Genomic DNA, 112,331 nt, shown 5'->3' with positions numbered 1-112,331 from the left:
CGAGGACACCCCGGCCCTGGTGGAGCCAACGGCCTTCTCCGACGGCATCGTCATCGCCCAGGTCAACCAGCTGGTGGACGATGTGCGCGACCTGCCGCGCGTGGACATCCCCGCCTCCTGGGTGGACTTCGTGGTGGTGGCCGACAAGCCCTTCTACATCGAGCCGCTGTTCACCCGCGACCCGCGCCATATCAAGCCGGTGCACGTGCTGATGGCGATGATGGCGATCCGCGGCATCTACGAGAAACACAACGTCCAGTCCCTCAACCACGGCATCGGCTTCAACACCGCCGCCATCGAGCTGATCCTGCCCACCTACGGCGAGTCCCTGGGGCTGAAGGGCAAGATCTGCCGCAACTGGACGCTCAACCCGCACCCGACGCTGATCCCCGCCATCGAGACCGGCTGGGTGGAAAGCGTGCATTGCTTCGGCACCGAGCTGGGCATGGAGGGCTACATCGCCCAGCGCCCGGACGTGTTCTTCACCGGCCGCGACGGCTCCCTGCGCTCCAACCGCATGATGTGCCAGCTGGCCGGGCAGTACGCGGTGGACCTGTTCATCGGCGCCACCCTGCAGGTGGACGGCGACGGCCATTCCTCCACCGTCACCCGGGGCCGCCTGGCCGGTTTCGGCGGCGCGCCGAACATGGGCCACGACCCGCGCGGCCGGCGCCATTCCACCCCCGCCTGGCTGGACATGCGCGCCGAACCCGAGGCCCTGCTGGCGCGCGGCAAGAAGCTGGTGGTGCAGATGGTCGAGACCTTCCAGGAAGGCGGCAAACCCACCTTCGTCGAGACCCTCGACGCCGTCGACGTGGCCCGGAAGACCGGCATGCCCCTGGCACCGATCATGATCTACGGCGACGACGTCACCCACCTGCTCACCGAGGAAGGCATCGCCTACCTGTACAAGGCGCGCTCCGATGAGGAACGCCGCGCCATGATCGCCGCCGTCGCCGGGGTCACCGCCATCGGCCTGCGCCATGACCCCAGGGACACCGAGCGCATGCGCCGCGAAGGGCTCATCGCCCTGCCCGAGGACCTCGGCATCCGCCGCACCGACGCCAGCCGCGAACTGCTCGCCGCCAAGAGCATCGCCGAGCTGGTGGAGTGGTCCGGCGGCCTCTACAACCCGCCCGCCCGTTTCAGGAGTTGGTGATGAGCGCACTCACGTTACGCGACGCCGACCTGCCCCTGGCCGACTGGCTGGCGGACCGGGCGGTGGACGCCCTGATCGACGAGGCCGACCTCACGCCCAAGCCGGGCCTGGTGGACCGGCGCGGCAGCGGTGCCCACACCGACCTGCACCTGGGCCTGATGCACGCCTCGGCGCTGTCGCTCTGGCCCTGCTTCCGGCAGATGGCCGAGGCTGCCCTGCAGCACGGCGAGGTCGGCGTGCCCCTGCGCGAAGCCCTGGGCCGCATTGGCCGCGAAGGCGAGGCGGCGATGCTCGCCACCACCGCCGGGGTCAACACCCACCGGGGGGCCATCTGGGCACTCGGCCTGCTGGTGGCGGCCTGGGCGCTGGAGCCCGACAGCCGCGACGCCCGCGCCATCGCCCTGCGGGCCGCGCGCATCGCCCTGATCGACGACCCGGCCGCCCCCGCGCCGCGCAGCCACGGGGCCGAGGTGTGCCGTCGCTACGGCGTGCGCGGTGCGCGGGAAGAAGCACAACTGGGCTTCCCCGCCGCCCTCGACCACGGCCTGCCACAGCTACAGCGCAGCCGCGCGGCCGGAGCCGGCGAGCAGAACGCCCGGCTCGATGCGCTGCTGGCGATCATGGCCGAGCTGTCCGATACCTGCGTGCTCTGGCGCGCCGGCCCGGAGGGGCTGCAGGCCACCCGCGACGGTGCCCGCGCGGTGCTCGCCGCCGGGGGCGCCGCCAGCCTCGCCGGGCGCCGTCAGCTGCGCGCACTGGAGGCGTGCCTGCTGGCCCTCAACGTATCCCCGGGCGGAGCCGCCGACCTGCTGGCCGCCTGCCTGTTCCTCGATCAAGCCGGGAGCCTGTGACATGGAAACCCTGACCTTCGAATTCCCCGCCGGGCAACCCGCTCGCGGCCGCGCCCTGGTGGGCTGCGTCGGCTCCGGCGACCTGGAAGTGCTGCTGGAGCCCGGCCGTGCCGGCACCCTGGCGATCCAGGTGATCACCTCGGTGAACGGCAGCGGCCCGCGCTGGACGCAGCTGTTCCAGCGCCTCTTCGCCGGCCAGCAGCTGCCGGCCCTGAACATCGACATCCACGACTTCGGCGCCACGCCGGGGGTGGTGCGCCTGCGCCTGGAGCAGGCCCTGGAGGAGGTGGCCCATGACTGATACCGCCCGCCTGCTGGCGGCCCGCAGCTTCGTTGAACTGGGCGCCCGCCAGCGCGCCCGTGCGCTGCTGGACGCCGGCAGCTTCCGCGAGCTGCTCGGCCCCTTCGATCGCGTCATGTCGCCCTGGCTGGTGCAGCAGGGCATCGTGCCCCAGGCCGATGACGGCGTGGTGGTGGCCAAGGGCAGCCTCGACGGCCGCCCCCTGGTGATCGCCGCCATCGAGGGCGCCTTCCAGGGCGGCAGCCTGGGCGAGGTCGGCGGCGCCAAGATCGCCGGCGCCCTGGAGCTGGCGGTGGAAGACAACCGCCAGGGCATCCCCACTGCCGCCGTGCTGCTGCTGGAAACCGGCGGCGTGCGCCTGCAGGAAGCCAACCTGGGGCTGGCCGCCATCGCCGAGATCCAGGCCGCCATCGTCGCCCTGCGCCAGCACCAGCCGGTGGTGGGCGTGATCGCCGGGGCCGTCGGCTGCTTCGGCGGCATGTCCATCGCCGCCGGCCTGTGCAGCCACCTGCTGGTGACCCGCGAGGCGCGCCTGGGCCTCAACGGCCCCCAGGTGATCGAGCAGGAAGCCGGCATCGAGGAGTACGACGCCCGCGACCGGCCCTTCATCTGGAGCCTCACCGGTGGCGAACAGCGCCACGCCTGCGCCCTGGCCGACGCCTACGTGGCCGATGACGTGGCGGCCCTGCGCGAGGCCCTGGCCGGCCTGTTGGCGGCCGGTGAACCCGCCGCCCCGCGCTGCCGCCGCCCCGATGAATTCCTCGCCCGCCTGGCCCGGCTGGGGGAGGACTGTGACCAACTGGACGCCGCCCAGGTGCGCGCCCTCTACCAGGGAGAGCTGCAATGAGCCGAGGACTGAACTGGCTGCACGGCCTGGCCGGCGGCACCCCGCTGGCGGACTTTCCCGCTTCGGTGCAGGTGATCGACGGCGAGGTGGGCAGCCGCGCCGCGCGCTTCATCGCCGTGGTGCCCGACCCGCGCAATCCCTTCCCCCGCGCCCGTAACGGCGAGGTGGGCCTGCTGGAAGGCTGGGGCCTGGCCAAGGCCGTGGATGACGCCATCCAGGCCGATGCCGGGCGTGCCGACAAGCGCGTGCTGGTGGCCGTGGTGGACGTGCCCAGCCAGGCCTACGGCCGCCGCGAGGAAGCCTTGGGCATCCACCAGGCCCTGGCCGGCGCGGTGGACGCCTACGCCCGTGCCCGCCTCGCCGGGCACCCGGTGATCGGCCTGCTGGTGGGCAAGGCCATGTCCGGCGCCTTCCTCGCCCACGGCTACCAGGCCCAGCGGCTGATCGCCCTGGACGATGCCGGGGTGATGGTCCACGCCATGGGCAAGGCCGCCGCCGCGCGCATCACCCTGCGCAGCGTCGACGAGCTGGAAGCCCTGGCGGCCAAGGTACCGCCCATGGCCTACGACCTGGACAACTACGCCTCCCTCGGCCTGCTCTGGGAGCGCCTGGCTGTGGATAACCCCGACAGCCCCGGCGCCGCCGACCTCGACCGGGTGCGCGACTGCCTAGTGCGCGCCGTGGCGGACATCGGCACCGGCACCGACCTGTCCAACCGCCTGGGCGCCGTGAACCGCGCCGCCTCCTCGGCGGTGCGTGCCCAGTTGCGGGCGCAGTGGTAAGGCCCGGTCGAGCGCCCGCCATGGACCGCCTCCAGCCACACGACCTGCTCTGGGGCCTGGCCCCGGACCAGCTGCCCGCCGAGGCCCCGGCCTGGGCGCGGCAGGTGCTGGCCGCCGGGCAACCGGTGGTGGTGCGCCGTGCGTGCTGCCCGGCGGGCCAGGTGGCCGTGGGGGTGCGTGGCGCCACCCGCGCCGAGCGTTTCGCCGCCTGCATGCCGGTCGCCGCCGTGCAGCGACGCCTCGCCCCCGAGCAACTGCGCCTGCGCGCGCCGGGGGAACTGCCGGCCCTGCGGGCCCTGGCCCAGGTGACGCCCTTGATGGACGCCCTCGGCCTGCCCTGGGGCCCCACTGGCGGGGTGGGCTACCAGCTCGCCACCTGGCGCAACGTGCTGCACGCGGAGAGTGACCTCGACCTGCTGCTGCGCACCGCCGAGCCCCTGCCGCGCGCCTGGGCGCGGGAGCTGCGGGTGCTGTTCGAAGACCTGCCCTGCCGCGTCGACCTGCAACTGCAGACCCCCCAGGGCGGCGTGGCCCTGCGCGAGTGGGGCGGCAGCGCCCGCCGTGTGCTGCTCAAGTGCGATGCCGGCGCGCGGCTTGTGGATAACCCCTGGCAGCCCCTGGAGGACGTGGCATGAGCAGCCTGTTCGCCTTCCCCGGCCAGGGCGCCCAGCAGCCCGGCATGCTCCAGGCCCTGCCGGCAGCGCCGGAAGTGCGTGCCTGTCTGGACGAGGCCGCCGAGGTGCTGGGGCAGGACCTGGCCCGGCTCGACAGCGCCGAGGCCCTGCGTTCCACCCGTGCGGTGCAGCTCTGCCTGCTCATCGCCGGGGTCGCCAGCGCCCGCCTGCTGCTGGCGCGCAGCCCGGCGCCGGACTACGTGGCCGGGCTGTCCATCGGTGCCTACCCGGCGGCGGTGGTCGCCGGCGCCCTGGACTTCGCCGATGCCCTGCGCCTGGTGGCCCTGCGTGGCGAGCTGATGCAGCGGGCTTATCCACAGGGCTACGGCATGACCGCCCTGCAGGGGCTGGACCTGACCACGGTGGAAGGGCTGCTGGCCGAGGCCGAGGGCCCGGTGTTCATCGGCAACCTCAACGCCGACAACCAGATCGTCATCGCCGGCAGCGACGCCGCCATGGCCGCCGTCGCCGAGCGGGCCCGCGCCCTGGGGGCCGGCCTGGCGAAGCGCCTGGCGATGAGCGTGCCGTCCCACTGCCCGCTGCTGGAAGCGCCGGCCCGTGAACTGGCGGCGGCCTTCGCCGAGGTGCCGCTGCGGCGCCCGGCGATCCGCTACCTCAGCGGCACCACCGCGCGGCCGATCCACGACCCGGAGCGCCTGCGCGACGACCTCGCCTTCAACATGTGCCGCGTGGTCGACTGGCACGGCACCCAGCGCACCGCCTATGAGCGCGGCGTGCGCCTGTTCATCGAGCTGCCCCCCGGCGCCGTGCTCAGCGGCCTGGCGCGGCGGGTGTTCGAAAAAGGGACGGTAATCGCCTTTCAGGGCGCCCGCCTGGATACGCTGGACGCCCTGTTGCGCCAGGAGGTGGAGCACTCCCGATAAACGCCGTGCAACTCGAAGGATAAAAACAAGCCACTTCGACCCGAACACGAGGACAACAACAATGATCATCTACGGTGTGGCCTTCCTGGCCCTGTGTACCCTTCTCGGCCTGTTCATCGGCGAACTCCTGGGCAAGCTCCTGGGCGTTCCCGCCAACGTCGGCGGTGTCGGCATCGCCATGCTGCTGCTCATCTTCGTCGGCAGCGCCCTGCACAAGCGCGGCCTGATGGGCGCCAAGAGCGAGCAGGGCGTGGAATTCTGGAGCGCCATCTACATCCCCATCGTGGTCGCCATGGCCGCCCAGCAGAACGTGCTCGGCGCGCTGTCCGGCGGGCCCATGGCGATCCTCGCCGGCATCGCGGCGGTGGTCCTCGGCTTCGCCATGGTCCCGGTGCTGGACCGCCTCGGCCAAAAGAAGCCCGACGCGGCAGCCGCCGCTGATGCCCTGAAGCCTGCGCAACGGTGACCGCCATGTACGAATCCATGCTGAAAGTGATCAACGGCTACGGGCTGATCAGCGGCTTCGCCGTCATCGGCGTCACCATGTGGCTGTCCTACTGGCTCTCCGCCACGCTGACGCGGGGCCGCCTGCACGGCTCGGCCATCGCCATCTTCCTCGGCCTGGTGCTGTCCTACGTGGGCGGCGTGATGACCGGCGGGCAGAAGGGCCTGGTGGACGTGCCGCTGCTGTCCGGCATCGGCCTGCTGGGCGGCGCCATGCTGCGGGACTTCGCCATCGTCGCCACGGCCTTCGGGGTGAACATCGAGGAGCTCAAGCGCGCCGGCGTGTCCGGGGTGGTGGCGCTGTTCTTCGGCATCGGCACCTCCTTCGTCGCCGGGGTCGGCGTGGCGCTGGCCTTCGGCTACACCGACGCGGTGAGCCTGACCACCATCGGCGCGGGGGCGGTGACCTACATCGTCGGCCCGGTGACCGGCGCGGCCATCGGCGCCAGCTCCGAGGTGATGGCGCTGTCCATCGCCGCCGGCCTGGTGAAGGCCATCCTGGTGATGGTGGCGACGCCCTTCGTGGCACCCTTCATCGGCCTCAACAATCCGCGCACGGCGGTGATCTTCGGCGGCCTGATGGGCACCTCCAGCGGCGTGGCCGGGGGCCTGGCTGCCACCGATCCGAAGCTGGTGCCCTACGGTTGCCTGACCGCCGCCTTCTACACCGCCCTGGGCTGCCTGCTGGGCCCGTCGCTGCTGTTCTTCATGATGCGCGGCCTGGCCGGCTGAGGGGGTCGCCCGGGTTTTTCGACGGCGGTCAGTGCGGGCCCTGCCGCAGGCTGTACATGCGGCATTCGGCCAGCAGCGCGAGCAGGTTGGGGTCGCGCTCGCGGGCCTTGAGGAAGACCACGCCGATGTGCTGCTGCAGACGGTAGCGCGCCTGCAGCGGGATGAGCTTCACGCGGTTCTCGTACACCGCCGCGATGCGCCCGGGCAGCAGGGCGTAGCCGACCCCGGAGCTGACCATGCTGAGCAGGGTGAAGATGTCGTTCACCTGCATCGCCACCTTCGGCTCGAAGCCCGCCTGCTGGAATACCCGCGCGCCGTCGCGGTGGGTGGCGAAGCCCTGGGTGAGGGTGATGAAGGTGGAGTCGGCCAGGTCCGCCAGGTCCACCTCCGGCTGCTCGGCGAAGGGCGAGTCGGTGGGCACGGCGAGGAAGATGTCGTCGGAGAACAGCGGCAGCTGCTCGCAGTCCGGGTCGCTGACGCTCTCGTCGAGGGACACCAGCATGGCGTCCAGCTCCAGGTTCTTCAGGCGGTAGAGCAGGTCGGCGTTGGAGCCCAGGGTGAGGTCGATGTTCAGCTCGCTGCGGCGGATCTTCAGGCCCATCACCAGCTGCGGCACGGTCTTCACCGTCAGCGAATAGAGCGCACCGAGCTTGAAGCGCTCGGCGGAAAAGCCCGCCGCCTCGCGGGTCAGGCGCACCATGTCGAGCACGTCCTGCACCAGCTTCTGGGCCTTCTCCTCCAGCACGTAGGCGCTTTCCAGCGGCGTCAGGTTGCGCCCCTCGTGCTTGAACAGCGGGCAGCGCAGGGCGCTCTCCAGGGAGTGGATGGCGCGGTGCACGCTGACGTTGCTGGTGCCCAGCGCCGCCGCCGCGCGGGACAGGTTGCCCGCGCGCATGAAGGCGAGGAAGGTCTCCAGTTTCTTCAGGGTCAGCTCGTCGTCGATCTGCATGGCGCCGCGTTCCGGTGCTGGGGAGCGAGGGGCTCATCCTACCCGTTCGGTCTGGTGGGGCGAGGATGACCTGCAGCTATAAGCTAATAATGCATAAGTAAATAAATTCTTATTCCTTAACAGATATATGACGAGCCCCTAGACTGCCCTTCATCGAACGTCTCGCAAGGAGGGCTCGCCATGCGCAGCCAGGCCATTCGCTACTTGATCCTGCCAGGATGGCAGGGCTCCCCCGACGACCATTGGCAGAGCCACTGGGAGCGCACGCTGCCCAACGCGCAGCGGGTGGAGCAGGCCGACTGGGACCAACCCGACCGCGCGGCCTGGGTGGCGGCGCTGGAGCGCGCCATCGATGCCGAGCGCACGCCGGTGATCCTCGTCGCCCACAGCCTGGGCTGCGTCACCGTGGCCCACTGGGCGGCCCAGGCCGACCCGGACGTGCTGCGCCGGGTGCGCGGTTCGCTGCTGGTCGCCCCGGCGGATGTGGAGCGCCCCGGCTGCCCGGAGGCGCTCACCGGCTTCGCGCCGATCCCCCGCACGGCCCTGCCGTTCCCCACGCTGCTGGTGGGCTCCGACAACGACCACGCAGCCAGCCCGCAGCGGGCCCTGCAACTGGCCCGTGACTGGGGCGCCGAGCCGGCCATCCTCGCCGGCGCCGGGCACATCAACGTGAAGTCCGGCCACCAGCGCTGGGAGCAGGGCTTCGCCTACCTCTACCGCCTGCAGGGGCGCATCGAGCAACTGGCCCGCCTGCGCGCCTGAGCCGGGCGCGCCTCCATTCATCGCGTGACGTCCGGGACCTGCCAGCGCGCAGGCCCCGGCGGGAGATTTCGTCCATGAGCCAGCCAGCCAATGGCCAACCCCTGCTGACCTTCGCCGACGCCGACCGCAGCCCGCTGAGCATCCGTGCCCGTGCGCTGGTGTTCGTCGATGCCCGTTCGCGGCGCCTGCGGGAGGAAATCGAACACCTGGCACCGGCCGCCGTGCCGGTGCTGATCCAGGGAGAGACCGGCACCGGCAAGGAGCTGCTGGCGCGGCAGATCCACCGCGGCAGCGAGCGGCCGGGGCTGTTCGTCGCGGTCAACTGCGGCGCCATCAGCAAGGCCTACGCCGAGGCCGAGCTGTTCGGCCACGCCCCCGGCGCCCATGCGGGCTCAGCCAGCAGCCGTGCCGGCTGGTTCGGCTCGGCCAATGGCGGGACGCTCTACCTGGACGAGATCGGCGACCTGCCGCTGCCGCTCCAGGCGCGCCTGCTGGCGGCCCTGGAAAGCCGCGAGGTGACCCGCGTCGGCGCCCAGCAGCCGACCCCGGTGGACGTGCGCCTGGTGGCCGCCACCAGCATCGACCTGGCCCAGGCGGTGCGTGCCGGCAAGTTCGACGAGCGGCTCTACCAGTACCTCAACGAAGGGCGCGTGGAACTGCCGCCGCTGCGCGAGCGCCCCGACGACATCCTGCCGCTGGCCGAGTACTTCCTCGGCATCTACGCCCAGCGCCTCGACCTGCCGCTGCCGCTGATCGGCGCCCAGGCCCAGGCGGCGCTGGAGGGCTACCCCTGGCCGGGCAACACCCGCGAGCTGGAGAACAGCATCCACTTCGCCCTGCTGGTGAGCGACGGCGAGGAGATCCTGCCGCACCACCTCAACCTGCCGCCCGCACCGAGTTATGCACAGCTCGCCCAGCAACTGCGCCAGCTGGCGGCCAACGATGTGGACAACCTGCGGCAGCTGTTCGCCGATGTGCTGGCGGGGTAGGGCGTCGAGGGGGCAAGGGGTGGATCGATGCGACCCACCCGGAGGCAGGCCTTAGCCGTGCAGGTGGAACAGCTTGTGCACAATGCGCCAGCGGTCGTCGATCTTCAGCAGCGAGAGGTAATCGGTGAAGTCCAGGCCGGCGTAGACGTCGGTGACCTTGGCCAGGGCGGTGTCGCTGGTGAGGTCCAGGGACTCCAGCCGCCACACCGGCGCTTCGCCCTCGGCCACCACCGGCCCCTTTGCCTGCAGGCCGGCGATGAAGGCTTCCGGCGAGAGCCACTGCAGGTCCGGACCAAAGTGCCCGACGATGCGGCTGTCGGGGTGGAAGGCGCTGCGCAACAGCGTCGCGTCCGCCCGCACCATGCCTTCCACGTAATCCCGTACCACCGCCTCGATGGCCTGGCGTTCCGCTTCCATGTCCGTGCTCCTGTCGCGTGGGAAAGGCCAGAGCCTAGCCCGCCCGTGCCGATCCCGCAGCTCCCGGGGCTCCGTACCGCGAACCCTCCCGACCGTCATCACGCGGGTGCGGCTCATACCGCCCATCACTCCGTTGCACGACGCGCGGCTCGGGGCTGGGCGGTGGATCGATGAAGCGCGATCCACCCCACGGACGCTTCATCCCACAGGGCCTGGATCAATGGATCTGCCCGGCCGCCTGGAGGCGCTCGCGGGTGGCGCGCAGGCGCGGCAGGGGCAGGCACACCAGCAGGGTGGCGACCAGCACGGCCACGCCCATCAGCGGCAGGTTGGCCAGGCCCATCCCGGTGCTCAGCCACAGGCCGCCGACGAAGGCGCCACTGGCGTTGCCCAGGTTGAAGGCCGCGTGGCTGAGGGTGGCGGCGAGGCTGGCGGATTCGCCGGCCTGTTCCACCAGCAGCAACTGCAGTGGCGAGGAGATGGCGAAGCTCGCCACGCCCCAGAGGAACAGGCAGGCCAGCGCCAGCACCGGCACCTGGGCGAAGACGAACAGCCCCACCAGGCACAGGGCACTCACCGCGAAGGCCCCGGGCAGGGCGAAGCGGAAGCCCTTGTCCGCCAGGCGCCCGCCCAGCAGGTTGCCGAGGGTCAGGCCGATGCCGAACAGCAGCAGGGCGAAATTGGCGTGCTCCGGGCTGAAGCCGGAGACATCGCGCAGCAGCGGGCTGATGTAGGTGAACACACCGAACAGCGCCACCGACGACAGGCTGCACACCCCCAGCGCATGCAGCACCGGGCGCCGGAAGATGCCGTCCCAGGCACCGGCGGCATTGGGCTGCGGCCTGGCTGTGGCCGGCAGCCAGAGGAACTGCGCCAGCAGTGTCAGCAGGCCCAGGCCCGCCACCACCATGAAGGTCACCCGCCAGCTGGTGGCCTGGCCCAGCCAGGCGCCGGCCGGCACCCCGAGCACGTTGGCGATGGTCAGCCCGCTGAGCACCAGCGCCATGGCCGAGGCGCGGCGATGGGGTGGCGCCAGCTCGGCGGCCAGCAGGGTGGCGCAGCCAAAGAAGCCGGCATGGCTGAAGGCGGTGAACGTGCGCGCCGCCAGCAGCCATTCGTAGCTGGGGGCCAGGGCGCAGGCGAGGTTGCCCAGGGCGTAGGCGCCCATCAGCCACAGCAGCGCCTGGCGCCGTGGCAGGCGACCCAGCAGCGGGCCCAGCAGCGGCGCGCCGATGACCACGCCCATGGCGTAGGCGCTGACCAGCAGGCCGGCGTCGGAGAGGCTCACGGAGAGGTCCTGGGCCACCTCGGGCAGCAGGCCCATGATGATGAACTCACTGCTGCCGACGACGAAGCCGCCAAGGGCCAGGGCGAGTAGGGGGAGGGAGAGAAGGGTCGAGGGATTCATGGCAAGAGGCAGGGCTTGTTGCGAGGGGGCGCGGATTCTACGCGCTTTCCCGGGCGATGACCTGGCAGTCGAGCAGATTCAGGCGTTCCACCTCGCCCTCCACCGGCAGCACGCCCAGCGCCTCCAGCACCCGGGTGGCGGCGCGCTCGCCGATTTCCAGCGCCAGCGGGCGGATGGTGGTGAGGCTGGGCAGCAGCATCTCGGCGAACGGGTAGTCGCCAAAACCCATCACCGCGCAGTCGCCCGGCAGGTCCAGGCCTGCGCGCTGGCCGGCGAGCAGGCCGCCGGCGGCGAGGTTGTCGTTGGCGAAGATGATCGCGTCCGGCCGTGGCGAGCGCTTCATCAGCGCCTCCATGGCCTGCTTGCCGGCCTCGAAGGGCGCCAGCCCGCTGCTGGGCACGAAGACCCAGGGCTCGTGGCCGGCGGCGCGCAGGGTGTCGGCGTAGCCGTCGCGGCGGTCCAGGGCGCTGAAGTCGCCGGCGGCGCTGTTCTGCACGAAGGCGATGCGCGTGTGCCCCTTGTCCAGCAGGTAACGGGCGGCGGCGACGCCCACGTCGCGGTGGAGGAAGCCCACCTGCATGGGCGCGCGCTCGGGCTGGTAGTCCCAGACCTCGACGATGGGGACGTCCGCCTCGGCGAGCATCTTCTCGGTGCCGGGGCTGTGGAAATGGCTGGTGACCACCAGGGCCGCCGGCGACCAGCCGAGGAAGGCGCGCACGGCGCTCTCTTCCTGTTCCTCGGAGAAGTAGCTGGAGGCCAGCAGCAGCTGGTAGCCGTGGCGCGCCAGGGTGTCGCTGAAGCCCTGGATCGTGTTGGCGAAGATCGGCCCGGAGATGTTGGGGATGACCATGCCGACGATGCGCCCGCGCGCCGAGGCCAGGCCGCCGGCCACCAGGTTGGGCACGTAGCCCAGCTCGGCCACCGCCGTTTCGATGCGCCCGCGCAGTTCCTCGGAGACCTGCTCCGGCTGGTTGAAGTAGCGCGACACGGTGATGGCGGAAACGCCGACGCGCTCGGCCACGGCGCTGAGGGTGACGCGTCCCGCGCCTCGGCGCTTGCGGGGGCTGCTCATGGATTGACCATCCTTGTAGGCATATAAAAGTAATTTTTAATTATTTGACGATCTATTGGCGTCGCTCGGATACTGGCGATGTTAGCGCTAACAACCAACGGCTGTCTGCCTTTTTGCTGCCACTCGCACGAGCGAGACCAGACCGCGACAGCCCACAAGGAGCCTGCCAAGCAGCAGGCACGTCTGGTCTCCGCAGGGCAGTGAAACGAGCATGAGCATCCACAGCAATCCGGCCGCACCGCGCGGCCTTCGCACCTCCCACGGCGGGCGCCGTAGCCCGCTGGCCATCGGCATCCTCCTGGCAGCGCTGGGGAGCGCCGCCGGGGCCGCCGAGCGCACCCCCGACAGCACCGCCGACGACCAGAAGGCCGCGCCCACGCTGAAGACGGTGACCGTCACCGCCACCCGCCGCGAAGCCAGCCTGCAGGACGTGCCGGTGGCCGTCTCCGTGGTGCAGGGCGAGCAGCTGGAGCGCGACAACCGCAACAACGTCGGCGCCATCGTCCAGCAGGTGCCGACCCTCAACTACCGCACCGGTGCCTCCAACAAGGACACCTCGCTGTTCGTCCGCGGCGTCGGCACCATCTCCACCTCGCCGGGGGTCGAGCCCACGGTGGCCACGGTGGTGGACGGCGTGGTGTTCGGCCGCCCCGGGCAATCCACCCTGGACCTGCTGGACCTGGAGCGCATCGAAGTGCTGCGCGGCCCCCAGGGCACCCTGTTCGGCAAGAACGCCTCGGCCGGCGTGCTCAACATCGTCAGCCAGGACCCGCCCGAGCAGGGCCACGGCTACGTGGACTACTCGCACTTCGGCGGCGGCAACGAGAACCGCCTGCGCTTCGGCATCGGCGGACGCCTGAGCGACACCCTGAAAGGCTCCCTGAGCACCCTGCTGGGGCGCTACGACGGCAACGTCGAGAACGTCGCCAACGGCCATGACGTCAACGGCTACGACCGCAAGGGCGTGCGCGGCAAGCTGGTGTTCGAGCCGGACGACGCGCTCAAGGTGACCCTGATCGCCGACCGCATGGAGGGCGAGGACACCCTGCCCAGCGGCGTGATCACCTCCACCAGCAGCGCAGCCTTCGCCAGCGCCCTGCGCCCGGTGGTGCCGAGCGACCACAACCGCGACATCCGCAGCGACTACAAGACCTACGTCGAGGACACCAACAGCGGCCTGTCCGGGCAGGTGGACTGGAAGCTGGGCGACTTCACCCTCACCTCCATCACCGCCTGGCGCGGCTGGGACAACACCCAGTACCAGGACGGCGACCGCTCGGCGCAGCTGCCGCTGACCGCCTCCCACGACAAGGGCGAGGTGGACTACGACCAGTACTCCCAGGAGTTCCGCCTGGCCTCGCCCAAGGGCGGCTTCAACGAGTACGTGGTCGGCGCCTACTACTTCCATGGCCGCTCCGAGGAGACCTACCGGCGCCTGTCGGTCAACGGCGGCACCCCCAACAGCGGCCGCGCCGACTACAGCGTGACCAACGACAGCGTCGCGCTGTTCGGCGAGAACACCTTCAACCTCACCGACGACTTCCGCGCGCTGTTCGGCCTGCGCTGGACCCACGACGACCTGGAGTACGACCACCGCCGCACGTCCACCTCCGCCACCGCCGTCACCGGCATCCAGCCCTCCACCGCCAGCTCGGGCTCGGTGGACGAGGACGGCTGGTCCGGCCGCACCGGCCTGCAGTACGACTTCAGCGACGACCTGATGGGCTACGCCACCTACTCGCGCGGCTACAAGGGCCCGGCCTACAACGTGTTCTTCAACATGCAGCCGCGCGACACCGGGGCGCTCAAGCCGGAGACCTCCGACTCCTACGAGCTGGGCCTCAAGGCCACCGCCCTGGACAAGCGCCTGAGCGCCAACCTGGCGGTGTTCCACACCGACTACGACGACTACCAGGCGAACTTCTTCGACACCGTGGCCAACCAGGTGGTGACCCGCCTGATCAACGCCGGCAGCGTGAAGACCCAGGGCGTGGAGCTGGACACCAGCTTCCAGGCCACCCGCCAGCTCAAGCTGTCCGCCGCCCTGGCCTACACCAAGGCGCGGGTGGACCACTTCAACTGCCCGCCCGGCGCCGCCGCCACCTGCAACATCGACGGCGGCCGCTTGCCCTTCACCCCGGACTGGAAGGCCTACGTGCGCGCCGACTACAGCATCCCGCTGGACAACGGCCTGGATGTGGAACTGTCCACCGACTACAGCTGGCAGGACGAGGTGCAGTTCAGCCTCGACCAGAACCCGGACACCGTGCAGGGCGCCTACGGCATCTGGAACGCCAGCGTCGCCCTGGCCGACTACAACGCCGGCTGGCGTGTGGCGCTGCTGGGCAAGAACCTCGCCGACACCTCCTACGCCCAGTCCCTGGCCAGCGGCGGCAGCTACATCTACCGCGCCGTGCCACGGGACGACGAGCGCTACTTCGGCGTCCAGCTGCGCAAGGATTTCGACTTCTGACCCGCGCCTGCGTGCAGGAACCGCCCGAGCCGCCGCAGAGCGGCCGGGCGGCACCCCCACCGACCCCGGTAACGACACCATGACCCGATCCCGACAGCTCTCCCTCGGCGCCTTCCTGATGGCCACCGGTCACCACGTGGCCGCCTGGCGCCACCCGGACGTTCCCGCCGACACCCTCGACTTCGCCCAGTACAGACACCTGGCACGCATCGCCGAAGCGGCGAAGTTCGACGCCCTGTTCGTCGCCGACAGCGTCGCCGCGCCCACCAGCGACATCGCCAGTCACATGGCCCGCTCCACCTACTTCGAACCGCTGACCCTGCTCAGCGCCCTGGCCGCCGTCACCGAGCGCATCGGCCTGGTGAGCACCGTCACCACCAGCTACAACGAGCCGTACCACGTGGCGCGCAAGTTCGCCTCGCTGGACCACATCTCCGGCGGCCGCTCGGGCTGGAACCTGGTGACCTCCGACGCGGCCGCCGAGGCGCTCAACTTCAACCGCGAGGCCCACCTGGGCCATGCCGAGCGCTACGCCCGCGCCCGGGAGTTCCACCAGGTGGTCACCGGCCTGTGGGACAGCTGGGAGGACGACGCCTTCCTCCGCGACAAGGCCAGCGGCCAGTACTACGACCCGGCCAGGCTCCACGTGCTCGACCACCAGGGCGAGCACTTCCGCGTGCAGGGCCCGCTCAACGTCGCCCGCTCGCCCCAGGGCCGGCCGGTGGTGGTGCAGGCCGGCTCCTCGGAGACCGGTCGCGAACTGGCCGCCGAGACCGCCGACGTGGTGTTCACCGCGCAGACTTCCCTGGCCAAGGCCCAGGCCTTCTACGCCGACCTCAAGGGGCGCCTGGCCAGGTTCGGCCGCCGCGAGGACGAGCTGAAGATCATGCCCGGCGCCTTCGTCGTCATCGGCGCCAGCGAGGCCGAGGCGAAGGAGAAGTTCGAGGCGTTCCAGGCGCTGGTGGAGCCCCGCGTCGGCGTCGCCCTGCTGGGGCGCATGCTCGGCAACTTCGACCTCTCCGAATACCCGCTGGACGGCCCGCTGCCCGAGCTGCCGCTGACCCAGGACGGCCAGCAGAGCCGGCAGAAGCTGCTCACCGAGCTGGCCGGCCAGGAGAACCTCACCCTGGCCCAGCTCGGCCGGCGCATCGCCGGCGGGCGCGGCCACCACAGCCTGATCGGCACCCCGGCACAGATCGCCGACGAGCTGCAGGCCTGGTTCGAAGGCGGCGCCGCCGATGGCTTCAACGTGCTGGTGCCGCACCTGCCGGCCGGCCTGGAGGACTTCGCCACCCAGGTGGTGCCGGAGTTGCAGCGGCGCGGCCTGTTCCGCACCGAGTACCAGGGCCGCACCCTGCGCGAACACCTGGGCCTGGCGCGGCCGGCGAACCGCTTCGCCCGCCCTGCCTGACATTCACCGGGGCCCCGCGCCAGCGCGGCCCCGACAACCTGAAGCGAGACCCTTCCATGACCTACATCGCCGCCCCCGACCGCTATGAGCGCATCCCCTATCGCCGCGTCGGCCGCAGCGGGCTGGTGCTGCCGGCCCTGTCCCTGGGGCTGTGGCACAACTTCGGCGACGCCACGCCCCTCGACACCCAGCGCGCCCTGCTGCGCACCGCCTTCGACCTGGGCATCAACCACTTCGACCTGGCCAACAACTACGGCCCGCCCTACGGCAGCGCCGAGATCAACTTCGGCCGCCTGCTCAAGGAAGACTTCCGCGCCTACCGCGATGAGCTGGTGATCTCCACCAAGGCCGGCTGGGACATGTGGCCCGGCCCCTACGGCCAGGGCGGCAGCTCGCGCAAGTACCTGCTCTCCAGCCTCGACCAGAGCCTGGTGCGCCTGGGGCTGGACTATGTGGACATCTTCTATTCCCACCGCTTCGACCCCGACACGCCCCTGGAGGAAACCGCCGGCGCCCTGGCCAGCGCGGTGCAGCAGGGCAAGGCGCTGTACGTGGGCATCTCGTCCTATTCGGCGGGCAAGACCCGCGAGCTCGCCGCACTGCTGCGGGAGTGGAAGGTGCCGCTGCTGATCCACCAGCCGGCCTACAACCTGTTCAACCGCTGGGTGGAGAAGGACCTGCTGGCCACCGCCGAGGAACTGGGCACCGGCGTCATCGCCTTCACCCCGCTGGCCCAGGGCCTGCTCACCGACAAGTACCTCGCCGGCGTGCCGGCGGATGCGCGGGTCAACCGCCCCGGCGGCGCCTCGCTGCGCCCGGAGCACCTGGCCGAGGCCAACATCGCCCGCGCTCGTGCCCTTGCGGAGATCGCCCGGCGCCGGGGCCAGAGCCTGGCCCAGCTGGCGCTGGCCTGGACCCTGCGCGATGCACGGGTGACCTCGGCGCTGATCGGCGCCAGCCGCCCGGAGCAGATCGTCGAGAACGTCGCCGCCCTGGACAACCTCGCCTTCAGTGCCGAGGAGCTGGCGGAGATCGACCGCCACGCCGTGGAAGGCGGCATCAACCTCTGGGAAAAACCCTCCACCGACTGGCAGGCCTGACCATGCAACGACTTCGACTGGGCGCCGCGTTGCTGGCGCTGCTGGCCCTGGCCCAAGGCGCCCTGGCCGACCCCGCGACCCTGCGCATCGGCTACCAGAAGGGCTCCGCCAGCCTGGTGCTGGCCAAGGAACACGGCCTGCTGGAGCAGCGTTTTCCCGGCACCCGCGTGCAGTGGATCGAGTTCCCCGCCGGCCCGCAGATGCTCGAGGCGCTCAACGTCGGCAGCCTGGATGTGGGCTCCACCGGGGACATCCCGCCGATCTTCGCCCAGGCCGCTGGCGCCGACCTGCTCTACGTCGGCGCGGAGCCACCCAAGCCCCAGGCCGAGGTGATCCTGGTGCCCGAAGGCAGCCCGATCCGCTCGGTGGCCGAGCTCAAGGGGCACAAGGTGGCCTTCCAGAAAGGTTCCAGCGCCCACAACCTGCTGCTGCGTGCGCTCAAGGCGGCGGGGCTGTCCATGGCCGACATCCAGCCGCTATTCCTCACCCCGGCCGATGCCCGCGCCGCCTTCGAGCAGGGCAGCGTGGACGCCTGGGCGATCTGGGATCCTTACTACTCGGCCATGGAGCTGGAGGGCCATGCACGGCTGCTGGCCAATGGCGAGGGGCTGGGGCTGAGCGGGCCCTTCTACCTGGCCGCGCGGGGCTACGCCGAGACCGACCCGGCGTTCGTGCAGCAGGTGCTGGGGGTGATCTCCGAGGCCGAGGCCCTGACCCGCAGCGACCGCGACGGCAGCATCGCCCTGCTGGCGAAGTTCATGGGCCTGCCCCCGGCAGTGATCGAACGCAGCTTCCAGCACCGCCCGGCCTCGCCCATCGGCCCGGTCACCGACGACATCGCCGCCGCCCAGCAGCGCACGGCGGACCTGTTCCTGGAGAACCGGCTGCTGCCGAAGCGGGTGGATGTCGGCAGTGCGGTGTGGCGGCCGTAGAGACCCCATGCATGGGCTTTGGTCGTGTAGGGGCGAATTCATTCGCCCAAGGACCGCGCAGCGGTCCCATGGAATCCGCAGGGCGGGCCTGTGGCCCGCTTGGCGACTGAAGTCGCCCCTACAGGATCAAGAGCGATAGGCGTTAGCCCACCAGGAACTTGGTGAGGAATTGCCGGGTGCGTTCTTCCCTCGGGGCGCTGAACAGGGTCTTGGCGTCGCCCTGTTCGACGATCACGCCCTTGTCGATGAAGATCGCGCGATTGGCTACGTCGCGGGCGAAGCTCATCTCGTGGGTGACGATGACCATGGTGCGCTTCTCCTCGGCCAGGCCGCGGATGGTGGTCAGCACCTCGCCCACCAGCTCGGGGTCGAGGGCGGAGGTGGGTTCGTCGAAGAGGATCACGTCCGGTTCCATTGCCAGGGCGCGGGCGATGGCCACCCGCTGTTGCTGGCCGCCGGAAAGGCGCTTGGGGTAGGCGTCTTCCTTGCCCGCCAGGCCGACCTTGGCCAGCAGCGCGCGGGCGCGTGCGATGGCGCGCTCGCGGGGTTCCTTCTTCACCACCACCGGGCCTTCGATGACGTTCTCCAGCGCGGTGCGGTGGGGGAAGAGGTTGAAGTTCTGGAACACGAAGCCGACGTGCTGGCGCAGCTGGCGGATCAGCCATTGCTGCTGCTTCAGGGGCTGGTTGGCGTCGATCTCGATCCGCCCCAGCTGGAGGGTGCCGCCGTCGGGCTCTTCCAGCAGGTTGAGGCAGCGCAGCAGGGTGGTCTTGCCCGAGCCGCTGGGGCCGATGATGGCGACCACTTCGCCCGGTTCGATGGTCAGGTCGATGCCCTTGAGCACCGCCTGGCCCTTGAAGGACTTGGTCAGGTTACGGACGGTGATCATCAGCTGTCCTGTTCGTGGCGGTTGACCCGGGCTTCGAGGCGCGCCTGGACGTGGGCCAGCAGGGTGGCCAGCACCCAGTACATCAGCGCGGCGGCCAGGTACATGGTGAAGATCTCGAAGGTGCGCGCGGTGATCAGCTGCGCCTGGCGGAACAGCTCCGGCACCTGGATGGTGGCGGCCAGGGCGGTGTCCTTGACCAGCGAGATGAAGCTGTTGCCCAGCGGCGGCAGGGCGGTGCGCGCGGCCTGCGGGAGGATGGCGCGCGTCAGCGCCTGGCTGCGGCTCATGCCGATGCTGGCGGCGGCTTCCCATTGCCCCTTGTCGATGGAGGCGATGGCGGCGCGGAGGATTTCCGAGGTGTAGGCGGCCATGTTCAGCGAGAAGCCGATCAGCGCCGCCAGCAGCGGGCTCAGCTCCAGGCCGAGCTGGGGCAGGCCGTAGTAGATGATGAACAACTGCACCAGCAGCGGGGTGCCGCGGAAGAACGACACGTAGACCCGCGCCAGGCCGCGCACCGGGGCGATGGCGTAGAGGCGCGCCAGGGCCAGGGCGAAGCCCAGCAGCAGGCCGAAGAACATGCCGCCGAGGCTGAGGACTACGGTGTAGAGCGCGCCCTTCAACAGGAAGGGCGCGGAATCCAGCACCAGTTGCAGGCTGCCGTCTTCGATCATTGGGTCACGTCAGCCTTGAACCACTTCTCGGACAGGGCCTTGAGGGTGCCGTCGGCCTTGAGCTTGGCCAGGGCCTTGTCCAGCGCGGCGAGCAGCTCTGGGTTGCCCTTGCGCAGGGCGATGCCGGCCTCCTGGCGGGAGAAGGGCTCGCCGGCCACGGCCAGGCGGCCGCCGGTCTTGTCGACCATCTCGAAGGCGGCCAGGCGGTCCACCAGGATCACGTCGATGCGGCCGACGTTGAGGTCCTGGAACTTGGTGGGGTCGTCGTCGTAGGTGCGGATGTCGGCCTGCGGGACGTTCTCCTTCAGCCACTGCTCGTAGTTGGTGCCCAGGCCTACGCCGACCTTCTTGCCGGCCAGGTCGGCGGCGGTCTTGATCTCGCCTTCCTTGCCCTTGCGCACCAGGGCCTGGATGCCGGAGACGGTGTAGGGGGTGGTGAAGTCGTACTTCTTCTTGCGCTCTTCGGAGATGGTCACCTGGTTGATGGCCACGTCCAGGCGACGGGATTCCAGGGCGGCGAGGATGCCGTCCCACTTGGTCGGCTGGAACTCGGCCTTCACGCCCAGCTCCTTGGCCAGTGCTTGTGCCAGCTCGACTTCGAAGCCGGTGAGCTTGCCGCTCTCGTCCTGGTAGTTGAAGGGCGGGTAGGTGCCTTCCAGGCCGATCTTCAGGGCGCCTTTCTGCTGGATGTCCTTCAGGTCGGCGGCGGCGGTGCCGGCCAGGCCGAGACCGAGGGCCAGTGCCAGGCTGGCGAAGAGGGCGGGACGACGGAGAGTTGCTGCGTGCATAAGGGGCCTCGCGGGGGCAGTTGGCGAATGGAGGGTCGCCACTCTAAGGGAGTTCCATATATTCGTTTAAATACATAAAAAACCAGAAAATTCCTTTCTGGTTATAAGTCGTGGTTCGCATCACCCGCTGGATGATAGGCGAACAGCGCCGGTGAGCCGCCGGTGTGCAGGAACAGCAGCGGACCGTCGCCGTCGAAGGCCTGGCGGGCGATGCCGTCCAGCAGGCCGGCGAAGGCCTTGCCGGTGTAGACCGGGTCCAGCAGCAGCCCTTCACAGGCGGCGGCACGGCGTACGGCGGCGAGGGTGCCGGCATTGGCTTCGCCGTAGCGCGGGGCGAAGTACTGGTCCCACAGCTCCACCTTCAGGCCGTTGGGCACCGGCACGCCCAGCAGCTCGGCGGTGCGCTGCAGCAGGCCTTCCACCTTGGGGCGCTGGGTGGCGTCGGGGCGCGACACGGTGACGCCCACCACGCGGGTGCCGGGCAGGGCGTGTTCCAGGGCCAGGGCGAGCCCGGCGTGTGTGCCGGCGCTGCCGGAGGCGAGCACCACGGCGGCGAAGCGCTCGCCGCTGGCCTGCATCTGCTTGGCCAGCTCCAGGCCGGCGCGCACGTAGCCCAGGGCGCCGAGGGCGTTGGAACCGCCGATGGGCACCACGTAGGGGTTGCGACCTTCGGCGCGCAGGCGCTCGGCGGCCTCAGCCAGCAACTGGTCGGCGTTGTCGAGGTTGGGCACCCGCTGCACCTCGGTGCCGAACAGGTCCAGCAGCAGGCGGTTGCCGTTCTCCAGGTAGTTGCGGTCGGTGGTGCCGATGGGGTTTTCCAGCAGGGCCACGCAACCCAGGCCCAGGCGAGCGGCCAGGGCGGCGGTCTGGCGCACATGGTTGGACTGGATGGCGCCGGCGGTGACCAGCACGTCCGCGCCCTGGGCCAGGGCGTCCTGGGCGAGGTATTCGAGCTTGCGCACCTTGTTGCCGCCGAGGGCGAAGGGGGTCAGGTCGTCGCGCTTGACGTACAGGCCGCGCCCCAGCTCCCGGGAGAGGCGCTCCAGCTTTTCCAGTGGGGTCGGTGCGGTGACCAGTTCCAGGCGGTGAAAGCGGGCGAGGGCAGTGGCGAGCATGGCGGGCATCCGGGGGTGTCTGGTACAGGCCGCCACTCTAGTGAGGCGGGCCGGGTCAGGCAATTCACGAGGGCGACATTCGATGTGGGCACGGGGGCTGCGTCGGGTACGGGCTGGGGCGTCTTTTAATTCAATAAAGGAATATATGAATAAAAAATTGGTATTTGTTAGTTATAAAAAATCACCGTAACGTCCGCTCCAACCCGGCACCATCCAGGCCGGGACCCGAACCCCCGCTCATGGCTGACGATCCAGCCGGAGCCCCTGAGATCAAGGAACATCATGAAGAAGTCCCTGCTGTTGACCGCTCTGGCTGCCGCCCTTTCCGTCACCCTGGCCCACGCCGGCGAGAAGCTCGTCGTCGCCGCCACCCCGGTGCCCCACGCCGAGATCCTCGAACTGATCAAGCCGCAGCTGGCGAAGGAAGGGGTCGATCTGGAGGTGAAGGTGTTCACCGACTACGTGCAACCCAACGTGCAGGTGGAAGAGAAGCGCCTGGACGCCAACTACTTCCAGACCAAGCCCTACCTGGACAACTTCAACAGCGGCAAGGGCACCCACCTGGTGATCGTGCAGGGCGTGCACGTCGAGCCCTTCGGCGGTTACTCCAGCAAGTACAAGTCCCTGAAGGACCTGCCGGACGGCGCCACCATCGCCATCCCCAACGAAGGCAGCAACAGCGGCCGTGCCCTGCTCCTGCTGCAGAAGTCCGGGCTGCTGAAGCTGAAGGACCCGAGCAACGCCCTGGCGACCCCGAAGGACATCGCCGAGAACCCGCACCACTTCAAGTTCAAGGAACTGGAAGCGGCCCTGCTGCCGCGCGTGCTGAACCAGGTGGACCTGGCGCTGATCAACACCAACTACGCGCTGGAGGCCAAGCTCAACCCGTCCAAGGACGCGCTGGTGCTGGAAGACCGCAGCTCGCCCTACGTGAACTACCTGGTGGCCCGTCCTGACAACAAGGACAGCGACGCCATCAAGAAACTCTCCGCCGCGCTGACCAGCCCGGAAGTGAAGGCCTTCATCGAGCAGAAATACTCCGGCGCGGTCGTGCCGGCCTTCTGATCAACCGCAAGCCACGGTGGTGCGGCGAACGCCGCGCCTCTCCTCACGCCGACGAGTCTCGACTATCGTCGGCGTTCTTTTTTTATGTGGGGGCATTGCCCACCTTGTAGGGGCGAATTCATTCGCCCCTACATTCCGCACGATTTCTCGGAGGACTCCATGCCTGAATCCAGACCCGGCCTTTCCACCCGCGCGGTGCACAGCGGCAACGACGTCGACCAGCAGATGGTCACCCGCCCGAAGACGCTGCCCATCTACGAGTCCTCGGTGTTCGTCTACGACAACCTGGAGCAGGTGGACGACTTCCTCGCCGGCAACCCGGACAACTACATGTACACCCGCATCGCCAACCCCAACCAGGCGGCGCTGGAGCAGCTGGTGCGGGACCTGGAAGGCGGCGAGGCGGCGCTGTTCTCCGCCTCCGGCATGGCTTCGGTGAGCGCGGCGCTGCTGGGGCGGCTGAATGCCGGCGACCACCTGATCGCCAGCCGCGAGCTGTACGGCACCACCCAGAGCCTGATCGAGAAGGAGCTGGCGCGCTTCGGCATCAGCGCCACCCTGGTGGAGATCAACGACCTGGCGGCGGTGGAGGCGGCCATCACCCCGGCCACGCGGCTGATCTACACCGAGACGGCCTCCAACCCGCTGGTGCGCATCAGCGACATCCCCGCCCTGGCCAAGCTGGCCAAGGCCCACGGGCTCAAGCTGCTGGTGGACAACACCTTCCTCTCGCCGGCGCTCTACAACCCGCTGGCCGCTGGCGCCGACCTGGTGCTGCACAGCACCACCAAGTACCTCAACGGCCACAGCGATGCCACCGGCGGCATCCTCGTCGGCGACGCCGAGTGGATCGCCCAGGCACGGCGCTTCCAGATCAATGCCGGCGGCAGTTCCAGCCCCTTCGAAGCCTGGCTGACCTTCCGTGGCGCCAAGACCCTGGCCCTGCGCATGAAGGCGCACTCGGCCAACGCCCAGGCCCTGGCCGAAGCGCTGGAGGCCCATCCGCAGGTGGCGAAGGTGTTCTACCCGGGGCTGCCCTCGCACCCGGACTTCGCGCTGGCCCAGCGGCTGTTCCCCAAGGGCGCCTCGGGCATGCTGAGCTTCACCCTCAAGGGTGGCCTGGTGGAGGTGGACGGCCTGATCCGCGGCCTGCAGCGCACCGCGTTCGCGCCCTCGCTGGCCGGCGTGGCCAGCAGCATCACCCACCCGGGCAAGACCAGCCACCGCGCCCTGTCGGCCGAGGCCCTGGCGGAGTTGGACATCCACGAGGGGACCATCCGCGTGTCGGTGGGGATCGAGGATGCTGCCGACATCATCGGCGACTTCGTGCAGGCCCTGGACCGGCTCTGACCGGCCCCGGGCCCGGGGGAGGGCTCAGACGGCGACGGCGAAATGCCAGCGCACGTCCTGCTCGGCGAGGGCGCTGAGCACCCACTCGTAGTCCTGCAGGTCTTCGAGGAAGGCATCGGCGTTGGACAGCGAACGCGGCTGGCTCACCAGGTGCCCCTGCAGGGCACGCACGGTGCGCAGCCCGTCCTCGGGGCTGAACCACTGCTCGCAGGCGAGCTGGTCGTCCAGTTCGAGGCCTTCGAGCAGGTCGGCGAACTCGTTTGGATCCTGGCTGACGAAGTCCCACAGCGACTTCACCTTGAGCCGTTTGCAGAGGTCGTCGACCTCGACTTCGTCCACCTGGACGACGGTACTGCCGTGGACGAAATCATCGAGCCCGGCGACGGGTTTCTCAGGAACGATGTAGATGGCTGCACTCATGGCTGACGGGCCCTGACGGTGGTGGAACACACTGCTTTAACAGGCCGTTGAAAAACGTGAACGAGGCAGCCGATGCAAGGCGAAAACGTCCGAAAAAGCGCAGTTTACGGTCGTAAATGAGCATTTTGAGGGCGTTTTCAACGCCGCAACGACAACGCAGTTAGTTTCTTCAACAGCCTGTTAGGGGCCTCAGCATAGCGATAGTTCCACCCGCAAAAGGGGTCAACGGCCAGCTTTGCAACGACGTTCACACCGGTTTCAGGAACTGTGTTGCGCCTTGGCAAAAGGCTGGCAGAAGGCCATTCGGACCCGTCCGAAGATCGGTGGACAAGCGGCTCGCCCCCGCTCCGTATCGGAGCGGGAGGGGACCGTTCAGAACGGCTTGTCGCCGAGGATGGTGGCGCGGTGCATCACGCGGCGGGCGGGTCGGTAGTCGTCGACGGCGAAGTGCTGGGTGATGCGGTTGTCCCAGAAGGCCACGTCGTTCTCCTGCCAGCGCCAGCGCAGGGTGAACTCCGGGCGGGTGGCGTGGGCGAAGAGGAAACGCAGCAGGGCGTCGCTTTCCGCCGCCGACAGCTCGTTGATGCGGGTGGTGAAGCCTTCGCTGACGAACAGCCCCTTGCGCCCGGTGACCGGGTGGGTGCGCACCACCGGGTGGCTCACCGGCGGGTGCTTGCGCTTGGCCGCTTCCAGCTTCTCGCGTTCCTCCGCCGTCAGGCTGAAGCGCTCCTCAGGGAAGGAGCGGGCCAGGTCGTGGGTGGCGGTGAGGCCTTCGAGCATCCGCTGCAGCGGCGCCGACAGCGCCTCCAAGGCGGCGCTGCTGCTGGCCCAGAGGGTGTCGCCTCCCACCGGCGGCAGCAGCTTGGCGCTGAGCACGGCGCCCAGGGCCGGGGTTTCCATGAAGGTCACGTCGGTGTGCCAGAGGGCGTTGTCGCGCACGTCGGTGACGGCGGTGTCGAGCACCAGCACTTCCGGCTGCTCGGGGATGTTGGGGTAGATGGGGTGGATGTGCAGGTCGCCGAACTGGGCGGCGAAGCGTGCCTGCTGGGTGGGCGCCAGGGGCTGGGCGCGGAAGAACAGCACCTGGTGCTTGAGCAGGGCGGCCTCGATGCCATCGCGGTGTTCGGCACTCAGCGGCTCGCGCAGGTCGACGCCGCCGACGAGGGCGCCGAGGGCGGGGCTGAGGGGGGTGATGTGCAGGGGCATGACGGGCCTCGATCAGTGGTTCTGCCCGTGCCAGGGCACGAGCTTGCGTTGCAGGGTGCGCAGGCCGAGTTCCAGGGCGAAGGCGACCAGGGCGATGACCAGGATGCCGAGCACCACGACGTCGGTGACCAGGAACTGCGCGGCCGACTGGACCATGAAGCCGAGGCCCTGGGTGGCGGCCACCAGTTCGGCGGCGACCAGGGTCGACCAGCCGACGCCGAGGCCGATGCGCACGCCGGTGAGGATGTCCGGCAGGGCGCTGGGCAGGACCACGTGGCGGATCAGCTGCGCCGGGGTGGCTCCGAGTGACTGCGCCGCGCGCAGGCGCGCCGGGTTGACGTTGCGCACGCCGGTGGCGGTGGCGATGGCGATGGGGGCGAAGATGGCGAGGAAGATCAGCAGCACCTTGGACAGCTCGCCGATGCCGCACCAGATGACGATCAGCGGCAGGTAGGCCAGCGGCGGGATCGGCCGGTAGAACTCGATCAGCGGGTCGAAGATGCCGTGGGCGATGCGGTTGCGGCCGATGGCGATGCCCAGCGGGATGGCGGTGAGCACGGCGGCCAGCAGGGCGGTGCCGATGCGCGCCAGGCTCGCCAGCAGGTGCGCCCAGAGGCTGGAATCCATGTAGCCCTGGGTGGCCAGCTGCCAGCCCTTGCGCAGCACCGCCTGGGGGCTGGGCAGGAACAGCGGCTCGATCAGGCCGGCGGTGGTCACCGCCCACCAGGCCAGCAGCAAGCCGACGAGGGTCAGGCTGCTGATGGCGAAGGTGGAGAGGCGCCAGGTGCGGGGTGCGGGGGCCGCTGCCTTGTTTTCCGGCAGGGGCAGGTCGAGGCTGCTCATGCGCTTCTCCTTTGCCGTTCGGCGAAGACCTGGGCGAGGACGTGTTCGCGGGTTTCGATGAAGGCCCGGTCGGACTTGATCGCCCGTGCGCTCTCGCCGGCGGCGTAGCGGCGGCCGAAGTCGAGGGTCAGGCGCTCGCTGATGCGGCCGGGATTGGGTGACAGGAGGATCAGGTCGGTGGCGAGGAACACCGCTTCCTCGATGTCGTGGGTGATCAGGAACACCGGCTTGGCGGCGCGCTGCCAGACCTGCAGCAGCAGTTCCTGCATCTGTTCGCGGGTGAAGGCGTCGAGGGCGCCGAAGGGTTCGTCCATCAGCAGCACGCGCGGGTCGGCGGCCAGGGCCCGGGCGATGCCGACGCGCTGGCGCTGGCCCCCGGAGAGTTCCCAGACCTGCCGCTTCTCGAAGCCGGCGAGGTCGACCAGGGCGAGCATCTCGCGGGCCTTGGCTTCGCGCCGCGCACGGGGCACGCCGGCCAGTTCGAGGCCGAAGGCGACGTTGCCGAGGACGTTCTGCCAGGGCAGCAGGGCGTCGTCCTGGAACACCACGCCGCGCTCGGCGGAGGGGCCCTGAACGGGCTTGCCGTCGAGGCTGATGCGGCCGTCGCTGGGGGGCACGAAGCCGGCGATGAGGTTGAGCAGCGTGGTCTTGCCGCTGCCGGAAGGCCCCAGGGCGACCAGCAGCTGCTGTGGCCCGAGGGAGAGGGAAATGTCGGTCAGTACCGGCTCGGCCGTGCCGGGGTACTGTGCGCTGATGCGCTCCAGCTGGAGTAAGGCCATTTTCTTCGACGCTCTTCTGAATGTGTCGGATCGAGCGAGTTGGAGCGGGGCCAGTCGCAAACGACCGGGGCTGCTGCAGGTGAGCAAGCCCAGGTCGTTTTCAACAACGCCCCGCCGACGCGCAGCCGATCAGTTGGTGACGTACTTGGCGCTCACGTAGGGGGCGTAGTCCGGCAGCACCGCATCGACCTTGCCCTGCTCCTTGAGGAAGGTGGCGGTCTGGTTGATGGCCTGGGTGGTTGGCGCGCCGAGGGCGGTGACCTGGTCGGCGGCCAGCGGGAAGACGTTGCCCTGCAGCAGCAGCGGGATGTCCTCGGCCTTGGCGCCGGAGAGCTTCACCACCTTGTCGATGTTGGCCTTGTCGGCCAGCCAGGCTTGCGGGTCCTTGCGGTAGTCGGCGTAGGCGTCGAGGGTCACCTTGGCGAAGGCGCGGACCGCCTCGGGGTGCTTCTCGGCGAAGTCCTTGCGCACGATCCAGGCGTCGAAGGTCGGGGCGCCGAGCTTGCCCAGCTCACCGGAGCTGATCAGCACCTTGCCGTTGGCCTTGGCCACGCCGAGCGCCGGGTCCCAGACGTAGGTGGCGTCGATGTCGCCGCGCTGCCAGGCGGCGATGATGGCCGGCGGCGCGAGGTTGAGGATGGTCACCTTGCTCGGGTCGATCTTCCAGTGCTTGAGGGCGGCCAGCAGGCTGTAGTGGCCGGTGGAGACGAAGGGCACGGCGATCTTCTTGCCGACCAGGTCCTCGGGCTTGGTGATGCCGGCGCCGTTGCGGGCGACCAGGGCCTCGGCGTCGCCGATCTGGGTGGCGATGAGGAAGGTCTGGATCGGCAGCTGGCGGGTGGCGGCCGCCGCCAGGGGGCTGGAGCCGACGTAGCCGATCTGCACGTCACCGGAGGCGACGGCGGTGATGACTTCGGCGCCGCTGTCGAACTTGCGCCAGTCGATCTTGGCGTGGCTGGCCTTTTCATAGGCGCCGTCGGCCTGGGCGACTTTCGCCGGGTCCACGGTGGTCTGGTAGGCGACGGTGAAATCGGCAGCGTGGGCGCTCAGGGCCAGACCGCCGACGGTCAGGGCCGCCAGCAGGCGGCGGGCGAAGGGGGAACGATTCATGGTGGTGCTCCTCACGGGCGGCTGGCCGGCGCGAGGCCGGGCCACGGGACTGGAATAGGGGGGTGGTGCTGGGAGTCCGGTGGTCCGGTGAAGCGAAATCTAAATGATCTAAAAACAGCTCAATAAATACTATTTGGTTATTAGTTTATGAGCGGCCGTGAGGGTGCCGAGGCCTTTGCAGGCCAGGAGAGGCGTGGGACTGCGAATTCCGTCCGCTGCCGAGTCATTGGGGATGGCGCCAGGCGACCAAAGTCGGTAATTTGCGCGCCCTTTCGAGTAACTGATGTGACCCGTCCACGGGCAGCTCCCCGCCAGAGGGAGGCTATCAGGCGTTTTATTCGATTTAGTTACAACAACGTGACGATAAATTCTTTTTAAGAATTAAATCCCTTGTCCTAGATTGGCCGCCACCTGAGGCAGGCCCACTGCAAGGGGCGCTACGGGGATTTTCTGACCCACGGGTCATTCCACTTCGCTAGTCGTCTGTACATAGCGGTGTGCACGTCACCGACCAGAACAACCTAGAAACACGCACCACTGGAGCATTGCATGAACAAATCTACCCTGGCCCTGGCCATCGCTGGCGGCCTGCTGGCCCAACAGGCCGTTGCAGGCGGTTTCATCGAAGACAGCAAGGCCACCCTCGGCCTGCGCAATTTCTACATCAACCAGGACAATCGTCAGTTCAATAACGCTCCGTCCAAGCAGGAAGAGTGGGGCCAGGGCTTCATCCTCAACTACACCTCCGGCTACACCGAAGGCACCGTGGGCTTCGGCGTTGACGCCCTGGGCCTGCTGGGTGTGCGCCTGGATTCCGGCAAGGGCACCCACTACAACAACGGCAGCAATGCCTATGGCGGCCTGGTGTTCCCGAGCGAAAGCAATGGCCGCGCTGTGGATAACTTCAGCAGCTTGGGCCTGACCGGCAAGGTCCGCTTCTCCAAGACCGAAGCGCGCATCGGTACCCTGCAACCGAAGCTGCCGGTGGTGACCTTCAACGACGGTCGCCTGCTGCCGCAGACCTTCGAAGGTGGCCAGGTCACCTCCAACGAGATCGACGGCCTGACCCTGACCGGTGGCCAGCTCGAGCACGCCAAGGGCCGTAACTCCAGCGACGCCCGTGGCCTGTCCATCGGTGGTGCCAACAGCTCCAGCAACTACCGGAACGGCCAGTTCAGCAACAAGTTCTACTTCGCCGGTGGCGACTACAAGGTCACCAAGGACCTCACCGCGCAGTACTACTACGGCAACCTGGAAGACTTCTACAAGCAGCACTTCCTGGGCCTGACCCACAACCTGCCGATCGGCCCGGGCAGCCTGAAGTCCGACCTGCGCTACTTCTACAACACCTCCGACGGCAAGAACTCCAGCGCCGCCGGCCGTGCCGATGGCTACGTGGCTTCGGGCTACTACGGCGGCAACCGCACCACCGGTGAAGTGGACAACCGCACCTGGAGCGCCATGTTCACCTACACCCTGGGCAGCCACGCCGCCAGCCTGGGCTACCAGCAGCTCTCCGGCGACAGCGCCTTCCCGTTCCTGAACCAGGGCGACGGTGCCACCGCCTACCTGATCACCGACCGTCAGATCGGCAAGTTCCTCAGCGCCGGCGAGCGCACCTGGGTGGCCGAGTACGGCTACGACTTCACCAAGGTCGGCGTACCGGGCCTGAAGGCCGTCGGCACCTACCTGAAGGGCTACAACATCGACACCGCCAACGGTGGCCAGGGCGAGTGGGAGCGTGACTTCCGCCTGGACTACACCCTGCAGGACGGCCCGCTGAAAGGCCTGGGCATCTCCTGGCGTAACGCTGCCCTGCGCAGCGACGTGACCCGCGACCAGGACGAGAACCGCCTGATCCTGAGCTACACCCTGACCCTGCTGTAATCAGCGTCATCGAGCCCCGCTTCCGCCCCTGGCGGAGGCGGGGCTTTTTTGTGCCTGGGATTCGGGGGAGGGCAGGGCGTTGGCCTGCTGGGAGGGCGTTCGCCTGGCGTGCGGTGCGGCGTCCCAACCGGTCCACGACGCCAGGCAAGGCGGTCGTCCGGGGCACGGATTTGGCGAGCAGCGCGCGCTCCTGCAAGGAGGGAAGTGAGCCGATCTATATAGCTCTTAAAGTTATAAATAAATTGTCATTTATTCTTTTTAATTTTCAAAAACCTTGCGCATAGTGAGCTCCACGGAACGCCACCCCACGACAGAGGAGCCACACCATGACCATCCGACTCGGCGACATCGCCCCCGACTTCGAACAGGATTCCAGCGAAGGCCGCATCCGCTTCCATGAGTGGCTCGGTGGCAACTGGGGCATCCTTTTCTCCCACCCGGCGGACTTCACCCCGGTGTGCACCACCGAGCTGGGCCTGACCGCCAAGCTCAAGGACGAATTCGCCGCGCGCGGCGTCAAGGCCATCGCCCTGTCGGTGGACCCGGTGGACTCCCACATCCGCTGGATCGATGACATCAACGAGACCCAGAACACCGTGGTCAACTTCCCGATCATCGCCGACGCCGACCGCAAGGTGTCCGACCTCTACGACCTGATCCACCCCAACGCCAACGACACCCTCACCGTGCGTTCGCTGTTCATCATCGACCCGAACAAGAAGGTGCGGCTGATCATCACCTACCCGGCCAGCACCGGCCGCAACTTCAACGAGATCCTGCGGGTGATCGACTCCCTGCAGCTGACCGACAACCACAAGGTCGCCACCCCGGCCAACTGGCAGGACGGCGACGACGTGGTGATCGTCCCCTCGCTCAAGGACGAGGACGAGATCAAGCAGCGCTTCCCCCGCGGCTACAAGGCCGTACGCCCCTACCTGCGCCTGACCCCGCAGCCCAACCGCTGAGCCTGGAGGCACGACCATGGTGGTGGTGACCCTATCCGGCAGTCCCAGCCCGAATTCCCGATCCGCCGCCCTGGTGGCGCGTGCGCGGCACTGGCTGGAGCGGCACGGGGTCGAGGTGACGGGGTTCGCCGTGCGCGACTTCCCCGCCGAGGACCTGCTGCACGCGCGCTTCGACAGCCCCCGCGTGCAGCACCTGATCGAACAGATCGGCCAGGCCGACGGGCTGCTGGTGGCCACGCCGGTCTACAAGGCGTCGCTCGCCGGCGCCCTGAAGACCCTGCTGGACCTGCTGCCCGAGCGGGCCCTGGCCGGCAAGGTGGTGCTGCCCATCGCCACCGGCGGCAGCAAGGCCCACATGCTGGCGGTGGACTACGCCCTGCGTCCGGTCCTGGCGGCCCTCAAGGCCGAGGACGTGCAGCACGGCGTGTTCGCCGACGACGGCCAGGTGGCGTTCGAGAATGGCGGGGTGCAACTGGCCCCGTCCCTGGAACAGCGCCTGGATGAAGCCCTTGAACGGTTCCACCAGGCCCTGGCCCGCCAGCCGCGCCCGCTGGACCCGAACGCCCTGCGCCACGCGCGCTGGAGCGTCTGACACGAACAACCCGCTCCCTGTGGAGCAACCGAACCGGCCTTACTCTCCCGCCAACGAGGCGAGCAGGCGCACACAAGCACGAGCGAAGTACGAGGAGAGCGCCATGCGCACCATCACTTTGCGTCGGAGCCTGGCTGCGCTGTTCACCGCGGCCCTGGCATTCGGCGCCATCACACAGGCACAGGCCGAGACCCTGCGGATCGGCTACCAGAAGTACGGCACCCTGGTGCTGCTCAAGGCCAAGGGCTCCCTGGAGAAGCGCCTGGCCGCCCAGGGCATCGACGTCAAATGGACCGAGTTCCCCGGCGGCCCGCAGCTGCTGGAAGGCCTCAACGTCGGCTCCATCGACTTCGGCGTCACCGGCGAGACCCCGCCGGTGTTCGCCCAGGCTGCCGGTGCCGACCTGCTCTACGTCGCCTACGAACCGCCAGCGCCCACCAGCGAGGCGATCCTCGTGCCCAAGGGCTCGGCGATCCAGTCGGTGAAGGACCTGGCCGGCAAGAAGGTCGCCCTGAACAAGGGCTCCAACGTGCACTACCTGCTGGTCTGTGCCCTCGAAGAAGCCGGCCTGAAGTACAGCGACATCCAGCCCGTGTACCTGCCCCCGGCCGATGCCCGCGCCGCCTTCGAGCGTGGCAGCGTCGATGCCTGGGTGATCTGGGACCCCTTCCAGGCCGCCGCCGAGCAACAACTGCAGGCGCGCACCCTGCGCAACGGCAGCCAGCTTGTGGATAACCACCAGTTCTACCTGGCCACCCGTGACTACGCGACCCAGCACCCGCAGGTGATCAGCGCCCTGGTGGAGGAAGTCCGCGCAGTGGGCGAGGACTCCAAGGCCGACCCGGACAAGGTGACCGAGCAGGTCGCACCGCTGCTCGGCCTGCCCAGGGACATCACCGCCATCGCGGTGAAGCGCCAGGGCTACGGCGCCCAGTTCCTCAGCCCCGAGGTGGTCACGGCGCAGCAGAAGATCGCCGACACCTTCACCGACCTGAAGCTGATCCCGAAAAAACTCAGCATCAAGGACGTGATCTGGACGCCGCCCGCCAAGGTCGCCCAGCAACCCTGACCCACGCCTGGCTCCGCGCCCGGACGGCGCGGGGAAGGCCCGGCTACCGCACACGAACCATCATCGCGCGGCTACGCCACGCCGGCGCGCTCACCCTGGAGTTATTGCGATGAGTCTCAACCTCTTCTGGTTCCTGCCGACCCACGGCGACGGCCACTACCTCGGCACATCCGAGGGCGCCCGTGCCGTCGACCACGGCTACCTGCAGCAGATCGCCCAGGCGGCCGACCGTCTCGGTTTCGGCGGCGTGCTGATCCCCACCGGCCGTTCCTGCGAGGACTCCTGGCTGGTCGCCGCCTCGCTGATCCCGGTGACCCAGCGCCTGAAGTTCCTCGTCGCCCTGCGCCCGGGGATCATTTCGCCCACCGTCGCCGCGCGCCAGGCCGCCACCCTCGACCGCCTCTCCGGTGGCCGGGCCCTGTTCAACCTGGTGACCGGGGGCGACCCGGACGAGCTGGCCGGCGACGGCCTGCACCTGAACCATGAGGCGCGTTACGAGGCGTCCGTCGAATTCACCCGCATCTGGCGCCGCGTGCTGGAGGGCGAGACCGTCGACTACGACGGCAAGCACATCCAGGTGAAGGGCGCCAAGCTGTTCTACCCTCCGCTGCAGCAACCGCGCCCGCCGCTGTACTTCGGCGGTTCCTCCGAGGCCGCCCAGGACCTGGCCGCCGAGCAGGTGGAGCTGTACCTGACCTGGGGCGAGCCGCCGGCCGCCGTGAAGGAGAAGATTGAGCAGGTGCGCGCGAAAGCCGCCAAGCTCGGTCGCAGCGTGCGCTTCGGCATCCGCCTGCACGTGATCGTGCGCGAGACCAACGAGGAAGCCTGGGCCGCCGCCGACCACCTGATCGCCCACCTCGACGACGCCACCATCGCCAAGGCCCAGGCGGCCTTCGCCCGCTTCGATTCCGTCGGCCAGCAACGCATGGCCGCCCTGCACAACGGCAAGCGCGACCAGCTGGAAGTCAGCCCCAACCTCTGGGCCGGCGTCGGCCTGGTGCGTGGTGGTGCCGGTACCGCACTGGTGGGCGATGGCCCCACCGTGGCCGCACGGGTCAAGGAATACGCGGACCTCGGCATCGATACCTTCATCTTCTCCGGCTACCCGCACCTGGAAGAGTCCTACCGCGTGGCGGAACTGCTGTTCCCCCACCTGGACGTGGCGCGCCCGCAGGCGAGCGATGGCCTGGCCTTCGTCAGCCCCTTCGGCGAGATGGTGGCCAACGAGGCGCTGCCCGAGCGTCGCCTCAAGGTCTCGCAGAGCTGAGGGTGCCGAGATGAACGTCCAATCAATCCTCCAGCGCCTCGCGCCCTGGGCCTTGCCGGTGGCGTTGCTGGTCGCCTGGCAGGTCGCGGTCGAGACCGGCCTGCTTTCCACCCGCATCCTCCCGGCACCCAGTGCCGTGGTGACCGCCGGCTGGCACCTGGTGGCCAGCGGTGATATCTGGACCCACCTGGCCATCAGCGGCTGGCGCGCCGGCATCGGCTTCGCCATCGGCGGCAGCATCGGCCTGCTGCTGGGCTTCATCACCGGGCTCTCCGCCTGGGGCGAGCGGCTGCTGGACAGCTCGGTGCAGATGATCCGCAACGTGCCGCACCTGGCGCTGATCCCGCTGGTGATCCTGTGGTTCGGCATCGATGAGTCGGCGAAGATCTTCCTCGTCGCCCTCGGCACCCTGTTCCCCATCTACCTCAACACCTACCACGGCATCCGCAACGTCGACCCGGCGCTGGTGGAGATGGCGCGCAGCTACGGCCTCTCCGGCTTCGGCCTGTTCCGCCAGGTGATCCTGCCCGGCGCGCTGCCCTCGATCCTGGTGGGGGTGCGCTTCGCCCTCGGCTTCATGTGGCTGACCCTGATCGTCGCCGAGACCATCTCCGCCAATGCCGGCATCGGCTACCTGGCGATGAACGCCCGCGAGTTCCTGCAGACCGACGTGGTGGTGCTGGCGATCGTGCTCTATGCCGTCCTCGGCAAGCTGGCCGACCTCGCCGCCCGTGGCCTGGAGCGTGCCTGGCTGCGCTGGCACCCGGCCTATCAGCCCAAGGGAGGTGCGGCATGAATGCGTTGTCCACGCCGCAGCACCTCAAGCGCGGCATTCCCCTGGTGGTGCAGGGCATCGGCAAATCCTTCGGTGAGCGGGAGGTGCTCAAGGGCATCGACCTGCGCATCCCCGCCGGCCAGTTCGTCGCCGTGGTCGGCCGCAGTGGCTGCGGCAAGAGCACCCTGCTGCGCCTGCTGGCCGGGCTCGACCAGCCCAGCCGAGGCGAGCTGCTGGCCGGTTCGGCCCCCCTGGCCGAGGCCCGCGAGGACACCCGGCTGATGTTCCAGGACGCGCGCCTGCTGCCCTGGAAACGGGTGATCGACAACGTCGGCCTGGGCCTCTCCGGCGACTGGCGGCCCAAGGCCCTGGAAGCCCTGGAGGCGGTGGGCCTGGCCGACCGCGCCCGGGAATGGCCGGCGGCGCTGTCCGGCGGCCAGAAGCAGCGCGTAGCCCTGGCCCGTGCGCTGATCCACCAGCCGCGCCTGCTGCTGCTGGACGAGCCCCTGGGCGCGCTGGATGCGCTGACCCGCATCGAGATGCAGCAACTGATCGAGCGGCTCTGGCAGCAACACGGCTTCACCGTGCTGCTGGTGACCCACGACGTGAACGAGGCGGTGGCCATCGCCGACCGGGTGATCCTGATCGAGGACGGCGCCATCGGCCTCGACCTCACGGTCGACCTGCCCCGGCCGCGTACCCGTGGCTCGGCCCGGCTGGCGGCGCTGGAGGCCCAGGTCCTCGAACGCGTGCTGTCGCAGCCGGCGCCGCCGCCGGAACCCGAACCGGTTTCACCCCTGCCCACGCAGTTGCGTTGGGCACTCTGATCTTCATCCCACGACCCCGAGCAAAGGAAAAACGCCATGACCATCAAAGCCATCAACGTCCGCAACCAGTTCAAGGGCACCATCAAGGAAATCATCGAAGGCCCGGTGCTGTCGGAGATCGACGTGCAGACCGCCGCCGGCATCGTCACCTCGGTGATCACCACCCGCTCCGTGCGCGAGCTGGAGCTGGGCATCGGCTCCGAGGTGATCGCCTTCGTGAAGTCCACCGAGGTGTCCATCGCCAAGCTGTGAGGCAGCGGGGCGTGATCGTGGGGGGAAGCGGGGATCGCTGCGCGATCCTTCGCGGATGAATCCGCTCCCACGTGACCGTGCCTTGTACCGACATGAAGAGCCCCCGCGTTTGCGGGGGCTCGTTCGTTGGGGACCGCTGCGCGGTCCTTGGGCGAATGAATTCGCCCCTACAAACCGATCCGTGTGGGAACGCATCCGTGATGACGCACGGTGCGCCCCCGGGGTGTAGGGGGCTGCCCGACGAAACCGCTCCCACAGGAAAGTGCCTTGTGCCGGAATGAAAAAGCCCCGCGTTCGCGGGGCTTCGTTCATCCAGCGGTGGCTCAGCGCTTCTGCGGTGCCGGCTGCTGCTGGGTGATGCAGTGGATGTTGCCGCCGCCGAGGAGTATCTCGCGGCCGGGCACCATCACCACCTCATGCTGCGGGAACAGGCGCTTGAGGATGGCTTCGGCCTCGGCGTCCTTCGGGTCGTCGAACTTCGGCGCGACGATGCCGCCGTTGACGATGAGGAAGTTGACGTAGGAGCCCGCCAGGCGGATCGACGGGTCGCGCTCCTGGGTGCCTTCCACCAGGTCGACGCCAGCGCATTCTTCCTCGGTGGCGTGGATCGGGCCGGGGATCGGCATCTTGTGCACCACCAGCTGGCGGCCCTTGGCGTCGCGGGCCTGCTCCAGCACCTTCATCGCGGCCTGGCAGCGCGGGTAGTTGGGGTTGGCCGGGTCGTCGGTCCAGGCCAGCAGCACTTCGCCCGGGCGCACGTAGCAGCAGAAGTTATCCACATGGCCGTCGGTCTCGTCGTTGTAGAGGCCATCCGGCAGCCAGATGATGGTGTCCACCGCCAGGTGGTCGCGCAGCACCGCCTCGACCTCCTCGCGGTTCAGGTGCGGGTTGCGGTTGCGGTTGAGCAGGCATTCTTCGGTGGTGATCAGGGTGCCTTCGCCATCGACGTGGATGGAGCCGCCTTCCAGCACGAAGCCTTCGGTGCGGTAGCGGGCGCAGCCTTCGATCTCGAGGATCTTGCGGGCCACCTGGTCGTCACGCTGCCAGGGGAAGTAGAGGCCGCCGTCGAAACCGCCCCAGGCGTTGAACGCCCAGTCCACGCCGCGCACTTCGCCCTGGTCGTCGATGACGAAGGTGGGGCCGGTGTCACGCACCCAGGCGTCGTCGGTGGTGATCTCCACCACGCGGATGTTGGCGTCGTCCAGGCGCGCGCGGGCGTTCTCGTACTGGGCGGCGGAGGCGCACACGGTCACCGGCTCGAAGCGGGCGATGGCCTTGGCCACGGCGGTGAAGGCGGCCTGGGCGGGCTTGCCGCCGAGGCGCCAGTTGTCCGAGCGCTCGGGCCAGACCATCCAGGTGCGGGTGTGGGGCGCCCACTCGGCGGGCATGTGGAAGCCATCGGCGCGGGGCGTGCGGATCGGGGTGCTCATGGGGCGGTCCTTGGTGGAGGGCGCAGGCCGTTGATGAGGCCGGCCTGCGGCGCCGGGTCGGTCATTCGGAGAGGGTTTCGCCGTCGAGGGTCGCGATCGGCCAGTACAGGTTAGGACGGCGGTCGCGGAACACGCCCCAGGCGGTACGTACCTTCTCCAGTTCGTCGAGGTCGAAGCGGTGGACAAGGATACCTTCTTCGACCTCGTCGAGTTCAGCCACCTTGCGGCCGAACTGATCGGCAATGAAGGAGGAGCCGTAGAAGGTGATGTCGTAGCCGTCCTGCTCTTCGCGGCCGATGCGGTTGGAGGCGATCAGCGGCATGACGTTGGCGCCGGCATGGCCCTGCTGCACGCGCTGCCAGTGGTCGCGGGAGGTGATGGTGGCGTCGTGGGGTTCGCTGCCGATGGCGGTGGGGTAGAACAGCAGTTCGGCGCCCATCAGCGCCATGCTGCGGGCGCACTCGGGGAACCACTGGTCCCAGCAGATGCCGACGCCGATGCGGGCGTAGGCGGTGTCCCAGACCTTGAAGCCGGTGTCGCCGGGGTTGAAGTAGTACTTCTCGTGGTAGCCGGGGCCGTCCGGGATGTGGCTCTTGCGGTAGACGCCGAGGTTGCTGCCGTCGGCGTCGAGGATGGCGATGCTGTTGAAGCGGGCACGGCCGGCGCGTTCGAAGAAGCTGATGGGCAGCACCACCTTGAGTTCGGCGGCGAGCCGGCTGAAGTGGGCGATGGCGGCGTTCTCCTCCACCGGGGTGGCCAGCTGGGCGTAGTCGGCGTTGGGCTTCTGGCAGAAGTAGGGCGTCTCGAACAGTTCCTGGATGAGGATGATCTGCGCGCCCTGGGCGGCGGCCTGGCGCACCAGCTTCTCGGCGTTGGCGATATTCGCGGCACGATCCCAGGAGCAGGCCATTTGGGTGGCGGCGACGGTAACGATGCGGGACATGGAACACCTCGTCGAACGGTTGCGGACCGGTGCCGGATATTCATCGGCATTCCGGGGGATTCCGTGCGATCGGTCGCGGTCCAGTCGCGCGGATGGTACCGTTATATTCGATAAAAATCCGTTTTGAAAGGGATTTTTAGCGTTCACTCAGCGTGAGCAGGCTTTTAGTTCGATAACTATCGGCTTTTCAGGCGTCCTGGATGACGTCGCGCTTGGGCAGGCAGTGCGGCAGGTAGAGCCCCAGGTAGGCGTCGAACACGCGCATGCCTTCCTCGGCCAGGCGCGGGGTGATGTGGCCGTGCTGCTGCACGGAACGCGCGTAGACGCGGTCGCCCAGCTCCATGGCCAGGGAGAAGACGTTCAGGTCCTCGGGCAGGGCGGGCAGCGGGAAGTGGCGTTCGAACACGGCGTGCATCAGGTGGCCCAGCTCGATGTCCAGCTGGCGGTCGGCCTGGGTCACTTCGGTGAGCCCGTGCTGGGCGAGGATCAGCTGGCGGGCGGCGGCGTCGGCGTCGTAGATCGCCAGCATGCGCTCCTCGACGATCCGCGACAGGTCGCGCCAGCTGCCCAGTGCGGCGTGGTCCACCGGTTGCTGCAGGCTGGCGCGGAAGGCGGCGTGAACGTCGGCGGTCAGCGCTTCGAGGATCGCCGGGACGCTGGAGAAGAAGTGGTAGACGGAGGAGGGCGGCATCTCCGCCCGCTCGGCGACGCTGTAGATCGACAGGTTGGCCACGCCCTGTTCGGCGAGCAGGCCCCGGGCGGCGTCGAGGATGGCGGCGATGCGCAACTGGCTGCTGGCGCGGGGCTTGCGGGCGGTGGCAGGGCGGGACATCGGCGGCTCCTCGGCGGTGAGGCGCTATTGGACGCCAGCCGCCGGGGCCGGGGCAAGGGGCTCAGTCCGCCGGGGCGGGCTCGACTTTCAGCAGCACGCCGTCCTGGCCGACCACGCGGACGTGGCTGCCGGCCGGCAGGTCCGGGCCGACCACCAGCCACACCGAGTCGCCGGCGCGGATCTTGCCGCGCCCGCCCTCGATGGCCTGCAACAGGGTGAACTGCCGGCCCAGCAGCTCCTGGCCACGGCGGTTCAGGCCCGGCTGGTCGGAGGCGCGCACGGCCACCTGCTGGCGCCGCCACCAGTAGGCGGCGGTGGCCACGGCGAGCAGGCCGAAGAGCACGAACTGCGCCTGCCAGGGCAGGTCCGGCACGAAGAACACCAGGGCACCGACCCCGGCGGCGGCCAGGCCGATCCACAGCAGGTAGCCGCCGGCGCCGAAGACTTCGAGGATCAGCAGCAGGGTGCCGAGGGCCAGCCAGTCCCAGAAGGCGAGGTTCTGCAGGTACGCCAGCATGTTCAGCCCTTCTTGTCGCCGAAGGTGGCCTTGACGATCTCGCCGATGCCGCCGACCGAGCCGATCACCTGGCTGGCTTCCAGCGGCATGAGGATCACCTTGCTGTTGTTGGCGCTGGCCAGGTTGCCGAGGGCTTCGACGTACTTCTGGGCGACGAAGTAGTTCACCGCCTGGACGTTGCCGGTGGCGATGGCGTTGGACACCACGCGGGTGGCCTCGGCTTCGGCGGCGGCGGCCCGTTCGCGGGCTTCGGCTTCGAGGAAGGCGGCGGCGCGCTGGCCTTCGGCGCGGAGGATCTCGGCCTGCTTCTGGCCTTCGGCGGTGAGGATGGCGGCGGAGCGGGAGCCTTCCGCTTCGAGGATCTGCGCGCGCTTCAGGCGCTCGGCCTTCATCTGGCTGGCCATGGCTTCGACCAGGTCGTTGGGCGGGCTGATGTCCTTGATCTCGATGCGGGTGACCTTCACGCCCCAGGGGGCGGTGGCTTCATCCACGGTGTGCAGCAGGCGTTCGTTGATGGCGTCGCGCTGGCTGAGCATGGCGTCCAGCTCCATGGAGCCGAGCACGGTGCGGATGTTGGTCATCACCAGGTTGCGGATGGCGTGTTCGAGGTTGTTCACCTCATAGGCGGCCTGGGCGGTGTTGACCACCTGGAAGAAGCACACGGCGTCGATCTGCACCATGGCGTTGTCGGCGCTGATGGCTTCCTGCGGGGGGATGTCCAGCACGCTTTCCATGACGTTGACCCGGCGGCCGATGCGGTCCACCACCGGGACGATGATGTTCAGGCCGGGCTTGAGGGTGGTGGTGTAGCGGCCGAAGCGCTCGACGGTCCACTCGAAGCCCTGGGGCACGATCTTGAACCCCATGAAGACGATGGCCACCGCGAGGGCGACGAAGAGGATGACGACGGTACTGATGCCCATGCTGTACTCCTTGGCAGTGTGTCGGGCGGGGCGTTGCGCCCCGTGGTCCAGGTCGGTTGGCCCGGCACCTTTGCACAGCTCAGTGTGGCCTGCAAATACGCGGGGCGCCGCCGAGTACCGTGGTTATTTCTGTTCGCTCTGGGGGGTGACGCGCAGCACTTCCTCCACCGTGGTCTGGCCGGCGGCGATCTTCTGCGCGCCGGACAGGCGCAGGCTGCGCATGCCGTCCTTGAAGGCCTGGCGGCGCAGGGCGACGAGGTCGGTGTCGGCGGTGATCAGGCTCTTCACGCCGTCGCTCAGCAGCATGATCTCGTAGACCCCGGCACGGCCGCGGTAGCCGGTGTCGCGGCATTCCAGGCAGCCCACGGCGCGGTGTGCGCCGGTGGGCAGCGGGGCGCTCCAGGGGCGGGTGAGGTTCTGCCAGTCTTCTTCCTCCAGCTCCATGGGCGCCTTGCAGTGCGGGCACAGGGTGCGCACCAGGCGCTGTGCCATGACCCCGAGCAGGGTGGCGCGCAGCAGGTAGTAGGGCACGCCCAGCTCCAGCAGGCGGGTGATGGCGCTGGGGGCGTCGTTGGTGTGCAGGGTGGAGAGCACCAGGTGGCCGGTGAGCGCCGCCTGGATGGCCATCTCGGCGGTCTCCAGGTCGCGGATCTCGCCGACCATGATGATGTCCGGGTCCTGGCGCATCAGCGCGCGCACGCCGCTGGCGAAGCTGAGGTCGATGTTGTGCTGCACCTGCATCTGGTTGAAGGCGCCTTCGATCATCTCGATGGGGTCTTCGATGGTGCAGACGTTCACCTCGCTGGTGGCCAGCTGCTTGAGCGTGGTGTAGAGCGTGGTGGTCTTGCCCGAGCCGGTGGGGCCGGTGACCAGGATGATGCCGTTGGGCTGGTGGGTCATGCTCTGCCAGCGCTTCAGGTCGTCCTGGGAGAAGCCCAGCTGGTCGAAGCTCTTGAGCAGCACCTCGGGGTCGAAGATCCGCATCACCATCTTCTCGCCGAAGGCGGTGGGCAGGGTCGACAGGCGCAGTTCCACCTCGCCGCCGTCCGGGGTCTTGGTCTTGACCCGGCCGTCCTGGGGCTTGCGCTTCTCGGCCACGTTCATCCGCCCGAGGCTCTTCAGGCGGCTGACGATGGCCATCGTGACCTGGGGCGGGAACTGGTAGACGTTGTGCAGCACGCCGTCGATGCGGAAGCGCACGGTGCCCTGCTCGCGGCGCGGCTCGATGTGGATGTCGCTGGCGCGCTGCTGGTAGGCGTACTGGAACAGCCAGTCGACGATGTTGACGATGTGGGCGTCGTTGGCGTCCGGCTCCTGGTCGCTGGCGCCGAGCTTGAGCAGCTGCTCGAAGTTGCCCACGCCGCTGATCTTCTGGTCCACGGCGGTGGCGCCACTGACCGACTTGGCCAGGCGGTAGAACTCGGTGGTGAAGCGCTGCAGGTCGGCGGGGTTGGCCACCACGCGCCTGATGGGGCGCTTGAGCACGTGGGTGAGATTGCTCTCCCAGCTGTGCACGAAGGGCTGGGCGCTGGCGATGGTGACGCTCTCGCTGTCCACTGCCACGGCGAGGATCTTGTGGCGCTGGGCGAAGGCGTAGGACATCAGCGGGGTGACGGCGGCGACGTCGATCTTCAGCGGGTCGATGCGCAGGTAGGGCTGGCCGCAATAGTCGGCCAGCCACTGGGTGAGGGTCTCCAGCTCCAGCTTGCGGCCGGGGCGCTTGAGGTCGTCCACCTGCTGGCTGGCGAGGAACTCCAGCGGGTGCTGCTGGTTGTTCACCGCGCTGCGGCGGATGGCCAGGCATTGCTCGGCGGTGTCCTGGGCGATCCGGCCCTGGTTCACCAGCTCCCGGAGCAGGTCATTGAGATCCAGCCAGCGATCCTGGGCGGCCGATGCGAAAGCCGACATGCGTTCTCCTTGGTCGTGCAGTCCCGACGGGAAAGCGTAGTCAATGCGCCTTCCCCGCAGGGTGCCAAGGATGCCCGAAACCACCCTCCCAGGGCCAAGCTGTTTGCGTGACCCGGTCGGCAGCCTGACCGATCAGCCAGTAACCTGCAGCTCCACGCCGAGGATGCCGACCTGGCTGCGCAGGCGCCGGGCGATGACTTCGGCGCGGTGCAGCGGCAGGTCGGTGAGGACCACGTCGATGCGCAGGTCGTCGTCCAGGTGGCGGGCCTCCACCCGCAGCGGCAGCACCTGCAACTGGGCGAAGTGGCCGAGCAGGCGCAGCAGCAGGTCCGGCTCGGCGGCGGCGTGCACGGCGAAGCGCAGCGGGCGAGGGGCCTCGTGGGGCTTCCAGGGGTCGCTGCGCGTCCCTTCGGTGGACGGGCTTGCGGGCAGCGGCTGGCAGGCGGCGGATTCGCGTTCGAACATGGCGGGGGCTCCGGTTGGGATGGGCACAGTTTCCCAGCCGAAGCGGCAAAATATCTGCCTATATCGCGGGCTTATCTGGTTTTTTGCACATAGAATTTCCCCGTATTGCCTGATGAGGGGAAAAACATGCCTTTGGAGCTGGACGCCTACGACCGCCGCATCCTCGACCTGTTGCAGGAAGACGCCGGGCTTTCCACCGCCGAGATCGCCGAGCGCGTCGGGTTGTCCCAGTCGCCGTGCTGGCGACGCATCCAGCGGCTCAAGGAGGAGGGGGTGATCCGTCGCCAGGTCACCCTGCTGGACCGGCGCAAGATCGGCCTCAACGCGCAGATCTTCGCCCAGGTGAAGCTCAACGCCCACGGCCGCTCCAACCTCACCGAATTCGCCGAGGCCATGCGCGGCTTCCCGGAAGTGCTGGAGTGCCATGTGCTGATGGGGGCGGTGGATTTCATGCTGCGCATCGTCACCCGGGACATCGAGGCCTATGAGCGCTTCTTCTTCGAGAAGCTGTCCATGGTGCCGGGCATCCAGGAGGTGAACTCCATCGTCGCCCTGTCGGAGATCAAGTCCACCACCTGCTTGCCGGTGGAGGGGTAGTGCTGGAACCTTCATGGGCACCCTTGTAGGGGCGACTTCAGTCGCCAAGCGGGCCGTAGGCCCGCCCCTTGAGGTCACGACGGGACCGCTGCGCGGCCCTTTCGCGAATGAATTCGCTCCTACCGGGCGGGCCCACGGTGCACGGGACGGGACTGCTGCGCAGTCCTTGGGCGAATGAATTGGCTCTGTCTGCGTTAAGTGTTGCTAGAAGATTTGAACCCAGCTGATTGCCGAGCTCTGATGATGTTTCTGGTTTCGCCCCCCGGCGAGTCCTTTTTTTCAATCGCCAAAAAAGGAACCAAAAACGCTTGCCCCATCATCCGGCCCCGGCTTTGCCGGGGTTCCCTCACTCCATCGCCGCTCTGGGGGCCGGCGCGATGGGCCATCCATGGCCTGGCGCGCCTCTCGCGGCATCCATGCCGCTCGTCCCCCGGCGCAACGACTGCGTTCGGCCTCCTGGAGGGGCGTTGGCGGCTGCTCCAACTTCTTCGTCCAGCGCTTCGCCATGTGGTGCGCACGGGCTTTCGTAGGATGGGTCGGGCGGCGTTCCGCGAGCGAAGCGAAACCCATGCGGTGGCACGAACCCTTGGGCGCCCGGAAAGGGCCGTGCTTGAGCGCTTGCATTAAAGCCACAACAGCTAACGCAGACAGAGCCAATGAATTCGCCCCTACGGGAGCCGCCCATGAGCCGGCGTGCGTAGGGCGGACCGCGCTTCATCGGTCCACCTGGCGTGTAGCCCGGGCTTTAGCCCGGGAGCGGGGCGGACCATCCCCGGGCTGAAGCCCGGGCTACTGGATGTAAACCCCGCAGGCACAAAAAAGGCCGGCAGAGGCCGGCCTTTCTCGTTGTGCGGCGGGTCAGGCGTTGAGGCCGGTGGCCTCGTCGGCGCCGATGTGCACGTTCATGCACTGCACGGCGGCGCCGGCGGCGCCCTTGCCGAGGTTGTCCAGGCGGGCGACCAGGTTCAGGCGGTCGGCGGAGCCGAAGACGAAGAGGTCGACGCGGTTGGTGTCGTTGCAGCCTTGGACGTCGAAGAAGCCGCCGTCGAGGTTGCCGTCGTCACCGGCCGGCATCACCCGCACGAACTGTTCGCCAGCGTAGTGCTGGCGGTAGATCTCGGCGATCTCGGCGGCGCTGGCCTTGCGCGCCAGGCGCTCGGTGTAGAGCGGCACGGTCACGGCCAGGCCCTTGAGGAAGGGGCCGACGATGGGGTTGAACACCGGTGCCTGGGCCAGGCGAGCCTGGACGCGCATTTCCGGCAGGTGCTTGTGCTCCAGGCCCAGGGCGTAGGGGCGCGGGCTCATCAGCTTGGCGTCATTGCCGGCTTCGTACTGGGCGATCATGCCCTTGCCGCCGCCGCTGTAGCCGGTGAGGGAGAAGGCCGAGAGCGGGTAGTCGGCGGGCAGCAGGCCGGCATCGATCAGCGGGCGCACGGCGAGGATGAAGGCGCTGGCGTGGCAGCCGGGGACGGCGATGCGCTTGCTGGTGCGGATCTTCTCGCGCTGGCCGGCGGCCAGTTCCGGCAGGCCGTAGGCCCAGCTGTCGTCGGTACGGAAGGCGGTGCTGGCGTCGATGATGCAGGTGTTCGGGTTGGTCACCAGGGACACCGCCTCGCGGGAGGCGACGTCGGGCAGGCAGAGGAAGGCGACGTCGGCGGCGTTGAGGAAGCGCGCACGTTCGGCCGGGTCCTTGCGCTTGTCATCGGCGATGCGCAGCAGCTCCACGTCGGAACGGCCGGACAGGTAGTCGAGCAACCGGAGGCCGGTGGTGCCTTCCTGACCATCTACGAACACTTTGAAAACCATGGCGGACTCACTCGGTAAAGACGAAGGAACCCCAGCCGGGGCTGATGGGGCGTGCATTGTAACCAGGCCCGCAGGTCACGGCGATGGGCGTTCCTCGGCGGCCTTGCGGGCGGCGCCCGGGGGCGTCAGGCCCATGGAGACGTAGACACTGGTGAGGGCGTCGACGCCCATGTCGGCGGGGCGCACCCAGTCCACCGGGACGTAGAGCAGCCCGCCGCCCACCGGGATCGGCGCGGTGGGCACGAGGATGGCGCAGTAGGCGCGGCCTTCCAGCTCGATGGGCTCGGAGCTGGGCTGCAGTGCCAGCACGGCGGCGCCGTCGCCGCCGAAGAAGCACCACACCGGCTGCATGGTGGTGATGTCGGCGTTCTTGTCCTTGTCGAGCATGCCGACGAAGCGGTCGGCGACGTTGTAGACGTTGCCGATCAGCGGGGTGCGGCGCAGGGTCTGGTCGAACAGCCAGGCCAGCGGCCGGCGCAGGCCCAGCTGCACGGCGAGGCCCAGGGGGTAGAGGCTGCCCAGCAGCACCAGGGTGCCGACGAACCAGGCCAGGACCGGATTGCTGGCGAACGGCTGGCCGAGGGCGGCGAGCAGTTGGCCGATGAGGGTGGAGGGACCCACCAGGCGGTTCAGCAGGCTGACGATCCAGGCCAGCAGCGCCAGGGTCAGGACCAGCGGCAGCAAGGCCAGCAGGCCGGTGAACCAGGTGGTGATCAGGGAGCGGAGGCTGTGCTTGAACATGCGGGGGCTCCAGGCCCGCCACCCGGGGTGGCGGGCCGGCGTGTCACTTCAGCAGGTGTTTCCAGCCCTTCAGGGTCAGCAGGTGCTGGGCCTGGGCGCTGCGGGCTTCACGGCTGGCGTCGTCCAGGGGCTGGGCGGCCAGTTCGGCGAGCTTGCTCAGTTCGCCGAAGCAGCGGTCCACCTCGGGTACTTCCACCAGCACGCCACGGGCCAGGCGCAGCCAGACCAGCAGGCGCTCGATGCGCGGCAGCTGCTCGGCCAGGTCTTCCGGCTGGCGGCGGTAGCGGTCCAGTTGCAGGGCGACGGCTTCCTCGGCCAGCAGGCGCGGGAGCCAGCGGCCGATGGCGGCCTGGCCCTGGCGCTCGCCGCGGGCGTTGCGGCCCTGGGTCCAGCTGCGGCCCAGCAGCCAGCGCGAGGCTTTCAGGGAGAACAGGCCCCAGCGGGTGCCGGCCAGTTCCTCGGCGAAGCGCGCCGGGGCGGCCTGGCGCACGCTTTCGTCGTCCTGGCCGGCGTTGACCACCGGGCGCCAGTCGCCGATCAGCGCATCCAGCGCCTGGCGCAGCTCATGGCTGGTGGGGCGCGGGGCGGCCTGGCCGAGGCTGCCCAGCAGGGCGCGCAGGTCGACCAGTTGCTGCAGCCAGTCGGCCAGCAGCTTCCAGTGGCCGTTGAAGCGGTACTGCTCGGCCAGGCGCTGGCTGTTGCCCAGCAGGGTCCAGCCGAGGGCGGGGATGGTGTCGTCCAGCGGCTGTTCGAAGGCGAGTTCGGGGGCGGGCAGGCTGACGCTGTAGCTCTGGGCGTCATACAGGCGGTAGCCGCGCTCGGCCTTGCTGATGTCGCAGGGCATCAGCGGCAGGTCGGTGGCCAGGGCCTCGGCCAGCTCCAGCAGGGCCTCGGGCTCGCCCTGGCGCAGCTCCAGCTCCAGCTCGCAGATTTCTTCCGCCTGGTCGCCGGCGATGACCTTGCCCAGATCCAGGGCGGCTTCGATCACCACCTTGGCCTTGCCACGGCCCCAGGCCACTTCGGCGCGCTGGCGCACGAAGTCGGTGGTGAACAGCGGGGCCAGGGTCTTCTTGTCCAGCTCGGCAAGGCTGGCGGGCCAGCACTCGTCGCTGAGCTTCTTGGTGTCCAGCTTGGCCTTGGGCAGGTACCAGTCCCACTCGTTGCGCTCGGACAGCCCGGCCACGCTCTGGCCACGGGTCTTCAGGGTCTGGATGAACTGGTCGCCGTCGCGGCGCATGCGCAGCGCCACGCGGGCCTGGGCCAGGTCGCGGGCGGGGGTGTCGTAGTACTGGTTGAACAGTTCGCGGGTCTCCCAGCCACCCTTGATGCGCTTCTTCAGCAGCGGGTGGTCGCGGAGGGCGTCGAGGGTCTCGCGGCTGGCGCGGAGCTTGATTTCGGTTTCTTTCTGCATGGCCGGACTTTCTGGTGCAGCGCGGGATGGCTGTCGAGGGCGTGAAGTCTACAGCAGCGCGGCGGGGCCTGCCGGGTGGTTTCGCCAGCGGAGGCGCCTGCCTATGATGGGCGCTCGTCGGTGGAGAACCCCCATGCGCCTTCCAGACCTGAAGACCCAGTTCGCTGCGTTGATCGCCGCGCCCTCGGTCAGTTGCACCCAGCCCCATTGGGACCAGTCCAACCTGCCGGTCATCGAGCTGCTGGCCGCCTGGCTGGGCGAGCTGGGCTTCACCTGCGAGATCCAGACCGTGGCGCCGGGCAAGGCCAACCTGCTGGCCACCCTGGGCAGCGGCCCCGGCGGCCTGGTGCTGGCCGGGCACAGCGACACCGTGCCCTTCGACGCGGCGCTGTGGAAAACCGACCCGCTCGCCCTCACCGAGGTGGGCGATCGCTGGTACGGCCTGGGCAGCTGCGACATGAAGGGCTTCTTTCCGCTGGTGATCGAAGCGGTACGCGAGCTGGACGGGCAGGTGCCACGCCAGCCACTGATCGTCCTCGCCACCTGCGACGAGGAAAGCTCCATGTCCGGCGCCCGCGCCCTGGCAGCGGCCGGTCGGCCCCTGGCGCGGGCGGCGGTGATCGGCGAGCCCACCGGGTTGAAGCCGGTCCGCCTGCACAAGGGCGTGATGATGGAGCGCATCGACATCCTCGGGCAGAGCGGCCACTCCTCCGACCCGGCTTTGGGCCGCAACGCCCTGGAGGCCATGCACGAGGGCATCGGCGAGCTGCTGGCGCTGCGCCGCGAATGGCAGGCGCGCTTCCACAACCCGCTGTTCAACGTGGCGGGGCCGACCCTCAACCTGGGCTGCATCCACGGGGGCGACAACCCCAACCGCATCTGCGGCCAGTGCAGCCTGGAGTTCGACCTGCGGCCCCTGCCGGGCATGGAGCCCGAGGTGCTGCGCGAGGCCATCGGCCAGCGCCTGCGCCCGGTGGCCGAGCGCCACGGCGTGTCCCTGGACTACCGGCCGCTCTACCCGGCGGTGCCGCCGTTCGAGGAGCCGGCCGACAGCGAGCTGGTGCAACTCGCCGAACGTCTAACCGGGCATGCCGCAGAAGCGGTGGCCTTTGGCACCGAAGCACCGTATCTTCAGCACCTCGGCTGCCAGACCCTGGTGCTGGGCCCTGGCGACATCGCCTGCGCACACCAGCCCGACGAGCACCTCGAACTGTCACGGATCGCACCTACGGTGGCGCTGTTGCGTCAGTTGATCCGCCATTACTGCATCACCCCAACCCAACCAGGGCACCTCTGAAAACGTAGGCGAGGCCGTCAGCGCAAGGCAAAAACAGGCGAAAAAGCGCAGTTTACGTACGGTAAATGAGCATTTTGAGCCGGTTTTTAACGCCGCGATGACAACGCAGGTAGTTTTCAGAGGTGCCCGCCAGATGACTCCCCAGGAGGGCTTCCGCTGATGTTGCTGCGACGACGATAAACGCAACGCCACCTGCTCCGTTTCCGGAGTAGCACCGTTCATTTCGCCCCCGTCACAGGCATTCGGAATCCCATGCACGACTACGTCAACTGGCTGCGCCATGCTTCGCCCTACATCAACGCCCACCGGGACTGCACCTTCGTGGTGATGCTGCCCGGCGAGGGGGTTGCCCATCCGAATTTCGGCAACATCATCCACGACCTGGTGCTGCTGCACAGCCTGGGCGTGCGCCTGGTGCTGGTGCACGGTTCGCGCCCGCAGATCGAGGCACGCCTGGCCGCGCGCGGGCTGACCCCGCACTTCCACCGCGACCTGCGCATCACCGACGGCCCCACCCTGGAGTGCGTGATCGATGCCGTGGGCCAGCTGCGCATCGCCATCGAGGCGCGGCTGTCCATGGACATCGCCGCCTCGCCGATGCAGGGCTCGCGGCTGCGGGTCACCGGCGGCAACTTCGTCACCGCGCGGCCCATCGGTGTCGTCGACGGAGTCGACTACCACCACACCGGCGAGGTGCGCCGGGTCGACCGCAAGGGCATCGGCCGCCAGCTGGACGAGCGCTCCATCGTGCTGCTCTCGCCGCTGGGCTATTCCCCCACCGGGGAGATCTTCAACCTGGCCTGCGAGGACGTGGCGACCCGTGCCGCCATCGACCTGGGCGCGGACAAGCTGGTGCTGTTCGGTGCCGAACGCGGGCTGATCGACGAACACGGCCGGTTGGTGCGCGAGTTGCGCCCGCAGCAGGTGCCGCAGCACCTGGCGCGGCTGGGCAACGGCTACCAGGCCGAGTTGCTGGACGCGGCCGCCCAGGCCTGCCGCAGCGGGGTCAAGCGCAGCCACCTGGTGAGCTACGCCGAGGACGGTTCGCTGCTCACCGAGCTGTTCACCCGTGACGGTGGCGGCACCCTGGTGGACCAGGAGCAGTTCGAGTCCCTGCGCGAGGCCACCATCGACGACGTGGGCGGGCTGATCGAGCTGATCACCCCGCTGGAGGAGCAGGGCATCCTGGTGCGCCGTTCGCGGGACGTGCTGGAGCGGGAGATCGGCCAGTTCAGCATCGTCGAGCGTGATGGCCACATCATCGCCTGCGCGGCGCTCTACCCGATCGCCGATTCCGAGGCGGGGGAGCTGGCGTGCCTGGCGGTTAACCCGGAGTACCGCCATGGCGGTCGCGGGGACGAGCTGCTGGAGCGCATCGAGGAACGGGCCCGGGCCCTGGGCCTGAAGACCCTGTTCGTCCTCACCACCCGTACCGCCCACTGGTTCCGCGAGCGCGGCTTCCAGCCCAGCGGCGTTGAGCGCCTGCCGGCGGCGCGGGCCTCGCTGTACAACTACCAGCGCAATTCCAAGATCTTCGAGAAGGCGCTGTAACGACGCGGGCTGCGCACCTGGGGTGCGCAGCCCGGTGTGGGGCGGGGATCAGAAGCGGTCGCGGATCACGGCTTCGTCGAAGGCCAGCTTGCCGATGCGCGGCTTGGCCTCGATGGCTTGCTTGCCGACGGCGACCATCAGGCCGATGACGTGGTTCTCCGGCAGGTTGATCAGCTTGGCCACGGCGTCGAAGTCGAAACCGTCCATGGGGCAGCTGTCCAGGCCACGGCCGCGTGCAGCCAGCATCAGGGTCTGGGCCACCAGGCCGCAGCTGCGCATGGTTTCGTCACGTTGCACCTGGGGCTTGCCGCGGTAGTAGTTGTCGATGGCGCCGGCCATGAATTCCTGCACAGGTTGCGGCGCGTCGGCCCAGACGCGGGCGGCGTCCTGTTCCCAGGCGTCGAGGCGGGCGCAGACCACCACCAGCATCGAGGCTTCGGTCACCTGGGCCTGGTTCCACGCTACTTCGCGGATCTGCTGGCGCAGGGCGGGGTCGCTGACTTCCACCAGGCGCACGTGCTGCAGGTTGAAGGCGGTGGGGGCGAGCAGGGCCAGCTTCAGCAGTTCGTCCTTCTCTTCGCGGCTCAGGCTGTGCTGGGTGTCGTAGCCCTTGATGGCGCGGCGGGTACGGATGGCTTCGTCGATGTGCATGGTCGGCTCCTGGTCAGGCGCAACGGTGGAAAGGGTGCGCCATCCTAAGCAGGCCGGCGAACGCCGACCAGTGAGGAATGGCGATAAAACACATCGAATTCATCACCTCCGGGTATCGGCCAGTTGCTGGCGCACCTCGGCGTAGGGGTAGGCCTCCAGGGCGCCGAAGGCGGGCAGGCTGCGGGCCTTGAGGCGGGTGAACACCGGGGTGGCGATGCCGCAGAGCAGGCGGGTCAGGCAGTCGATGCTGGGGGCGCGGCCCTTGGCCTCGTGGTAGCGCTCGATGAAGGCCTGGCAGCGGCCTTCCAGATCCTGCCCGGCGAGGGGCGCCAGCGGTGCCGGCGGCGGCAGCACCGCCACCCGGCCGGCGCACACGGAGCAGTGGCCGCAGGCGGACGGGGCGGCCTGGTCGCCGAAGTAGCGGGCCAGCCGGGCGCTGAGGCAGGTGTCGCTGGCGAACAGCGCGAGCATGGCCTGGATGCGGGCGATCTCGCTGTCCTCCTGCTGGCGGAAGTAGCGGTAGAGCTCATCGGCCAGGGCCTCGGCGTCGAAGTCGGGCTGGCGCAGGGCGTAGACCTCGGTCATCTGCTTGCTCTCCAGCTCGATCCAGCCGCGCTCCTGGAAGAAGTCCAGGGCCTTCACGACCCGCGCACGCTCGGCGGCGTGGTCGCGGTAGAGCCGGTCGAAGTCCACGGTGCACCAGGTGCGCGCGCGGGTGGAGGTGTCCACCAGGGCCTGGACGAACTGCCGGCGCTCGCCCTCGAAGCGCGCCAGCAGCGCCTCGGGCTCGATCAGGTACTTGAAGCGGTATTCGGCAAAGTAGGCGAACAGCGGGGCGATCAGGCCGCGCAGCTCCAGCTGCACCAGCAGGGTCTTCAGCGGCAGGGGGCGGATGTTGCTCTGCTCGGAGAGGGCGCCGGCCATCAGCTCCCAGCGCCCGTCGGGGCCGGTGGCGCTGCGCAGTTCCTGCAGCACCTCGGCGATGCCGTCGCGCTCGGGGGTGTCGCCGTAGACGAAGTTCTCCAGCACGTTGAGGCCGTCGCGGTTGGCCAGCACCAGGCATTCCGAGGGTTGGCCGTCGCGGCCGGCGCGGCCGATCTCCTGGCTGTAGTTCTCCACCGACTTGGGCAGGTCGTAGTGCACCACCAGGCGGATGTCGGCCTTGTCGATGCCCATGCCGAAGGCGATGGTGGCGACCATCAGGTTCACCTCGCCGTTCATGAAGCGCCGCTGCAGGCCTTCGCGCACGCTGTGGTCGAGGCCGGCGTGGTAGGCGCAGGCGTCGATGCCCTGGCGGGTGAGGTGGGCGGCCAGCTCTTCGGCGCTCTTCTGCTGGGTGACGTAGACGATGCCGGGCCTGCCGGGCCGGGCCCGCAGCCAGTCCACCAGGTAGCGGCGGCGCTGCTCGCCGGCCACGGGCTCCACCTGCAGGTGCAGGTTGGGCCGGTAGAAGCCGGTGGTGACCACGTCGGCGGAGTCGATGGCGAACTTGCGCTGCATGTCGGCGATCACCGCCGGGGTGGCCGTGGCGGTGAGCAGCAGCACCTGGGGGATGCCGAACTCGCGCTGGTAGTCCGGCAGCTTGAGGTAGTCGGGGCGGAAGTTGTGGCCCCACTCGGAGATGCAGTGGGCCTCGTCCACCACCAGCAGGGAGATCGGCACCTGCTGGATGAAGTGGCGGAAGCGTTCGTTCTTCAGCCGCTCCACCGAGATCATCAGGATCTTCAGTTCGCCGCTGCGGGCGCGGGCCATGACCTCGGCAGCCTCTTCGCGGCTCTGGGCCGAGTCGATGCTGGCGGCGGCGATGCCGTGGGCGTGGAGGAAGGCCAACTGGTCTTGCATCAGTGCCAGCAGCGGCGACACCACCAGGGTCAGGTGCGGCAGGTGCAGCGCGGGCAGTTGGTAGCAGAGGGACTTGCCGGAGCCGGTGGGGAAGATCGCCGCGGCCGAGCGGCCGGCCAGCACGGCGCTGACGGCGGCCTCCTGGCCGGGGCGGAAGCGGTCGTAGCCGAAGACGCGGGCGAGGGTGGCGAGGGGCATGGCGTCACTCCGTGAGAGGGCTGGGGATGATGGACTATTTGTGGGGGGCGTTGGGCCGAGGGGGCAACCCGCCGGTACCCGCCCTGTGGCCATGGCCAGGCTGGTTATCGCGTTTGCGGATGTCTTCTGTTTCGCCCCGCCGGGCGAGTCACTTTTCTCAATCGTCGGAATGCCGCCCACAGAAAAGTAACCAAAAGGGCTCGCCCCTGCATCCGGGTCCCGCTTCGCGGGACTTCCCTCGCTCCGTCGCCGCTACGGGGGCCGGCGCGATGGGCCATCCATGGCCTGGCGCGCCTCTCGCGGCATCCATGCCGCTCGTCCCCCTGCGTAACGACTGCGCTCGGCCTCCTGAAGGGGCAGTTTCCCCGCCCCACCATCCTGGTCAGGTTTGGCTCCGGAGCGCGCTTCTATGCTGTGTAGATCGGGCAAGTCTATAGGGACACAAAAAATGAAAAAGCCGCCCGTAGGCGGCTTCTTCGTACAACGGGTCCCTTACAGCTTGGGACCGGCGTTGCGGATGGCGTCGGAGACGTCGAACTTCTTGAAGTTCTCGACGAATTTCTCGGCCAGGGCCTTGGCGGCCGCGTCGTAGGCGGCTTTGTCAGCCCAGGTGTTGCGCGGGTTGAGCAGCTCGGTCTCGACGCCCGGAACGGCCTTCGGCACGTCCAGGTTGATGATGTCCAGGTGCTCGGTCTCGGCACCCACCAGCGCGCCGCTCTGGATGGCTGCGATCACGCCACGGGTGGTGGGGATGCTGAAGCGCTTGCCGACGCCGTAGCCACCGCCGGTCCAGCCGGTGTTGACCAGGTACACCTTGGAGCCGAAGCCCTGGATGCGCTTGATCAGCAGTTCGGCGTACTCACCGGCCGGGCGCGGGAAGAAGGGGGCGCCGAAGCAGGTGGAGAAGGTGGACTTGATGCCGCCGCCGGAACCCATTTCGGTGGAGCCGACCAGGGCGGTGTAGCCGGACAGGAAATGGTAGGCCGCCTGTTCGTTGTTGAGGATGGAGACGGGCGGCAGTACGCCGGTCAGGTCGCAGGTCAGGAAGATGACCGCGTTCGGCTCGCCGGCACGGTTGGCTTCGACGCGCTTTTCCACCAGGTGCAGCGGGTAGGCGGCACGGGTGTTCTGGGTCAGGCTGTCGTCGCTGTAGTCGGGCAGGCGGGTTTCCGGGTTGAGCACGACGTTTTCCAGCACGGCGCCGAACTGGATGGCTTTCCAGATTACCGGCTCGTTCTTCTCGGACAGGTCGATGCACTTGGCGTAGCAGCCGCCTTCGACGTTGAACACGGTGCCCACGCCCCAGCCGTGCTCGTCGTCACCGATCAGGTAACGGCTCGGGTCGGCGGAGAGGGTGGTCTTGCCGGTGCCGGACAGGCCGAAGAACAGGGTGGTGTCGCCGTCTTCGCCGACGTTGGCGGCGCAGTGCATCGGCAGCACGTCTTTTTCCGGCAGCAGGAAGTTCTGCACGGAGAACATGGCTTTCTTCATCTCACCGGCGTAGCGCATGCCGGCGATCAGGACTTTCTGCTGGGCGAAGTTGAGGATCACGCAACCGTCGGAGTTGGTGCCGTCACGCTCGGGCTCGCAGACGAAGTTCGGGGCGTTGATGATCTGCCATTCCTGGCGGCCCTGCGGGTTGTACTGCTCGGGGTTGATGAACAGGCAGCGGCCGAACAGGTTGTGCCAGGCGGTCTCGGTGGTCATCTTGACGGCCAGGTAGTGCGCGGGGTCGGCACCGACGTGCACGTGGGAGACGAAACGCTCGCGTTCGGTCACATAGGCTTCGACACGGGCCCACAGTGCATCGAACTTGTCCGCCGGGAAGGGACGGTTGATGGCGCCCCAGGCGATCTTGGCGTCGGTGCTCGGCTCCTGGACGATGAAGCGGTCAGCCGGAGAACGGCCGGTGCGATGGCCGGTCTGCACGACCAGCGAACCGTTGGCGGCCAGTTCACCTTCGCCACGGCGGATGGCTTCTTCGACCAGTTGCGCGGCGCTGATGTCGGTGTACACGGCTTTAGTGGCTTGCGTCATGTGGTTCCCCGTCGGCCAGAGGCCGAGTCCTCCAATGCGAAATGTAGTGAGCCTTGCGACCCGCTACAGCGAAAAAAGTGCGCCGGATTATGCCAGAGGAAACCGGGCGATTGCGAGATGACTGGATGTAAGGCACGTCCTGCCTGGGTTCCAGGCGAAATCAGGGGGTGCTGGAGGGGTTCTCCGTGACCACTCATCGGGGGCCGAAAGGCCGCTACAAGACTTGAATCGCACCCGCCGGTCACGTTCCGGACCGCAGCCGCTGAAGTGACGATGCAGCGGGGGCCCCGGCGACATATCCACAGGGGCGCCCTCGCTACAAATGGGTAGCAGCCTTACGAATTCCGCCGAACGGTACTCAGTGGCGGGTTTCCGACGGCGCGCGGCTGCCGCCACCGGCGAACAGCTGGGCTACGTCGGCGGCGTCGAAGCGGTAGCGCTGGTTGCAGAACTGGCAGTCGATCACCACGGCGCCGCCCTGTTCCTCCACCAGGGCCTCGGCGTCGGCCTGGCCGAGGCTGACCAGGGCATTGGCCGAGCGCTCCCGCGAGCAGCTGCAGTGGAAGCGCAGCGGGCGGGGGTCGAACAGGCGCACGGTCTCTTCGTGGAACAGGCGGTGCAGCACGGTTTCGTTGTCCAGGCCCAGCAGTTCCTCGGCGGTGAGGGTGTCGGCCAGGGTGGTCAGGTGCTGCCAGCTGGCGGCACGGGCTTCCGGGTCCTTCAGGCGGTCGGCGGGCAGGGCCTGCAGCAGCAGGCCACGGGCGTTGCGGCCGTCGGCGTTGAGCCAGAAGCGGGTCGGCAGCTGTTCGGAGTTGGCGAAGTAGGTGGACAGGCACTCGGCCAGGTTGGCGCCTTCGAGGGTGACGATGCCCTGGTAGCGCTGGCCCTGACGGGGGTCGACGGTGAGGGTCAGCACGCCTTCGGGCATCAGCTGCCGCAGGTCGGCGTCGGCGCCGATCTGCTCGGCGTGGTAGCGGGCGATGCCGCGGATCTCGCGCTCGCTGGAGCACTCCACCATCAGCAGCGGCACGGCCCCGCTGGAGCGCGCCTGCAGCACCAGCAGGCCGTCGAACTTCAGGGTGCCCACCAGCAGCGCGGCGGCGGCGAGCATCTCGCCCAGCAGCTGGGCCACCGGTTCCGGGTAGGGGTGCTTGGCCAGGACGTGGGTGTAGCTCTCTCCCAGGGAGACCATTTCACCGCGTACGTCGGTGTCGTCGAAGATAAAACGCTGGGAATTGTCGGAAATAGGCATGGGGGCAACCACAAGAGGGTGACAGATCGGTGACAGCGCACTATAAAGCGCGCCATTCCGCTGCCCGCGATAGATGAGGATGGGAATTTTATGGAGAAACCAATGCGCGTCCAAGCCTCCTGGCGATGGCCGGCCCTGCTCGGGCTGCACCTGCTGGCGGCCCTGGTACTGGCCAGCTGGCTGTGGCCGACCACCCGTGAACTCTGGGACCTGGCCGACGATGCCGCCTACCGGGCGCTGAACGGCTCTCTCGAAGGCCGTCCGGTATGGATGGCGCTCTGGGCCTTCGCCAGCACCCGCCTGTTCGACGTCCTCGCCGGCGGCCTGATGCTGGCGCTGCTGATCCGCCAGGACTGGACCTTCCGTCGCCACGAGCTGCGCCCGGCACTGTTCACCTTCATCGCCCTGCTGGCCATGCTGCTGGTGGTGCGCTCGCTGTTCACCAAGATCGGCGTGCACTTCGGCTGGCAGCACGCGAGCCCTTCGGTGGTGCTCGGTGGTATCCAGCTGAGCGACCAGTTCCCGCTGCTGGAAAGCGTGTTCGAGGTGAAGGACCGTTCCAGCCGCAGCTTCCCGGGGGACCACGCTTCGGTGCTGATGCTCTGGGGCCTGTTCATGGCGATCTTCGCCCGTGGCTGGAAGCGCGTGACCGTGCTGGCCATCGCCACGGTGCTGATGCTGCCGCGCCTGGTGGCCGGTGCCCACTGGCTGACGGACGATGTGGTCGGTGGCCTGGTGATCACCCTGGTGGTCATCGCCTGGGGCTTCTGCACCCCGGCCGGCAGCCACCTGGCGCACCTGCTGCAGTGGCTGGCCAGCCCGGCGCTGCGCCTGGGCGGCTACATCCCGCTGGTGAACCGCCTGGCGCTGCTGGACACCAAGCGCCTGCGCTGACCTACTCGGCGGCGCCGCGCAGGGAATGGATCTGCCGGCGCTGCTTCTTGGTGGGCCGTCCGTCGGTCTGCACCCCCAAGGCCCCGGCCTTGCGCAGGGCGGCCGCTTCTTCACGACGGGCGATGCTGTCCGCCGTCTCTTCGTACAGCGCCTGGGCCTCGGGCGCGCCCCGGCGCACCATCGACAGGGCACGAACCACCACGGTGCGTTCGTCGAAGCCGGTGCGGATCACGTACTCGTCGCCGATCCGTGGCTCCTTGCCCGGCTTGCAGCGCTCGCCCCGGTGATGGACCTTGCCGCCCTCGATGGCCTCCTTGGCCAGGGCGCGGGTCTTGTAGAAGCGCGCGGCCCAGAGCCACTTGTCCAGGCGCACCTTGTCGTCGTCTTTCTCGCGCATCGTTGCTTTCCCTCCGGGGCACCCTGCGGGCGCCCGCACATCGTCGGCCGGTGGCGGATGCAGTTGTCACACGGCCCATCTAGAATGCCGGCAACTCTACCGGAATCCCCGCCGTGAAGACCTTCGATCACCTCTCCGTGGTCGGCCTGCGTGAATGGATCGCCCTGCCGGAGCTCGGCATGGTCGGTCTGCGAGCGAAGGTCGACACCGGGGCGAGCACCTCCAGCCTGCACGCCAGCGACATCGTGCCCTTCGAGCGCGATGGCGAGCGCTGGGTGCGCTTCACCGCGCACCTGGGCACCCTGGTGCAGCGGCGCCACCGCTGCGAGGCGCGGCTGGTCTCGGTGCGCACGATCAAGAGTTCCAACGGCCAGGCCCAGAGCCGCTACGTCATCAGCACCACCGTGGTGCTGGGCGATCGCGCCTGGCCCATCGAGTTCACCCTCGCCTGCCGCAAGGCCATGCGCTACCGCGTGCTCATCGGCTCCAAGGCCCTGGTGGACGGGCAACTGGTGGTCAACCCCGCCCTCAGCTACGTACAGGACAAGCCGACCCTGCCGGCGTTCGATTCCCTACCAGGTGCCCAATGAAGATTGCCGTGCTGTCGCGCAACCCGCGTCTGTATTCGACCCGTCGTCTGGTGGAGGCCGGCCAGCAGCGCGGTCACGAGATGGTGGTCATCGACACCCTGCGGGCCTACATGAACATCGCCAGCCACAAGCCGCAGATCCACTACCGTGGCCGTGCCCTGGAGGGCTTCGACGCGGTGATCCCGCGCATCGGCGCCTCGGTCACCTTCTACGGCTGCGCCGTGTTGCGGCAGTTCGAGATGATGGGGGTCTACCCGCTCAACGAGTCCGTCGCCATCTCCCGTTCGCGGGACAAGCTGCGCTCCCTGCAACTGCTTTCGCGCAAGGGCATCGGCCTGCCGGTGACCGGCTTCGCCCACTCGCCGGACGATATCCCCGACCTGATCCGCATGGTCAACGGCGCCCCGCTGGTGATCAAGGTGCTGGAAGGCACCCAGGGCATCGGCGTGGTGCTGTGCGAGACGGAGAAGGCTGCCGAATCGGTGATCGAGGCCTTCATGGGGTTGAAGCAGAACATCATGGTGCAGGAGTACATCCGCGAAGCCGGTGGCGCCGACATCCGCTGCTTCGTGGTGGGCGACAAGGTGATCGCCGCGATGATGCGCCAGGCCAAGCCCGGCGAGTTCCGCTCCAACCTGCACCGGGGCGGCACCGCCAGCCTGATCAAGATCACCCCCGAGGAGCGCATGACCGCGATCCGCGCGGCCAAGGTCATGGGCCTGTCGGTGGCCGGGGTGGACATCCTGCGCTCCAACCACGGCCCGCTGGTGATGGAGGTGAACTCCTCGCCGGGGCTGGAGGGCATCGAGACCACCACCGGCAAGGACGTCGCCGGCATCATCATCGAGCACCTGGAAAAGCACGCCGGCCCCAACCTCACCCGCACCAAGGGCAAGGGCTGAGGCCCGTCCAGCCGTTCCTCAGGCCGAGTCGGCCAGGGCGCGCTCGCGGCGCTGCAGCCAGGCCAGGAAGGCCGGCCCGTCCAGCGGCTCGCTGATGTGAAAGCCCTGGCCCAGGGCACAGCCCAGACGGCGCAGGGACTGGTACTGGGCGTCCGCCTCGATGCCTTCGGCCACGCATTCCAGGCCCAGGTTGCGGCCGATGGCGAGAATGGTCTCCACCAGTGCCGCGTCGCTGCCCTCTTGCTCCAGCCCCTCGACGAAGCTGCGGTCGATCTTCAGCCGGTCCAGCGGCAGGCGCTTGAGGTAGATCAGCGAGGAGTAGCCGGTGCCGAAGTCGTCGATGGCGAAGCGCACCCCCAGCTGCTTCAGCTCCAGCATGGCGGCGATGCAGCGTTCCACGTCCTCCATCAGGCTGCCTTCGGTGATCTCCAGCTCCAGCGCATGGGCCGGTACGCCGTGACGTTGCAGGCAGTCGCGGACCCGCTCGACGAAGTCCGGCTGTCGCAGGTCGCGGGGGCTGATGTTGATCGCCAGCACCAGGGCGGGCCGGTGCGGCAGCCACTGGGCGAGGTTGGCGCAGGCCTGATCCAGCACCCAGTTGCCCAGTTCGAGGATCAGACCGGTCTCTTCCGCCAGGGGGATGAACTGCGCCGGTGACACCACGCCGCGGCTGGGCGTGCGCCAGCGCAGCAGCGCCTCGGCGCCCACCACCTGGCCGCCGGCCAGTTCCAGCTGCGGCTGGAATTCCAGGAACAGCTGGCCCCGCGCCAGGGCCTGGCGCAGGTCGCTCTGTAGTTGCAGGCGCTGGTCGATGGCGGCCTGCATGGCCGGGGCGAAGAAGTGCAGCGCATTGCGCCCGCCCTGCTTGGCCCGGTACATGGCGGTGTCGGCCTGCTTGAGCACGTCGGCGGCGCCCTGGCCGTCGAAGGGATGCAGGGCGATGCCGATGCTGGCGCTGACCGCCAGCTCATGCTCGCCCACGCGGTAGCTGCCGCGCAGGCTCTGCAGCAGCTTGGCGCCCACCTCGGCGGCGTGGTCGGCCGCACCGTCGGCCTCCGGTGCCAGGGCCTCCAACAGCACCACGAACTCGTCGCCGCCCAGCCGCGCCAAGGTGTCCTCGGCGCGCAGGCATCCGGCCAGGCGAGCGGTGACCTCCCGCAGCAGGGCGTCGCCCACCGGGTGGCCGAGGCTGTCGTTGACGGTCTTGAAGTGGTCCAGGTCGATGAACAGCAACGCACCGAAGCGGCTGTCGCGAACCTCGCGGGCCATGGCGTGCTGCAGGCGGTCCAGCAGCAGGCGGCGGTTGGGCAGGCCGGTGAGTTCGTCGCTGTAGGCCAGGCGCTCGATCTCGCGCTGGTAGCGCTGGCGCTCGGAGATGTCGGTGATGCTCAGGCGGATCAACTGCCGGTCGCGGCCCGGCAGGCGCACCAGACGCACCTCGCAGGGGCGCACGCGCCCGGCGAAGTCGCGCATCAGCCACTCGAAAAGCGGCGCTTCGCCGGCCAGGGCGGCGCGGGCGTGGGCGCGGCCGACCTCCTGGGAGCTGCGCCCGTCGGCCTGGTAGGGCGGGCTGAAGCTGTCGGGCATGCGCCCGAGCAGCTGCTCGCGGGGCAGGCCGTAGAGCCGCGCGGCGTTCTCGTTTGCATCGGTGATGCCGCGTTCCAGGTCGAACACCAGGATCGCCTCGGGGGCGTGTTCCACCAGCACGCGGTAGCGGTCCTCGGCCTCGCGCCGGGCGCTGACGTCCTCCACCAGGATCAGCAGGGCGTACAGCCGGCCCTCGGCATCGCGCACGCCACGGACGTTGACGCGGGTGTCCACCGCGCTGCCGTCCGGGCGCAGGAAGCGCTTGTCCAGTTCGTAGCCGTCGCGCAGGCCCTGGCGCAGCTCCACCAGCAGCTCGCTTTCCTGGGGGCGGTCGTCCGGGTGGGTGATGCTCATCCAGTCGTGGCCCTGCAACTGCTCGCGGGAGCGCCCGAGGATGCTGCACAGCTTGAAGTTCACTTCCTGCCAGCCCTGTTCCGGCGAGCACAGGGCCATGCCCATCAGCGGGGCTTCGAAGAACAGGTGCAGGTGCTCGTCGCGCTCGCGCTGGCGGCGTTCGGTGCGCTTCTGCTCGGTGAGATCCTGCACCGCACCGTAGATGCGCATCACCTGGTCGCCGTCGCTCTCGGCCAGGCCCTTGAAGCGCAGGGTGCGCGGAATGCCCTTGGCGCTGGTGATGCGCAGCTCCAGGTCGAAGGGGGTGCCGGTCTCCTGCACCCGCTGCAGGGTGGCTTCGGCCTGCTGGCGGCTGGCGGCGTCGAAGAACTCCAGCACCCGTTCGAAGCTGGGGGCGCCGTCGGCGGGGTCGAGGTCGAAGATGCGGAAGGTGCCCTCGCTCCAGAACAGCGTGCGTGCCGGCAGCTGCAGCACCCAGCCGCCGAGGTCGGCGATGGCTTCGGTCTGGCTCAGCAGGTGGGTCTGGCGCAGCAGTTCCTCGCGGCGCATGGCCAGCTCCTCGGCCAGCAGCTCGCGGGTGCTGACGTCGTGCTGCAGGGCGACGAAGTGGCTGATGCCCTCGCCGTCGCGCATCGGCGCCAGGGTCACCTCGTTCCAGAACAGGCTGCCGTCCTTGCGGTAGTTGCGCAGGATCGCCTGGGTCGGCTTGCCCTGCTCGATGGCGGCGCGCAGGTACCGCAGGGCGGGCTGGTTGCGGTCGTGCCCGACGAGGAAGCGGCAGTTGCGGCCGAGGGCATCTTCGCGGCGGTAGCCGGTGATGCGCTCGAAGGCGCTGTTGCAGTAGATCAGCGGGAAGTCGGGGTCACGGGCATCGGCGATGGTGACGCCCAGCGGGGTCGCCTCCATGGCCAGGCTGGTCATGGCCAGCTCGCGCTGCATCTCGGCGCGGCGCCGCAGGTTCAGGCGCAGGTCGCTGAGGCTGCGGCCCACCAGCAGGGCGGAGACCATCAGCAGCAACACGCTGAACTGCAGCTCGATGCGCCGCGTCTCCAGCCACTGGCTGGCCTCGCCGAGCTCGCGCAGGGCCGGCAGCGCCAGCACGCTGATGGTGGTGACCACCGCGCCCCAGAGTGCGCCGCTGAAGCCCCAGCCGAGGGCCAGGCCGAGGATCGCCAGGCCGATCACCGGCAGGGTCATGGGCAGCGGCATCACCGCCATCAGCAGTGGCAAGGCCACCGCCGGCAGCAGCAGGACGGGCCAGGGCGGCAGGCGGCGGATGGCCTCCGGCAGCGGCTCGTAGACGCCGAGCGCCCAGCCGTTGCGGCGCAGCCAGGGGGTGCCGTAGACCAGCAGCGGCAGGCTCAGCACCAGGGTGGTGAGGCTGTCGCCCATCCACATCTGCAGGCTGGCCAGCAGCCAGGCCTGGCGGGTGATGACGCTGGTGGCCAGCAGGCTGGCCTGGACGCCGAGGCTGACCAGGGTCACCGGCACCAGCACGCCCAGCAGCATGAAGCGCAGCAGGCTGGCGAAGTCCGGCAGGCCGGCCTCGGCCTGGTGCCGGCGCAACAGCAGCCAGGCGACGCCGATGGAGAGGGTTTCGGGCAGGGCGTAAAACGGTGCCAGGTGCCAGTCCAGCCCCCACAGCGGGATGCTCGCGAGGGCGTTGAGGTAGACGCTGGCCAGTACCCGGGGGCCCCACCAGAGGGTCAGCACCAGGCCGAGGGCGAATGGCAGGTACCAGAGCGCGACACCGCCCGAAATCTGGGTGCCCAGCGACATCCAGGTGGCCAGGTGCAGCAGGGGCAAGGGCACCCACCAGGTCCATCGGGGCGCAAGGGCGTGGGCGTCGGGCATGGGGGCCTCTTGTCGACGCAGGGCTGGGCAGGGTTCAGGGCGCCTAGAGTACGTGGATCAGGGCAAAGTGACACTATCGAAATGAGCGCCGTTGCGGCGCGTCGACAGAAGGCAGGCGGGCCCCGGGCCGGCCAGGCGACCCGGGGCTGCGGTGGGGTGGACTCAGGCTGCGTCGCGCGGCAGCAGCAGCCCCAGGGGCAGGCAGACGCGGGCTTCCAGGCCGCCGCCGGAGCGGTTGCGCAGCTCGACGCTGCCGCCGTGCTGGGCGGCGATGCGCTTCACGATGGCCAGCCCCAGGCCGGTGCCCTTGCCGCCCCGGGCGCGGTCGCCGCGGATGAAGGGGTTGAAGATGTCGCCCAGCTCGGCCGGGTCGATGCCCTGGCCGCGGTCCAGCACGCTCAGCACCACGTAGGGCGCAGCGTGGTCGCCGGCCACGTAGGCCGCCACTTCCACGCCGTTGTTGCCGTAGCGCAGGGCGTTCTCGATGAGGTTGGCGAGCAGGCGCTTCATCGACACCCGGCGCAGCGGTACCGGCGGCACCGGCTCCAGGCACAGGCGCACCTGTTCCTCCTGCTGGTTGTAGGGCGCCACCACCTCGCGCACCAGTTCGCCCAGGTCCATTTCCTCCACGCGTTCGTCGCGGCCATCGCGGATGAAGGCGAGGAACTGGTCGAGGATGGCGTCCATGTCCTCGATGTCGCGGACCATGTCCTCGGTCAGCTCCGAGTCGGCGCTCATCAGCTCCAGGGACAGCCGCAGGCGGGTCAGCGGCGTGCGCAGGTCATGGGAGACGCCGGCCAGCATCAGCTCGCGCTCGCGGGCGGCCTGCTCGACGTCCTCGGCCATCTGGTTGAAGGCGCGGTACACCTCGGTCATCTCGCTGGGCGTGTCGCTCACCGGCAGGCGCACGCTGCGGCCCTGGCCGAGGTGGCGGGCGGCGAACACCAGGCGCTTGAGCGGGGCGTTGAGCTGGCGCACGAAGATCCAGGCGGCGGCGGTGGACAGCAGGCCGATGCCGAGGAACCAGCCGAGCACGCTCCAGATGCGCTGGCCGCGCAGCGGGTGCGGGTAGAGCGGGATGCGCACCCAGTCCGGGCCGAGGCTGGGAGCATGGACCCAGAGCGCCGGCGGGCTCTTGGCGCGCAGGCGGACTTCGGTCTGCGGGCCCAGTTCGGTCTGCATCTGCCGTTCGAAGATCTCGCTGTAGGGCCAGTGCTGTTCTGTCTGTGGCACGTCCTCCTGGCTCACCCGGGCCAGGCCGGCGGCGCGGGCCAGCTGGTCGCGCTCGCCCTCGCTGGCGGCCCAGTAGGCACGCAGGGTCAGCGCCGCGCCGTGGCTGTACTGGCGGTCCACCAGCACGTCCTCGTTCATCATCAGGTACACCAGGGTCAGCGCCTTGGAGAACAGCACGACGATGAGCACCAGCCAGAGGGTGCGGGAGAAGAAGCTCTGCGGGAACCAGTAGGGCGCTTTCATGGGCGGGCGGGTGCCGGGGGCGGACGTGCCGCGCGGGGGGCGCGCGGCGGGAAGGTTCACTTGTTGCCGTCCGGCACGAAGACGTAGCCGACGCCCCAGACGGTCTGGATGTAGCGCGGCTTGGACGGGTCGGGTTCGATCAGCCGGCGCAGGCGCGAGATCTGCACGTCGATGGAGCGCTCCAGGGCGTCCCACTCGCGGCCACGGGCCAGGTTCATCAGCTTGTCGCGGGTCAGCGGTTCGCGGGCGTGCTGGACCAGGGCCTTGAGCACGGCGAACTCGCCGGTGGTGAGCATGTGCACGTCATCGCCGCGCTTGAGCTCGCGGGTGGCCAGGGACAGCTCGTACTCGCCGAAGCTGACCACCTCGTCCTCGCTGGACGGCGCGCCCGGCACCTGGGGCGCCTGGCGGCGCAGCACGGCCTTGACCCGGGCCAGCAGCTCGCGCGGGTTGAAGGGCTTGGCCAGGTAGTCGTCGGCGCCCAGCTCCAGGCCCTGGATGCGGCTGGATTCGTCGCCCTTGGCGGTGAGCATGATGATCGGCACCTGGTTGTTCGAGGCGCGCAGGCGGCGGCAGGCGGAGAGGCCGTCCTCGCCAGGCAGCATCAGGTCCAGCACCAGCAGGTGGAAGAGCTCGCGGGCCAGCAGGCGGTCCATCTGCTCGACGTTTTCCACCGCGCGCACGCGGTAGCCCTGTTCCTCGAAGAAGCGTTCGAGCAGACGGCGCAGGCGCGCGTCGTCGTCGACGATCAGGATCTTTTCACCCTCGGCGTTGGGGATGCTGCTCATGGTCACTCCAGATTCTTCGGCGCGGCATTATCGCTCAGGCCACCGGTGCGGCGGCCCGTCCATTGTTAGCAGATTTTTCCCCCAACGGTTCCCTGGCCGGCGCGGGCCGGTGTTTATAATGCGCCGCTCTTTTGCCCGGCCGGGCCCTTGCCGGCCGGTTCTTCCGTTGCTTACAGGTGTGTTTTTTCTCAATGGACAGCATCAACAACCGTATCGCTGAAGAGCTGGGTGTACGCCCGCAGCAAGTCGCCGCCGCCGTTGCCCTGCTCGACGAGGGCTCCACCGTGCCCTTCATCGCCCGTTACCGGAAGGAAGTCACCGGCAGCCTGGACGACACCCAGCTGCGCACCCTGGAAGAGCGCCTGCGCTACCTGCGCGAGATGGAGGACCGCCGTGGCGCGATCCTCGCCAGCATCGAGGAGCAGGGCAAGCTGACTCCGGAACTGGCCCGCGAGATCAAGCTGGCCGACACCAAGACCCGCCTTGAAGACCTCTACCTCCCCTACAAGCAGAAGCGCCGCACCAAGGGCCAGATCGCCCTGGAAGCCGGCCTGGGCGAGCTGGCCGATGCGCTGTTCGCCGACCCGAGCCTGGCCCCGGAGGCCGAGGCCGCGCGCTTCATCGATGCCGAGAAGGGCTTCGCCGACACCAAGGCCGTGCTGGAAGGCGCCAAGTACATCCTCATGGAGCGCTTCGCCGAGGACGCCACCCTGCTGGCCAGCCTGCGCAGCTACCTCAAGGACAACGCCACCCTGTCCGCCCGCCTGGTGGCCGGCAAGGAGCAGGAAGGCGCCAAGTTCAGCGACTACTTCGAGCACGACGAAGCCCTCAAGGGCGTGCCGTCCCACCGTGCCCTGGCGATCTTCCGCGGGCGCAACGAGGGCGTGCTGAGCATCGCCCTGAAGGTGGGCGAGGAGCTGCCGGGCACCATGCACCCCTGCGAGGTGATGATCGGCGAGCGCTTCGGCGTGAAGGACCAGGGCCGCGCCGCCGACAAGTGGCTGGGCGAGGTGGTGCGCTGGACCTGGAAGGTCAAGCTCTACACCCACCTGGAGACCGACCTGCTGGGCGAGCTGCGCGAAGCCGCCGAGACCGAGGCGATCAACGTCTTCGCCCGCAACCTGCATGACCTGCTGCTGGCCGCCCCGGCCGGCCCGCGCTGCACCCTGGGCCTGGACCCGGGCCTGCGCACCGGCTGCAAGGTGGCCGTGGTGGATGCCACCGGCAAGCTGCTGGACACCGCCACCGTCTACCCCCACGTGCCCCACAACAAGTGGGACGAGACCCTGGCCACCCTCGGCAAGCTCTGCGCCAAGCACGGCGTCGAGCTGATCGCCATCGGCAACGGCACCGCCAGCCGCGAGACCGACAAGCTGGCCGGCGAGCTGGTGCGCAAGCTGCCGGGCCTGAAGCTCACCAAGATCATGGTCAGCGAGGCCGGCGCCTCGGTGTACTCCGCCTCGGAACTGGCGGCCAAGGAATTCCCCGAGCTGGACGTGTCCCTGCGTGGCGCCGTCTCCATCGCCCGCCGCCTGCAGGACCCGCTGGCCGAGCTGGTGAAGATCGATCCGAAATCCATCGGCGTTGGCCAGTACCAGCACGACGTGTCACAACTGCAGCTGGCGCGCAGCCTGGACGCCGTGGTCGAGGACTGCGTGAACGCCGTCGGCGTGGACGTGAACACCGCTTCCGCCGCCCTGCTGGCGCGCATCTCCGGCCTCAACAGCACCCTGGCGCAGAACATCGTCACCTACCGTGACGCCAACGGCGCGTTCAAGACCCGCGACGAACTGAAGAAGGTCAGCCGCCTCGGCGAGAAGACCTTCGAGCAGGCCGCCGGCTTCCTCCGCGTGATGAGCGGCGACAACCCGCTGGACGCCTCGGGCGTGCACCCGGAGACCTACCCGCTGGTGCAGCGCATCGCCGCCGACACCGGCCGCGACATCCGCACCCTGATCGGCGACTCGGGCTTCCTCAAGCGCCTGGACCCGGCCAAGTTCACCGATGAGACCTTCGGCCTGCCCACCGTCACCGACATCCTCAAGGAACTGGACAAGCCCGGCCGCGACCCGCGCCCCGAGTTCAAGACCGCCGAGTTCCAGGACGGCGTCGAGAGCCTCAAGGACCTCAAGCCCGGCATGGTGCTGGAAGGCGTGGTGACCAACGTCACCAACTTCGGCGCCTTCGTCGACATCGGCGTCCACCAGGACGGCCTGGTGCACATCTCCGCGCTGTCGGAGAAGTTCGTCAAGGACCCGTACGAGGTGGTCAAGGCCGGCGACATCGTCAAGGTCAAGGTCATGGAGGTGGACATCCCGCGCAACCGCGTCGGCCTGTCCATGCGCATGAGCGACACCCCTGGCGAGAAGGTCGAGGGCCCGCGCGGCGGCGGTCGTCCGCAGGGCGGCCAGCGCCCTGATCGCGGTGCCCCGCGCCAGCAGCAGGCGGCCCCGGCGAACAACGCCATGGCCTCGCTGTTCGCCAACGCCAAGCAGATCAAGAAGAAGTAAGGCCATGGCACTCGATGACCCGCAGACCGCCAGCGCCTTCAGTCGGCTGCTCGGCATCGAAGCGGTGAGCCTCGGCGACGGTGTCGCCGAGGCCCGCCTGCCCATGGGCGAGCACCTGCGCAACCGGGGCCAGGTGATGCACGGCGGGGCGATCTTCACCCTGCTGGACATCGCCATGGGCCTGGCCTGCACCAGCGTCCACGGCTTCGACCGGCGCAGCGCCACCATCGAATGCAAGATCAACTACATCCGCCCCGTGGCCGACGGCGAGATCACCTGCCGGGCCCGCGTGCTGCACGCCGGCTCGCGCACCCTGGTGGTCGAGGCCGACGTGCTGCAGGGCGACAAGCTGGTCGCCAAGGGACAAGGCACCTTCGCCCAGCTGTAAGCGCCAGGACGGCGACGCTCTATTCTGGACGAAGCGACAACGCAGTCATGTCCGCCCCTTGTAGACCGATCAGTCCACCCTCATATTGGGGCGACTGTCCACTGGGACCCACAGGATTCCAAATTGAGCGACCTTCTCTCCCGCCGCCTGGCGCTGCTTGGCGAGCGAGCCAACCTGTCCCTGCTGACCCAGTGCCTGCACGGCATCGAGCGTGAATGCCTGCGCGTCGACCCGCGTGGCCAGCTGGCCCTGACCGACCACCCGGTGGCCCTGGGCTCGGCCCTGACCCACGGGCAGATCACCACCGACTACTCCGAGTCGCTGCTCGAATTCATCACCCCCACCGAGCACGACCCCGCCGCCACCCTCGACGACCTCGACCGCATCCACCGCTTCACCTACCAGAAGCTGGACGGCGAATACCTGTGGAGCGCCTCCATGCCCGGCCGCCTGCCGAGCGAGGAGGCCATTCCCATCGCCCACTACGGCACCTCGCCCATCGGCCGGCTGAAGTACGTCTACCGGCGTGGCCTGGCGGTGCGCTACGGCAAGACCATGCAGTGCATCGCCGGCATCCACTACAACTTCTCCCTGCCCGAGGCGTTGTGGCCGCTGCTCAAGGCGGCCGAGGGCGATACCCAGAGCGAGCGCGACTACCAGTCGGCGCGCTACATCGCCATGATCCGCAACTTCCGCCGCTACAGCTGGTTGCTGATGTACCTGTTCGGCGCCGCCCCGGCGCTGGACGAGAACTTCCTGCGCGGCCGTCCCCACGACCTCGACCGCCTCGACGCCGACACCCTCTACCTGCCCTGGGCCACCAGCCTGCGCATGAGCGACCTGGGCTACCAGAACAACGCCCAGGCCGGTCTGACGCCCTGCTACAACAGCCTCGACAGCTACCTGTCGAGCCTGCGCCAGGCGGTCTCCACGCCGTACCCGCCCTATGCCGAGATCGGCACCAAGCAGAACGGCGAGTGGGTGCAGCTGAACACCAACGTCATCCAGATCGAGAACGAGTACTACTCCTCGATCCGCCCCAAGCGCGTCACCTACACCGGCGAACGCCCGATCCAGGCCCTGATGGCCCGTGGCGTGCAGTACGTCGAAGTGCGCTGCCTGGACATCAACCCCTTCCTGCCGCTGGGCATCGACCTCACCGAGTCGCGCTTCCTCGACGCCTTCCTGCTCTACTGCGCCCTGGCCGACAGCCCTCCGATGGCCGGCGATGAGTGCCGCGCCTGCACCGACAACTTCCAGCGGGTGGTCAAGGAAGGCCGCCGCCCGGGCCTGCGCCTGCAGCGCCCCGACGGCGAGATCGGCCTGGTGGAGTGGGCCGGCGAACTGCTGGACCGCATCGCCCAGACCGCCGCGCTGCTGGACCGCGCCCAGGGCGGCGAGGCCCACGCCCAGGCCCTGGCCGAACAGCGTCGCAAGGTCGAGGACCCGTCCCTGACGCCGTCGGCCCAGGTGCTGGCGGAGCTGCGCGAACGGGGCGAGAGCTTCAGCCAGTTCGCCCTGCGCCAGAGCGAGGCCCATGCCCGCGCGTTCCGCGAGCGCCCGCTGGACGCTGCCGACGTGGAGCGCTTCGAGGCCATGGCCCGCTCGTCGCTGGAGGAGCAGGCACGCCTGGAAGCCGAGCCCGAGGGGGACTTCGACACCTTCGTCGCCGCCTACCAGGCCAGCATCCTCGGGCTGCTGAGCAACTGAGGCAAACGGAGCGAGCGCCGCGTCACAAAACCGACAAGCTGGGGCTCCAGGTGGGACAAGTGGCCGTCCATGCCGGAAAGCCGACGGCTAGCATGGTGCCTGAACCCTTCTGCGAGCCTGCGTCATGGCGCCGCCCGATCACGATCAAGAGCCCGCTCCGCCGCTGTGGAGCCTGGAAGACCTGAACAAGGCCTACCAGCAGGGCTACATGGCCGGTCTCACCGGCCAGCCCATCGACCCGCAACCCTACGCGGCGGACGTCCTCGCAGCGGCCTGGGAGGCCGGCTGGGACGACGGCCATGACCAGTACGAACTGCAGCGCCCGCCACGCATCGCCTGAGTCACTCCTCGAACGCCGCGTCCAGCGGCACCCGGTAGCCGATGGCCAGCCGGTTGGTCTCGTTGGCCATCGCCACCACCGCCTGCAGCTCGCCGAACATCGCCTCGCTCATGCCCGCCTTGCGCGCCGCCGCCGTGTGCGAGCCCACGCAGTAGCCGCAGTTGTTGGTCACGCTCACCGCGATGTAGATCAGCTCCTTGGTCAGCGGGTCCAGCTCGCCGTTCGCCACCATCACCTCCTTCAGGCTTTCCCAGGTACGGCGCAGGGTCTGCGGGTGACGGGCGAGGGCCTTCCAGAAGTTGTTCACCTGGTCCACCTGGCGGGTGGCCATGATGTCGTCGTAGACCGCACGGACTTCAGGCGAGGCATTTGCATATTCGATCAAGTGCTTAGACGACATGGTGTTTCTCCTTTTAGGTTATTAGGCAACGCAGTATAGGCAGCCGCCCGTACCGTCATACCACCCAGGAGCATGGTCATGTCGAAACACCGTCTGGGCCGTCTGGCCCTCACCCTTCCCCTGTTGCTGCCGTTGCTGGCCCAGGCCGCCCAACCCGGGCTCTGGGACACCTACGCCACGCTGAAGAGCAAGACCTGGGTCGACCTGACCCACCCCTACGACGAACAGGTCCCGCACTGGAAGGGCTTCGACAACGCACAGCGCAAGACCCTCTACACCGTCGACAAGGACGGCTTCCAGGTGGACCTCTACACCCACGTCGGTCAATGGGGCACCCACGTCGACCCGCCCGTGCACTTCCACAAGGGCCTGCGCAGCATCGACCAGATCGACGTGAAGGAGCAGTTGCTGCCCCTGGTGGTGCTGGACATCCACCAGCAGGCGGCGAAGAACCCCGACTACGTGCTGACCCTGGCCGACGTGAAGGCCTGGGAGGCCAAGCACGGCCCGGTGCCCGAAGGCGCCTTCGTCGCCCTGCGCAGCGACTGGTCCAAGCGCTGGCCGAGCCAGGAGAAGATCCAGAACGCCGACGCCCAGGGCGTGGCCCACTACCCCGGCTGGAGCAAGGAGGCCCTGGTGTACCTCTACGAGACGCGCAAGATCACCGCCTCCGGCCACGAGACCACCGACACCGACCCGGGCATCGCCACCAGCAAGGACGACTACTCCCTGGAGTCCTACATCCTCGGCAAGGACCACTACCAGATCGAGCTGCTCGCCAACCTCGACCAGGTGCCCGAGGCCGGCGCCCTGGCCGTGGTCAGCTTCCCGAAGATAGCCCGTGGCACCGGCTTCCCCGCCCGCGTCTTCGCCATCCTGCCCTGACCCGCACCCCACCCGGCCCGGCCGCTCAGGCCTGGCCGACCCCCATCAACTGCTCCACCAGCCAGCCCAGCGCCGCGTCGGAGTCGCGCTGGGCCAGGCTCACCAGGTCCAGGTGGAACGGCCCCAGGGCGAAGGGCAGGGGGTGCACGGCGAGCGGCAGCAACCGCGCGAAGTGCGCCGCCAGCCGCGCCGGCAGCACCACCGTGAGGTCGGTGCCGGCCACGATATGGGCCGCCTGCAGGTAGTTCGGCGTGGTGTAGACGATGTCCCGCGCCAGGCCCTGTTCCCCCAGCCACTGGTCCACCATGCCTTTGGTCTGGCCCCCATGCACCCACAGGTGGCGTAGCCTCAGGAAGGTCGCCAGGTCCGGCGCCTGTTGCAGCTGTGGGTGATCGCGACGGGCCACGAGGCGCAGGCTCTCGCTCATCCAGCGCCGTGCCCGGAAGCGCGCCGGAATGCGCTCGAAGCGCCCCAGCACCAGGTCCAGCTCGCCCTGGTCCAGCGCCTCGGCCGGCAGGCTCGGGGTCAGGTGGCGGATGGCGATGCGCAGCCCCGGCGCCTCCAGGGCCAGTTGCTGCAGCAGCCGGGGCATGGCGATCAGCTCCACGTAGTCGGTCACCGCGATGGTGAAGCGCTGCTGGCTGCGCGCCGGGTCGAAGCCCTCGCCGGTCACCAGGCTCTGCTCGATCTGGCGCAGCGCCGCGCGGATCGGCATCTCCAGCGCCAGGGCCCGTGCCGTGGGCTGCATGCCACGGCCCACGCGGGTCAGCAGCGGGTCGCCGAGCAGTTCCCGCAGGCGGTTCAGGGCATTGCTCACCGCCGGCTGGCTCAGCGCCAGGCGTTCCGCCGCGCGTGACACGCTGCGTTCGCGCAGCAGGGCATCGAGCACCCGCAGCAGGTTCAGGTCGAAGTTGGAAATATTCACGACGGGAATGCGGCCTATCACAAGACTAAATTTCAAAAATAGTACCGGCTTCCTTACTGTGTTCCACGGCTTTCACGCTCCCCACCCCCAGAACAACAAGAGGACGAGGCAATGACCCGCACCCCCTACGACATCCAGCACGCCGCCGTGATCGGCGCCGGCACCATGGGCCGCGGCATCGTCATGAGCCTGGCCAGCGCCGGCATTCCCGTGCGCTGGCTGGACAGCAACCCGCAGATGCTCGAACAGGGACTGGGCGTGGTGGCCGACACCTACGCCCACAACGTGCGCCAGGGCCGCATCGACGAAGCCGAGGCCGCCGCCCGCCGCGCGCGCATCCAGCCGGTGCAGGGCTACGCCGACCTGGCCGAGGTGGACCTGGTGATCGAAGCGGTCTACGAGAACCTCGACCTCAAGCAGCAGATCTTCCGCGAGCTGGACGCCCGGCTGAAGCCCTCGGCCATCCTCGCCAGCAACACCTCGGCGCTGGACATCGATGCCATCGCCGCCGTCACCGCCCGTCCCGAGCAGGTCCTCGGCCTGCACTTCTTCAGCCCGGCGCACATCATGAAGCTGCTGGAGATCGTGCGCGGCGCCAGGACCGCCCAGCCGGTGCTGGACGCTGCCCTGGACCTGGGCAAGCGCATGGGCAAGGTCAGCGTCGTCGCCGGCAACTGCGACGGCTTCATCGGCAACCGCATGCTCCACACCTACGTCCGCGAGGCGCGGATGATGCTGCTGGAAGGTGCCTTCCCCCACCAGGTGGACGCCGCCCTGCAGGCCTTCGGCTTCGCCATGGGCCCGTTCCGCATGTACGACGTGGTCGGCATCGACCTCGAATGGCGCGCCCGCGAGCTGTCCGGCAAGGGCCAGGATGACCCGGCGGTGCAGGTGGACAACCGCCTCTGCGCCCTTGGCCGCTTCGGCCAGAAGTCACGCATGGGCTACTACCGCTACGCCGAAGGCAGCCGCCAGGCCGAGCATGACCCGGAAGTGGACGCCCTGGTGCTGGCCGTCTCCGAGCAGCTCGGCTTCCAGCGCCGGGCCATCGGCCAGGAGGAAATCCTCGAGCGCTGCCTGCTGGCCCTGGTCAACGAAGGCGCGAAGATCCTCGAAGAAGGCATCGCCGCCTCCAGCACCGACATCGACACCGTCTACCTCAACGGCTACGGCTTCCCCGCCGACAAGGGCGGCCCCATGAGCTGGGCCGACGGCCAGGGCCTGGAGGCCCTGCGCGAGCGCCTGGAATACCTCGCCGGCCGCCATGGCCTGCACTGGCAACCCGCCGCCCTGATCCAGCGCCTGGCCGCCGAGGGCCGGGGCTTCGCCGACTACCGCCTGGAGGCCTGAGATGAGCTACACCGCCCCCCTGCGCGACATGCGCTTCGTGCTCCATGAACTGTTCGACGCCGCCGGCCACTGCGAACGGCTGGGCAATGGCCTGGACCGCGAGCTGATCGACGGCGTGCTGGAAGAAGGCGCGCGCTACACCGGCGAAGTCATCGCCCCGCTCAACCGCGCCAGCGACGAAGAGGGCGTGACCCTCGAAGGCGGCGCCGTCACCACCCCCACGGGCTTCCGCGAGGCCTACCAGCAGTACTGCGACAACGGCTGGGCCAGCATGACCGGCCCGGTGGAGCACGGCGGTCAGGGCTTCCCGCAGCTGGTGGCCGCCAGCTTCCACGAGATGCTGATGGCCGCCAGCCTGTCCTTCCGCGTCTATTCCGGCCTCACCGAAGGCGCCGTGCTGGCGTTGCACACACACGGCAGCGAGGCCCTCAAGCGCGACTACCTGGGCAAGATGGTCAGCGGCGTGTGGACCGGCACCATGTGCCTCACCGAGCCCCAGGCCGGCACCGACCTGGCCCTGCTGCGCACCCGCGCCGAGCCCCGGGCCGACGGCAGCTACGCGGTCAGCGGCAGCAAGATCTTCATCAGCGGTGGCGAGCAGGACTTCTCCGAGAACATCGTCCACCTGGTGCTGGCGCGCCTGCCCGATGCCCCCGCCGGGGTGAAGGGCATCTCGCTGCTGCTGGTGCCCAAGTTCATCGCCAACCCCGACGGCACCCCGGGGGCGCGCAACGCCCTGTCCTGCGGGGCCATCGAGCACAAGATGGGCATCAAGGGCGCCGCCACCTGCGTGATGAACTTCGACGGCGCCACCGGCTGGCTGGTGGGCGAGGCCAACCAGGGCCTGGCCTGCATGTTCACCATGATGAACGACGCCCGTTTCCAGGTTGGCCTGCAGGGCCTGGGCATCGCCGAACGCGCCTTCCAGGGCGCGCTGGCCTATGCCCGCGAGCGCCTGCAGTCCCGCGCGCTGACCGGCCCGGCCGAGCCGGGCAAGGCGGCCGACCCGATCATCGTGCACCCCGATGTGCGGCGCATGCTGCTGACCCAGAAGACCCTCACCGAAGGCAGCCGCATGCTGGCCGCCTACTGCGCGCGCCAGCTGGACCTGGAACACGCCGCCCCGGACGCCGACGTGCGCCGCACCGCCAGTCGTCGGGCCGCGCTGCTGATTCCCATCGTCAAGGCCTTCCTCACCGACATGGGCCAGGAGGTCGCCAGCCTCGGCGTGCAGGTCTACGGCGGCCACGGCTACATCCGCGAATGGGGCATGGAACAGCTGATGCGCGACAGCCGCATCACCCAGATCTACGAAGGCACCAACGGCATCCAGGCCCTCGACCTGATCCGCCGCAAGCTGATGGGCGACGGCGGCGCCGAACTGTTCGCACTGGTGGACGAACTCACCGCCCAGGCCGACGCCCTGCTGGGCGATGCCGAGCTGGCCGAGGCGGCGGGCGCCGTGCTGGCGCGCCTGCACGAATGGCGCGACCTCACCGCCACGGTGCTCGACCGCGCCCGGCACGACCCCCAGGAGATCGGTGCCTGCTCGGTGGACTACCTTCAGTACGCCGCCTACGTGCTGCTCGCCGCGCTCTGGCTGCAGGCCGCCGGCCGTGCCCGCCAGGCCCTGGCCGGCGGCACCGGCGAGGCCGACTTCTACCAGGCCAAGCTGCACAGCGCGCGCTTCTACCTGCGCCGCGTGCTGCCACGGGCCAGCGGCCACCGCGAGGCGCTGCTCGGCGGCGCCGACTGCCTGATGGCGTTGCCGGAGGCGCACTTCGCCTTCTGAGCCCGGGCCACACAACAACAAGAGGACGCCCCATGCAGCCCTTCAGCTTTGCCACCACCGCGCAGATCCTCTGCGAATCCGGCTCCGCCACCCGCCTCGCCGAGCTGTGCCGCGAACGCGAGGCCCGGCGCGTACTGGTCGTCACCGACCCGGGCATCACCCGCCTGGGCATGCTCGACCCGATCCTCCCGGGCTTCGCCGCCGCCGGCCTGGCGGTGGAGGTGTTCGACCAGGTGCAGGCGGACCCGCCGGAGGCGGTGGTGCTGCAGGCGGTGGACCAGGCGAAGGCCCTACGCGCTGAACTGGTGATCGGCTTCGGTGGCGGCAGCTCTATGGACGTGGCCAAGCTGGTGGCGCTGCTGGCCCACCCGGCGTGCGGGCAGGGGCTCCAGGACATCTATGGCGTCGGCAACGCCCGGGGCCGGCGCCTGCCGCTGATCCAGGTGCCGACCACCGCCGGCACCGGCTCGGAAGTCACCCCCATCGCCATCGTCACTACCGGCGAGACCACCAAGCTGGGCGTGGTGTCGCCGCTGCTGCTGCCCGACCTGGCGCTGCTGGACGCCGACCTCACCCTCGGCCTGCCCGCTGCCGTCACCGCCGCCACCGGCATCGACGCCATGGTCCACGCCATCGAGGCCTACACCAGCCGCCACAAGAAGAACCCGCTGTCCGACCTGCTCGCCCGCGAGGCCCTGCGCCTGCTCTGCGCCCACCTCGACGAGGCGGTGCACAACGGCCGCAACCGCGAGGCGCGCCAGGCCATGCTGCTGGGCGCCTGCCTGGCCGGGCAGGCCTTCGCCAATGCCCCGGTGGCGGCGGTGCACGCCCTGGCCTATCCCCTGGGCGGGCACTACCACATCCCCCACGGGCTCTCGAATGCGCTGGTGCTGCCCCACGTGCTGGGCTTCAACGCCGAGGTGGCCGCGCCGCTCTATGCCGAACTGGCGCCGCTGGTGCTGGGCCGCAAGCTGCAGCCGGGCAACGCGCTGCACCTCACCGAGCAACTCATCGTCGAGCTGGCCGATTGCAGCGAGCGCAGCGGCCTGCCCACGCGCCTGCGCGATGCCGGCGTGGCCGAGGCGATGCTGGCGCAGCTGGCGAAGGACGCCATGTTGCAACAGCGCCTGCTGGTGAATAATCCGCGCGATGTCAGCGAGCGCGATGCGCTGGCGATCTACCAAGCCGCCTATTGAGACGACGCGTCATGAACCAGCCCCAGCACCTGCGCAGCGACTACCGCCACTTCCAGCCGATCACCACCCGCTGGCACGACAACGACGTGTATGGCCACGTGAACAACGTCGTCTACTACGGCTTCTTCGACACGGCGGTGAACACCTACCTGATCGAAGTGGGCGGGCTGGACATCCACGACGGCGACGTCGTCGGCTTCGTGGTCAGCTCTGCCTGCGACTACTTCGCCTCCATCGCCTTCCCCGAGCGCATCGAGGTGGGCCTGCGGGTCGGCAAGCTGGGCAACAGCTCGGTGCAGTACGAACTGGCCATCTTCAAGGCCGGTGAAGACGATGCCTGCGCCGCCGGCCGCTTCGTCCACGTCTTCGTCGACCGCGCCAGCAACCGCCCGGTGCCGATCCCCGAGCACCTGCGCGCGGCCCTGGCGGAGCTGGTGGTGGCGGGCTGATCGTGGTGCCGGCAGGACCCTTCCCGGGCTGAAGCCCGGGCTACGGCTCTTGCCTTTGCCGGCGGGTTTTTCACCAGATCGACCCTAAACAGCCGGAATGGCGACATCCTGCGGGGTGCGCCGACCGGTCGCTCTACCCTAAAGCGCCGCAAGCACGCAGAATGCGCAGCCAAATCCGCTGCGCTTCCAGACTGCAGGGCGACAAGACCCTGCGGCCCGTGGGATTTTTTCCCGTGAAGGCCGGGGGAGCGCAGGGGGGTCCATTGGTACGGTCGCTGCGGCGGCCCCTGTCTGTGAACCTGCCATGTCCCAAGCCAACCGCTCCATCCTCCAGCGCCTGAAGGGCACCAGCCTGGTCACGCGCATCCTCGTCGGGCTGGTGGCCGGCGTTCTCCTGGCGGTGCTCAAGCCCGAGGCGGCTGCGGCCGTCGGCCTGCTCGGCACCTTGTTCGTCACCGCCCTGAAGGCCGTTGCGCCGGTGCTGGTGTTCGTCCTGGTGATCGCCGCCATCGGCAACCACAAGCCCGGTGAGCGCACCCACATCCGCCCGATCCTGTTCCTCTACCTGATCGGCACCTTCTCCGCCGCCGTGGTGGCAGTGCTGGCCTCCAGCCTGTTCCCCTCGACCCTGCACCTGAGCGCCGCCGCCAACGAGCTGGCCCCGCCCGGGAACATCTCCGAGGTGTTGCTGAGCCTGCTCTCCAGCGCGGTGGCCAACCCGGTCAAGGCGCTGATGGAGGCCAACTTCATCGGCATCCTGGTCTGGGCCGTGGGCCTGGGCATCGCCATCCGCCAGGGCAGCGAGACCACCCGCGCGGTTTTCAGCGACCTGTCCCACGGCGTGTCGCTGATCGTCCGCGTGGTGATCGCCTTCGCTCCGCTGGGCATCTTCGGCCTGGTGGCCTCGACCCTGGCGACCAACGGCCTGAAGGTGCTGGCGGACTACGCCCACCTGCTGGCAGTGCTGATCGGCTGCATGCTGTTCGTGGCCTTCGTGGTGAACCCGCTGATCGTCTACTGGAAGATCCGCCGCAACCCCTTCCCGCTGGTGCTGACCTGCCTGCGCGAGAGCGGCATCACCGCCTTCTTCACCCGCAGCTCGGCGGCCAACATCCCGGTGAACCTGCAGCTGTCGGAGAAGCTCGGCCTGCATGAGGACACCTACTCGGTATCGATCCCGCTGGGCGCGACCATCAACATGGCCGGCGCGGCCATCACCATCACCGTGCTGACCCTGGCGGCGGTGAAGACCCTGGGCATCGCCGTGGACATCCCCACCGCCATCCTGCTCAGCGTGGTGGCCTCCGTCTGCGCCTGCGGCGCCTCGGGCGTGGCCGGTGGTTCGCTGCTGCTGATCCCGCTGGCGTGCAGCCTGTTCGGCATCCCCAGCGAAGTGGCGATGCAGGTGGTGGCCGTGGGCTTCATCATCGGCATCCTGCAGGACGCCGCCGAGACCGCGCTGAACTCCTCCACCGACGTGCTGTTCACCGCCGCGGCCTGCATGGCCAACGGTGACGTGCGCGATCCGGCCCAGGTCGGCGACGCCGGCTGATCCCCTCCGGCACGCTCGCCTCAGGGCGTGCCGTCTTTCCCGTCCGCCGTCGGCGGGTCCAGCCAGAGGCTGGCATCCGTCGCCGGCAGGCCGCTGTCCAGTTCGATGATCCGCCGCTCGCCGAGCCGTGCCAGGTCACCCAGGTGTCCGTAATGGCGCAGGAACAGCGCGCGGAAGCTGCCGTCCTCACGCACCTGTTCGAAGCCCTCGGCAAAGCGCCGGGCCAGCTCGGCATCACCCCGGTTGAAGGCGAAGTACACCGGCATGGCGTAGCGCAGGGCCAGGTGCGGTTCGACCATCAGGTCCGGGTGCCCCTGCACCTCCACCCATGCCTCGCTCAGGGCGCGGTGGAAGTAGTCGAAGCGGCGCTGTTCCAGCATCGGCAGCAGGTTGCCGGGGTTGGCCATGCCCAGCACCGGCAGGTGGTTACGGTCGAAGATCGGGAAGTCGCTCCACTGGCTGCCGAAGCCGCCGATGCGCCGGCGCAGGCCTTCCACGTCCTGGACCTGGGCGAAGTCGGCCTGGCGGTCGCGGCGGATGATCAGCACCCGGTAGCCGAGCATGCCGGCGTGCATGTCCACCGGCAGCATGTTCAGGGTGCCCAGGCGCTCGGCATTGGGCGGTACGTAGGCGAGGTCCACCTGGCCGTCGCGCAGCAGCGCCAGGCAGCGGTCCTGGGACGGGTCGGGGCGCTCATCCCCGGGGGCGATGCGGGCGGCACCGTAGCGGTCGGCGGTGCGCGCGAGGATCAGGTTGGCCAGCTCGATGCGGTAGGCGTAGTTCGCCCCGTGGTATTGGCAGACGCGCAGCAGGCGTTCCGCTCGGGCGGGCAGGGCAGGCAGCAGCAACAGGCAGCACAGCAGGATCAGGGTGTGGCGGACAGGACCCATGACGGTTCCACGGCAGTCGGCGAACAGGCACCAGCACAATAAGGGTGCAAGGTTACAGGCTTCCCGGCGTTTCACCCAAACGGGGTTGAGCCACTCGTCACCCAGCGCTATGCTCGCCCGCGGTCGGCAGTTCACCCAGGCGTCACCGGTGCCCATTCGGGCAGCTAAACCTGCCACGAGCCTCAGGCTCATCCTCGACCGACACTCGTCCTGTGCCGCGTCGGAAGCCGGTGACCCCCGACATCCTCCCAGCGAGGACTTGGCACACACGAGGAACGCATTGTGTCCAAGACGCTCATTCCCTTCTCCACCCCCGACCTTTCCGCCCTGGCCCGATCGCTGGTCCGCCAGCTTGGCGAGCGCGAGGGGCCGCCCAGCCATGTGGACATGCTCAACTTGCTGGCCCGTGCCCGTGGTTTTCGCAGTTACCAGGCCCTGCGCGCGAGCCAGGCCGCCGAGCGCCAACTGGCCGAACCCGCCCGCGCCGAGGCGGTGGACTATGTGCTGGTGCGCCGGTTGCTGCGCTATTTCGACGAGCAGGGCCGCCTGCGTAGCTGGCCGGGCAAGCACAGCCACCGGCGACCCTGCCTGTGGGCGGTCTGGATGGCCTTGCCGCCGCGCACGCGGATGAGCGAGCGCGAGGTGGACGCTCATATCCGCACTGCCGCGAGCCTGGGCGATCACGTGCTGCTGAGGCGCGAACTGGTGGATGCGGGCTGGCTGGTGCGGACCCCCGACGGGCGCGAGTACCGCCGTGTCGAGCAGCGGCCGGACGCCGTGGCGATGGCCCTGCGGGCGCAGCTGGGCCGGCGTACCGGCTAGGGCGACGGGGTGCCGCTCCTGGGGTCGGCGTGCCATGCGCCGGCCCTTGGCAGGTCTTCTACCTGCAACCGTGGCCACTGGCGCAGCCAGCCTTTTGCCTGCACGCGCTCGGCGAAGGTGTGCGGGTGGCGATGCTGCAGGTTGGGGGTCAACCGCAACGCAAGCAGGCCGGTCTGGACGAAGGGCGTGGCGATCTCGATGCCGCCGCCGGGGCGCAGGCGCACGCCGATGGCGGTTTCCACTTCGGGCCAGCGGGCCATGGCGTCGCAGCTGTCGCGGTAGGGGGCGTCGCCATTGCGCAGGTGCATGCGTGCCTGGTTCTTCACTGACCAGCGCAGGTGCCCGGCCTGTTGGCGCAGGTGCGCCTCGATGCGGGCGTCGGCTTCGGCGTCGGGCTGGTCGGGGTCGAAGTGGATCAGGTCGATGTCGTTGAGCGGGGTGGGATGCCGGTAGCCGTGCAACTGGTCCCAGGCAAGGTTGCGGACGAATCCGGCAGCCAGCCAGGCGTCCTTCAGGCCGAGGCTGGCCAGGCAGCGCAGGGCCAGCAGGCGCTGGGCGTCGGCCCGTATCCAGCGCTGCAGGTGCAGGTAGGTGCCGGCCCGGGTCAGGGCCGGCGGTTGCGGTCGATCATCCGCGGTCAATGGTGGTGCCTGTGCTTGCGCGGGCCCCAGCCACGGCCGGGGTGGTGGCGCTCGCCGCGATGGCGGCCGTCGCGCCAGCCTTCGTCCTGGCGGCTTTCATTGCCCATGTAGTTGCCCAGCGCGCCGCCGGCACCACCGCCTGCTGCGGCCCCCACCACCGAGCCGGTGTCGCCGCCGACCTGGCGGCCGAGCACGTTGCCGCCGGCAGCGCCCAGGGCGCCGCCGATGGCGGCTTCGGTACGGTTGCGGCGGTCAGCCCCCACCACGCTGCCGGCCGCGCCGCCGACGCCGGCGCCAATGGCCGAGCCGGTGTTGCCGCCGATGGACTGGCCGACGACCGAGCCCAGTGCCCCGCCCAGTGCACCCCCGACGCCTGCCTCCAGGGTGCCGCCGGCGAAGGCGCCGCCACTGGCGAGGCAGAGGGAGAGGAGAAGGACCGAGGATTGCTTCATGGAGGTGACGCCTCTGTAGGGAACGTGGGGCGATATGTGCCACGGCGAAGCGGCATGCGGAAGCCCTTGCCGACGAGTTGCGCGGCTTTTTTCACATTCCCTAAGTATTTGTTTTTGCGGGAGAACTTGCGGTGTCTGGCGCTGTCTGAGGCTTATTCCGACACACCGTTTCCGGTGCATCCATGCTGGCACCGCGACAGCGCCGCCGGGGTTTCCGGCGACGCCGTCGGAGCCTCACAGGATGCGGTTGCCTTCCCGGCTCGGTTGCAGGCGGATGGCCACGAACTTGGAGGTGGGGGTGTGGCTGCCCACGCCGTGGCTGTCCAGCGGCACCAGCGGGTTGGTCTCCGGGTAGTAGGCGGCGGCCTGCCCGGCGGGGATGTCGAAGGCCAGCAGGGTGAAGCCTTCCACCTTGCGCTCCACGCCGTCGTCCCACAGCGACACCATGTCCACTTTCTGCCCCGGCTGGTAACCCAGGCGGTCGATGTCGGCTGCGTTGGCGAACACCACGTGGCGCTGCCCACGCACGCCCCGGTAGCGGTCGTCGAGGCCGTAGATGGTGGTGTTGTACTGGTCGTGGGAACGCAGGGTCTGCAGGATCAGGTCCGGCTGCTGGCCGGTGGCGCGCACGCGCTCGTGCAGCAGGGTGGCCGGCAAGGCGTGGGCCTTGAAGTTGGCCTTGCCGGTGGCGGTCTTCCAGGTGCGGTCCGCCGCGGAGTTGCCGAGGTGGAAGCCGCCCGGGTTCTTCACCCGCTGGTTGAAGTCGTGGAAGCCGGGGATGGTTTCGGCGATCAGGTCGCGGATGCGGTCGTAGTTGGCCACTAGCGCGTCCCACTCCACCGGGTGGTCACCCAGGGTGGCCTTGGCGATACCGGCGACGATGGACGGCTCCGAGCGCATCTGCTTCGACAGCGGGGCCAGTTGGCCGTAGGAGGCGTGGATCATGCTGAAGGAGTCCTCCACCGTCACCGCCTGCGGGCCGTGGGCCTGCTCGTCGATGTCGGTGCGGCCCAGGCACGGCAGGATCAGCGCGTCGCGGCCGGTGGTGAGGTGGCTGCGGTTGAGCTTGGTGCTGATCTGCACGGTGAGGTCGCAGTTCATCAGCGCCTGGTGGGTACGCGGGCTGTCCGGGGTGGCCTGGGCGAAGTTGCCGCCGAGGCCGATGAAGACCTTGGCACGGCCTTCGAGCATGGCGTTGATGGCTTCCACGGTGTTGTGGCCGTTCTCCCGCGGGACCTTGAAGCGGAAGCGCTGCTCGATGGCGTCCAGCAGGGCCACCGGCGGACGGTCGTTGATGCCCATGGTGCGGTCGCCCTGCACGTTGCTGTGGCCGCGCACCGGGCACAGGCCGGCGCCGGGACGGCCGATGTTGCCGCGCAGCAGTTGCAGGTTGACCAGTTCCTGCAGGGTCGGCACCGAGTGGTGGTGCTGGGTGAGGCCCATGGCCCAGCAGACGATGACGCGGTCGGCGCGGCGATACATCAGCGCCGCCTGCTCGATCTCGGCCTTGGCGAGGCCGGACTGCGCCTCGATGTGGGCCCAGTCGGTGGCGTCCAGCTCGGCCAGGTAGGCGTCGAGGCCGTCGGTGTGCTCGGCGATGAAGGCGTGGTCGAACACCGCCGGCTCGCCCTTGGCCTGGGCTTCGCGCTCCCACTGCAGGAGGAACTTGGCGATGCCGCGGATGGCGGCCATGTCGCCGCCCAGGGCCGGGCGGAAGAAGGCGGTGTTCAGCGGGGCGGAGCCGTTGGTGAGCATCTCCAGGGCATGCTGGGGATGCTGGAAGCGTTCCAGGCCGCGTTCCTTGAGCGGGTTGAAGCAGACCACCTGGGCACCGCGCTTCACCGCTTCGCGCAGCGGTTCGAGCATGCGCGGGTGGTTGGTGCCGGGGTTCTGGCCGAACACGAAGATGGCGTCGGCATGCTCGAAGTCACCGAAGGTCACGGTGCCCTTGCCGATGCCGACGCTCTGGCCGAGGGCGACGCCGCTGGCCTCGTGGCACATGTTCGAGCAGTCGGGGAAGTTGTTGGTGCCGTAGGCGCGGACGAACAGCTGGTAGAGGAACGCCGCTTCGTTGCTGGCCCGGCCGGAGGTGTAGAACTCGGCCTGGTTCGGGTCGGGCAGGCGCTTGAGGTGGCTGGCGACGAGGGCGAAGGCGGCGTCCCAGTCGATGGGCACGTAGTGGTCGCTGTCGCGGTCGTAGCGCATCGGCTCGGTGAGGCGGCCCTGGTATTCGAGCCAGTAGTCGCTCTGCTCGCGCAGCTGGCTGACGCTGTAGCGGGCGAAGAAGGCTCGGTCCACGCGGCGCTTGGTGGCTTCCCAGTTCACGGCCTTGGCGCCGTTCTCGCAGAACTTCACGCGGCCGTCTTCGGGCGAGTCGCCCCAGGCGCAGCCGGGGCAGTCGAAGCCGCCGTTCTGGTTGGTCTTGAGCAGGGCGCGCAGGTTCTTGAACGGCTGTTTGCTGTCCAGCCAGAAGCGCGTGACGCTCTTCAGCGCGCCCCAGCCGGCGGCGGCGCCACGGTAGGGTTTGTAGCGGGGTTGCACGGGTTGCAGGCTCATTGCGGGGTGTCGTTCTCGTGGCGCGGCGCCGGGCTGTAGACCCGGGGTGCGCTGTGGTGGGGCAGGTGGATGAGGTTGAGGCGGTGGCGGCGGGCCCATTGCACGGTCAGTGCGGTGGGCGCGGACAGGCTGACCAGGGTGGACAGTCCGGCGCGCACGGCCTTGTGGATCAGTTCCAGGCTGCAGCGGCTGGTGACCACGGCGAAGCCGGCACGTGGGTCCTGCTCGCTTTGCAGCAGGGCGCCGATCAGCTTGTCGAGGGCGTTGTGGCGGCCGATGTCTTCACGGCAGAGGGCCAGGGTGCCGTTGCTGTCGACGAACAGGGCGGCGTGCAGGGCGCCGCTGCGCCGGGCCAGGTCCTGCTGGTCGGCGATGCGCTGGCGCAGGTCGGCGAGGTGTTCCAGGGGCGGTAGCGGGCTACGGGCGAGCACGTCGAGGTTGGGCAGCGCCTGCTCCAGGGCCTCGACGCCGCACAGGCCGCAGCCGGTGTTGCCGGCCAGTTGGCGGCGCTGGTCCTTGAGGGCCCAGAAGGCGCGGCTGGCGATCTCCACCTCGGCGCGCAGGGCTTCGCCGGCGCCGCTGACCTGGATGTCGTAGAGGTCGTCGAGGCTGCCGATGATGCCGGCGCTGAGGCTGAAGCCGACGACGAAGTCCTCGATGTTGCGCGGCGAGACCATCATCACGGCGTGGCTGATGCCGTTGTAGGCGATGGCCAGGGCGCTTTCCTCGGCCAGGGCGGCCTCGCCGGGCTGCGTGCTGCCACCCAGTTCGACGTACTGGTAATCGGTGGGCGGTGGCGGTGGCTCGACGGCGCTGAACGGACGGCGGGAGGCGCGATGGGGCATGGCGGGGTCTCCCCTGCGGCGGATTGACTCAGGCAGCCTAGGCCGGTCGGGGGGCGCCGTCTAATCGCTTTGCCCGATGCTGTGATCGATGTCGTCTATCGGTCAGGTTTGCGCGCCTCTGGCTCGGGCTCAGGCGCTTGCCAGAAGGTCCCGGGCTTCGCTGAAGCAGGTGTCGGCGAGGGTGGAGCGGGGCAAACCACGGCGCTGGATGAGCCCAAACGGGGCAAGGGTATTGGCCTGCTCGATGGGTGTCAGCGCCAGGTGCTCGGCGAGGGCGTCGAGGCCGCTGGCCAACGGCATGATGGCGCAGCACAGGCCGGCGCTGACGGCCTGCAGCAGCTGGTGCACGGCGTCCGTCTCCAGGCGCGGGCGGGGCGTCAGGCCCCGGCTACGGAAGCCGTGGTCGATGGACTGGCGGAAATGCATGCTGCCGGAGAGCAGGCCCAGGGGCAGGGTGGCCAGCTGTTCCCAGGTCAGGGCGGCGTCGCTGAAGGGGAAGTGGCGACGGTCGTGCAGCAGGCCCATGCGGGTGTCGGCGATCTCCAGGTACTCGAAGTGCTCGCGGTCGAGGCGGTCCAGGTAGCACAGGCCGAGGTCGAGCTGGTTGCTCGCCAGGCGTTCGAGGATCTGCTCGGAGCTGAGGGCGAAGAGCTGGAAGCGCAGGTTGGGGTGGCGTTCGGCGAAGGCGCGGATCAGCCCCATGGGGTCGTAGCCGGCCAGGGGCACCAGCCCCAGGCGCAGGGTGCCGACCAGTTGCCCGCGGCAGGCGGCGGCCTCGGCCTGCAGGCCGTCGTGGGCGGCGAGCAGGGTGCGGGCCCAGGCGAGCACGCGCTGGCCGGCCTCGGTGAAGCCTTCGAAGCGCTGGCCACGCTGGACCAGCTCCAGGCCCAGTTCTTCTTCCAGCTTGCGCAGGCGCATGGACAGGGTCGGCTGGGTGATGTGGCAACGCGCGGCGGCCTGGCCGAAGTGGCGCGTCTCATCCAGGGCGACGAGGAACTTGAGCTGCTTGATGTCCATGCCAGCGGTCCTCAGAGGCCGGTGCAGAGCTGGCGGTAGTCGTCCACCGCGTCGAATTCCTCGGTGTCCTTGTCGGCGCCCTGGCTGTCGGGGCGGCGCACGGCCAGCAGGTGGGCGACGCCATGGGCACCGGCGGCGCGCAGGATCGGCAGGCTGTCGTCGATGAACAGCGCGCGGGCCGGGTCGAACGGGCAGTCGGCCTGCAGGGCCTGCCAGAACTGTGGGTCTTCCTTGGGGTAGCCGTAGTCGTGGGAGCTGATCATGCGGTCGAACCAGGGCGCCAGCTCGACCCGCTCCATCTTCAGCGAGAGGGAGTCGCGGTGGGCATTGGTGATCAGCACCACGCGCTTGCCGGCGCGGCGCAGGGTGGCGAGGAACAGGTCGGCGTCCGGGCGCAGGGCGATCAGGTGCGCCACTTCGCGCTTGAGGTCGCGGATCGACAGGCCCAGCTCGCGGCTCCAGAAGTCGGTGCAGTACCAGTTCAGCTGCCCGGCGTGCTGGCGGAACAGCGGCACCAGCTCGGCGTCCGCCAGTGCGCGGCTGATGCCGTGGTGCTCGGCGTAGCGCTGGGGCAGGTAGTCGAGCCAGAAGTGGTTGTCGAAGTGCAGGTCGAGCAGCGTGCCGTCCATGTCCAGCAGCACGGTGTCGATGGCGGGCCAGTTGAGGGTGGGCATGGGGGTCCGGGCTGGGTCGAGGGTGGTGGCCGTGGGTGCGCCCTGCACGGTCGTCAGGGTGCAATCTCCGACACGGACAATCGGAAAAGCCGGGGTATGATAACCCGCCGGTCCCAACCAGGAGTTCGTCATGCGTCAGAAGCCCACCGTGCTGGCCCGCGAGATCGTTGCCAGCAGCCGCCTGTTCAGCGTCGAGGAGCTCCAGTTGCGCTTCGCCAACGGCGTGGAACGCACCTATGAACGCCTGGTGGGCAAGGGCTCCGGCTATGGCGCGGTGATGGTGGTGGCGCTGCCCGATCCGGAACACGTGCTGCTGGTGGAGGAGTACTGTGCCGGCACTGACGACTACCAGCTGTCCCTGCCCAAGGGCCTGGTGGAGCCCGGCGAGGACGTGCTGGAAGCCGCCAACCGCGAGCTGAAGGAAGAGGCGGGCTTCGGCGCCCGCCGCCTGGAGCTGCTCACCGAGCTGTCGCTGTCCCCCGGTTACATGAGCCAGAAGATCCAGGTGGTGCTGGCCCGCGACCTCTACGAGGAGCGCCTGCCGGGCGACGAGCCCGAGCCGCTGCGGGTGGAACAGGCCAGCCTGCACGACCTCATCACCCTCAACGAACACCCGCAATTCAGCGAGGGGCGCGCCCTGGCGGCGCTGTACCTTGCCCGAGACCTGTTGACCCGCCGTGGAGAATTCCCTGCATGAGCCACCCTTTTCTGCCCGCTGTCCTCGATCTGGTGGACCGCGCCGGTCACGCCATCCTGCCGTTCTGGCGTGCCGAACTGGCCGTTGAGGAAAAGGCCGATGCTTCCCCCGTCACCGCCGCCGACCTGGCCGCCCACCGCGTGCTGGTGGAGGGGCTGACGGCGCTGGCGCCGGAGATCCCGGTGCTCTCGGAGGAAGCAGCCGACATCCCCCTGGAAACCCGCGCGGGGTGGCAGCGCTGGTGGCTGGTGGACCCGCTGGACGGCACCAAGGAGTTCATCGCCGGGTCCGACGAATTCACCGTCAACGTCGCGCTGATCGAACAGGGTCGCGTGGTGTTCGGCGTGGTCGGCATCCCGGCCAGCGGCCGTCGCTACTACGGTGGCGCCGGCCTCGGGGCCTGGCAGCAGGATGTCGGCGGTGCGGCCCAGGCCATCCGCGTGCGCCCGCAGCCGGCCGAGGCTTTCACCCTGGTGGCGAGCAAGCGCCACTCCAGCCCGGCCCAGGAGCGCCTGCTGGCGGGGCTCGGCGAGCGTTTCGGTGAGCTCTCGCTGGCCAACATCGGCAGCTCCCTGAAGTTCTGCCTGCTGGCCGAGGGGGCGGCGGATTGCTACCCGCGCCTGGCGCCGACGTCCCAGTGGGACACGGCAGCGGCCCAGGGCGTGCTGGAGGGGGCCGGTGGCGAGGTGCTGGACCTGGGGGGTGCGCCGCTGGGCTACGCGGCGCGGGAATCCTTCCTCAATCCCTCCTTCCTGGCCCTGCCGGCGCAGGCCGCATGGCGCGGCGAGCTGCTGGCGCTGGCCCGCGAGCTGGCGTGAGCCAGCTCCCTGAGCCGGGTGGGCCGGGCGGTGTTTCCGCCTCCGCCCACCCCGCCAGGATCAGTCGAGCATGTCGCTGAAGCGTTCGTCGCGGGCGTAGAGCAGCGGGCGGGCGAAGCCAGGAACCTTCACGCCCTCGGTGGAGACTTCCAGCTCGCGGTCGTCGATCAGGTCGTTGCCGAAGTTGTAGATGATGTCCAGCTCGCCCATCAGGGCGCGGGCGTCGTAGTCGCGGGCGGCGGCGCGGGTGGCCTCGCGCTTGTCCAGGTAGGCGGCGAAGGCGTCGGCGCCGTGGCGCTTGTGCAGCATGCGCTCGGCCAGGCGCGGGCTGATCACCACGCCGGTGGCGTTGTTGCCGCCGAAGCCCTTGGAGTTGATGAAGCAGATGTCCAGGTTAGCCCGGTCGCGCTGGTCGGCCAGGGGGATGGCCAGGCGCTGCTGGTGGACGTCGTCGGCGACCCGGTCGATGGTCTTGATGCCCGGCAGGATGCCGTAGCGGAAGGTGCCGAGGGCGGAGATCAGCTGGTCGCCGCTGGCGGCGGCGAGGGAGTGGCCGACGAAGGCCTTCACGGCGGTCAGCGGCCAGTTGTCGATGCCGAAGGCGCCGGCCACGCGGTCCAGCAGCTCGGATTCGGTGACGCGGTTGGCCGGGGTGCTGGAGCCATGGGCGTGGACGAAGCTGCGCTGGCGCACGGCGTCGTTGCCGAACAGCTGGGTGGCGCTGGCCACGGCCTTGGCCAGGGTCAGGTAGTTGCCCGGGCCGGGGGCGGAGATGGATTTCTTGAAGCCGTCGGCGTTGATGAACACGTCGGTGACGGCGCCGTGGATGTCGGCGCCCAGCTGCAGGGCCAGCTCGTCATCCATCAGCACCACGTACTGGCTGGACTCGGCCAGGGTGAAGCCGCAGTTCTCGCCGAACGGGCGGCTGGCGCGGCGGAAGTCCACGTCGTCGCGGCCGCCGACCTGGCGCAGGCCGTCTTCGGTGGCCAGGGCGCCCATGGCGCCGTAGCCGTCGATGCATTCCTGGTTGATCGGTGCTTCGGCGTTGCCCACCAGGGCGACGCGGGCGCGGCCGCTGGTGATCTGCTCGATGGCCTTCTGCAGGTTGTAGAGGAAGGTGGCGCAGGCGCCGGTGACGCTGCCGGTGGTGCCGACGCTGCCCAGCACGTAGGCGTTGATGAAGTCGGCGGGCATGGTGTTCAGGCCCAGGGGCAGCTGCTTGGCGGTGACGCGGCCGCCCTTGAGGCGCGACTGCATGAGGCCGCCGAAGCCGTTCTCGTCGAGCTGGCTCATGATGCTGCCGGAGAACACGGCGATCTCGTCAGGCTGTACCTGGTCGACGATCTGCTGCCAGGGCAGGCCGATGGAGCGGATGGCGTCGGTGGCGGCCACCACCGACAGCTGCAGGCCGCGGGGATGGAAGCGGGAGTTGTACAGCTCGCCGGGCTCGAAGCCGCTGGGCAACTGGCCGGCGGATTTCACCGGCAGCGCGCGGAAGCTCTCGACCTTGAATTCGCTGGTGCCGCCGAGGGTGACGCGCACCTCGCCGCTGTCCAGGGTTTCCACGCTCCAGCTGGCCGGCAGGGGCTCGGGTAGCTGCTTGCGCGAGGTGATGAAGGTGATGCGGGCGCCGTCCTCGGGGGTCACGCCGATGCTTTTCTGCCAGGGCGCGGCGTCCACGTCGAGGAAGCTCTTCTCGATGCGGCGCACCAGGGTGGAGGCCAGTACGCGCTCGCCGTAGCGGGCTTCGATGGCGGGCAGGTCCAGGGGCTTGCCGTCGGCGTCCAGGTACTGGCCGTCGACCACGGTCACCAGCTTGGTCATCACGGCGAGGCCGGCCAGGGTTTCCTGGCGGGTGGCGGCATCGAGGCTCTCGATCACGGTGCGGCGGAATCCGTGGTGGAAGGAACTGCGTCCTGCCGCGTTGTAGCCGCCAAAACCAACGATGACCGGAAGTCGGGACATGACTGGAACACTCCTCAAATGACCATGGCGTGGCAGGGCCCGGTGACGACGCGGTGAAGACGGGCCAAGGAGACCGCAGAGGCGGCTGGCCAGGGGTGCGAGGTCGGGGCCCGGTCACGGACCGGGTGGCAGCTCGTACGAACCGAATGCCATACCTGACGCGGCCTATGACCGTCGAGTCACTTGGAGGGCGGCCGGTGCTGCCGGCCGAGAAGGCGCCCGGCGGCCCGCGAGGGCGCGCCGGGCCTGGGCTTCAGCGGTAGCTGAGGCCGGGGGTGGCGGTGCTGACGCGGGTGCCGGCCTGGCCCCGGGCGATGGCTTCGATGTCCTTCAGGGCACCGATCACCGCAGGACGGCCGGTCTCGCGGGCGAACTCGCAGGCGGCCTGGACCTTGGGCCCCATGGAACCGGCGGCGAAGCCGAGGCGCTCCAGTTCGTCGGGGTGGGCCTGGGCGATGGCTTTCTGGGTGGGCTTGCCCCAGTCGACGTAGGCGGCGTCCACATCGGTGGCGATCACCAGCAGGTCGCTCTCCAGCTGGCGGGCCAGCAGGGCGGAGCAGAGGTCCTTGTCGATGACCGCCTCGACGCCCTTGAGCTTGCCGTTCTCGTACATCGTAGGGATGCCGCCGCCGCCGGCGCAGATGACCACCGAGCCTTTCTCCAGCAGCCACTTGATCGGGCGGATCTCGAAGATCTGCTTGGGCCTGGGGCTGGCGACCACGCGGCGGAACTTGTCGCCGTCAGGAGCGATGGCCCAGCCTTTCTCGGCGGCCAGGCGTTCGGCGTCCTCGCGGGGGTAGACCGGGCCGATGGGCTTGCTGGGGTGCTGGAAGGCGGGGTCGGCCGGGTCCACTTCCACCTGGGTGAGCAGGGTGGCGAAGGGCACTTCGACCGGGAGCAGGTTGCCCAGCTCCTGTTCGATCATGTAGCCGATCATGCCCTCGGTCTCGGCCCCGAGCACGTCCAGCGGGTAGGGGTTGGCGGCGTCGTAGGCGGCGCCCTGGAGGGCCAGCAGGCCCACTTGCGGGCCGTTGCCGTGGGCGATCACCAGCTCGTTGCCGGGGGCGACCTTGGCGATCTGCTCGCAGGCGACGCGGACGTTGTCCCGCTGGTTGTCGGCGGTCATGGCTTCGCCTCGGCGCAGCAGGGCGTTGCCGCCCAACGCGATGACGATTCGCATGGTGGTTCTCCTAGTGCAGTGAGAGGGGCGGTTGGCCGCCGCCTCTCGGGATCACTGAGGGTCCTGAGCGCCACGGGGCTGGATGCCCCGTGGCGAACTGGAATCAGATGTCGGCGAGGGTCGAGACGAGAATCGCCTTGATGGTGTGCATGCGGTTTTCCGCCTGCTCGAAGGCGATGTTGTAGGGGGACTCGAAGACGTCCTCGGTGACTTCGATGCCGTTCTTCAGGTTCGGGTACTGCTCGGCGATCTGCTTGCCGACCTTGGTCTCGCTGTTGTGGAAGGCCGGCAGGCAGTGCATGAACTTGGCCCGGGGGTTACCGGTGGCCTTCATGATGTCCATGTTCACCTGGTAGGGCAGCAGCTCCTTGATGCGTTCGCCCCAGGCTTCCACCGGCTCGCCCATGGAGACCCACACGTCGGTGTGGACGAAGTCCACGCCCTTCACCGCTTCCTTCGGGTCTTCGGTGAGGGTGATGCGGGCGCCGCTTTCCTCGGCGAACTTCTTGCACGCGGCGACGTGTTCATCGCTGGGCCAGAGGGCCTTCGGTGCGGCGATGCGCACGTCCATGCCGAGCTTGGCGCCGATCAGCAGCAGGGAGTTGCCCATGTTGTTGCGGGCGTCGCCCAGGTAGGCGTAGCTGATGTCGTGCAGGGGCTTGTCGCTGTGCTCGCGCATGGTCAGCACGTCGGCGAGCATCTGGGTCGGGTGGTACTCGTCGGTGAGGCCGTTGAACACCGGCACGCCGGCGTAGGTGGCCAGTTCTTCGACGATGTCCTGGTGGAAGCCGCGGTACTCGATGGCGTCGTACATGCGGCCGAGCACCCGGGCGGTGTCCTTCATGCTCTCCTTGTGGCCGATCTGCGAGGAGTTGGGGTCGATGTAGGTGACGTTGGCGCCCTGGTCATAGGCGGCGACCTCGAAGGCGCAGCGGGTGCGGGTGGAGGTCTTCTCGAAGATCAGCGCGATGTTCTTGCGCTTGAGGTGCTGCTGCTCGGTGCCGGTGTATTTGGCGCGCTTGAGGTCGCGGGAGAGGTCCAGCAAGTAGCGCAGCTCGCGGGTGCTGTGGTGCATCAGGCTCAGCAGGTTGCGGTTGTGCATGTTGAAGGCCATGGTCGTTCTCCTTGTGGGCAGGTCGGAAGAAGGGCCCCGCCTGTACTGCTCGTGGCGTCGGCGGGGCGGTGGCGGCCGTGGGTGACGGCCGCCGCCTGGTCTCAGTAGTCGATCGGGTCGCGCAGGATCGGGCAGGTCATGCAGTGGCCACCGCCGCGGCCGCGGCCGAGTTCGCTGGCACTGATGGTGACCACCTCGACACCCGCCTTGCGCAGCTGGGTGTTGGTGTAGGTGTTGCGGTCGTAGCCGATGACCACGCCGGGCTCCAGGCAGACCACGTTGTTGCCGTCGTCCCATTGCTCGCGCTCGGCCTCGAAGCTGTCACCGCCGGTCTGCACCACGCGCAGTTGCTTGAGGCCGAGGGACTCGGCGACCACGTCGACGAAGTGCTTCTCTTCGCGGCGGATGTCGATGCCGTAGGGGCGGCTCTCGTCCGGACGCAGGATGAAGGGCACGATCTCGCGCACCACTTCCGGGAAGATGGTCACCAGGTCGCGGTCGCAGAAGGTGAACACGGTGTCCAGGTGCATGGCGGCGCGGGACTTGGGCAGGCCGGCGACGATGATCTTCTGCGCCGCGCCCTTGCTGAACAGCGACTGCGCCAGTTGGCCGATGGCCTGGCGCGAGGTGCGCTCGCCCATGCCGATGAGCACCACGCCGTTGCCGATGGGCATCACGTCGCCGCCTTCCAGGGTGGCCATGCCGTGGTCCTTGTCCGGATCGCCGTACCAGACTTCGAAGTCGGCGCCGGTGAACTGCGGGTGGAACTTGTAGATGGCGGTGGTCAGCAGGGTTTCCTGGCGTCGCGCCGGCCAGTACATGGGGTTGAGCGTGACGCCGCCGTAGATCCAGCAGGTGGTGTCGCGGGTGAACTGGGTGTTGGGCAGCGGCGGCAGGATGAAGCTGGAGTGGCCCAGGTAGTCGCGGTACATCTTGATCGCGCTGACCCCTTCGCTGTCCGGCAGGTCGGAGCCGGCGACGCCGCCGATCAGGTATTCGGCGAGCTTGCGCGGCTCCTGCTCTTCGAGCCAGGCGCGCACCTCATTGACCAGGCCGACGCCGACCTGGTCGGGGGTGATCTTGCGGTCGAGGATCCACTTCAGGGCCTCGGGGTTCTGCACGATGTCGGTGAGCAGGTTGTGCATCTCCAGCACCTCGATGCCGCGCTCGCGCATCTTGGTGACGAAGTCGAAGTGGTCGCGCTTGGCCTGGTTGACCCAGATGACATCGTCGAACAGCAGTTCGTCGCAGTTGTTCGGGGTCAGCCGCATGTGGGCGAGGCCCGGGGAGCAAACCATCACTTTGTGCAGTTTGCCGGCTTCGGAGTGGACGCCGAGTTTGGCGTTGGACATGGCAGGTCTCCTTGCGGATCAGAGGGTCAGGAAGCCGTCGTAGAGGCCATAGGCCGCTACCAGCGCGCCGATGACGACGGCGGCGAAGATCAGCTTCTCGACAGGGGTGAATATCGGTTGGCCGAGTTCATGCTTGGCCTTGGCGAAGAGGATGGCGCCGGGGGCGTAGAGCAGCGCCGAGAGCAGCAGGTACTTCACGCCGCCGGCGTACAGCAGCCAGGTGGCGTAGACCAGGGCGAGACCGGCGATGGCCAGGTCCTTGCCGCGCTCGCTGGCGTCCTGCTCGTAGGTCTCGCCCCGCAGCGGCAGCAGCACGGCGTAGGCAGCGGACCAGAAGTACGGCACCAGGATCATCGAGGTGGCCAGGTAGATCAGCGACAGGTAGGTGCTGTTGTTGAACAGCGTGACGATGAGGAACAGCTGCACCATGGCGTTGGTCAGCCAGAGCGCGTTGGCGGGAACGTGGTTGGCGTTCTCGCGACGCAGGAACTCCGGCATGGTGTGGTCCTTCGCGGCGGCGAAGAGGATCTCCGCACACAGCAGCACCCAGGACAGCAGCGCCCCCACCAGCGAGACCACCAGGCCGACGCTGATCAGCACCGCGCCCCAGTGCCCCACCACGTGCTCCAGCACGGCCGCCATGGAGGGGTTCTTCAGCTGGGCCAGTTCCGGCTGGGTCATGATGCCGAGGGACAGCACGTTCACCAGCACCAGCAACAGCAGCACGATGACGAAGCCGAGGATGGTGGCCTTGCCGACGTCGCTGCGCTTCTCGGCACGGGCGGAGAAGATGCTCGCGCCTTCGATGCCGATGAACACCCAGACGGTGACCAGCATCATGTTGCGCACCTGGTTCATCACGCTGCCCAGCTCGGGGTTCTTGGTGCCCCAGATGTCAGCGGTGAAGATGTCCAGCTTGAAGGCGAACAGGCAGATGAGGATGAACAGGAACAGCGGCACCACCTTGGCGATGGTGGTCACGAGGTTGATGAAGGCCGCTTCCCGGATGCCGCGCAGCACCAGGAAATGCACCGCCCAGAGCACCACCGAGGCGCCGACGATGGCTGCGGGCGTGTTGCCCTCGCCGAAGATCGGGAAGAAGTAGCCGAGGGTGCCGAACAGCAGGACGAAGTAGCCGACGTTGCCCAGCCAGGCGCTGATCCAGTAGCCCCAGGCCGAGGAGAAGCCCATGTAGTCGCCGAAGCCGGCCTTGGCGTAGGCGTAGACGCCGCCGTCGAGGTCGGGCTTGCGGTTGGCCAGGGTCTGGAAGACGAACGCCAGGGTCAGCATGCCGACGGCGGTGATCGCCCAGCCGATGAGGATCGCGCCGGCATCTGCACTGGCTGCCATGTTCTGGGGCAGGGAGAAGATCCCGCCGCCGATCATGGAACCGACCACCAGGGCGACGAGCGCGCCAAGTCGGAGTTTGTGCGTGGAGTCTGACATCTTGCACCTCCATTCGAGTAGGAACTGTGCTTAGTTGGCTCTTCCTTTCATGGAAGAGTGATGACGTGGGTCAATAGCCAGCTAACGATGTGCGAGGAACAATTTCCGACAGAAAACCTGAACAGCTCGACAGCTTTCCATGAAGGACTGCGAGCCGCGATTGGCGGGGCTTTTGGCCTTCCCTGGAGCAGCGTCCGATTCAAGCTAGACGGTTTTCATTTCAATTCAAGTTGAGGGGATTGGTGACGGCGCGGGTGAGCGGTTTCGCCTTGCTGCCGAAGGGAATGGCGCTGCGAGGCGGTAATTGCGCTCCGCTATAAGCAGGCCCAGGGACAGGGCGTCCCCCCGACTTCTCGACATCGGTGGAGGTGAATGATGTTCCGCCCCGGACACCTGGATATCCGTAGCGAGGCGCTGGGCGCGTTTCCGGCCTATCGCTTCGACCTGGACTACGCACTGCGTCAGGACGACGACGGCCCCTATGTGCACTTCAACCTGGTCGGTGAGGTCAGTGGCCAGCCCTTCCAGGATCGCTTCCGCCTGCACCGCGACGTTGCCTACAACTTCCTCCACCGCACCTGCCGCTGCCTGCGACGGCACGGCCTGGCACCGGGCGCGCTCGAACCCCTGGCCCATCACCGGGACTACGTGCGGGTGTTCGATGACCTGCGCGCGCAGCTGCACGCGGCACCGGGGACGCCGGTGGACCTTGAGCGATTCCTGCGGGAGCGGGAGGAGTGACGAAGAGCCCGGCGGATGGCCGGGCTCTTCACCGGTGACGGCAGGCGTGTGGCCCGGCGCCTGGCTGCAGGGCAGCCGATCGAGGGAGTGACCCGCTGGCGGCTTGTGGCCGTTGCGGGCGGGCGCCGGCCGGTGGCGGGTGCCCAGGCCCGGCGCGTGCCGGGCACATGCGACTGAGCAAGGGCTGTGCCAGGCCCATTCCATGGCTGAAACCCTTGCCCGGCGTGCCCTGTGGCTGCAGAGCGCGTGTGGCGCTGGGCGGTTTTCCGCCTAGCCCTCGCCGTCGTCGTTCGGATTTCCGCCGATGAAGGCCAGGTTGTGCTTGCGCAGCTTGTCCGAGAGGGTCTTGCGCGGCAGGCCGAGGGCTTCCGCCAGGCTGCGCATGGAGCTGTGGGGGTTGGCCAGCTCGGCCTGGATCAGGGCTTTCTCGAAGGCTTCCACCTGTTCGCTGAGGCCGCCTCCGCTGAGGGGCACCTCCGGCGCGCTGTTGTCCAGCGCCAGGTCCAGGCCCAGGGCAAAGCGTTCCGCGGCGTTCTGCAGTTCGCGCACGTTGCCCGGCCAGTTGTGGGCCAGCAGGGTGGCGCGCTGGCCGGCGTCCAGCGGGCGGGGCTGGCCGCCGTGGCGGGCCGAGGCGGCTTCGGCGAAGTGGCGGAACAGCAGGAGGATGTCCTCGCCCCGCTCGCGCAGCGGCGGGATGCGCAGGCTGGCGACGTTGAGGCGGTAGTAGAGGTCGGCGCGGAAGCGGCCCTGGTCGGCGGCCTGGCGCAGGTCTTCCTTGGTGGCGGCGATGATGCGGATGTCCAGCGGGATCAGCTGGTTGGCCCCGAGGCGCTCCACCACCCGCTCCTGCAGCAGGCGCAGCAGCTTGACCTGGACATCGGGGCTCATGCTCTCGATCTCGTCGAGGAACAGCGTGCCGCCATTGGCGTACTCGAACTTGCCGATGCGGCGCTTGGTGGCGCCGGTGAAGGCGCCCTGCTCGTGGCCGAACAGCTCGCTTTCCACCACCGATTCGGCCAGGGCGCCGGCGTTGATGGCGACGAAGGGGCCGTCGCGCCGGCTCGACAGGTCGTGCAGGGCGCGGGCGACCACCTCCTTGCCGGCCCCGGTCTCGCCGAGGATCAGCACGTCGGCCTGGGTGGCGGCGAGGGCGCCGACCTGGTCGCGCAGGCGCTGGCTGGCGGCGGACTGGCCGATGATGCGGGCGCTGAGCTGCTGCCGGTCGGAGAGGGCCAGACGCAGGCTGCGGTTCTCCAGCACCAGGCGGCGCAGGTCGAGGGCGCGGCGCACGCTGTCCAGCAGATCGTCGCTGGCGAAGGGCTTCTCCAGGAAGTCGTAGGCGCCGGCGCGCATGGCCTGCACGGCCAGGGGCACGTCGCCGTGGCCGGTGATCAGCAGCACCGGCAACTGCGGGTCGCGGGCGTGCAGCTGGCGCAGCAACTCGAGGCCGTCGATGCCGGGCATGCGGATGTCGCTGACCACCACGCCGGGCCAGTCGGGGTCGAGGGCGTCGGCGACGCCCTTGGCATCCCCCAGGCTGGCGACCTTGAGGCCGGCCAGGTCGAGGGTCTGGCTGAGGGCCTGGCGCAGGTGCGGGTCGTCGTCGATCAGCAGGACCTGGACGGTGGGGTCGAGGGGTACGGTCATGAGGCGATGTCCTCGGGCGACAGGGGGTTGGCGCCGGGTACGGCGGTGCGCAGGCGCAGGGTCAGCAGGGCGCCCCCTTCGGGGTGGTTGTCGAACAGCAACTCGCCACCCAGGGCGCGCATGAGGCTGTCGCAGATGGCCAGGCCGAGCCCCAGGCCCTGGGCGCTGGTCTTGGTGGTGAAGAAGGGTTCACGGGCCCGTTGCAGGGCCTCGGCGCTGAAGCCGGGGCCGTTGTCCCGCAGGTGCAGTTCGACGATGCCGGGTTCGGGGGCGGCGGTGCTGATCCAGATGCGCCGCGGCTGGGGCTTCTCGCCCAGGGCGTCGAGGGCGTTGGCCAGGAGGTTGCCCAGCACCTGGCGCAGGCGGGTTTCGCCGGCCTGGACCCAGAGCTGGGCCTCGGGCAGGTCGCGGATCAGCTCCACGTCCATGGCGCGGCGGCGCTTGGCCAACAGGGCGAGGGCGTCGTCCACCGCCGGCTGCAGGGCGACGCTCTCGGGGGCGTGGCGGTCGCGCCGGGCGAAGGCGCGCAGGTGGGCGATGATCGAGGCCATGCGTCCGGTCAGTTCGCTGATCAGGTTGAGGTTGGCGCGGGCGTCGTCGTGGCGCTGGTGGTCGAGCAGCACCACGGCGTTGTCGGCGTAGCTGCGGATGGCCGCCAGGGGCTGGTTGAGCTCGTGGCTGATGCTGGCGGACATGGTGCCGAGGGCGGAGAGCTTGCCGGACTGCACCAGTTCGTCCTGGGCGCGTACCAGTTCCTGCTGGGCCTGCTCGCGTTCGAGCACTTCGTCCTTGAGGCGGTTGTTCAGGGCCTCCAGGTCGCGGGTGCGCTCCTGCACGCGGGCTTCCAGCTCCTGGCGGGCGCGGGCGTCGAGGGCGATGCGGTCGAGGTAGTGCCGGCGGCGCTGCATCATCAGGCCGATGAGCAGCAGCAGGGCGAGCAGGGTGGCGGCGACGATGGCGTCGGTGGTGCGCACCTGGCGGTCGATGAGCAGGCGCGGGGCGAGGATGCTGACGGTCCAGCCGGTTTCCTGCAGTTCGCGGCTCTGGGTGATCCAGTCCTGGCTGCGCAGGCGCAGGGGCTCGGGCACCTGGGTCGGGTAGGGCTGATTGGCGGCGATGGCGGCGCGCTCGGCGGCGTCCAGCTCGCGGGTGGCGTGGAAGCGCCACTGGGGGCGGGAGGTGATGATGGCGACGCCGTTGCCGTCGGTGACCATCAGTTGCTCGGGGGTGTTGCCCCAGAGGGTTTCGGCGTCGTCCAGGTCGACCTTGACCACCAGGATGCCGATCACCCGGCCCTGCTCCAGCACCGGGCTGGCGTAGAAGTAGCCGCGCTTGCCGGAGGTGGTGCCGAGGCCGAAGAAGCGCCCCTGGCGACCCTGCAGGGCTTCGCGGAAGTAGGGGCGGAAGGAGAAGTCGCGGCCGACGAAGCTGTCGGCCTTGTCCCAGTTGGAGGAGCTGAGGGTGCGGCCCTCGGGGTTCATCAGGTAGATGACGTCGGCCCCGGTTTCCTCGCGCACCTCACTCAGCAGGCGATTGGCGGCGTCCAGGCGGGCCTTGTCCTGAGGGGCGGCCAGTTGTTCGCGCAGGGCCGGGAGGTCGGCGAGGATCGGCGGCAGCACCTCGAAGCGGCGCAGGGTGCCCAGCAGGTTGGCGACATAGAGGTCGAGGGTCTGCCGGTTCTGCTCGGCCAGGGTGCGGTTGTAGTAGCGGTCGGCCAGGTGGTGCGCGGGCCAGAGCAGGGGCGCGAGCACCAGTGCCAGCAGAACGAGGCTGCGCCAGCGGGGTCGGTAGGGGAGGGTGTTCGCGGTCATGGTGTCAGGATGCGCCCGGGGTGGGGCGCATTATGACACCGGCGGGCTCAGCGAGGGTGGCGCAGGCACGCCTCCAGCCCCTGGCGCCAGTCGGGCAGGGCGACGTCCCAGTCGCGCCGCAGCTTGCTGCCGTCCAGCCGCGAGTTTAGCGGCCGTTGGGCGGGCGTCGGGTAGGCGCTGCTGGGGATGGGCTCCAGGCGGGCGCAGGGCTTGCCTTGGGTCTTGAGCGTCTCGGCGATGGCGCTGGCGAAACCGAACCATGAGGTCTCGCCGCCGGCCGTGAAGTGGTAGGTGCCCCAGGCCTGGCGGCCTTGTTGCCAGCGCTGGATCAGGGCAACGGTGGCGGTGGCGATGTCGCCGGACCAGGTGGGTGCGCCGACCTGGTCGTCCACCACGTTCAGCTGTTCGCGCTCCTGCAGCAGGCGCTGCATGGTGAGCAGGAAGTTGCGCCCGTGCAGGGAGTAGACCCAGCTGGTGCGCAGGATCAGGTGTGCACCGCCCACCGCGCGGATCGCCTCTTCCCCGGCCAGCTTGCTGCGGCCATAGACGCCCAGCGGGTTGGGTCGGTCGTCCTCGGTGTAGGGCGTAGTCTTGCGGCCATCGAAGACGTAGTCGGTGGAGTAGTGGATCAGCGGCGCGCCCAGGGCTGCAGCCTCTTCGGCCAGCACGCCGGGGGCGGTGGCGTTGAGGGCGAAGGCGGCCTCGGGCTCGCTCTCGGCCTGGTCCACGGCGGTGTGGGCGGCGGCGTTGATGATCAGCTCCGGGCGCTCGGCACGGACCCGCTGGCGGATGGCCTCGCTGTCGGCAAGATCGAGACGGTCGCGGCCCAAAACCAGCAGTTCGCCCTGGCCGGCAAGGGCCAGCGCCAGTTCACGGGCGACCTGGCCGCTATGCCCGGTGACGAGGATCTTCATGGGAACACCTCGGCGTCTGCAAGATAGGTGACTTTGAGCCCCTGGCGGTGCTCGATGGCGTGTACGTACTGGGAGGAGCGCTTAGTTACAAGTGAACGGTCAAGTTGATCAAGATGCGCTGTCGCATGGTGCAAAATTATGTGATTCAATCTGTCTTAAAATTTGATTTTATCAATTTCCATTTAAGAAGATAAATATTGTGCGAATTGCGACAGCTGTTGCCGACGTACTCAGAGGACTTGAAGTCGAACAGGTCTGGAATACCAATCTAGCTTACGAGCACCTTAAAGCCTGTGGCGAGGCCGATACCAAACGCACGGCTGAGCGCCGTCTGAATGCTCATGGCTTATTACCTGCTGAATTGGCTAAAGAAGCACTGCAAGACGAACATGGGCGCGCACCTAACAGAATCGTACTGGCCTGGGCCATGGAGCAGGCCCGCAAGCGCCGCGATAGAGTGCTGTTCGCTCAGCTGAGTCCATTACCCAGCGGAAAGCCCTGTCTACACGCGAACGATGCCAGGGGCGCGCGCCTCTGGGTGCCATTGGCAAATGTCGAGAGGGAGACAGTCCGCACTGCTTGTGCCGCATTGCAACAACACATCGGGAAGCCTATCGCGGTGTTTCCGCATGGCTCGTTGGTAGCCTTGATGCGTAACACGGTTGAGATGCCTGACATCCACTCCTGCGTGCATGTCTACCAGCCGGTGCTGCCAGCCAATCTCAAGCTCCCTAGGTTCGATTCGATACACGCCGAAGCGACATCCCAACTATCCCCGCACCTCAGGCGCCTGGAAGCAGAGAGCATCCACATCATCCGTGAGGCGGTGGCCGAGGCGCAGAACCCGGCGATGCTCTACTCCATCGGCAAAGACAGTGGCGTAATGCTCCACCTTGCCCGCAAGGCCTTCTTCCCCTCACCGCCGCCCTTTCCGTTACTGCACGTAGACACGCGCTGGAAGTTTCAGGAGATGTACCTGTTCCGTGATTTCATGGCACGTGAAAGCAGCATGGACTTGCTGGTACACACCAACCCTGAAGCCATAGAAAAGAACATCAACCCCTTTGATCATGGCTCCTCGCTGCATACCGATATCACCAAAACCGAAGGGCTCAAACAGGCGCTGGACAAGTACAAGTTTGACCTCGTGTTTGGTGGCGCACGCCGCGATGAGGAAAAGTCCCGCGCCAAGGAGCGCATCTTCTCGTTTCGCAGCGCAACTCACCGCTGGGATCCTAAAAGCCAGCGCCCGGAACTTTGGAACCTCTACAACACTCGCAAAAGCCAAGATGCCAGCATTCGAGTGTTCCCGCTGTCAAACTGGACCGAAATCGATATCTGGCACTACATCTACTTGGAAAACATCCCCATGGTGCCCCTGTACTTTGCCAAATTGCGGCCTGTTGTCGTGCGGCCCGAGATGATCATGCTGGTCGACGACGAGCGCTGCAAACTGCTGCCCGGCGAGGACATTCAGATGCGTACAGTGCGTTTTCGCACACTAGGCTGTTACCCGCTGACCGGGGCACTGGAGTCAGAAGCGCAGACGCCGGAAGACATCCTTCTGGAAGTCATCAACACGCGGCAATCCGAACGGCAGGGCCGTCGAATCGATACGGATAGCGCAGGCTCCATGGAGAAGAAAAAACAAGAGGGCTACTTCTGATGGCGCGCCTCAAGAAAACTACCTCACCCGCACAGCCCCCACACAAGACCGCCACACTGAGCGAATGGCTCGAGCAGCAAGCCCATCAGGACCTGTTGCGCTTTATCACCTGCGGTAGCGTCGATGATGGCAAAAGCACGCTAATCGGCCGCCTGCTCTGGGAGTCCCAGCAAGTCTTCGACGATCAGTTGAGTACGCTGCAGGCCGACTCCAGGCGCCATGGCACGCAAGGTAACGATATAGACTTTGCCCTGCTCGTAGATGGCCTGGCAGCCGAGCGAGAACAGGGCATCACCATTGATGTGGCCTACCGCTTCTTCTCAACACCGCGTCGCAAGTTCATCGTGGCCGACACCCCTGGCCACGAACAATACACGTGCAACATGATCACAGGGGCCTCCACCGCAGACGTAGCGGTACTGCTGATCGATGCGCGCCAAGGTGTGATGACGCAAACTCGCCGGCACGCCTATCTGGCAGCACTGGTGGGCATAAAGCACATCATCCTGGCCATCAACAAGATGGACTTGGTGGCGTATGGCCATCAGTTGTTCGCCGATACGCTGGCTGCATTCAACACAGCGGTCGAGCCATTGGGATTCGACAGCATCACCGCCATCCCTTTGTCGGCTCTCAAAGGCGACAACATTAACTCACGCTCGGCGCATACGCCCTGGTACCAAGGCCCAACCCTCATGGCCTGCCTGGAAACCATCGACCCTCGCCCCTCTAGGGAATTCAAAACGGTCTTTCCCGTTCAATGTGTCAACCGTCCGGATGCCAGCTTCCGAGGCTTCAGTGGCACATTGGCCTCCGGCCAGCTAGCCGTTGGCAACGAAGTGCGCGTAACGGCTTCTGGGCAAACGGCCAAGATCGCACGCATCGTCACCGGTAACGGTGATCTAGATTGTGCCAACCCAGGCGATGCCATCACGTTGGTTCTGGATCGAGAAGTCGACGCCTCAAGAGGTGACATACTGGCGCGCGCCGAGCAACCGCTGGAAATGACCGACCAGTTCGAAGCCACCCTGGTCTGGATGCACGACGAGCCTGGTCTGATAGGCCGCTCCTACGAAATCAAGCTGGCGAATCAATGGGCCAGCGCCAGTCTTACCGCACTGAAACACCGCATAGACGTCAACACACAAGCTCATGAAGCGTGCCGCCAGCTGCAGCTTAACGACATCGCAGTAGCCAACGTTGCACTGAGCAAGCCGCTGGTTTTCGATACCTACGCTCAATCACATACCCTGGGCGGATTCGTGCTGGTCGACAAATACACCCACAGCACCGTCGCCGCCGGCATGATCCGCCACAACCTACGCCGCGCACAGAACGTACATCGCCAGGCACTCAGCATTACCCGTGAGGACCGTGAACGCCTCAATGGCCATAAAGGCAAGGTCATCTGGTTCACCGGCCTTTCCGGCTCGGGAAAATCGACCATCGCCAACGCCCTGGAGAAAGAACTCCATGCCCAGGGCAAACGCACCTATATCCTCGATGGCGATAACGTTCGCCAGGGCCTGAACAGGGATCTGGGCTTTACCGATGCCGACCGGGTGGAAAATATTCGACGCGTGGCTGAAGTCGCCAAACTGATGATGGATGCCGGGCTGATCGTGATGACCGCCTTTATCAGCCCCTTCCGGGCAGAACGCCAGATGGCCCGGGAGCTGATCGGAGAAGATAGCTTTATCGAAGTGTTCGTCGACACGCCGCTGGCCGTGTGCGAGCAGCGTGATCCGAAGGGGCTCTATAAGAAGGCACGCGCTGGGAAGCTGCCAAATATGACGGGAATTAGCAGTGCTTATGAGTCGCCGCAAAAGCCAGATATTACAATCAACTTTGAACGACTACAGATGGAACAAGTATTAAAGGCCATGCTAGATAAGCTCTAGCGCAGCGCTCAAATAATAGAAGATAGGAATATCTGTCAGCGCATAGCTAGTGAAGCAGTGATCGCTTTATCGCAAAAGACTCTGTAATTAATTCAGAAAGGCAAGTATCCGCTTTAACAAATTTGTAGTTTTATGTTTTTGCTGGCTAAGCATAGCTAATAATCTGGGGCGCAGTACGTTAATCTCGGCGGTGCGCTCCTGAAACCAGCGCCCATCGATTCCATAGTCTTTAGCCAAGACTCGTTCGTAAGCGGTGCTAGCAAGCAATCGATTGAGCTTAAGCAACCCGATCATGCTGTACGCCCGCCCGAGCCCCTTATGAGGCACAAACATGAGCAAGACCTTCTCGATGTCTACGTGAATCTCGCTAGGTAGTTCCGGATACCTAAGCAAGTCAGAAAAACCTTCCTTGAGTTGTTGCGCGCTAACGTCGTCGAAGAAGCTTTCAGCGATCAGATAATGCTCGTTCATGACCCGCACAGAATTCGCGACTGTCTGACTACTTGCGTTTTCGCCGGGCAATACCCTGAAATCGACAAGCACGCGCTCCGTTATATGAATCGGGTAGCGTTTCACCAGTCGGATCCACATATCAAAGTCGGGCAGCTGACGAAGGTTGTTCTTGTAACTGCCTAGCTCTCGATAACACTGGCTCCGGATAAGCATTGTTGGGTGGCAGATGCAGTTTCCAGACTCGAAGAAGTAACGCAGCCAGGCGCCTTGCGAGCGATTACCCTGCTCAAACACGGTGCCGAACGGTAGTCCGCGCCCGCTGAGCGCTCCTCCCGACTTGCTAACGAAACGGGCTCTGCCGAAGCAAGCACCTAGCGCCGGGTTGCCCTGCATGATATTGAGCTGGATGGCTAGCTTATCGGAACCGCTCCAGCAATCGTCCGAGTTGATGAGCGCGATAAACTCGCCAGAAGCCTTTGCGATCAGTTCATTGATGACGATGCCAGCCCCACGATTGTCTCGATGAGGGAAGAACCGGATCCGGGTATCTTGGATGGCACTCACCACCTGCACAGTGGAATCAACCGAACCATCGTCAGCAATCAAGAATTCGAAATCAACACCTCGCTGCTCTAATACGCTAGCGATGGCCTTGGCGACATAAGGGGCGTGGTTGTAGGTTGCCATTATCACGCTGACAACTGGCGACGTCATAACAATCTCCCTCGACGAGCGATTCTCAGCAAGAGCCTTGCCAGGATTGGGGGAGTAAATGCACGAACGATCGAAGTTAATAGCGGCGGCATAAAGTCATTTATCCGCATCAGACCTTGTGAGGCCGGTTGCGCCACTCCATCTACTAGATGCTCCAGACGTGCGAGGTTGATCGCCTGGCGTAGGTCATTACCCAACTGATTGAACTCAGCGTGGAAGCGCTGCTGGGTGAGCTGGTCATATATAGGAATAAGGCTCAACTGCAGCTTGAGCTTCTCGACATGCCCATAATTCGACCAGGCACCTGAAGAGTGAACGCGATAGACTGACATTGGCTCTTCGAGAAAACCGATCAGACCGTGCATGGCCACGCAGATATTGACAATCCAATCGTAGGCACGAACCTCGAATAACTCAGCCGGTAAATTATCCAGCGCTGACTTACGATACATACAGGTAGAGAAATTACCGACAACATTATCGGCAATCAAGTCGCGTGCATTGAGAAGACGGTAGCCGGTACCAACCGAGGTACGCTCGGAAAACGTCGCATTAGCCTCGTAACGGACGAAATAATTGACAGAGCAAAGATCACATTCCCAGTGCCCCTCAAGAAACGCCAACTGCCGCGACAGCTTCTTGGGACTGACCCAGTAATCATCTCCCTCAAGCACCGCGACATACTCTCCAGTGCAAGCAGCGAAACCACGCTGATAGTTCTTTGTTATGCCGACATTGATGTCCGCAGGCAAGTACGAAAAGATAAACCGTGGATCCAATCGTTCGTAGGTACGGATCAGTTCCAACGTCGCATCCGTCGATGCGTCATCAGCAATTACCAACTCGATAGCGCCCGGATACTCCTGCTTAAAGAGAGATTCGAGCGCGCGACGAATATAAGTCTCATGATTATAAGTAACAAGCAGCACCGATAACTTCGAGCACTCGTTTAACACCATCATTTCTTCGCCATTAGCCGAGCTGGATTACCCACTACGATCGTGTAGGGTTCTACATCTTGGATTACCACCGCACCCATCCCCACGACCGCGCCCTCCCCGATCACCAATGGCTTACCGTGCCGTCCCTGTTTAATCAGTGCGCCGGCACCTATATAGGCATGGCTGCCAATGGTTACGTTGCCATTACATTTCACGCCGGGTCCGAATGTTACATAATCGCCGATTATACAATCGTGAGAAATATTGCACTGGCAGTTAGCTTGGAAGAATCGCCCGATCTTTACATTGGAAGTAATTATGGTCTGTTCCGAAACCATGCAACCTTCTCCAATATCATTATTGTCGAGCAGGATCACACTAGGAGCAAAAAATGAGAAAGGCTCTAACTTTTGAGCTAAACAAGCGTCTGCGATTCTATGACGTGCTTTGGAGTCTCCGATAGCCACGTTAAAGCGCTTGTGACCATCTAGCGCGAAAAAGGCGTCAAGATTTAGCAGGCGATAGCCGTTAACTTCAGTCTCCTCTTCCTGTCCTTCCACCACGAATAAAATTTCAACCTCCCCACTCTTCAGTTCGTCTTGAAGCGTAGATAGCAACATTGGCATAACCTCCCTGCCATGCCCACCTGCACCGATCAGGCCGTAATAGGTTTTCATAATTGAGACTCAATATCCAGAGAAGGGTCACTGATGAGTTAGCAGTCTGCACAATAGAACTTCGCCATTCAGGGGGCGATAGCTGAGCGTAGACGGTGAACCAGCTGTTTCAGATAAAAAATAGACCGACTGGCCATAGTCGATAGGCCGGCTTCGGCTGGCCCAGCCCCGGGGGGCGAAGTTTTAGTAGCTTGCATATAGAAGTGCCCAAAGCCTGAGCTACCTGTCAGCTGGTAAAAATCAAAAATGCTGACCTGATACTCATCCCTTAAAACTCGCTCAAACTCAGTATCAGGAAAGCACTTCATAAATAATGAGAGCGCCGCAGCCCTGCCCGAAGCTTGCGCAAAGGCGCTATCCAGAAGGAGAAATAATTTTTCACATCTCAGACGGATAGGTGTAGTAGGCACCTCTTTAAGGCGGAAGTCACCGGAAAAGCCGTCGATAAACAACTCATCTGGAATTTCATCGAAAAACGAGCCAAAGATCTCTACCAGTTCTGTAAGGTTACGAGCAGAGTTTTCAGGGGATATCGCACTGGTATTATTACCGTCTCGCAAGTGAGCTACTAAGTTCTCCTGGATCACATGAATAGGGTAGCGCTTTATCAGTCGGATCCACATATCAAAATCCGGCAACTGCTTGAGACCAGGATTGTAGAAACCTAAAGTTTCGTAGATTTCTTTCCTCACTAAGATACTCGGATGACACAGGCAATTTCCCTTAAAGAAGAAATGCCTGAGCCATTGACCCTGGGTGCGGTTAGGCTGCCGGAAAACATCATTCCAAATGGCCTCCGGACCAGAAATTTCGCGACCGTACTCGTCCACCATATCAGCCCAAGTGAAACAGGCACCTAAACTCGGCTGAGACTGCAAGACGGCAACCTGCTTACCGAGCTTTTCCCGGTACCAAATATCGTCAGAGTTAAGCAAAGCGATATACTTGCCGCGAGCTTCTTTGATCAGGAATACCAAGTTGCCTACAGGCCCGAGATTCTGCTCCTGCCTAAACGAACGGATACGCTGATCAGCGAAGCTGGTAATGATGTCCCAGCTTTTATCAGTTGAAGCGTCATCCGAAATAAGCAACTCAAAATCACCAAAACTCTGCGCCAGAATGCTATCCACCGCCTTACTGATGTATTTGGCGTGGTTGTAAGAAGGCATTACAACACTAATGAGTGGCACATCTCTAACTATGCCCGAGCTGCATTTATTACTATGAAGCATGGTTCATTTTCCAAGTTCGATAGATTTTCTTGATCGGCTCTGGACAAAGTCTGCGCAAGATTTTCCAAACAACCGACGATCTCCGATCAGAACAATTCACGAGAACCTTAGTATCTACCCCAGCAGAAGATTTTTCGGGGCGTGACTCATCTGATGATATGACTGGATTACGAATGATATGGCGCAAAAGCTCAATGCGTGGTCCCATTTGAGCCTCTATACTATACAAATCACGTATACGGAGGATGGCGCGCTCACCAACCGCTTTTAGTGCCTCGGGGTTTGCGTAATAGTGCTCGAGTCGATCAATAATGTGTGCAATATCATAATTGATTAAGACGATATCTTCACCATCGGTAAATCGTCCTCCCGCCGAATTGAACTCATCAACTGCAAATATCGCGGTGCCGCGCAAACCTGCTTCGATACAGCTGGCAGTAGGGAAACCGTCAAAGGATCCTGGGGAAATCTTACCGCTGATATTGGGCGATAGGATGATATCCATATTCTGGAAGAAATTGTCGAACTCATCTGGATTCAGCGAGCCGTGAAACTTGATGCGGTCGCTGATGGTGCTGACGTCGATGACCCGCTTGTCAAAAGGTCCCACTACATGGAAATAGATGTCATCATGTTGCTGCCGCAGGGCGCCAGCAACATTAACGAATACATCGTAACCCTTGTCTTCGCCAAAAGGTGTGTACTTGTGCGCCATGAAGCAGATATCCAGACGCGGCTTATTAAATCCCCAGCGGTTCTTGACTAGAAATTGCCGCCCTTCGGGAATCTCCGGCATTACGACCCCGAAGATCATCTGAACCTTCTCTGCCGCACATAGCCCCCGGTGGACAATATAGTCGTAAGACACCTGCTGCGTCACAATGACCCTTTGGAAACACGGTGAGTCGAGTACACGCTTGAGCTTACGGTCGCACTCTGGGTTATTCAGAACGAAACCTGATCCGGGATAGAGTGTGAAGACAAAAGGTACATTTGCTGCCTCGATTTCGGGTAGCAGCGAGAGTGCATTGCTCAGAAAATTCATATAAACCAAATTTGCCAAGCGCAGTGGAAATCCCCCACTATGTTGTACTAATTTGCCACCAATTTCAGGGTGTTTTCTCCGATAATCACGCACAACATTGTTTATGTCGTTGTTTTCAACGACATGCAAGGTCTTGCCAGAGGCTAATACCAATGAACGCTGAAATTCGCGCAAATATGCAGTGAATTCGGCATAGCGAAATCCACTCTGCAGAGAAGGAAAAACATCATCAACGATCAATAAATCAAGTCTGCCCTGGGTGCCAGAGTAAGTGTTATTTATTGTGCCGTATATACGATTGACATATCGTTGAAAGGCCTTGTCGTATTGATAGTCAAGAAACTCATCATACTGAGCAATCAATTTAAGTAGCTCAAGTGCTTTATCCAAAGCCCTCCTAGAACTCCATTCGCCACCTGCATGCTGCCTATAAACAGAAAGGACTTCTTTTAGTTGACCAATTTTCCCAAACTGAGAGCAGTACAAATTGAAAAACCAATCTACCGTGTAAATTTCAAAAATTCCAGGTGAAATAATTTCAACCAACTCACCCCGATAAAAGCAGGCGGTGAAATTTCCGATAAAATTGTTATCCGCGAGTTCATCTCCCTCAAGCTCAGTGCCAGCTAGCTCTTCACCGATCTCGAATAATTTTCTTGAACCTCCATCAGCGTCACAAAGCTCTATCGAGTTGAAGGACATCACGCATTCCGGGTGCTCATTCAAAAACTCAATATGCTTCTGAATACGATCTTCCGAGGTCCAGTAGTCATCTCCTTCGCAGAATGTCAGGAAATCGCACCCTGCGGCCCGATGCACGGCGGCGGCTAGGTTGGCGACAACGCCAACATTTTGAGCGTTAGTCTGAAAGTCGAAGTCAATATGACTATCGCGATTTTCCGCTATCAGGGAGCGTACAACCTGCGCAGTGTCATCCGGTGAGGCGTCGTCGATAATGATGATGCGTAGTCGGAAATTTCCTCGCTGGTTCAGCACCGATTGCAAACACTCAGCAATATAGCCCTCATGCTTGTAGGTCAGCACGACGACTACAACTTCAGGTACTCCACTACAGATAGCGGTCTGCAATTGACGCTTACGACCGAAACATAACTTGCGGCGGAACAAGTCCACCTGATAGCGCATGCTCCGAAGCGGTCGTTCACCATCAGTCCGAGCGAAAATGGAGAAGCCCGGAATGGCCAGGACCGGCTCAAAACTTTCTGCTGGCAGCACTTCTGCATCGATAGTTTCGTTTGCGTCGCTGGATTCAATGCAGATGACGCCCTTGCGCGATAGTAATTCTCGGAGCTGCACAATCAAGGAGGGTGCACTATTTCGCAAGACATCAGCATCTAGATAGAGTAAGTCAATTTTTTCATGCTGACGTACGAAATGGTCGATAAGAAATTGCGTTGTAACTGCCGAACTAGTCTCTCTGAGTACTACAGGCTGTTTAAGGTCGAACTCTCGCATGAGGAAGTTGAGCAAAGCTAGTTTGTCACCTTCGGAGAACTGATCGTCCTTGAAAAAATCGATGTGCTGGTCCTGGGCAGCTCTATCTGTGCGCTCCAGCATAAGTTCAAACATGGAGCAACTCTCGTTTGACGAAGCGGCAGATCATATCGATTTCTTCGACGGACAACGTATGGTACAGCGGTAGGCAGAGAATACGCCGTGAAATGTTTTCGGCGATGGGGGCGCTCTGCTCACGTACGTAAGGCAGCATAGAGAGCGACGGGTAGAAATAGCGGCGAGGAAAAATACTATTTAGGTTAAGCTGCTTAACCAACCTCAGCAGAGTGTCTTCGCTATCGAAAATCACTGGGAAGTAGGCGTGGTTATATTCTGTATATGGCAGGATCTGCTGGAATTGTACCGGTAAGCCCTCCAGATTACTCATGTAGCGCTCGGACAGCCTACGGCGCATCGCCAAGATGTCTTGAATGTACTTGAAATTACACAGCCCCATCGCTGCATGGAACTCAGAATTTTTGCCGTTGATACCGACATCACCAAACTCGGTGGCAGATGTGTGCCCAAAGTTACGCATCATCGCCATACGCTTGGAGATTTCTGGATCGGGAGTAATCACCGAGCCACCCTCTACGGTATGAAAAAGCTTGGTCGAGTGAAAGCTACAAGTTGAAACATCACCATAAGAAAGAAGCGACTTGCCCTTATACTTTGTACCAAAAGCATGGGCTGCATCGTAGATAACCTTCAGATTGTGTTTGCGAGCAATGGCACCAATGGCCTCTACATTGCAAGGATTCCCAAAAACATGAGTGGCCAGAATGGCGGTGGTATTTCTAGTTATAGCGTCCTCGATTTTGGATTCGTCAATATTCAGCGTATCCGGACGAATATCAACCATGATTGGCTGGCAATGTTCCCATGTGATACTCGAGGTGGTCGCAACATAGCTGAATGGCGTGGTGATGATTTCGCCTTCAAGGCCCAGAGCGCGGATTGCGATCTGGATGGCGATGGTGCCGTTGCCTAAGAATAGAAGATGATCGACGTCGAGGTGTTCCTTAAGTTTAATTTCTAGTTCATTCAATAAGGGACCGTTGTTGGTCAACCACTCCCGCTCCCAAATACCGGATAAGTAATGCTCAAACTCTGAGTATGGAGGCATGAAAGGTTTTGTGACTGTAATATTCATTAGCGGACAACCTAAAGTTACTGATTACTTAATTTGCCTGCGATGCGGCTGAATTTTATACACCAAGATTCTTTTAGTTCACTCAGCTCTCGCTCAAGCTGACTAATACACTCACCACGAGCAGCCCAATCTTGCGCAATTATCTCTGCTTGTTCTGCCTGCTTCTTTGAGGCCTCTCGGAGAGCCTCAATAGTTTGGGTTAGATGCTCGATATGCTCGCCACGAGCAGCCCAATCTTGCGCAATTATCTCTGCCTGTCCCGCCTGCTTCTGTGAGGCCTCTCGGAGAGCCTCAATAGTTTGGCTTAGATGGTCAATATGCTCGCCACGAGCAGCCCAATCTTGCGCAACTAACTCTGCTTGTCCTGTCTGCTTCTGTAGGGCATCCCGTAGAACGTCGATAGTTTGGGCTAGATGCTCGATGTGCTCGCCACGAGCAGCCCAATCTTGCGTAATTAACTCTGTTTGTCCTGTCTGCTTCTGTAGGGCATTCCGTAGAGTGTCGATAGTTTGGGCTAGATGCTCGATATGCTCGCCACGAGCAGCCCAATCTTGCTCAATTAACTCTGCTTGTCCTGCCTGCTTCTGTAGGGCAT

102 protein-coding genes (1 of these 102 running past the window's edge) are annotated in these 112,331 nt (G+C 67.0%); 47 read left to right on the top strand and 55 right to left on the bottom strand.

The genetic code is table 11. The annotated features are described in order from the left end of the window. The 9 genes from mdcA to madM form a co-directional block, all read left to right on the top strand. Positions 1–1,159, top strand: the 3' portion of a protein-coding gene (gene mdcA / locus BM198_RS21905) for a malonate decarboxylase subunit alpha (RefSeq protein WP_074972382.1). Its footprint begins 506 nt before the window's first position; only the last 1,159 of its 1,665 coding nucleotides appear in the window; its start codon lies beyond the left edge, outside the window; its stop codon occupies positions 1,157–1,159. Beyond that, positions 1,159–2,010 (top strand): triphosphoribosyl-dephospho-CoA synthase, encoded by an 852-nt coding sequence (locus BM198_RS21900; RefSeq protein ID WP_074972380.1) that lies wholly within the window; start codon positions 1,159–1,161, stop codon positions 2,008–2,010. The genes mdcA and BM198_RS21900 overlap by 1 nt, the downstream gene beginning before the upstream one ends. 1 nt (position 2,011) lies before the next feature. Next, positions 2,012–2,311 (top strand): malonate decarboxylase subunit delta, encoded by a 300-nt coding sequence (locus BM198_RS21895; RefSeq protein ID WP_044407138.1) that lies wholly within the window; start codon positions 2,012–2,014, stop codon positions 2,309–2,311. Further along, the gene (locus BM198_RS21890; RefSeq protein WP_074972377.1) at positions 2,304–3,158 is read left to right on the top strand and encodes a biotin-independent malonate decarboxylase subunit beta; all 855 of its coding nucleotides are present in this window, start codon (positions 2,304–2,306) and stop codon (positions 3,156–3,158) included. The genes BM198_RS21895 and BM198_RS21890 overlap by 8 nt, the downstream gene beginning before the upstream one ends. Then, the gene (gene mdcE, locus BM198_RS21885; protein WP_074972375.1) at positions 3,155–3,940 is read left to right on the top strand and encodes a biotin-independent malonate decarboxylase subunit gamma; all 786 of its coding nucleotides are present in this window, start codon (positions 3,155–3,157) and stop codon (positions 3,938–3,940) included. Before BM198_RS21890 ends, mdcE begins: the two co-directional genes overlap by 4 nt. A gap of 20 nt (positions 3,941–3,960) precedes the next feature. Next, positions 3,961–4,575, top strand: a complete 615-nt coding sequence (locus tag BM198_RS21880; RefSeq protein ID WP_074972373.1) for a malonate decarboxylase holo-ACP synthase — start codon at positions 3,961–3,963, stop codon at positions 4,573–4,575. Next, entirely contained in the window at positions 4,572–5,498 is a 927-nt protein-coding gene (gene mdcH, locus BM198_RS21875) for a malonate decarboxylase subunit epsilon (RefSeq protein WP_074972371.1), read from the top strand. The genes BM198_RS21880 and mdcH overlap by 4 nt, the downstream gene beginning before the upstream one ends. Positions 5,499–5,559: 61 nt before the next feature. Next, the gene (gene madL / locus BM198_RS21870) at positions 5,560–5,964 is read left to right on the top strand and encodes a malonate transporter subunit MadL (protein WP_044407152.1); all 405 of its coding nucleotides are present in this window, start codon (positions 5,560–5,562) and stop codon (positions 5,962–5,964) included. A 5-nt stretch (positions 5,965–5,969) separates the two neighbouring features. Continuing rightward, the gene (gene madM / locus BM198_RS21865; protein WP_074972369.1) at positions 5,970–6,734 is read left to right on the top strand and encodes a malonate transporter subunit MadM; all 765 of its coding nucleotides are present in this window, start codon (positions 5,970–5,972) and stop codon (positions 6,732–6,734) included. 28 nt (positions 6,735–6,762) lie between these two features. Here madM and BM198_RS21860 read toward each other — a convergent pair whose 3' ends face one another. Further along, positions 6,763–7,683 carry a LysR family transcriptional regulator gene (locus BM198_RS21860; protein WP_044407156.1) on the bottom strand — a complete coding sequence of 307 codons (921 nt, stop codon included), beginning with the start codon at positions 7,681–7,683 and terminating at the stop codon, positions 6,763–6,765. 180 nt (positions 7,684–7,863) lie between these two features. Between BM198_RS21860 and BM198_RS21855 the strand changes: the two genes are divergently transcribed. Continuing rightward, entirely contained in the window at positions 7,864–8,445 is a 582-nt protein-coding gene (locus BM198_RS21855; RefSeq protein ID WP_074972368.1) for an alpha/beta hydrolase, read from the top strand. A 74-nt stretch (positions 8,446–8,519) separates the two neighbouring features. After that, the gene (locus BM198_RS21850; protein ID WP_074972366.1) at positions 8,520–9,434 is read left to right on the top strand and encodes a sigma 54-interacting transcriptional regulator; all 915 of its coding nucleotides are present in this window, start codon (positions 8,520–8,522) and stop codon (positions 9,432–9,434) included. 51 nt (positions 9,435–9,485) lie between these two features. On the opposite strand, the gene BM198_RS21845 is transcribed toward BM198_RS21850, so the two are convergent. The 3 genes from BM198_RS21845 to BM198_RS21835 form a co-directional block, all read right to left on the bottom strand. Further along, on the bottom strand, positions 9,486–9,851 hold the full coding sequence (locus BM198_RS21845) for a nuclear transport factor 2 family protein (RefSeq protein WP_074972364.1): 366 nt from the start codon (positions 9,849–9,851) through the stop codon (positions 9,486–9,488). Positions 9,852–10,068: 217 nt separating this feature from the next. Next, a complete protein-coding gene (locus tag BM198_RS21840; protein ID WP_074972362.1) occupies positions 10,069–11,259 on the bottom strand; it encodes an MFS transporter in 1,191 nt (396 codons plus the stop codon). A gap of 37 nt (positions 11,260–11,296) precedes the next feature. Beyond that, positions 11,297–12,331 (bottom strand): LacI family DNA-binding transcriptional regulator, encoded by a 1,035-nt coding sequence (locus BM198_RS21835; RefSeq protein WP_074972360.1) that lies wholly within the window; start codon positions 12,329–12,331, stop codon positions 11,297–11,299. 217 nt (positions 12,332–12,548) lie between these two features. Here BM198_RS21835 and BM198_RS21830 point away from each other — a divergent pair, with 217 nt between their 5' ends. The 4 genes from BM198_RS21830 (at position 12,549) to BM198_RS21815 (ending at position 18,247) form a co-directional block, all read left to right on the top strand. Then, positions 12,549–14,804, top strand: a complete 2,256-nt coding sequence (locus BM198_RS21830; RefSeq protein ID WP_074972479.1) for a TonB-dependent receptor — start codon at positions 12,549–12,551, stop codon at positions 14,802–14,804. A gap of 79 nt (positions 14,805–14,883) precedes the next feature. Continuing rightward, entirely contained in the window at positions 14,884–16,215 is a 1,332-nt protein-coding gene (locus tag BM198_RS21825; protein WP_074972358.1) for an LLM class flavin-dependent oxidoreductase, read from the top strand. A gap of 56 nt (positions 16,216–16,271) precedes the next feature. Next, positions 16,272–17,315: an L-glyceraldehyde 3-phosphate reductase gene (mgrA, locus tag BM198_RS21820; RefSeq protein WP_074972356.1), complete on the top strand. Its 1,044-nt coding sequence runs from the start codon at positions 16,272–16,274 to the stop codon at positions 17,313–17,315. A 2-nt stretch (positions 17,316–17,317) separates the two neighbouring features. After that, positions 17,318–18,247 (top strand): sulfonate ABC transporter substrate-binding protein, encoded by a 930-nt coding sequence (locus BM198_RS21815; protein WP_074972353.1) that lies wholly within the window; start codon positions 17,318–17,320, stop codon positions 18,245–18,247. Positions 18,248–18,389: 142 nt separating this feature from the next. Here BM198_RS21815 and tcyN read toward each other — a convergent pair whose 3' ends face one another. The 4 genes from tcyN to BM198_RS21795 all read right to left on the bottom strand — a co-directional run bounded on the left by tcyN (position 18,390) and on the right by BM198_RS21795 (position 21,710). After that, positions 18,390–19,136 (bottom strand): L-cystine ABC transporter ATP-binding protein TcyN, encoded by a 747-nt coding sequence (tcyN, locus tag BM198_RS21810; protein ID WP_074972350.1) that lies wholly within the window; start codon positions 19,134–19,136, stop codon positions 18,390–18,392. Beyond that, on the bottom strand, positions 19,136–19,807 hold the full coding sequence (tcyL, locus tag BM198_RS21805) for a cystine ABC transporter permease (RefSeq protein WP_074972348.1): 672 nt from the start codon (positions 19,805–19,807) through the stop codon (positions 19,136–19,138). Before tcyL ends, tcyN begins: the two co-directional genes overlap by 1 nt. After that, complete coding sequence (gene tcyJ, locus BM198_RS21800; protein ID WP_044413913.1) at positions 19,804–20,595, bottom strand: cystine ABC transporter substrate-binding protein; 792 nt, start codon at positions 20,593–20,595, stop codon at positions 19,804–19,806. Before tcyJ ends, tcyL begins: the two co-directional genes overlap by 4 nt. A gap of 101 nt (positions 20,596–20,696) precedes the next feature. Continuing rightward, positions 20,697–21,710 carry a D-cysteine desulfhydrase gene (locus BM198_RS21795; RefSeq protein WP_074972346.1) on the bottom strand — a complete coding sequence of 338 codons (1,014 nt, stop codon included), beginning with the start codon at positions 21,708–21,710 and terminating at the stop codon, positions 20,697–20,699. A gap of 282 nt (positions 21,711–21,992) precedes the next feature. Here BM198_RS21795 and BM198_RS21790 point away from each other — a divergent pair, with 282 nt between their 5' ends. Both BM198_RS21790 and BM198_RS21785 read left to right on the top strand, forming a co-directional pair. Continuing rightward, positions 21,993–22,775, top strand: a complete 783-nt coding sequence (locus BM198_RS21790; protein ID WP_044413907.1) for a MetQ/NlpA family ABC transporter substrate-binding protein — start codon at positions 21,993–21,995, stop codon at positions 22,773–22,775. A gap of 159 nt (positions 22,776–22,934) precedes the next feature. Beyond that, positions 22,935–24,125 carry a trans-sulfuration enzyme family protein gene (locus BM198_RS21785; RefSeq protein WP_074972343.1) on the top strand — a complete coding sequence of 397 codons (1,191 nt, stop codon included), beginning with the start codon at positions 22,935–22,937 and terminating at the stop codon, positions 24,123–24,125. A 24-nt stretch (positions 24,126–24,149) separates the two neighbouring features. On the opposite strand, the gene BM198_RS21780 is transcribed toward BM198_RS21785, so the two are convergent. The 5 genes from BM198_RS21780 to tauA form a co-directional block, all read right to left on the bottom strand. Further along, a complete protein-coding gene (locus BM198_RS21780) occupies positions 24,150–24,545 on the bottom strand; it encodes a hypothetical protein (protein ID WP_044413902.1) in 396 nt (131 codons plus the stop codon). A 372-nt stretch (positions 24,546–24,917) separates the two neighbouring features. Beyond that, entirely contained in the window at positions 24,918–25,751 is an 834-nt protein-coding gene (gene tauD, locus BM198_RS21775; protein WP_074972341.1) for a taurine dioxygenase, read from the bottom strand. A gap of 12 nt (positions 25,752–25,763) precedes the next feature. Then, the gene (gene tauC / locus BM198_RS21770; protein WP_074972339.1) at positions 25,764–26,594 is read right to left on the bottom strand and encodes a taurine ABC transporter permease TauC; all 831 of its coding nucleotides are present in this window, start codon (positions 26,592–26,594) and stop codon (positions 25,764–25,766) included. Then, complete coding sequence (tauB, locus tag BM198_RS21765; protein WP_074972337.1) at positions 26,591–27,373, bottom strand: taurine ABC transporter ATP-binding subunit; 783 nt, start codon at positions 27,371–27,373, stop codon at positions 26,591–26,593. Before tauB ends, tauC begins: the two co-directional genes overlap by 4 nt. A gap of 129 nt (positions 27,374–27,502) precedes the next feature. After that, positions 27,503–28,483 carry a taurine ABC transporter substrate-binding protein gene (gene tauA / locus BM198_RS21760; protein ID WP_074972335.1) on the bottom strand — a complete coding sequence of 327 codons (981 nt, stop codon included), beginning with the start codon at positions 28,481–28,483 and terminating at the stop codon, positions 27,503–27,505. A gap of 549 nt (positions 28,484–29,032) precedes the next feature. Between tauA and BM198_RS21755 the strand changes: the two genes are divergently transcribed. The 8 genes from BM198_RS21755 to BM198_RS21720 all read left to right on the top strand — a co-directional run bounded on the left by BM198_RS21755 (position 29,033) and on the right by BM198_RS21720 (position 36,117). Further along, a complete protein-coding gene (locus tag BM198_RS21755) occupies positions 29,033–30,370 on the top strand; it encodes an OprD family porin (protein WP_074972333.1) in 1,338 nt (445 codons plus the stop codon). 326 nt (positions 30,371–30,696) lie between these two features. After that, positions 30,697–31,335 carry a peroxiredoxin gene (locus BM198_RS21750; protein WP_044413884.1) on the top strand — a complete coding sequence of 213 codons (639 nt, stop codon included), beginning with the start codon at positions 30,697–30,699 and terminating at the stop codon, positions 31,333–31,335. Between the two features lie 16 nt (positions 31,336–31,351). Then, on the top strand, positions 31,352–31,927 hold the full coding sequence (ssuE, locus tag BM198_RS21745) for an NADPH-dependent FMN reductase (RefSeq protein ID WP_074972327.1): 576 nt from the start codon (positions 31,352–31,354) through the stop codon (positions 31,925–31,927). 103 nt (positions 31,928–32,030) lie between these two features. Next, positions 32,031–32,996 carry a sulfonate ABC transporter substrate-binding protein gene (locus BM198_RS21740; RefSeq protein ID WP_074972325.1) on the top strand — a complete coding sequence of 322 codons (966 nt, stop codon included), beginning with the start codon at positions 32,031–32,033 and terminating at the stop codon, positions 32,994–32,996. Positions 32,997–33,105: 109 nt separating this feature from the next. Next, a complete protein-coding gene (gene ssuD / locus BM198_RS21735) occupies positions 33,106–34,263 on the top strand; it encodes an FMNH2-dependent alkanesulfonate monooxygenase (protein ID WP_074972323.1) in 1,158 nt (385 codons plus the stop codon). A 10-nt stretch (positions 34,264–34,273) separates the two neighbouring features. Beyond that, complete coding sequence (gene ssuC / locus BM198_RS21730) at positions 34,274–35,059, top strand: aliphatic sulfonate ABC transporter permease SsuC (RefSeq protein ID WP_044413872.1); 786 nt, start codon at positions 34,274–34,276, stop codon at positions 35,057–35,059. Continuing rightward, positions 35,056–35,865 carry an aliphatic sulfonates ABC transporter ATP-binding protein gene (gene ssuB / locus BM198_RS21725; RefSeq protein ID WP_074972321.1) on the top strand — a complete coding sequence of 270 codons (810 nt, stop codon included), beginning with the start codon at positions 35,056–35,058 and terminating at the stop codon, positions 35,863–35,865. Before ssuC ends, ssuB begins: the two co-directional genes overlap by 4 nt. Before the next feature lie 36 nt (positions 35,866–35,901). Further along, positions 35,902–36,117, top strand: coding sequence for a TOBE domain-containing protein (locus tag BM198_RS21720; protein ID WP_003455791.1), 216 nt, complete (start codon positions 35,902–35,904; stop codon positions 36,115–36,117). Positions 36,118–36,440: 323 nt separating this feature from the next. Here BM198_RS21720 and aguA read toward each other — a convergent pair whose 3' ends face one another. The 7 genes from aguA to BM198_RS21685 form a co-directional block, all read right to left on the bottom strand. Next, complete coding sequence (gene aguA, locus BM198_RS21715) at positions 36,441–37,547, bottom strand: agmatine deiminase (protein WP_074972319.1); 1,107 nt, start codon at positions 37,545–37,547, stop codon at positions 36,441–36,443. A gap of 61 nt (positions 37,548–37,608) precedes the next feature. Next, a complete protein-coding gene (gene aguB, locus BM198_RS21710; protein ID WP_074972318.1) occupies positions 37,609–38,490 on the bottom strand; it encodes an N-carbamoylputrescine amidase in 882 nt (293 codons plus the stop codon). Positions 38,491–38,677: 187 nt separating this feature from the next. Continuing rightward, complete coding sequence (locus BM198_RS21705) at positions 38,678–39,322, bottom strand: TetR/AcrR family transcriptional regulator (protein ID WP_074972316.1); 645 nt, start codon at positions 39,320–39,322, stop codon at positions 38,678–38,680. A gap of 61 nt (positions 39,323–39,383) precedes the next feature. Continuing rightward, positions 39,384–39,839 carry an NfeD family protein gene (locus tag BM198_RS21700; protein ID WP_044405257.1) on the bottom strand — a complete coding sequence of 152 codons (456 nt, stop codon included), beginning with the start codon at positions 39,837–39,839 and terminating at the stop codon, positions 39,384–39,386. A gap of 2 nt (positions 39,840–39,841) precedes the next feature. Continuing rightward, the gene (locus BM198_RS21695) at positions 39,842–40,762 is read right to left on the bottom strand and encodes an SPFH domain-containing protein (RefSeq protein WP_044405260.1); all 921 of its coding nucleotides are present in this window, start codon (positions 40,760–40,762) and stop codon (positions 39,842–39,844) included. A 123-nt stretch (positions 40,763–40,885) separates the two neighbouring features. After that, positions 40,886–42,670: a type IV pilus assembly ATPase TfpB gene (locus tag BM198_RS21690; protein WP_044405263.1), complete on the bottom strand. Its 1,785-nt coding sequence runs from the start codon at positions 42,668–42,670 to the stop codon at positions 40,886–40,888. Between the two features lie 132 nt (positions 42,671–42,802). Continuing rightward, positions 42,803–43,135 carry a hypothetical protein gene (locus BM198_RS21685; protein WP_083422450.1) on the bottom strand — a complete coding sequence of 111 codons (333 nt, stop codon included), beginning with the start codon at positions 43,133–43,135 and terminating at the stop codon, positions 42,803–42,805. Positions 43,136–43,261: 126 nt separating this feature from the next. Between BM198_RS21685 and BM198_RS21680 the strand changes: the two genes are divergently transcribed. Next, positions 43,262–43,732 carry an Lrp/AsnC family transcriptional regulator gene (locus tag BM198_RS21680; protein ID WP_044405265.1) on the top strand — a complete coding sequence of 157 codons (471 nt, stop codon included), beginning with the start codon at positions 43,262–43,264 and terminating at the stop codon, positions 43,730–43,732. An 858-nt stretch (positions 43,733–44,590) separates the two neighbouring features. Here BM198_RS21680 and argC read toward each other — a convergent pair. From argC to BM198_RS21660, 3 genes are all read right to left on the bottom strand, one after another. Continuing rightward, positions 44,591–45,538, bottom strand: coding sequence for an N-acetyl-gamma-glutamyl-phosphate reductase (gene argC / locus BM198_RS21670; protein WP_074972312.1), 948 nt, complete (start codon positions 45,536–45,538; stop codon positions 44,591–44,593). A 75-nt stretch (positions 45,539–45,613) separates the two neighbouring features. After that, the gene (locus BM198_RS21665) at positions 45,614–46,279 is read right to left on the bottom strand and encodes a DUF502 domain-containing protein (protein WP_044405272.1); all 666 of its coding nucleotides are present in this window, start codon (positions 46,277–46,279) and stop codon (positions 45,614–45,616) included. 43 nt (positions 46,280–46,322) lie between these two features. Then, positions 46,323–47,690 (bottom strand): CYTH domain-containing protein, encoded by a 1,368-nt coding sequence (locus BM198_RS21660; protein ID WP_074972310.1) that lies wholly within the window; start codon positions 47,688–47,690, stop codon positions 46,323–46,325. A 133-nt stretch (positions 47,691–47,823) separates the two neighbouring features. On the opposite strand from BM198_RS21660, the gene argE reads away from it, so the two are divergent. Together argE and argA are read left to right on the top strand one after the other, a co-directional pair. Continuing rightward, positions 47,824–48,987, top strand: a complete 1,164-nt coding sequence (argE, locus tag BM198_RS21655; protein ID WP_074972308.1) for an acetylornithine deacetylase — start codon at positions 47,824–47,826, stop codon at positions 48,985–48,987. Positions 48,988–49,239: 252 nt separating this feature from the next. After that, the gene (argA, locus tag BM198_RS21650) at positions 49,240–50,538 is read left to right on the top strand and encodes an amino-acid N-acetyltransferase (protein WP_074972305.1); all 1,299 of its coding nucleotides are present in this window, start codon (positions 49,240–49,242) and stop codon (positions 50,536–50,538) included. A gap of 48 nt (positions 50,539–50,586) precedes the next feature. Here argA and BM198_RS21645 read toward each other — a convergent pair whose 3' ends face one another. From BM198_RS21645 to hslO, 4 genes are all read right to left on the bottom strand, one after another. Then, positions 50,587–51,189, bottom strand: a complete 603-nt coding sequence (locus BM198_RS21645) for a nitroreductase family protein (RefSeq protein WP_074972304.1) — start codon at positions 51,187–51,189, stop codon at positions 50,587–50,589. Positions 51,190–51,291: 102 nt separating this feature from the next. Next, on the bottom strand, positions 51,292–53,229 hold the full coding sequence (locus tag BM198_RS21640; RefSeq protein WP_074972302.1) for a RecQ family ATP-dependent DNA helicase: 1,938 nt from the start codon (positions 53,227–53,229) through the stop codon (positions 51,292–51,294). A gap of 492 nt (positions 53,230–53,721) precedes the next feature. Then, positions 53,722–55,266 (bottom strand): phosphoenolpyruvate carboxykinase, encoded by a 1,545-nt coding sequence (locus tag BM198_RS21635; RefSeq protein ID WP_074972300.1) that lies wholly within the window; start codon positions 55,264–55,266, stop codon positions 53,722–53,724. A gap of 358 nt (positions 55,267–55,624) precedes the next feature. Next, positions 55,625–56,518 (bottom strand): Hsp33 family molecular chaperone HslO, encoded by an 894-nt coding sequence (gene hslO / locus BM198_RS21630; RefSeq protein WP_044405288.1) that lies wholly within the window; start codon positions 56,516–56,518, stop codon positions 55,625–55,627. 102 nt (positions 56,519–56,620) lie between these two features. On the opposite strand from hslO, the gene BM198_RS21625 reads away from it, so the two are divergent. Next, complete coding sequence (locus tag BM198_RS21625) at positions 56,621–57,412, top strand: phosphatase PAP2 family protein (protein ID WP_083422449.1); 792 nt, start codon at positions 56,621–56,623, stop codon at positions 57,410–57,412. Between the two features lies 1 nt (position 57,413). On the opposite strand, the gene BM198_RS21620 is transcribed toward BM198_RS21625, so the two are convergent. After that, positions 57,414–57,809, bottom strand: coding sequence for an RNA-binding S4 domain-containing protein (locus BM198_RS21620; RefSeq protein ID WP_074972296.1), 396 nt, complete (start codon positions 57,807–57,809; stop codon positions 57,414–57,416). 113 nt (positions 57,810–57,922) lie between these two features. On the opposite strand from BM198_RS21620, the gene rimB reads away from it, so the two are divergent. Both rimB and rimK read left to right on the top strand, forming a co-directional pair. Continuing rightward, positions 57,923–58,399: a retropepsin-like aspartic endopeptidase RimB gene (gene rimB / locus BM198_RS21615; protein WP_044405299.1), complete on the top strand. Its 477-nt coding sequence runs from the start codon at positions 57,923–57,925 to the stop codon at positions 58,397–58,399. Then, positions 58,396–59,301 (top strand): 30S ribosomal protein S6--L-glutamate ligase, encoded by a 906-nt coding sequence (gene rimK / locus BM198_RS21610; protein ID WP_044405301.1) that lies wholly within the window; start codon positions 58,396–58,398, stop codon positions 59,299–59,301. Before rimB ends, rimK begins: the two co-directional genes overlap by 4 nt. 18 nt (positions 59,302–59,319) lie before the next feature. On the opposite strand, the gene BM198_RS21605 is transcribed toward rimK, so the two are convergent. The 3 genes from BM198_RS21605 to ompR form a co-directional block, all read right to left on the bottom strand. Then, entirely contained in the window at positions 59,320–63,096 is a 3,777-nt protein-coding gene (locus BM198_RS21605) for a bifunctional diguanylate cyclase/phosphodiesterase (RefSeq protein ID WP_074972294.1), read from the bottom strand. 162 nt (positions 63,097–63,258) lie between these two features. Next, a complete protein-coding gene (locus BM198_RS21600; protein ID WP_044405305.1) occupies positions 63,259–64,572 on the bottom strand; it encodes an ATP-binding protein in 1,314 nt (437 codons plus the stop codon). A gap of 56 nt (positions 64,573–64,628) precedes the next feature. After that, entirely contained in the window at positions 64,629–65,360 is a 732-nt protein-coding gene (gene ompR, locus BM198_RS21595; RefSeq protein ID WP_044405307.1) for an osmolarity response regulator transcription factor OmpR, read from the bottom strand. 191 nt (positions 65,361–65,551) lie between these two features. Between ompR and BM198_RS21590 the strand changes: the two genes are divergently transcribed. The 4 genes from BM198_RS21590 to rmf all read left to right on the top strand — a co-directional run bounded on the left by BM198_RS21590 (position 65,552) and on the right by rmf (position 70,308). Continuing rightward, a complete protein-coding gene (locus BM198_RS21590) occupies positions 65,552–67,870 on the top strand; it encodes a Tex family protein (protein WP_074972292.1) in 2,319 nt (772 codons plus the stop codon). A gap of 4 nt (positions 67,871–67,874) precedes the next feature. Beyond that, entirely contained in the window at positions 67,875–68,258 is a 384-nt protein-coding gene (locus BM198_RS21585; protein ID WP_044405311.1) for a PaaI family thioesterase, read from the top strand. A 123-nt stretch (positions 68,259–68,381) separates the two neighbouring features. Next, the gene (gene gshA, locus BM198_RS21580; protein ID WP_044405312.1) at positions 68,382–69,968 is read left to right on the top strand and encodes a glutamate--cysteine ligase; all 1,587 of its coding nucleotides are present in this window, start codon (positions 68,382–68,384) and stop codon (positions 69,966–69,968) included. 124 nt (positions 69,969–70,092) lie between these two features. After that, positions 70,093–70,308 carry a ribosome modulation factor gene (gene rmf / locus BM198_RS21575; RefSeq protein ID WP_044405314.1) on the top strand — a complete coding sequence of 72 codons (216 nt, stop codon included), beginning with the start codon at positions 70,093–70,095 and terminating at the stop codon, positions 70,306–70,308. Position 70,309: 1 nt separating this feature from the next. On the opposite strand, the gene BM198_RS21570 is transcribed toward rmf, so the two are convergent. Beyond that, on the bottom strand, positions 70,310–70,708 hold the full coding sequence (locus BM198_RS21570; protein WP_074972290.1) for a carboxymuconolactone decarboxylase family protein: 399 nt from the start codon (positions 70,706–70,708) through the stop codon (positions 70,310–70,312). A gap of 78 nt (positions 70,709–70,786) precedes the next feature. Here BM198_RS21570 and BM198_RS21565 point away from each other — a divergent pair, with 78 nt between their 5' ends. Beyond that, positions 70,787–71,593 (top strand): cyclase family protein, encoded by an 807-nt coding sequence (locus tag BM198_RS21565; protein WP_052807577.1) that lies wholly within the window; start codon positions 70,787–70,789, stop codon positions 71,591–71,593. Between the two features lie 25 nt (positions 71,594–71,618). Here the strand turns inward: BM198_RS21565 and BM198_RS21560 are convergent, their stop codons facing one another. Next, a complete protein-coding gene (locus BM198_RS21560) occupies positions 71,619–72,518 on the bottom strand; it encodes a LysR family transcriptional regulator (RefSeq protein ID WP_044405501.1) in 900 nt (299 codons plus the stop codon). Between the two features lie 111 nt (positions 72,519–72,629). Here BM198_RS21560 and BM198_RS21555 point away from each other — a divergent pair, with 111 nt between their 5' ends. The 5 genes from BM198_RS21555 (at position 72,630) to sstT (ending at position 78,857) form a co-directional block, all read left to right on the top strand. Then, the gene (locus tag BM198_RS21555) at positions 72,630–73,868 is read left to right on the top strand and encodes a 3-hydroxyacyl-CoA dehydrogenase (RefSeq protein WP_074972288.1); all 1,239 of its coding nucleotides are present in this window, start codon (positions 72,630–72,632) and stop codon (positions 73,866–73,868) included. Position 73,869: 1 nt separating this feature from the next. Next, a complete protein-coding gene (locus BM198_RS21550) occupies positions 73,870–75,660 on the top strand; it encodes an acyl-CoA dehydrogenase C-terminal domain-containing protein (RefSeq protein ID WP_074972286.1) in 1,791 nt (596 codons plus the stop codon). A 32-nt stretch (positions 75,661–75,692) separates the two neighbouring features. Further along, positions 75,693–76,856, top strand: a complete 1,164-nt coding sequence (locus BM198_RS21545) for an iron-containing alcohol dehydrogenase (RefSeq protein WP_074972284.1) — start codon at positions 75,693–75,695, stop codon at positions 76,854–76,856. Between the two features lie 11 nt (positions 76,857–76,867). Continuing rightward, positions 76,868–77,305, top strand: a complete 438-nt coding sequence (locus tag BM198_RS21540) for an acyl-CoA thioesterase (RefSeq protein ID WP_074972282.1) — start codon at positions 76,868–76,870, stop codon at positions 77,303–77,305. A gap of 304 nt (positions 77,306–77,609) precedes the next feature. Next, positions 77,610–78,857 carry a serine/threonine transporter SstT gene (sstT, locus tag BM198_RS21535; RefSeq protein WP_074972280.1) on the top strand — a complete coding sequence of 416 codons (1,248 nt, stop codon included), beginning with the start codon at positions 77,610–77,612 and terminating at the stop codon, positions 78,855–78,857. Positions 78,858–78,877: 20 nt separating this feature from the next. On the opposite strand, the gene BM198_RS21530 is transcribed toward sstT, so the two are convergent. Next, positions 78,878–79,747: a substrate-binding periplasmic protein gene (locus BM198_RS21530; RefSeq protein WP_074972278.1), complete on the bottom strand. Its 870-nt coding sequence runs from the start codon at positions 79,745–79,747 to the stop codon at positions 78,878–78,880. 282 nt (positions 79,748–80,029) lie between these two features. Here BM198_RS21530 and BM198_RS21525 point away from each other — a divergent pair, with 282 nt between their 5' ends. After that, on the top strand, positions 80,030–80,569 hold the full coding sequence (locus BM198_RS21525) for a DUF2087 domain-containing protein (RefSeq protein ID WP_044405327.1): 540 nt from the start codon (positions 80,030–80,032) through the stop codon (positions 80,567–80,569). Here BM198_RS21525 and BM198_RS21520 read toward each other — a convergent pair. The 6 genes from BM198_RS21520 to yrfG all read right to left on the bottom strand — a co-directional run bounded on the left by BM198_RS21520 (position 80,566) and on the right by yrfG (position 86,754). Next, complete coding sequence (locus BM198_RS21520) at positions 80,566–81,210, bottom strand: nucleotidyltransferase family protein (protein WP_244165730.1); 645 nt, start codon at positions 81,208–81,210, stop codon at positions 80,566–80,568. The two genes, BM198_RS21525 and BM198_RS21520, sit on opposite strands and share 4 nt — an antisense overlap. Further along, positions 81,207–81,662, bottom strand: a complete 456-nt coding sequence (locus tag BM198_RS21515; RefSeq protein WP_044405328.1) for a glycine zipper domain-containing protein — start codon at positions 81,660–81,662, stop codon at positions 81,207–81,209. Before BM198_RS21515 ends, BM198_RS21520 begins: the two co-directional genes overlap by 4 nt. Positions 81,663–81,896: 234 nt before the next feature. Beyond that, positions 81,897–84,218 (bottom strand): FdhF/YdeP family oxidoreductase, encoded by a 2,322-nt coding sequence (locus BM198_RS21510; RefSeq protein ID WP_074972276.1) that lies wholly within the window; start codon positions 84,216–84,218, stop codon positions 81,897–81,899. Next, on the bottom strand, positions 84,215–85,063 hold the full coding sequence (gene fdhD, locus BM198_RS21505; RefSeq protein WP_074972274.1) for a formate dehydrogenase accessory sulfurtransferase FdhD: 849 nt from the start codon (positions 85,061–85,063) through the stop codon (positions 84,215–84,217). The genes BM198_RS21510 and fdhD overlap by 4 nt, the downstream gene beginning before the upstream one ends. A gap of 129 nt (positions 85,064–85,192) precedes the next feature. Beyond that, entirely contained in the window at positions 85,193–86,080 is an 888-nt protein-coding gene (locus BM198_RS21500; RefSeq protein ID WP_074972273.1) for a LysR family transcriptional regulator, read from the bottom strand. An 11-nt stretch (positions 86,081–86,091) separates the two neighbouring features. Continuing rightward, positions 86,092–86,754: a GMP/IMP nucleotidase gene (gene yrfG, locus BM198_RS21495; protein WP_074972272.1), complete on the bottom strand. Its 663-nt coding sequence runs from the start codon at positions 86,752–86,754 to the stop codon at positions 86,092–86,094. A gap of 130 nt (positions 86,755–86,884) precedes the next feature. Here yrfG and nudE point away from each other — a divergent pair, with 130 nt between their 5' ends. Beyond that, positions 86,885–87,451 carry an ADP compounds hydrolase NudE gene (gene nudE, locus BM198_RS21490; RefSeq protein WP_044405337.1) on the top strand — a complete coding sequence of 189 codons (567 nt, stop codon included), beginning with the start codon at positions 86,885–86,887 and terminating at the stop codon, positions 87,449–87,451. Next, positions 87,448–88,269 (top strand): 3'(2'),5'-bisphosphate nucleotidase CysQ, encoded by an 822-nt coding sequence (gene cysQ, locus BM198_RS21485; RefSeq protein ID WP_074972270.1) that lies wholly within the window; start codon positions 87,448–87,450, stop codon positions 88,267–88,269. The genes nudE and cysQ overlap by 4 nt, the downstream gene beginning before the upstream one ends. A gap of 60 nt (positions 88,270–88,329) precedes the next feature. On the opposite strand, the gene BM198_RS21480 is transcribed toward cysQ, so the two are convergent. The 5 genes from BM198_RS21480 to arcD form a co-directional block, all read right to left on the bottom strand. Then, positions 88,330–90,234 (bottom strand): beta-ketoacyl synthase, encoded by a 1,905-nt coding sequence (locus BM198_RS21480; RefSeq protein WP_074972267.1) that lies wholly within the window; start codon positions 90,232–90,234, stop codon positions 88,330–88,332. Positions 90,235–90,487: 253 nt separating this feature from the next. Continuing rightward, entirely contained in the window at positions 90,488–91,414 is a 927-nt protein-coding gene (arcC, locus tag BM198_RS21475; RefSeq protein ID WP_044405343.1) for a carbamate kinase, read from the bottom strand. 103 nt (positions 91,415–91,517) lie between these two features. Next, positions 91,518–92,528 carry an ornithine carbamoyltransferase gene (locus BM198_RS21470; protein WP_074972264.1) on the bottom strand — a complete coding sequence of 337 codons (1,011 nt, stop codon included), beginning with the start codon at positions 92,526–92,528 and terminating at the stop codon, positions 91,518–91,520. Between the two features lie 101 nt (positions 92,529–92,629). Next, positions 92,630–93,880 (bottom strand): arginine deiminase, encoded by a 1,251-nt coding sequence (arcA, locus tag BM198_RS21465; RefSeq protein ID WP_074972262.1) that lies wholly within the window; start codon positions 93,878–93,880, stop codon positions 92,630–92,632. Between the two features lie 18 nt (positions 93,881–93,898). Then, complete coding sequence (arcD, locus tag BM198_RS21460; protein ID WP_074972260.1) at positions 93,899–95,326, bottom strand: arginine-ornithine antiporter; 1,428 nt, start codon at positions 95,324–95,326, stop codon at positions 93,899–93,901. A 375-nt stretch (positions 95,327–95,701) separates the two neighbouring features. Between arcD and BM198_RS21455 the strand changes: the two genes are divergently transcribed. Further along, the gene (locus BM198_RS21455) at positions 95,702–96,067 is read left to right on the top strand and encodes a DUF5064 family protein (protein ID WP_074972257.1); all 366 of its coding nucleotides are present in this window, start codon (positions 95,702–95,704) and stop codon (positions 96,065–96,067) included. A 270-nt stretch (positions 96,068–96,337) separates the two neighbouring features. Here the strand turns inward: BM198_RS21455 and dctD are convergent, their stop codons facing one another. Genes dctD through rfbD form a run of 3 tightly spaced genes read right to left on the bottom strand, consistent with a single transcriptional unit; the run spans position 96,338 to position 100,439 of the window. Further along, positions 96,338–97,714, bottom strand: a complete 1,377-nt coding sequence (gene dctD, locus BM198_RS21450; RefSeq protein WP_044405351.1) for a two-component system response regulator DctD — start codon at positions 97,712–97,714, stop codon at positions 96,338–96,340. Next, complete coding sequence (locus BM198_RS21445; protein ID WP_074972255.1) at positions 97,711–99,525, bottom strand: sensor histidine kinase; 1,815 nt, start codon at positions 99,523–99,525, stop codon at positions 97,711–97,713. Before BM198_RS21445 ends, dctD begins: the two co-directional genes overlap by 4 nt. A 47-nt stretch (positions 99,526–99,572) precedes the next feature. Beyond that, positions 99,573–100,439: a dTDP-4-dehydrorhamnose reductase gene (rfbD, locus tag BM198_RS21440; RefSeq protein WP_074972253.1), complete on the bottom strand. Its 867-nt coding sequence runs from the start codon at positions 100,437–100,439 to the stop codon at positions 99,573–99,575. 199 nt (positions 100,440–100,638) lie between these two features. Here rfbD and cysD point away from each other — a divergent pair, with 199 nt between their 5' ends. Next, complete coding sequence (gene cysD, locus BM198_RS21435; RefSeq protein WP_244165729.1) at positions 100,639–102,105, top strand: sulfate adenylyltransferase subunit CysD; 1,467 nt, start codon at positions 100,639–100,641, stop codon at positions 102,103–102,105. Beyond that, positions 102,105–104,006: a sulfate adenylyltransferase subunit CysN gene (gene cysN, locus BM198_RS21430; RefSeq protein ID WP_074972251.1), complete on the top strand. Its 1,902-nt coding sequence runs from the start codon at positions 102,105–102,107 to the stop codon at positions 104,004–104,006. The genes cysD and cysN overlap by 1 nt, the downstream gene beginning before the upstream one ends. Positions 104,007–104,093: 87 nt before the next feature. Here cysN and BM198_RS21425 read toward each other — a convergent pair whose 3' ends face one another. From BM198_RS21425 to BM198_RS30235, 7 genes are all read right to left on the bottom strand, one after another. After that, positions 104,094–105,173 carry a glycosyltransferase gene (locus tag BM198_RS21425; RefSeq protein WP_074972249.1) on the bottom strand — a complete coding sequence of 360 codons (1,080 nt, stop codon included), beginning with the start codon at positions 105,171–105,173 and terminating at the stop codon, positions 104,094–104,096. Further along, positions 105,170–106,135 (bottom strand): glycosyltransferase, encoded by a 966-nt coding sequence (locus BM198_RS21420; protein ID WP_244165728.1) that lies wholly within the window; start codon positions 106,133–106,135, stop codon positions 105,170–105,172. Before BM198_RS21420 ends, BM198_RS21425 begins: the two co-directional genes overlap by 4 nt. Beyond that, on the bottom strand, positions 106,132–106,791 hold the full coding sequence (locus BM198_RS21415; RefSeq protein ID WP_074972246.1) for an acetyltransferase: 660 nt from the start codon (positions 106,789–106,791) through the stop codon (positions 106,132–106,134). The genes BM198_RS21420 and BM198_RS21415 overlap by 4 nt, the downstream gene beginning before the upstream one ends. A 68-nt stretch (positions 106,792–106,859) precedes the next feature. Then, complete coding sequence (locus BM198_RS21410) at positions 106,860–107,960, bottom strand: glycosyltransferase (RefSeq protein ID WP_074972244.1); 1,101 nt, start codon at positions 107,958–107,960, stop codon at positions 106,860–106,862. 52 nt (positions 107,961–108,012) lie between these two features. Beyond that, positions 108,013–110,658, bottom strand: coding sequence for a glycosyltransferase (locus BM198_RS21405; protein ID WP_074972242.1), 2,646 nt, complete (start codon positions 110,656–110,658; stop codon positions 108,013–108,015). Then, complete coding sequence (locus BM198_RS21400; protein ID WP_074972240.1) at positions 110,651–111,736, bottom strand: DegT/DnrJ/EryC1/StrS family aminotransferase; 1,086 nt, start codon at positions 111,734–111,736, stop codon at positions 110,651–110,653. The genes BM198_RS21405 and BM198_RS21400 overlap by 8 nt, the downstream gene beginning before the upstream one ends. Before the next feature lie 17 nt (positions 111,737–111,753). Then, positions 111,754–112,331: hypothetical protein (locus tag BM198_RS30235; RefSeq protein ID WP_167368484.1), on the bottom strand; the 578-nt coding region annotated here is incomplete at its 5' end.

The sequence above is a fragment of the Metapseudomonas otitidis genome, from assembly GCF_900111835.1.
Lineage (GTDB): Bacteria > Pseudomonadota > Gammaproteobacteria > Pseudomonadales > Pseudomonadaceae > Metapseudomonas > Metapseudomonas otitidis.
This window is presented reverse-complemented; position numbering and strand designations above follow the sequence as displayed.

Bases quoted from the DNA above. Each gene is read 5' to 3' on its own strand.
- BM198_RS21635 (WP_074972300.1), bottom strand. From the start codon at position 55,266: ATGACGCAAGCCACTAAAGCCGTGTACACCGACATCAGCGCCGCGCAA.
- arcA (WP_074972262.1), bottom strand. From the start codon at position 93,880: ATGTCCAACGCCAAACTCGGCGTCCACTCCGAAGCCGGCAAACTGCAC.
- BM198_RS21855 (WP_074972368.1), top strand. From the start codon at position 7,864: ATGCGCAGCCAGGCCATTCGCTACTTGATCCTGCCAGGATGGCAGGGC.
- rimK (WP_044405301.1), top strand. From the start codon at position 58,396: ATGAAGATTGCCGTGCTGTCGCGCAACCCGCGTCTGTATTCGACCCGT.
- BM198_RS21400 (WP_074972240.1), bottom strand. From the start codon at position 111,736: ATGAATATTACAGTCACAAAACCTTTCATGCCTCCATACTCAGAGTTT.
- sstT (WP_074972280.1), top strand. From the start codon at position 77,610: ATGTCCCAAGCCAACCGCTCCATCCTCCAGCGCCTGAAGGGCACCAGC.
- mdcE (WP_074972375.1), top strand. From the start codon at position 3,155: ATGAGCCGAGGACTGAACTGGCTGCACGGCCTGGCCGGCGGCACCCCG.
- argA (WP_074972305.1), top strand. From the start codon at position 49,240: ATGCACGACTACGTCAACTGGCTGCGCCATGCTTCGCCCTACATCAAC.
- mgrA (WP_074972356.1), top strand. From the start codon at position 16,272: ATGACCTACATCGCCGCCCCCGACCGCTATGAGCGCATCCCCTATCGC.
- tcyL (WP_074972348.1), bottom strand. From the start codon at position 19,807: ATGATCGAAGACGGCAGCCTGCAACTGGTGCTGGATTCCGCGCCCTTC.
- madL (WP_044407152.1), top strand. From the start codon at position 5,560: ATGATCATCTACGGTGTGGCCTTCCTGGCCCTGTGTACCCTTCTCGGC.
- BM198_RS21565 (WP_052807577.1), top strand. From the start codon at position 70,787: ATGTCGAAACACCGTCTGGGCCGTCTGGCCCTCACCCTTCCCCTGTTG.
- BM198_RS21500 (WP_074972273.1), bottom strand. From the start codon at position 86,080: ATGGACATCAAGCAGCTCAAGTTCCTCGTCGCCCTGGATGAGACGCGC.
- arcC (WP_044405343.1), bottom strand. From the start codon at position 91,414: ATGCGAATCGTCATCGCGTTGGGCGGCAACGCCCTGCTGCGCCGAGGC.
- BM198_RS21880 (WP_074972373.1), top strand. From the start codon at position 3,961: ATGGACCGCCTCCAGCCACACGACCTGCTCTGGGGCCTGGCCCCGGAC.
- BM198_RS21605 (WP_074972294.1), bottom strand. From the start codon at position 63,096: ATGCCCGACGCCCACGCCCTTGCGCCCCGATGGACCTGGTGGGTGCCC.
- tauB (WP_074972337.1), bottom strand. From the start codon at position 27,373: ATGGCCTTACTCCAGCTGGAGCGCATCAGCGCACAGTACCCCGGCACG.
- tauA (WP_074972335.1), bottom strand. From the start codon at position 28,483: ATGAATCGTTCCCCCTTCGCCCGCCGCCTGCTGGCGGCCCTGACCGTC.
- BM198_RS21415 (WP_074972246.1), bottom strand. From the start codon at position 106,791: ATGAAAACCTATTACGGCCTGATCGGTGCAGGTGGGCATGGCAGGGAG.
- yrfG (WP_074972272.1), bottom strand. From the start codon at position 86,754: ATGCCCACCCTCAACTGGCCCGCCATCGACACCGTGCTGCTGGACATG.
- argE (WP_074972308.1), top strand. From the start codon at position 47,824: ATGCGCCTTCCAGACCTGAAGACCCAGTTCGCTGCGTTGATCGCCGCG.
- mdcH (WP_074972371.1), top strand. From the start codon at position 4,572: ATGAGCAGCCTGTTCGCCTTCCCCGGCCAGGGCGCCCAGCAGCCCGGC.
- BM198_RS21835 (WP_074972360.1), bottom strand. From the start codon at position 12,331: ATGAGCAGCCCCCGCAAGCGCCGAGGCGCGGGACGCGTCACCCTCAGC.
- BM198_RS21690 (WP_044405263.1), bottom strand. From the start codon at position 42,670: ATGTCGGCTTTCGCATCGGCCGCCCAGGATCGCTGGCTGGATCTCAAT.
- BM198_RS21425 (WP_074972249.1), bottom strand. From the start codon at position 105,173: ATGACGTCGCCAGTTGTCAGCGTGATAATGGCAACCTACAACCACGCC.
- dctD (WP_044405351.1), bottom strand. From the start codon at position 97,714: ATGACCGTACCCCTCGACCCCACCGTCCAGGTCCTGCTGATCGACGAC.
- BM198_RS21685 (WP_083422450.1), bottom strand. From the start codon at position 43,135: ATGTTCGAACGCGAATCCGCCGCCTGCCAGCCGCTGCCCGCAAGCCCG.
- BM198_RS21455 (WP_074972257.1), top strand. From the start codon at position 95,702: ATGTTCCGCCCCGGACACCTGGATATCCGTAGCGAGGCGCTGGGCGCG.
- BM198_RS21695 (WP_044405260.1), bottom strand. From the start codon at position 40,762: ATGGGCATCAGTACCGTCGTCATCCTCTTCGTCGCCCTCGCGGTGGCC.
- BM198_RS21780 (WP_044413902.1), bottom strand. From the start codon at position 24,545: ATGAGTGCAGCCATCTACATCGTTCCTGAGAAACCCGTCGCCGGGCTC.
- BM198_RS21750 (WP_044413884.1), top strand. From the start codon at position 30,697: ATGACCATCCGACTCGGCGACATCGCCCCCGACTTCGAACAGGATTCC.
- BM198_RS21540 (WP_074972282.1), top strand. From the start codon at position 76,868: ATGAACCAGCCCCAGCACCTGCGCAGCGACTACCGCCACTTCCAGCCG.
- BM198_RS21590 (WP_074972292.1), top strand. From the start codon at position 65,552: ATGGACAGCATCAACAACCGTATCGCTGAAGAGCTGGGTGTACGCCCG.
- ssuE (WP_074972327.1), top strand. From the start codon at position 31,352: ATGGTGGTGGTGACCCTATCCGGCAGTCCCAGCCCGAATTCCCGATCC.
- BM198_RS21625 (WP_083422449.1), top strand. From the start codon at position 56,621: ATGCGCGTCCAAGCCTCCTGGCGATGGCCGGCCCTGCTCGGGCTGCAC.
- nudE (WP_044405337.1), top strand. From the start codon at position 86,885: ATGCGTCAGAAGCCCACCGTGCTGGCCCGCGAGATCGTTGCCAGCAGC.
- BM198_RS21530 (WP_074972278.1), bottom strand. From the start codon at position 79,747: ATGGGTCCTGTCCGCCACACCCTGATCCTGCTGTGCTGCCTGTTGCTG.
- tcyJ (WP_044413913.1), bottom strand. From the start codon at position 20,595: ATGCACGCAGCAACTCTCCGTCGTCCCGCCCTCTTCGCCAGCCTGGCA.
- BM198_RS21510 (WP_074972276.1), bottom strand. From the start codon at position 84,218: ATGAGCCTGCAACCCGTGCAACCCCGCTACAAACCCTACCGTGGCGCC.
- madM (WP_074972369.1), top strand. From the start codon at position 5,970: ATGTACGAATCCATGCTGAAAGTGATCAACGGCTACGGGCTGATCAGC.
- ssuD (WP_074972323.1), top strand. From the start codon at position 33,106: ATGAGTCTCAACCTCTTCTGGTTCCTGCCGACCCACGGCGACGGCCAC.
- BM198_RS21665 (WP_044405272.1), bottom strand. From the start codon at position 46,279: ATGTTCAAGCACAGCCTCCGCTCCCTGATCACCACCTGGTTCACCGGC.
- tauC (WP_074972339.1), bottom strand. From the start codon at position 26,594: ATGAGCAGCCTCGACCTGCCCCTGCCGGAAAACAAGGCAGCGGCCCCC.
- BM198_RS21755 (WP_074972333.1), top strand. From the start codon at position 29,033: ATGAACAAATCTACCCTGGCCCTGGCCATCGCTGGCGGCCTGCTGGCC.
- BM198_RS21895 (WP_044407138.1), top strand. From the start codon at position 2,012: ATGGAAACCCTGACCTTCGAATTCCCCGCCGGGCAACCCGCTCGCGGC.
- BM198_RS21900 (WP_074972380.1), top strand. From the start codon at position 1,159: ATGAGCGCACTCACGTTACGCGACGCCGACCTGCCCCTGGCCGACTGG.
- BM198_RS21740 (WP_074972325.1), top strand. From the start codon at position 32,031: ATGCGCACCATCACTTTGCGTCGGAGCCTGGCTGCGCTGTTCACCGCG.
- cysQ (WP_074972270.1), top strand. From the start codon at position 87,448: ATGAGCCACCCTTTTCTGCCCGCTGTCCTCGATCTGGTGGACCGCGCC.
- BM198_RS21645 (WP_074972304.1), bottom strand. From the start codon at position 51,189: ATGCACATCGACGAAGCCATCCGTACCCGCCGCGCCATCAAGGGCTAC.
- rmf (WP_044405314.1), top strand. From the start codon at position 70,093: ATGGCGCCGCCCGATCACGATCAAGAGCCCGCTCCGCCGCTGTGGAGC.
- BM198_RS21515 (WP_044405328.1), bottom strand. From the start codon at position 81,662: ATGAAGCAATCCTCGGTCCTTCTCCTCTCCCTCTGCCTCGCCAGTGGC.
- BM198_RS21545 (WP_074972284.1), top strand. From the start codon at position 75,693: ATGCAGCCCTTCAGCTTTGCCACCACCGCGCAGATCCTCTGCGAATCC.
- BM198_RS21640 (WP_074972302.1), bottom strand. From the start codon at position 53,229: ATGCCCCTCGCCACCCTCGCCCGCGTCTTCGGCTACGACCGCTTCCGC.
- BM198_RS21480 (WP_074972267.1), bottom strand. From the start codon at position 90,234: ATGTCCCGACTTCCGGTCATCGTTGGTTTTGGCGGCTACAACGCGGCA.
- fdhD (WP_074972274.1), bottom strand. From the start codon at position 85,063: ATGCCCCATCGCGCCTCCCGCCGTCCGTTCAGCGCCGTCGAGCCACCG.
- arcD (WP_074972260.1), bottom strand. From the start codon at position 95,326: ATGTCAGACTCCACGCACAAACTCCGACTTGGCGCGCTCGTCGCCCTG.
- BM198_RS21555 (WP_074972288.1), top strand. From the start codon at position 72,630: ATGACCCGCACCCCCTACGACATCCAGCACGCCGCCGTGATCGGCGCC.
- aguA (WP_074972319.1), bottom strand. From the start codon at position 37,547: ATGAGCACCCCGATCCGCACGCCCCGCGCCGATGGCTTCCACATGCCC.
- cysN (WP_074972251.1), top strand. From the start codon at position 102,105: ATGGCGCGCCTCAAGAAAACTACCTCACCCGCACAGCCCCCACACAAG.
- BM198_RS21445 (WP_074972255.1), bottom strand. From the start codon at position 99,525: ATGACCGCGAACACCCTCCCCTACCGACCCCGCTGGCGCAGCCTCGTT.
- ssuC (WP_044413872.1), top strand. From the start codon at position 34,274: ATGAACGTCCAATCAATCCTCCAGCGCCTCGCGCCCTGGGCCTTGCCG.
- BM198_RS21705 (WP_074972316.1), bottom strand. From the start codon at position 39,322: ATGTCCCGCCCTGCCACCGCCCGCAAGCCCCGCGCCAGCAGCCAGTTG.
- BM198_RS21795 (WP_074972346.1), bottom strand. From the start codon at position 21,710: ATGCTCGCCACTGCCCTCGCCCGCTTTCACCGCCTGGAACTGGTCACC.
- BM198_RS21890 (WP_074972377.1), top strand. From the start codon at position 2,304: ATGACTGATACCGCCCGCCTGCTGGCGGCCCGCAGCTTCGTTGAACTG.
- argC (WP_074972312.1), bottom strand. From the start codon at position 45,538: ATGGTTTTCAAAGTGTTCGTAGATGGTCAGGAAGGCACCACCGGCCTC.
- BM198_RS21790 (WP_044413907.1), top strand. From the start codon at position 21,993: ATGAAGAAGTCCCTGCTGTTGACCGCTCTGGCTGCCGCCCTTTCCGTC.
- BM198_RS21660 (WP_074972310.1), bottom strand. From the start codon at position 47,690: ATGCAGAAAGAAACCGAAATCAAGCTCCGCGCCAGCCGCGAGACCCTC.
- BM198_RS21470 (WP_074972264.1), bottom strand. From the start codon at position 92,528: ATGGCCTTCAACATGCACAACCGCAACCTGCTGAGCCTGATGCACCAC.
- BM198_RS21570 (WP_074972290.1), bottom strand. From the start codon at position 70,708: ATGTCGTCTAAGCACTTGATCGAATATGCAAATGCCTCGCCTGAAGTC.
- BM198_RS21585 (WP_044405311.1), top strand. From the start codon at position 67,875: ATGGCACTCGATGACCCGCAGACCGCCAGCGCCTTCAGTCGGCTGCTC.
- BM198_RS21825 (WP_074972358.1), top strand. From the start codon at position 14,884: ATGACCCGATCCCGACAGCTCTCCCTCGGCGCCTTCCTGATGGCCACC.
- ompR (WP_044405307.1), bottom strand. From the start codon at position 65,360: ATGAGCAGCATCCCCAACGCCGAGGGTGAAAAGATCCTGATCGTCGAC.
- rfbD (WP_074972253.1), bottom strand. From the start codon at position 100,439: ATGAAGATCCTCGTCACCGGGCATAGCGGCCAGGTCGCCCGTGAACTG.
- BM198_RS21550 (WP_074972286.1), top strand. From the start codon at position 73,870: ATGAGCTACACCGCCCCCCTGCGCGACATGCGCTTCGTGCTCCATGAA.
- BM198_RS21720 (WP_003455791.1), top strand. From the start codon at position 35,902: ATGACCATCAAAGCCATCAACGTCCGCAACCAGTTCAAGGGCACCATC.
- BM198_RS21815 (WP_074972353.1), top strand. From the start codon at position 17,318: ATGCAACGACTTCGACTGGGCGCCGCGTTGCTGGCGCTGCTGGCCCTG.
- BM198_RS21845 (WP_074972364.1), bottom strand. From the start codon at position 9,851: ATGGAAGCGGAACGCCAGGCCATCGAGGCGGTGGTACGGGATTACGTG.
- ssuB (WP_074972321.1), top strand. From the start codon at position 35,056: ATGAATGCGTTGTCCACGCCGCAGCACCTCAAGCGCGGCATTCCCCTG.
- BM198_RS21850 (WP_074972366.1), top strand. From the start codon at position 8,520: ATGAGCCAGCCAGCCAATGGCCAACCCCTGCTGACCTTCGCCGACGCC.
- tcyN (WP_074972350.1), bottom strand. From the start codon at position 19,136: ATGATCACCGTCCGTAACCTGACCAAGTCCTTCAAGGGCCAGGCGGTG.
- BM198_RS21600 (WP_044405305.1), bottom strand. From the start codon at position 64,572: ATGAAAGCGCCCTACTGGTTCCCGCAGAGCTTCTTCTCCCGCACCCTC.
- tauD (WP_074972341.1), bottom strand. From the start codon at position 25,751: ATGCCCCTGCACATCACCCCCCTCAGCCCCGCCCTCGGCGCCCTCGTC.
- BM198_RS21680 (WP_044405265.1), top strand. From the start codon at position 43,262: ATGCCTTTGGAGCTGGACGCCTACGACCGCCGCATCCTCGACCTGTTG.
- BM198_RS21410 (WP_074972244.1), bottom strand. From the start codon at position 107,960: ATGCCTTCTTACAACCACGCCAAATACATCAGTAAGGCGGTGGATAGC.
- BM198_RS21700 (WP_044405257.1), bottom strand. From the start codon at position 39,839: ATGCTGGCGTACCTGCAGAACCTCGCCTTCTGGGACTGGCTGGCCCTC.
- BM198_RS21785 (WP_074972343.1), top strand. From the start codon at position 22,935: ATGCCTGAATCCAGACCCGGCCTTTCCACCCGCGCGGTGCACAGCGGC.
- BM198_RS21620 (WP_074972296.1), bottom strand. From the start codon at position 57,809: ATGCGCGAGAAAGACGACGACAAGGTGCGCCTGGACAAGTGGCTCTGG.
- hslO (WP_044405288.1), bottom strand. From the start codon at position 56,518: ATGCCTATTTCCGACAATTCCCAGCGTTTTATCTTCGACGACACCGAC.
- BM198_RS21420 (WP_244165728.1), bottom strand. From the start codon at position 106,135: ATGATGGTGTTAAACGAGTGCTCGAAGTTATCGGTGCTGCTTGTTACT.
- BM198_RS21860 (WP_044407156.1), bottom strand. From the start codon at position 7,683: ATGCAGATCGACGACGAGCTGACCCTGAAGAAACTGGAGACCTTCCTC.
- aguB (WP_074972318.1), bottom strand. From the start codon at position 38,490: ATGTCCCGCATCGTTACCGTCGCCGCCACCCAAATGGCCTGCTCCTGG.
- BM198_RS21840 (WP_074972362.1), bottom strand. From the start codon at position 11,259: ATGAATCCCTCGACCCTTCTCTCCCTCCCCCTACTCGCCCTGGCCCTT.
- BM198_RS21405 (WP_074972242.1), bottom strand. From the start codon at position 110,658: ATGTTTGAACTTATGCTGGAGCGCACAGATAGAGCTGCCCAGGACCAG.